Raw genomic sequence first — 103,720 nt, forward strand, 5'->3', positions numbered from 1 at the left:
TCCGGTGGCCTTGTCGAGGCCGACGTTGCGCGGGCCGCTGGGGCCGCCCGAGTTCTCCTGGCGGACGACCGTGACCGTCATGGGGGCGCGGGCGGCGAACTCCTCCAGGTATTCGCCGGTGCCGTCGCCGGAACCGTCGTCGACCGCGATGACCTCGATGCGTGCCGCGTCGAGGGTCTGCGCCTCGACCGATGCCAGGCACTCGACCAGGTACGGCATGGCCTCGTACGCCCCGATGATCACGCTCACATCAGGCTGCGCCACGGACACGTTTCCCCCTCATCACGAAAACTTTCCCCCGAGTCAGCCGAACGGCTACCTGGTAGACGGGCGGTTTCGGCAGGCGGTTGCCCCGCTCCGTCGCGCCTGTGATCCACTTCACAGGACTGCCGTCGAGAAATCAGGTTATACCGGGACGGTAAGAGCGTCGGTAAAAACGGCGCGGCCCCCGGAGACTCTCCGGGGGCCGCGCCGTCACTGGTGCGGGGGCGGTCAGCCGGCCGCCGCCACGCCGTCCGTCTCGCCGGCCGTCGCGACCCGCTGTCCGGGTACGGTCCTCGCCTGCACCGCCTGGTCGAGCGCCGCGTGCGAGCGCTGGCCGGCGTTGCGGGCCTCGGCCTTCAGCGCGAGGTCGGCCACCGCGGTGTTGAACTGCTCGATGGACGTCGGCTCGTCCGGTCCGAGCAGGTACCGCTTGAGCTCGCCCCGCTCCGCGGCCAGCGGGTCCGCGGCCGGGTCGCGCACGGCGTCCAGCAGCTCGCCGATCCGGTCGGCGTCGTTGGCGAGGATCACCGCGGCGCGCACCGCGGTGTTCTGCCGCTTGAACTCCTCCACGCCCAGCCCGGCGGAGTCCGTCACCGCGTACGGCTTGCCGCTGGCGATGAAGTCGGAGACCACGCTGGAGATGTCGGAGACCATCGCGTCGGAGACGTTGAAGCAGTCGTACAGGCGCGGCTCGGTGCCCGTGACGACCCGGTGCTCGGCCGCGCCGAAGGAGCGCCAGTAGGCGTCGTTCCACGCGGCGCGCAGCCGGGCGACCTCCTCGTGCTTCCTGAGGTCGACCAGGCCGTCGCGGGCGGCCTCCGCCTCGTCGCCCCGCTCGCTGCCGGGCCCGGTCAGCTCGGCGAGCCGGGCGGCGGTGCGGGCCAGCTCGGTCCTCGCCCTGGCCTGGGCGGCCGCGTCGCCCGCGAACCGCGGGTCGGCGGCACGCTCGGCGGCCGCCTTCTCGACCAGCGCGGTGATGCGCCGGTGCGCGGCGCCGGCCTTGGCGCTGCGGGTGCCGGTGAAGGGGTGCGGCTTGTACAGGACGCGGACCGGGGGGTCGGCCGCGACGAGCTTCTTCACGATGTTCTCGCCGGCCAGCAGGATGGAGGTGTTGCCGGGGTTGTCGTCCCAGCCCTCCCAGGTCGGCGCGTACAGGACGGTCGGGACGCCGCCGCCGGCCGGCGCGCTCCCGGCGGTGCGGATCGGGGCCAGCTGCGGGCGTCCGACCTCGACGATGTCCTCGTCGCGGACACCGACGTCGGCGATGGCGTAGCGGTCGCGGCCCGCGCGGCCCGCGGTCCACACCTCGTCGTAGACCTTGCTGAACGGGTTCACGCTGGCGAGCTTGTCGCTGTCGCCGTGTCCGATGAAGACGTGCTTCATGGTGGGGACGCGCAGCATGTGGATGTTCTTGCCGACGTTCGCCGCGTAGAGCGTGACGCGCACGGTCGACAGGTCCAGGTTCATCAGGTGTACCCCTCCGGGCACGCAGATGACGGGGACCGTGGTGGGCAGCAGCTTCTCCATGACGACGTTCTCGCGCAGGAGGATCAGCGGCCGGGTGTCCAGCTGCTCCATCGTCTCCAGCCACATGTTGACCTGGTAGGCGGATTCCTTGGAGCCGGAGAAGTACAGCACCGTCTCCGGGCGGTACTCGCGCAGCCAGGCGCTGACCGCGCCCAGCACCTTGTCGGCTCTCGGCGGGATCCGCCTGCCGCGCAGGTGGGGCAGGAGCGCGAGGACGTAGAGGGCGCCCAGGACCAGCGTGACGCCGATGCCGACGGCGCCGGGCAGGGTCCGGCCGGTGGCCGCGGAGACCAGCAGTCCCGCCACGGCCGCGATGTCGAGGTGGAGCATCTTCTCGGCGGAGCGGTTCAGCAGGCGGCGCGGCGGCGCGTCCGGGATGCGGATGCGGGAGACCAGGTCGACGTTGCGGGTGTCGACCGGCATCCGGCGGCGGTTCTCGATCAGGGTGGCCAGCACGCCCTGCGGGGCCTGGAGGCCGTAGAAGGCGATGAAGCAGGCGATGGCGCCGTAGAAGACCAGGTCTTCCCCGAGGTCCAGGCGGGCGAGCAGCAGGACCAGGAGCAGCTCGCGGATCAGGAAGCGGGTCGACAGACCGGCCCGTACCTTGCTCAGGCGGTTGACGAGGTAGCTGTCCTTGCGGTGCAGATAGTGGTCCGCCAGGTAGGTCACCGCGGCCGTGGCCGCGAAGGCGGGAACGCTCGGGACGAGCGCGGCCAGCATGAGGCAGGGGAGGCCCAGCATCATGAGGGCCGCCGCGGCCAGCTCGGCCACGCTGCCCACCCGGGCGACGCGAATAGCTGTGGATATCACGGAGGAACCTGCTCTGGGAGGGGTGCTGGTTGTCTGGGCGAAATCAAAGTCCGGAATACGCCGGAAAATCACCTTGTGAAGACTGGGTAATCCTCAAGGACTCAGGCCTCTGCGAATGCCGGGTGAACTGGCAGCCACAGAGGCCTGAATGTCTGAAGGTTAATTGCCGCTAATTATGCCACGCCGTCCTGACGGTCCAGGACACTGGCCAGTGCCTGCTCGAAGCCGGAGGCCTTGCCGGCCGGTGCCGTCGGGTCCTGCTGGCGGACATCGATCACATGTCCGGTCAGCTCGGAGAGCAGCACGTCGAGCGAGGTGCGGGCCACCGCCTCGGAGGAGAGCAGGCTGCCCGCGGGCTCCTGCCCGAAGGCCTTGGTGCGCATCGGGGTGGCGGTGCGCTCCGGGTTGACGCAGTTGACGCGGATGCTGTCGCCGGCCCACTCGTCGGCCAGGGCCTGGGTGAGGTTCACCATGGCGGCCTTGGTGGAGGAGTACAGGCTGTACTCGGCGCGGCCTCGGGTGTAGCTGCTGGAGGTGTACAGCAGCAACTGGCCCTTGGTCTCGGCGAGGTACTTGTACGCGGAACGGGCGATCTGCACCGGCGCCAGGTAGTTGACCTTCAGCGCCTCCTCGATGGTGGCGTTGTCGGTCTCGGCCAGCTTGCCGATGCGCAGCACGCCCGCGGTGTTGACGACGTAGTCGATGCGCCCGGTCTCGGCGTACGCCTTGGACAGCGCGTCGTCGACCTCCTCCGGGTTCTCCACGTGGGTGCCGGTGGTGGAGCGGCCCAGCGCGTACACGTGCGCGCCGTAGGCCTCGGCGAGTTCGGCGATGTCCTTGCCGATGCCGTAGGAGCCGCCGAAGATGACGATCGTGCGGCCGGTGAGGAGGTCGCGGTAGGCGGCCTCGTCCTTCTGCTCCGGGGCGGCGGTGGAGCCGAGCTGGAACAGCTTGTCGGCGATGAAGACGTCGACCGGCTGGGTCACCTTCATGTTGTACTCGTCGCCCGCGACCACGTGGATCGGCACGTCGGGCAGGTACTTGAGCACGACGGAGCAGTCGTCGGTGGCCTGGAAGTTGGGGTCGCCGGCCGCGATCTCGTAGGCCCGGCGGATGGTGGACAGCTTGAAGGCCTGCGGCGTCTGGCCGCGGCGCAGCCGGGAGCGGTCCGGGATCTCGGTGATGAACTCGCCGTCCTCGCCGTGCGTGCGCGTGACGATGATGGTGTCCGCGGACGGGATGGCGACGTCGACGGCCTGGTAGCGCTCCAGCGCCGCCACGCAGTCGTCGATGACGCGCTGCGACAGCAACGGCCGCACGGCGTCGTGGAAGAGGACGTTGGCGTCCTCGCCCTCGGCCAGGCCCTCGCCGAGGGCGGCGATGGCCCGCTCGGTGGTCTCGTTCCGCGTCGCGCCGCCCTCGATGATCCTGGAGACCTTCTTGAGACCGGCCTTGGCGACGATCTTCTCCACGTCCGGCACGTAGCCGGGCGCCATCAGCACGATGACGTCGTCGACGGAGTCGGCTTCCTCGAAGGTGGTCAGGGTGTGCTCGATGACTGCCTTGCCGGCGATCTTCAGCAGCTGCTTGGGGATCGACAGACCCACCCGCTGACCGGTGCCACCGGCCAGGATCACTGCGGTGGTACGGGGCTTGGCTATGTGCTGGAACACAGGTGACCTACCTTGGGGCGACAGGGAACTTCGAAAGGGTCCCACTTCTGGTTACCGCTGTGCAAGGTGAGAGACCTCCACCGCATATGTGCGCGCAACCTGTCATTCATCTTGCACCGATGGTGATAGCCGAGTCACGGCAAGACCTTCCACGCTTCCTCACGGGCATTTGCTGTGAGTAACTCCACAGCGAGTCGAACCCGGCCGAGAACGACGGCGGCGAGGCCTCGGCGACGCCGCGGCCGCCGGGGCCCGCAGTGTCCGGGTACCCGCGCGAGCCCCTTCGACGACGCCTGGTGCACGGTCGCGGTCCGGACTGCGGAAACGCACTTCACGGGCGCGCCGACCCGCGGATACGGATCACCGCGGATCACCGGTCACACCGATCCCTGCGGCCCGATGCGCCCCGCCATTCCCACGCCGATCCGCGTGGCGATCGGCGTGGCGATCCGGGGGTCTCGGCGACCACGGGAGTCGCAATCTTCACGTCCTGCGTTGTCGGGCCGCACATGTTCTTCATATGCATGACGGCGCCGTTGCGGACAAGTCTCGAATACGGTTCGCCGGGCAGCCCATTGCCGCGGAATTCCCTATCGGGATTGCGCGGCATCCAGATCTCCGACGGCCGCGGCGGCGTTCACCCGGATGTCGTCTCTCGTACAGTCCGTCTCCATGCGGTGCGTCTCCATGGTCAACGGACGGTAGGGGATGTTCCTGAGCTCATGCTGAGAGGAGCCTGGGACATCGATGAGTCCCAGGCTCCTGTCGGCACCGTCCCCGGCCTCCGGAGAAGGTCGGGGACGCCCGTATCGGGCGGGTCACACGAGCCGCACGCCCGGCCTGCCGTCCTCGACCCGCAGGCGGGCCAGCGTCCGCGCCCCCGCCCTCGTGCGCAGGACCGTGTCGACCACCCTGACCTGCGCGTCGATGCGGTCGCGGTGGATGTCGAAGAGGTGGTACCCACGGTGGGCGTCGACCAGCTTCCAGTGCGGGTTGTCGGGTTTGCGCGGATCCATGAAGGCGTGGAAGGCGGCCTGGTCCTGGTCGCCGCCGCTGGAGATCGAGGTGCCGACGAACTCGGCGCCCACGACGGCCGAGCGCGGATCGGCGAAGTTCCTCTTCAGATCGCTGATCATCGTGACGTGCCGGTCTCCGCTGAGCACGACGGGATTGCGTACGGTCGCGAACCCGGCGAGCAGTGCGTTGCGTTCGGCCTGGTAGCCGTCCCAGGCGTCGTAGTACCACTGCTTGCCCGCGCCGATCAGCAGATCGGTCTCGGCCATCATGATCTGCGAGGCGACGAGGTTCCAGCTCGCCGGGGAGCCGTGCAGGCCGTCGAGAAGCCACTTCTTCTGGGCGGCGCCGAGCATGGTGCGCGACGGGCTGCGGGCGCCCGCCCGGGTGGTCGCCTGGTTGCTGCGGAACTGCCGGGTGTCCAGCACGTTGAGCCGGGCCAGGCGCCCGAAGTCCAGCCGGCGGTGCATCCGGATGTGCGGGCCGTTCGGGACCGCGCTCGCCCGTACCGGCATGTGCTCGTAGTACGCCTGGTAGGCCGCGGTCAGCCGGGCGACGAACGCGGTGTGCGACTGCTTGTCGGGGTCCTGCGGGACCTGGCCGGCGAAGTCGTTGTCGACCTCGTGGTCGTCGAAGGTGACCACCCAGGGGGCGGCCGCGTGCATCGCCCGCAGGTCGGGGTCCCTGCGGTACTGGGCGTGGCGGTTGCGGTACTGCGCCAGGCTGTGCGGCTCCCCCGCGCCCTCGTGCCGTCGTACGCCCGTGGCCGAGGGCGTGGACTCGTAGATGTAGTCGCCGACGAAGACGACGACGTCCGGATCCTGCGCCCGCATGTCGGCGTACGGCGTGAAGTAGCCCTGCTGCCAGTTCTGGCAGGAGGCGAGCGCCACCCGCAGCGGGCCGCGGCCGGTCGCGTCGGGCGCGGTGCGGGTGCGGCCCCGGGGCGAGATCTGGCCGTCGGCGCGGAAGCGGTACCAGTACGCACGGTCCGGGCGTAACCCCCGTACATCCACGTGGACGCTGTGCCCGTACGCGGGCCGCGCCTGCGCGGTGCCCCGGCGCACGCCCGTGACGAAACGCGGGTCCTCCGAGATCTCCCACTGCACCGGCACGGTCCGGGCCGGCATACCGCCGCCGTGCAGCGGGTCGGGGGCGAGCCTGGTCCACAGCACGATGCCGTCGGGCAGCGGGTCCCCGGAGGCGACTCCGAGGCTGAACACCCCTGCGGGCAGCCTGGGTTGGACGGCACTGGCGGTGGCGGGCAGCCACAGCTGGGTGGTGGCGGCGGCGCCGAGCACGGCGGCGCCGGTGGTCAACAGGCGGCGGCGGTCGGGCGATTCGGGTCCGGTCACTGGGGTCATGGGGCGAACTCCCCTGCCTCGCTGGCCTCTTGGTCGTTCGGAAGCTCCCACGGGCGGCCGGTCGGTCCGCTGAACAACGGATCTCGCGTGCATGACAAGCGGACGGACAAGAAGGGACCCGTTGCCAGGTGGCGAAGGCGGGACGAACGCGCCCTTGCCGCAACGGGTCCTGGGGACTGCGGGTGGACAGTCCCGACGGTGTTGTCACCTCATGCCGGTGCCGTCCCGGACGGGATCCGGAACGGCACCTCATGCCGGTGCCGTCCCGGAAGGAATCCGGAACGGCACCGTGAGAACTTCGCGAGAGTCCGGGAAGAACCCCGCCCGGGCTCCGTAAGGACTCGAGCGGGCTCCGGAGGGGGACCTAGAAGGGCTCGAAGTCGTCGTACTCGCGCGAGGCCTCGTCGCGCTCCGCGTCCCGGTCCCGGCGGCGCTGGGCCGCGGGCCTCGGCGCCTCGAAGCGGTGGTCCTCACCGCGCCGGCCGAGCATCTCCGCACCCGCGGTGACCGACGGCTCCCAGTCGAAGACGACCGCGTTGTCCTCGGGGCCGATCGCGACGCCGTCGCCGGCGCGGGCGCCCGCCTTCATCAGCTCCGTCTCCACGCCGAGGCGGTTGAGCCGGTCGGCGAGGTAGCCCACGGCCTCGTCGTTGTTGAAGTCGGTCTGGCGCACCCAGCGCTCGGGCTTCTCGCCGCGCACGCGGAACAGGCCGTCCTCCTCCAGGGTGACGGTGAAGCCGGCGTCGTCGACGGCCTTCGGCCGGATGACGATCCGCGTGGCCTCCTCCTTCGGCCGGGCGGCCCGCGCCTTCGCCACCAGGTCGGCGAGCGCGAACGACAGCTCCTTCAGCCCCATGTGCGCCACCGCGGACACCTCGAAGACGCGGTAACCGCGCGCTTCGAGATCCGGCAGCACCATCTCGGCGAGGTCCTTGCCGTCCGGTACGTCGATCTTGTTCAGCACGACGATGCGCGGACGGTTGTCCAGCCCGCCGTACTGGCGCAGCTCCTCCTCGATGATGTCGAGGTCGGAGACCGGGTCGCGCTCGGACTCCAGGGTGGCCGTGTCCAGCACGTGCACGAGCACGCTGCACCGCTCCACGTGGCGCAGGAACTCCAGGCCGAGCCCCTTGCCCTGGCTGGCACCGGGGATGAGACCCGGGACGTCGGCGATCGTGTAGACGGTCGAGCCGGCGGTCACGACGCCCAGGTTCGGGACGAGGGTGGTGAACGGGTAGTCGGCGATCTTCGGCTTGGCGGCGCTCAGCACGGAGATCAGCGAGGACTTGCCCGCGCTCGGGTAGCCGACCAGCGCCACGTCGGCGACGGTCTTCAGCTCCAGGACGATGTCCCCGAGGTCGCCGGGCTCGCCCAGCAGCGCGAAGCCGGGCGCCTTGCGGCGGGCGGAGGCGAGCGCCGCGTTGCCGAGGCCGCCGCGGCCGCCCTGGGCGGCGACGTAGGACGTCCCGTGTCCGACCAGGTCGGCGAGCACGTTGCCCGCCGCGTCCAGGACGACCGTGCCGTCCGGCACCGGCAGGACCAGGTCCTGGCCGTCCTTGCCGGAGCGGTTGCCGCCCTCGCCGGGCTTGCCGTTGGTGGCCTTGCGGTGCGGGGAGTGGTGGTACTCGAGGAGGGTGGTCACGGACTGGTCGACGGTGAGGATGACGTCCCCGCCGCGTCCGCCGTTGCCGCCGTCCGGGCCGCCGAGCGGCTTGAACTTCTCCCGGTGTACGGAGGCACAGCCGTGGCCTCCGTTACCCGCGGCGACGTGCAGTTCGACGCGGTCCACGAAGGTGGTCATGGTGGGGTGCCTCCAGCACTTCGGTCTTACGTACGGTCTTCTTGCTGCCGGCCTGTGCGCTGCCGGTCTCTCTCCTGCGTAACACGCGAAAGGCGGACCCGCCTTCCCGAACGGGAAGTGAGGTCCGCCTCGCGAAAGCTTCCGATCAGGCGACCGGAACGATGTTCACGACCTTGCGGCCGCGGAACGTGCCGAACTCCACCGCACCGGGCTGAAGCGCGAACAGCGTGTCGTCGCCGCCACGGCCGACGCCGGAGCCCGGGTGGAAGTGGGTGCCGCGCTGGCGGACCAGGATCTCACCAGCGTTGACGACCTGACCGCCGAAGCGCTTCACGCCGAGCCGCTGGGCATTGGAGTCGCGACCGTTCCGGGTGGACGATGCGCCCTTCTTGTGTGCCATGTCTCCTCAGTCCCTTACTTCGCAGCCGCGGGGATCTCAGTGACCTTGATCGCCGTGTACTGCTGGCGGTGGCCCTGACGACGGCGGTAGCCGGTCTTGTTCTTGTAGCGAAGGATGTCGATCTTCACACCCTTGTGGTGGTCCACGACCTCGGCCTGGACCTTGATGCCGGCCAGCACCCACGGGTCGCTGGTCACAGCGTCGCCGTCGACAACGAGCAGGGTCGAGAGCTCGACCGTGTCGCCAACCTTGGCGGTGGAAATCTTGTCAACCTCAACGATGTCACCGACAGCAACCTTGTGCTGGCGGCCACCGCTGCGCACGATGGCGTACACGCGGATCTCACTCTCTCGCTCGGGAACGGCACCCCCGCAGTCCAGCCACCCGGGAACGAACACGGGCGGCCTCTCCCGGCCACCGGAGTGCCCGGGAGGAAGAGGTTTACGGGGATGTGGCATGCCAGTCGACACGCCGACGGTCAAGGTTACGGGGCCCGGCTTGAGGGGTCAAACCGGGCCCGGTGGGGCCTTCGGCTCGGCCGGCGTCCCCTTTGTCCACCACCGGCGAGCGGGCGGGAACGGACCGGGTGTCCCGCCGGTGGTCGTCGAACGCCTCGGCCGACAGGTCTCCGACGGCGGGCGGGCCGCCGGACCGCACCGTCCCGTCGCGGTCGGCGGCCCGGCGTCACTCCCTCCCCGGTCCGGGCCGCGCCCCGTATGCTCCCCGAGCGAAGACAGACACCGAGAGGCAGAGAAGTGAACTACAGGGTCCAGCCCAGCGCTCAGGTCGACGAGAGCGCCGAGATCGGCGCCGGGAGCAGCGTCTGGGACCTCGCTCAGATCCGCGAGGGCGCGCACCTCGGTGAGGGCTGCGTCATCGGCCGCGGCGCGTACGTCGGTTCGGGTGTGCGCATGGGTGACAACTGCAAGCTCCAGAACTACGCGCTCGTCTACGAGCCCGCCGAACTCGGCGACGGTGTCTTCATCGGCCCGGCCGTGGTCCTCACCAACGACCACAACCCGCGTTCCGTGGACCCCGAGGGCAAGCAGAAGCGCGGCGCCGACTGGGAGGCCGTCGGCGTGAAGATCCTCGACGGCGCCTCGATCGGCGCGCGCTCGGTGTGCGTGGCGCCGATCACCATCGGGCGCTGGGCGATGATCGCCGCCGGCGCCGTCGTCACCAAGGACGTGCCGGACTTCGCCCTGGTCATGGGCGTGCCCGCGCGCCAGGCCGGCTGGGTCGGCCGGGCCGGTGAGCGGCTCGTCGAGCGCGCGGACGAGCCGGGCGTGTGGGAGTGCCCGCGCACCGGCGCCCTGCACGACGAGAAGGACGGCGTGCTGAGCGAGCGCGCCCTGTAGATCCGCCGCTGCCGTGCTGGAGCGTCTTCGGGGAGGTCCACCGGCTCGGCGGACCTTTCCGGTCACGGCAATGGCTCGGTTCGGCACAACCTTCGGGCGCCCTCGGGCATCTACTTCCCCAGTGGTGTCTCCTGTGCTTCAACGGGCGTGTACCGACGGTTCATACAATCGTTATGCGCCCGCTGTGGGGCCGCACCCGAAGCCCGATCACGCCCCACCACCTGCGCCCGAACGCAGGACGAACGTGTCCTCGGCCCCGCACGCCCTCCGGCGGCGGGATCGGCCGACGCGGCAGTTGCCTACCATTGCGTGCGGAAACCTCCGCCGAAGAGCGCCCGGATCATCGATCCGACCGAGAAGAAGAGTTCCCCGTGAAAGTCATCAGCATCGTCGGAGCCCGTCCTCAACTGGTGAAGCTCGCTCCCATCGCGGCCGCCTTCGCCGGCACCGAGCACGAGCACGTCATCGTGCACACCGGGCAGCATTACGACGCGGACCTCTCCGACGTCTTCTTCTCCGGCCTCGGCATCCCCGACCCCGACGTCCACCTCGGCGTCGGCTCGGGCAGCCACGGCGTGCAGACCGGAGCCGTCCTCTCCGCCCTCGACCCGGTCCTGGAGCGGGAGCAGCCCGACTGGGTGCTCGTCTACGGCGACACCAACTCCACCATCGCGGGCGCGCTGTCCGCGGTGAAGATGCACCTGCCGGTCGCCCACCTGGAGGCCGGTCTGCGCTCGTTCAACCGGCGGATGCCCGAGGAGCACAACCGCGTGCTCACCGACCACAGCGCCGACCTGCTGCTGGCCCCGACCGAGGAGGCCATGCGCCACCTCGCCGCCGAGGGCCTCGCCGACCGGGCGCGCCTGGCCGGCGACGTGATGGTCGACATCTGCCTGCGCATCCGTGACCAGGTGCGGGCCGGCGAGTTCCCGGCGCCCGTGCTGCCGGAGGGCATCGACCCGGCCGAACCGTTCCTGCTGGCGACCCTGCACCGCCCGGACAACACGGACGACCCGGAGCGGCTGTCCGCGATCCTGGAGTCCCTCGCCAAGCTGCCGGTACCGGTCGCGCTGGCCGCCCACCCGCGGCTGGTCGCCAAGGCCGAGGCGCACGGCATCACCCTGGCCCAGGGCAATCTGCACGTCGGCCGTCCGCTGCCGTACGCGAGCCTGGTCGCCGCCGTCCTCGCCTCCGTCGGCGTGGTCACCGACTCGGGCGGCCTGCAGAAGGAGGCGTTCCTGCTGGAGCGCATCTGCACCACCATCCGCCCGGAGACGGAGTGGGTGGAGACCGTGAACACCGGCTGGAACGTGCTCGTGCCGGACCCGCACACCCTGTCGCCCGAAGACTTCGCCGCCACCGTCACCCGGCCGCTGCCGACCGACGACCCGGGCACGCCGTACGGCGACGGCAAGGCCGCCGAGAACGTGGTGCGTCTCATGGAGCAGTACACCGAGGAGCGGAAGGGAGGCAGCCGGCACGCGTGACGCGGCCCACCCGGCCTTCGGCCGCCCGGCTACCCGGGCGGCTTCGTACGGCCGGATCCGCGCACGTCAGCGTGCTAGCGTCAATCGCTATGCCATCGTCTCCCCCGCCCGGTCCGCCTGCGGAAGGCAAGCGGCCCCACGTCATCTACCTCGCCATCGGTTTCCCGCCGGCCGCCAAGAGCTCGACCTACCGCATGCGCGAGACGGCCAACCAGTTCGTGAACGCCGGCTGGGACGTCACGGTCGTGAACATCGCCCGTGAGTCCTGGGAACTCGACTCCGGCATCGACCTCTCCCTGCTCGAACAGGTCGACCCGCGGGTCGAGATCGTCGAGCTCGACCTGGCCCGCGAGGACCTGGAGACCGACATCCGCGCCTTCTCCGAGGCGCGGGCCCTCGACCCCAACGGCTGGCTCGCGGATCTGCGCCGGCGCCAGACCGAGACCTTCCCCGAGTCCAACTTCGGCGAGTGGCGGCACGACCTGGAGCAGGCCGTGCTGAAGATCCACCGGGAGAAGTCCGCCGACCTGCTGCTCGCCAGCTGTGTGCCCTACGTCAACCTCGCCGCGGCCTGGAAGCTGTGGGAGGAGGCGAAGGTGCCGTACGCGGTGGACTTCCGCGACGGCTGGTCCATCGACGTCATCGACGGCGTCGAGGCCTTCTCCCGGGACTCCGAGGAGGCCCGCTGGGAGCAGAAGATCCTCGACCACGCCGTCTCCCTGTGGGTCGTCAACGACCCGATCGCCGAGCACTACCGCAAGCGGTACCCGGACTTCGCCGACCGCGTCCACGTGGTGCGCAACGGCTACGACGCCGACAGCTCGCCCGGCCGCGCGCACAACCCCGACCCCGAGTCCGGACTCGTCTTCGGGTACCTGGGCACGGTCAACTTCTCCATCGCGCACCTGGAGACCGTGCTGAACGCCTGGCGCGCGGCCCGCGCCAAGGAGCCGCTGCTGGCGAACGCGCGCTTCGAGCTGCGCGGCCACATAGGCAACGGCGCCAACCGCGGTGCGAACCGCCACGCCGAGGTCCTCAAGGAGGCCGAGGCCGACGGCGTGTTCTTCGGCGGCCCCGCCGCCAAGGCCGAGGTCTCCTCGATCTACGCCGGCTGGGACGCGATGGTGCTGATCCTCATCGGCGGGCGGTACGTCACCTCCGGCAAGGTCTACGAGTACATGGCGACCGGTCTGCCGATCGTCTCGGCCCACGCCGTCGAGCACGACGCGTCGAACGTGCTGCGCGGTCACCCGCTGTGGACGGGCGCCGTCGGCATCGACGAGGAGGGCCTGACGGAGTCGTTCGTCAGGGCCGCGCACATGGCGGTCGAGACGACCGACGAGGAGCACGCCGAAGCGATGACGCACGCCAACCAGTTCACCCGGGAGGCGCTGATGTCCGTCGCCGTCAAGAACCTGGTCGAGGAGCTGGCCAAGTGACCGAAGTCTTGATCATCGCCTCGACCGCGCCACAGTTCGGTGTCCTCGCCGAGTCGGTGCGCAAGTTCAACGCACTCGGCGCGCGCGTCCGGCTGGCGGGCACCTTCTCGATGGACGCCGAGGGCGTGCCCGAGCAGCTCGCCCCGATCGAGCTCGCCGAGCTGCACCAGCTGCCGCGCAACCTCAAGCACCGCAGCCAGGCGCTGCGCCGCCGGGCCAGCAAGTCCCCGGCCGGTGCGCGCACCTGGATGCAGGCCCAGCGCGACTCCTGGCTGCGCTCGCGCGCCCGCAAGGCGGACGTGCTCGTCGCCCTCGACCCCCGCGCCGTGTACACGGTGTGGCGGCTCGCGGAGTACAACCGCGCCGCCGCGGCCCAGTTCGGGCTCGCGCCCGCGCTCAGGGCCGTCAAGGCGCTGCAGGAGCAGGGCGGCGCCGGTGACGCGCGCGGCTCGGTCCTGCCGCCGCTGTCCACCGTGACCCGCGAGGTCAAGCGCAGTGTGGACCAGCTCCCCGCGCAGATCATCCGGGCGGCGACCCCGCGCCCGGTGATGTACTCCGGCGTCGGTGCCCGGCTGTGGCGCAGTGCGATCACCGCGCCCGGTGTGCCGGTGAAGATCCGTGCCTCGACGTCGCGGTACGTCGCCGAGGGCATGCGCTGGGCCGGCCGTACCAGCGGTGCCGCGCTCACCCTCGCGGACGCCGCCGCGCGGATCCCCGATCCCCGGCTCAAGGCCGACCTCTTCGACGAGGCCGCGATGCAGGAGATCAGCAAGGGCATCAGCCCGCGCAGCATCGAGAAGTCGGTGGCGGCCCGGCTGGCCCTCGCCGACCGGGAGTTCGCGCAGGGCCGTACCAAGGAGGCCGCGGAGGCGCTCAACCGGGCGCTGCACCTGGGCTTCCACCGGGTGCTGCACATCGACCAGCTGTCCTCCCCGCTGGCCAAGGACGCGGCCGGCTTCGTGGCGCCGGTCTACCGCTCCAAGACGATGCAGGCGGTCAGCCGGCCGCGCGGCCGCAAGGTCCCGGCGGCTCCGGCGCCCACCGACCGTCCGCTGCGGCTGCTCATCACCACGAGCGCCAACGACAACTTCCTGCACCTGATCAAGGAGCGGTTCGGCAACCACCCGGGTGTCGAGCTGCGTTACCTGGACCTGGCCGCCAACAAGCACCTCAAGCGCATCTCGTGGGCGGCCGCGCGGATGCTCCAGGACCGGCTGGCGGACGGCGAGAGCGACTACCAGGAGGAGGTGGAGCGCCTGATGCGTCCCCACCTCGACTGGGCGGACACGGTGTTCCTGGAGTGGGCGGCCGGTCCGGCCGGCATGCTCACCACGATCGACCCGGGCGACACCCGGATCGTCATGCGGCTGCACAGCTACGAGGCGTTCACGCGCTGGCCGCACATGACGGACTTCTCGCGGGTCGACGACCTGATGTTCATCGCCCCGCACGTGAAGGACCTGACGGTCTCGCTGGTGCCGATGCTGCGCGGCGAGCAGGCCCCTCGCTTCCATGTCATCGACAACGCCATGGACCTGTCGGGCTTCAACCGTCCGAAGCCGGCCGAGGCCCGCTTCAACCTGGGCCTGATCGGCATCAGCCAGGTCGCCAAGGACCCCAAGTGGGCCGTGGACGTCCTGGAGCGGGTGCGCAAGCACGACGAGCGGTACCGGCTGCTGCTGGTCGGCGGCGACATGGACCCGAAGACCAGCCAGGCCACCCGTGAGTACCTGCGCGAGTTCGAGAAGACGCTCGCCCCGCTGGAGGAGTCCGGCGCGGTGGTCCGCCTCGGCCCGACGGACGACGTCCCCTCCAAGCTCGTCGAGATCGGTACGATCCTGAGCTCCTCGGTCCGCGAGGGCTGCCACGTCGGCCTGATGGAGGGCGCGGCCAGCGGTGCCGTCCCGGTCGCGCGCGACTGGCCGTTCTACGCGGGCAAGCCCAACAGCGCCCGCACCCTCTACCCGGAGGGCTGGGTCGTGGCCTCACCGCAGGAGGCGGCCGAGCGGATCCTGAAGGCGACGGCCACCGAGGAGGCGTGGCGTGTCGCGGGCGCGCTCGCGACCGAGCACGCCTTGACCGTCTGGGACTGGCCCGTGGTCCAGAAGCACTTCGAGGAGCTGTTCCTCGGCAAGGCGTAGGACAGCACGACGAGAACGGCCCCCGGGAAGAGGTTTTCCCGGGGGCCGTTCTCGTCGTGCGGTCCTACGAGGCACGTCGTGTGCCGCGTACGCGGAACGCCCGGCCGGTGATCTCCCGGCCGGGCGTTCCGCGTGGGTCGTGGTCCGCCCGCGGTCTCACGGGTGGCGCAGCCGCCACCCCGCCCAGGCCGACTCGACCATCTCCCGTACGCCGCGCTCGGCGCTCCAGTCCAGCTCCGCCCGGATGCGGTCCGCGGCGGCCACCACGCGCGCCGGGTCACCGGCCCGCCGCCCGGTCACCTTGGGGCTCAGGTCCGTGCGCCCCGTGACCTCCTGGATGAGCCCGATCATCTCCGCCACCGAGACGCCTTCGCCCCGGCCGATGTTGAGCACCAGCCGGGCCGCGGGCTCGGCGGCCAGCCGGCGCGCGGCGGCGACGTGCGCGGAGGCGATGTCCTCGACGTGGATGAAGTCGCGCACACAGGTGCCGTCGGGCGTCGGGTAGTCGTCCCCGAAGATCCACGGCGAGTCGTCGGCCTCGATGCGTTCGAAGACCATCGGGACGAGGTTGAAGACGCCGTCGTCGCCCAGCTCGGGCGTGGCCGCGCCGGCCACGTTGAAGTAGCGCAGCGACGCGGTCGCCAGGCCGTGCCGGGCGCCGACCGCGGAGACCAGCCACTCGCCCGCGAGCTTGGTCTCGCCGTAGGGGTTGATCGGCGCGCAGGGCGTCTCCTCGGTGACGAGGTCGACGTCGGGCATGCCGTACACGGCCGCGGAGGAGGAGAACACGAACCGGCCGACACCGGCCTCGACGGCCGCGTCGAGCAGGACGCGCAGGCCCTCTACGTTCTCCCGGTAGTAGTGGAGCGGCCGCTCGACGGACTCGGCGACCTGCTTCTTGCCGGCGATGTGCACGATGCCGGTGACGGCGTGCTCGCGCAGCACCCGGGCCACGGCGTCGCGGTCGAGGACCGTGCCGACCTCCAGCGGGACGCCGTCCGGGAGCCGGTCCGCGCGGCCGGTGCTGAGGTCGTCGAGGACGACGACGCGCTCACCGCCGTCCGTCATCGCCTTCACCACATGCGAGCCGATGAAGCCCGCGCCGCCGGTGATGAGCCAGGTCATGGGAAACCTTTCTGCACGTCGGCCCCGCCCCGGGACGCGGGGCGGGGCCGACGCTGCGTGTTCGGGTGGCCTCAGCCGCCGATGACGACCCGACGGACGCCCTTCCAGGCCTCCGGGTCGGTCGTACGGCGTCCGTCGACCAGGACCGTGACGTCCGGCAGGTCGGCCGGGGTCAGGGTGCGGTACTCGGCGTGGTCGGCCTGGAGGATCGCGGCGGTGACGGTCTCACCGGCGTGCGGGGTCAGCCCGTGCGCGGCCAGCTCCTCGTCCGTGTACATCGGGTCCGAGACGAAGGGGACCGCGCCGCGCGCCTTGAGCGCCTCGACCGTCGGGAAGACACCGGAGAACGCCGTCTCCTTCACGCCGCCGCGGTAGGCCGCGCCCAGCACGAGCACGTTCACCCCGGTCAGGTCACCGTACGCGGCGGCCAGCAGGTCGACGGCGTACTGCGGCATCGCGGCGTTCGCCTCACGGGCGGAGCGCACGACGGTGGCGGCCGGGTCGTTCCACAGGTACATCCGCGGGTAGATCGGGATGCAGTGGCCGCCGACGGCGATGCCCGGCTGGTGGATGTGGCTGTACGGCTGCGAGTTGCAGGCCTCGATGACCTTCTTGACGTCGATGCCGTTGCTGTCGGCGAACCGGGCGAACTGGTTCGCCAGGCCGATGTTGACGTCACGGTAGGTGGTCTCGGCGAGCTTGGCGAGCTCGGAGGCCTCGGCCGTGCCCAGGTCCCAGACGCCGTTGGCCTGCGGGAGGTCGTCGCGCTCGTCGAAGTCGAGGACCTGCTCGTAGAACTCCACGCCACGGGCCGCCGACGCCTCGTCGACGCCGCCGACCAGCTTGGGGTAGCGGCGCAGGTCGGCGAAGACGCGGCCGGTGAGGACCCGCTCGGGCGAGAAGACCAGGTGGAAGTCCTCGCCCGCGGTCAGGCCCGAGCCCTCGGCCAGCATCGGCGCCCAGCGGGTGCGGGTGGTGCCGACCGGGAGGGTCGTCTCGTACGAGACCAGCGTGCCGGGCTTGAGGCCCTGGGCGATCGCCTTGGTCGCCGCGTCCATCCAGCCGAAGTCCGGGGTGCCCTCGGCGTCCACGAACAGCGGGACGACCACGACGACGGCCTCGGACTCGGCGACCGCGGACGCGGTGTCCGTCGTCGCGCTCAGCAGACCGGCGTCGACGGCCTGCTTGAGCTTGACGTCGAGGTCGTGCTCACCGGGGAACGGTTCGACGCCGGCGTTGACCAGCTCGACGACCTTCTCGTTGACGTCCGCCCCGATGACCCGGTGGCCCTTGGACGCGAACTGCACGGCCAGCGGGAGCCCGATCTTGCCGAGGGCTACTACACAGATGTTCATGGACGGTCGCTACTTCCTTTTCGAACCGCTCTTGGGGGAACCGCTCGGCTTCGAGCCTGCGGATCGGGTCTTCAGCCGCCGGGCGAGAGCCGACCTGACCCGGGAGGCCAGCGACCGCTTCGGCGGGTACAGGGGCGCCGTGGCGATCACCACACGGCCCTTGGGGTTCACCGTCGCCGTCACCCGGTACGGGTCCTCGTAGGCGCCCCAGCGGCGCGCCAGCGGCATGGGCAGATCCTTGCCGCGCACCGGGATCTCGTACGTCGAACCGGCCAGGTCGACGTACGCGCGCACGCCGAGCTTGACCGACTGCCGTTGCAGCGGGATGCGCACCCGCAGCACGGTGGCGGCCCCGTCCTCGGCCGGCCCGGACGTGGACTCGCCCACCACGGCGGGCAGCTCATGGTCCGCGGGCAGCTTCCGGCCGCCGGGCTTGTCCGCCGACTTGGGCATCGCGCCCTGCACGAGCCGCAGCACCGCGCCGTCGGCGTCGCCGACCACCGGCAGCCGCAGGGAGGCGGTGTAGGCGATGCCGTCGCCCTCCTGCTCCCAGTCCGAGGCGAGCAGGAGGGTGCCCTGGGCGAGAGCGCCGGAGACCGACTCCCCGACGACCTCGTAGACCCGGTCGGGCAGGCCGATACGGGGGTCACGGAAGCCAGGGTAGCGGGCGTACGCGCGCTCGCCCTCGACGACGAACGGCGGTGCGCCGTGCTCCTGCTCCGAGGTGATCGCCGCGCGGAGCTCGTCGATCGCGCCGGCCCGGGCCAGCGCGATCCGCACCCGGCGCTTGACGTCCATGGCGTCGCGGATGCCGTCGGTGAAGTACGCGTCGGCGAGCCGGGCGATGCCCGCGCAGATGTCCCGCTGGAGTTCGCGCTCCAGCGCCGGGAAGTCGTCCTGGACGAGCTTGGCCAGCTCCCAGGTGAAGTGCCGGCGCAGCACGGCGTCGCGCTCCGGGCCCGCCTCGATGAGACCGGCCGTGAAGTCCATGATCTCGGCCGTGCACCGCAGCCGGGCCAGGTGGTCGGCCCGGTAGGTGATGTTGCTGGCGTCGCCGCGCTTCACCGCGTAGTAGCAGGTGTAGTCGGCCACCACCGAGATCTTCTTGGCGCGCACGCACGCCTCGATGGTGAACGGCTGGTCGCTGCCCACCGGAAGGTTCTCGGGGAAGCGCAGCTTGTGCTGCTCCACCAGCTCGCGCCGGAACAGCTTGGTGTTGGCGAGGGTCCACGGCAGGGCGGAGTCGGTCAGACCGACGTCCGGGTTGCTCTCCTTGTAGAGAGCCTGGTGGACGTACCTGCCGTTGGTGCCGACCATCTTGCCGACGACGACGTCCGAGCCGTGCTCGTCGGCGCACGCCACCATGCGCTCCAGTGCCTCCTCGCCGAGGTGGTCGTCGGAGCCGATGAAGTAGACGAAGCGGCCCGTGGCGACGTCCAGCGCCCGGTTGCTGGGGGCCGCCGGACCACCGGAGTTCGCCTGGTGGATCACCTTGACGGTGTTCGGGTAGCGCTCGGCGAAACGGTCGAGCTCGGCGCCGCTGTCGTCGGTGGAGCCGTCGTCGACGGCCACGATCTCCAGCCGTTCCAGACCGATGCTCTGCCCGATCAGGGAGTTCAGGCACTCCGTCAGGTACGGCATCGTGTTGTAGACCGCGACGACCACACTGACGTCAGGTGCGGTACTCATGTTTTCCGGCTCCTGGTCTCCATCAGCCGACGGGCGGCTGCGCGCTGGAAGGAAGGACTCGCGAAACGGTGGAGCTCTCGGGCGCGGTGCCCCGCCGGCGGGGGTCCGCCGGCGTGTCGTGCTCAGCTGCCATGGACGGCCAGGTCCTCCGACAGGAGCGAGATGCTGCGGTTGTCCAGGGCCGACTCGAGCACCGCCGCCGCGATCTCCACCGTCCGCGTGCCCTGGCGCAGGGTACAGATGTCGGCGGGCTTGCCGAGCACCGCGTCGCGGAAGAGTTCGTGCTCGACGAGGAGCGGCTCGCGCTTCGGGATGGCGTAGCGGATCATGTCGCCCTCGGAGACGCCGCGGAAGGCCTGCAGGGCCTCCCACTCCGTCGCCATCGCGGCGTTGGAGTGGAACGTCAGGTCGGCGGTGAGGGTGTCGGCGATGAAGCAGCCGCGCTCGCCGGTGACCGAGGTGAAGCGCTCCTTGAGCGGGCTCAGCCAGTTGACCAGGTGGTTGACCATCGTGCCGTCGTCCAGGCGGCCCACCGCGGAGACCATGTCCTCGTGCGCGCGACCGCTCTTGGAGACGGTGTGCGCGGCGATGGAGACGTACTCGCGACCGGTCACCCAGCCGGTGAGGTCGATGTCGTGGGTGGCGAGGTCCTTGACCACGCCGACGTCCGCGATGCGGTGCGGGAAGGGGCCCTGGCGGCGCGTGACGACCTGGTAGACGTCGCCGAGCTCGCCGGCCTCCAGCCGGGCGCGCAGCGAGCGCAGCGCCGGGTTGCACCGCTCGATGTGGCCGACGCCGGCCACCAGACCGCGCGACTCGAACGCCTCGACGAGACGGCGCGCGCCCTCCACGGTGTCGGCGACGGGCTTCTCGATCAGCGCGCAGACGCCGGCCTCGGCGAGCTGCATGCCGACCGTCTCGTGCAGGCCGGTGGGGCAGGCCACGACGGCGTAGTCGACGCCCATGGCGATGAGCTGCTCGACGGTGTCGAGGACCGGAGCGCCCTGGGCGGCACCGAACTTGTCGCCCATCGGGTCGACGACGCCGACGAAGTCGACGCCCTCCAGACCGGCCAGGACGCGGGCGTGGTGGCGGCCCATGGAGCCGAGGCCGACCAGTCCGGCCCGCAGGGTGCGCGTGGCGCTCACAGCTGCTCCCCCAGCGCGTTGACGGCGGACACGATGCGCTCCAGGTGGTCCGCGGACAGACCCGGGTGGACGGGCAGCGAGACGACCTCGGCGGCCGCGCGCTCCGTCTCGGGCAGGTCCCAGGTGCGGCCGGCCTTCTGGTCGGGCTCCCAGTACGGCTTCAGCCGGTGGATCGGCGTCGGGTAGTACACGGCGTTGCCGATGCCGGCCTCGGTCAGGCGCGCCATGGCGGCGTCGCGGTCGCCCCGGACCCGCACGGTGTACTGGTGGAAGATGTGGCGGGCGCCCTCGGCGACGGTCGGCGTCACCACGTTCGGCGCGCTGATGTGCTCGGTGAGGTACGCGGCGTTGGCGATGCGCTGCTCGGTCCAGCCGTGCAGCTGGGTGAGCTGCACCCGGCCGATGGCGGCGGAGACGTCCGTCATGCGCACGTTGGCGCCGACGATCTCGTTGGCGTAGCGCTGCTCCATGCCCTGGTTGCGCAGCAGGCGCAGGGTGCGGGCGACGTCCGCGTCGGCGGTGCTGATCATGCCGCCTTCGAGGCTGTGCATGTTCTTGGTCGGGTAGAAGCTGAACGTGCCCGCGTTGCCGAAGGCGCCGACCGGCGTTCCGTTCAGGGCGGCCGCGTGCGCCTGGCAGGCGTCCTCGACCACGGCGAGGCCGTGCCGCTCGGCGATGGCCATGATCTTGTCCATGGCGGCGGGGTGGCCGTAGAGGTGCACCGGCATGATCGCGGCGGTGCGCGGCGTGATGGCCGCCTCGACCGCGGCCGGGTCCAGGCAGAAGCTGTCGGCCTCGATGTCGGCGAAGACCACGTCGGCGCCGACGAGCCGCACCGCGTTGGCGGAGGCCGCGAAGGAGAACGACGGGACGATGACCTCGTCGCCGGGGCCGAGGCCGAGGGCGAGCAGCGTCAGGTGCAGCGCGGAGGTGCCGGAGTTGACCGCGACGCAGTGACGGTTGCTCACCACCTCGGAGAACTCCGCCTCGAAGGCGGCGACCTCGGGGCCCTGCACGACGCGGCCGCTGCGCAGCACGCGTACGGCGGCCTCGATCTCCGCCTCGCCGATGACGGGCCGGGCGGCGGGTATCAACTCATGGGCGTCGTTCATCGACTCCCCTTCCTTCATCAGTGACCTCTAGGGCGCACCACGTCGTGCACGGGTCGGGAAGGGACGGTGTCGAGCGTTGCGCGTCCGCATCCCTGGAAAGTCCGTCCACCTCTGTCCTTGCTGCGGCGAACGTCTTCCACGAGGCCCTGATCCCGGGTACCTCGCGTGGTCTACGGCCCACATGTCACCAGTTGCCGAGTCCACCGTCACGTTACCAGCAGAGCTGCAAATCTTTTCCTCAGAGTTACTACAGGGAAACCCCTGGTTGAGGTGCTATCCATCACAAGATTCACCCAGCGTTACCAAAACGGCCCCCGAATGCAACCAACGACAAATCGAACGGCAAAGGAGCGCGGGACACCGAGGCCTCGGCGTCCCGCGCTCCCGTGATGCGCTGCGGGATCAGTCCTCCGTCGTCGCCGAGACGGACGGCGAGGACTGCTCGGCCGCCACCGTCGTCTTCTTGGCGGCGGTCTTCTTCGCCGTCGTCTTCGCGGCCGTGGCCTTCTTCGCCGTGGCCTTCTTGGCGACCGTCTTCTTGGCCGTCGTCTTCTTGGTCGCGGCCTTCTTCGCCGTGGCCTTCTTCGCCGTCTTGCGGGCGGCCGCCTTCTTGGCCGGAGCCGCCTGCGCGGCCTCCTCCTCCGGCTCGGCCTCCGCGCCCGCCTCCACGGCGGCCTCCATGGCGGCCTCCGCGGCGGCCTCTTCGGCGGCCGGGACCTCGGCGACGAGCGTCTCGTCCGCCGGGCCCGACGCGACGACCGTCACGGCCGCCTCCTCGGACGCCGTCGCGGCGGTGGCCTTGCGCACCGCACGACGCCGCGGACGGGCCGGAGCGGCGCTCTCGGCGGGCGCCTGCGGCTCGGGCTCGGCCTGCGCGGCCGGCTGCTCCGCGGGAGCCTCCTGCGGGGCGGCCTCGGCGACCGTCACCACGGCGGCCTCCGCCCCGGCGGGCGAACCGGCCGGCGCGGACACCTTGCGGGTGGCGCGACGGCGCGTACGCCCCTGGGGCGCGGCCTCCTCGACGGCCGGGGCCTCCGCGGCGGGGGACTCGACGACCGGGTCCTCGACCGCGACCGGCTCGGCCTGCGCGACGGCGGCCGGCTCCGGCACCACCGGCGACTCGGCCACGGCCGCGAACTCGGCCTCGGCCTCCTCGGCCTTCGGCTCCTCGCCCCGCCCGTTGCGGCCGCGCGGCGCACCGGCCGGGGAAGAGGCCCGCCGGCTCGTCCGGCGCCGGGAACGGCCGCGGCCTGCCGCGGCCTCCGCCTCGGCGATGCTGCTGTACAGCTCCTCGTCGGGCGCGAAGTCGGGCGCGGGCAGCGCGATCGGCTCGGCGACCTCGGCGACGACCTCCGCCTCGGCCTCCTGCTCGGCCTCCTGCTCGACGGTGTCGAAGGCGACCGTCTCGTGCTCGTGCTCGGGGATCTGGCCGTCACCGCCACGCCCGCGCTTGCGGCGCTTGCCGCCGCCCCCGGCGGAGGTCGGCTGCTCCATGTGGACGATGACACCGCGCCCGTTGCAGTGGACGCAGGTCTCGGAGAAGGACTCCAGCAGGCCCTGGCCGACCCGCTTGCGGGTCATCTGCACGAGGCCCAGCGAGGTCACCTCGGCCACCTGGTGCTTCGTACGGTCCCGGCCCAGGCACTCCAGCAGGCGCCGCAGGACGAGATCGCGGTTGGACTCCAGGACCATGTCGATGAAGTCGATGACGATGATGCCGCCCAGGTCGCGCAGCCGCAGCTGGCGCACGATCTCCTCGGCCGCCTCCAGGTTGTTCCTGGTGACGGTCTCCTCGAGGTTGCCGCCCTGACCGGTGAACTTGCCGGTGTTGACGTCGACGACGACCATCGCCTCGGTCCGGTCGATCACCAGCGAACCGCCGCTGGGCAGCCAGACCTTGCGGTCCAGCGCCTTGGCGAGCTGCTCGTCGATCCGGTAGGTGGCGAAGACGTCGACCTCGGAGGTCCACCGCGACAGCCGTCCGGCCAGGTCGGGCGCGACGTGCGAGACATAGCCGTGGATGGTGCCCCAGGCGTCGTCGCCGCTGACGACGACCTTGGAGAAGTCCTCGTTGAAGATGTCGCGCACGACGCGGACGGTCATGTCCGGCTCGCCGTACAGCAGGGTCGGGGCGTTGCCGCTCTTCGCCTTCTTCTGGATCTCCTCCCACTGCGCCTGGAGCCGCTCGACGTCACGGCGCAGCTCGTCCTCGCTCGCGCCCTCGGCGGCGGTGCGCACGATGACGCCCGCGTCCTCGGGGACGATCTTCTTGAGGATGGTCTTCAGCCGGGCCCGCTCGGTGTCGGGCAGCTTGCGGCTGATACCGGTCATCGAGCCCTCGGGGACGTACACGAGGTAGCGGCCCGGGAGGGAGACCTGGCTGGTGAGGCGGGCGCCCTTGTGGCCGATCGGGTCCTTCGTCACCTGGACGAGGACCGACTGGCCGGACTTCAGGGCGGCCTCGATGCGGCGCGGCCCGTTGGCCATGCCGAGCGCCTCGAAGTTGACCTCACCGGCGTACAGGACCGCGTTGCGGCCCTTGCCGATGTCGATGAAGGCGGCCTCCATCGACGGCAGCACGTTCTGGACCTTGCCCAGGTAGACGTTGCCGACGTACGAGGTGGCCTGCTCCTTGTTGACGTAGTGCTCGACGAGCACGTTGTCCTCGAGGACGCCGATCTGGGTGCGCTCACCGCTCTGGCGGACGACCATCACGCGCTCGACGGCCTCACGGCGGGCCAGGAACTCGGCCTCGGTGATGATCGGCACGCGTCGGCGGCCCTGCTCGCGGCCCTCCCGGCGGCGCTGCTTCTTGGCCTCCAGGCGGGTCGAGCCCTTGATGGACTGCACCTCGTCGGACGGCTCGGCGGGCTTGCGGGGCTCGCGGACCTTGACGACCGTGCGCTCGGGGTCGCTCTCGCCGGACTCGGCCTCGGCCGAGGCGTCACCGGCGCGACGACGACGGCGACGGCGGCGACGGCTGGTGGAGCTGGAGCCGCCGGCCTCCTCGTCGTGGGCGTCCTCGGACTCCTCCTCGGCGTCCTCCTCGGCCTGTTCGGCGGTGTCCTCGGCGTCCTGCTCGGCCTGTTCGGCGGCGAGCTCGTCGGTGTCGGCGTCCCCGGACTCGCCACGGCGACGGCGGCGTCCGCCGCGCCGGCGGCGACGGCGCGAGCCGGTCTCCTCGGTCTCGTCGCCCTCCTCGCCCTCCTCGGCCTCGACCTCGTCGGTCTCCTCGGTCTCGTCGGCCTCGCCGCCGTCGTCGCGGGCGGTGACGCCGGTGGCCGGGGCGGCCTCGGGCTCCTCGGGGGCGGCGCCCCGGCGGCGGCGACGGCGGCGCGGACCGGTCTGCTCCTCGGCGGGCGCGGCGGCCTCGGCCGGCTCCGCGGCCTGCGTCGTCGCGGCGGTCTCCTCGGCCTCCTCGGCCTGCGCGATCTCCTCGGCGGCCTCGGCGGCGGCCTGGGCGGCGGCCCGCTCGGGCGTCTGGAACCGCGGCTCGGTGAAGACGGGCGCCTGGAACACGGCGACCGCGGGCCGGGCGGGCCGGCGCGGGGCGTCGGACTCGGCGGCCTTGGGCCTCGCGGGCTCGGAGAACCCGATCGCGGCCTGGCGCACGACACGGCGGCGCGAACGGCGCGGACCGGCGTCCTCCTCGGCCGGCGCCTGCGCGGCGGGAGCCTCGGCGGCGGGCGCCTGCGCGGCGGCCTCGGCCGGGGCCTCGGCAGCCGTCCCGGCGCTCTCGGCGGGAGTGGTCACCCGGCGGGTGGCGCGCCGGCGGGCCCGGCGCGGAGCGGCCTCGTCGGCGGCGGACGCCTCCGGCTCGGCACTCTCCGCGGCCTCGGCGGCCGGGGCGGTGGTCTCGGCGGCGGGAGCGGCCTCGGCCGGCTCGACGGCGGCCGGCGCCTCGGCGGGCGCGGAGACCCGGCGGGTGGCACGCCGGCGGGTACGGCCGACGGGCTCGGGCTGCGCCTCGGTCTCGGCCTCGACGGCAGCGGCGGTCACCGGCGCGGCCGGCTGCACGATCTCCTCGGCCGGCGCGGAACCGGCGGGCGCGGTCACGCTGCGCGTGGCCCGGCGGCGGGCGCGGCGCGGCGCGGGCTCCTCGGCCGGCGCGGCGGTCTCCACGGCCTCGGCCGCGGCGGTCTCGACGGCCGGCTCGGCCGCGGCGGGTACGACGGTCTCGGCGGCCTCGGCCGCGGCCGGAGCTCCGGCGGGCGCGGACGCACGGCGCGTCGCACGACGGCGGGGGCGGGCGGCGGGCGCGGCCTCGGGCGCGTTCTCCGCGGTCTCGGTCTCTGCGCTCCCGGACTCCGCCGTCACGACGACCACCTCGGCGTTCTCGTCGTCCTTGGCCTCCTCGGCCACGGATTCTGCGGCTTCTTCCACGGTCTCGACGGCCGGTACGACCGGCGTGGCGGCCTCGGCCGCCTCGGCCGCCGCGGTCGGCGGACCGGCCGGGCGGGAAGCCGCACGGCGCCGGCGGCGCGGCGGCAGGGTGTCGCTGGGGGTGTCGGATGCGGAATCCTTCACGGACTCCGTCGATTCGGTCGGTTCGAGCATGCGGGCGTTTCTCCCGTCAAGGCTCCCGGGCGCCGCGCCTGGTCCGGCGTCGACCATGTCGATCGCCGTTGACGTCCGCGGCTCGCGCAGTGCGCAAGGGCCGCCGTCCGGGGCGCGGGCGCCGCACGGGAACTCTCTGTGTCCTGTCTCGCCGGTTCCGTACGCCGAATGCGTACGGCCTGGCGAAAGTCTTGTGGTCGGTGCGCTGCCCGACCCAGGTGGCTCCCGAGTACGAGGGCGGCGCTACGACGTCCGTCCCTTCGCGGGACCTTCCCTACAGCGGCGCCTTCGCGGCGGCAGAGGCGCCGGCCGTGGGGGGCTCGGTCGCTGCTGCCTCGCGGTCGGGCGCGAGCGGGTCGGTCACCGTGCCGGTCTCTTCATCGAGCAGCCCCTGCGCCAGCCTGGTCACCGCTGCGGGGACCGGCGGCGCCAGGTCGGCCACGGCGCGGAGACCGGACAGGACGTCGTCGGGTCGAACGGCAGGCGTCACGTGCCGAACAACCAGGCGCAGTATCGCACAGGGCCGGTCGGTAGGCCTATCGGCCTGTGCATCGTGCGTTTCCACGCTCTCCAGGCTCGCGACCGCCGGACGGGCGTCGAAGGTGCGCATGCCGTTCTTGGCCATGCGCTGGACCTCGACGGTCCCGGCCGCGTTGAAGGCCTCGACCGCACGCTGCGCGTCCGCCGGTTCCACGCCGTCGAGCAGCAGCTCCCACACGGAAGCCGTCAGCCGGTCGGCGAGTCCCGACGTACGCGCCTCGACCGCGTCGACGATGTCGAGCCCGTCGGGCAGCGACTCGTCGAGGAGGGCGCGCAGCGTCTGCGGATCGCGGGTCGCGGCGAGCGCGATCTCCAGGTACTCCGCCTCACTGCCGGTGCCGGTGGGTGCGGCATTGGCATACGACACCTTCGGATGCGGCGTGAAACCGGCCGAGTACGCCATCGGCACCTCGGCACGGCGCAGCGCACGCTCGAAGGCGCGCTGGAAGTCACGGTGGCTGGTGAACCGGAGGCGGCCGCGCTTGGTGTAGCGCAGTCGGATGCGCTGCACCGCGGGTGCGGGCGGCGGGCCTTCGGGCTGTCGCTTGCCCAGTGTCGTTCAGTCCTTCGTGAGAGCCGTCGTACTGCTACCAAGAGTACGTGTCTCGCGGCCCGGGGGTTCCCGCCGGGCCACCGCTTCCGGCCGCCGGGGCTCGCCGAAGAGCGCCCGCCGGACGTCGGCGCGGGTCTGCCGCACCGAGTCACGGGCGGCGGCCAGCGCCTGGCGCACCGGTTCGCGGACGGCGGCGTACGTCTGCCGGACGGCGCGGCCGACCTCGCGCGCGGCCGCGGCGGCGGGCCGCAGCACGGCGTCCCGGAGGAAGTGCCCGACCGGGGTCAGCACCGACCGGTACGCCCGGCGGACCGGCTCCACGAAGATCCACCGGAAGAGGGTGCCGAGCAGCCGGCCGACGGCGAGGGAGAGGCGTCCGGCGATCCGCCAGGCGTGCCCGAGGGCGTCCCCGACCTCGCGGGCGACGACGGCGAGGAACCGGCCGACCGGGCGGAGCACCCATCGCCACAGGGCGAGGACGGGCAGCACGAACAGCACCCGGGCGATCCAGTACAGGCAGAACCCCGTCCCGGCGACGACCGCGCCCGCCAGCCGGGCGATCATCCGCCCCACCGGGGCGAGGATCCACGTGTACGTCCACACCGCGGGCACGACGACCAGGTACCGCAGGAGCCACGCCGCGCCCGCGCCCACCCCGGCCGCGAGGGCGGCCAGCACGAGCCCGGCCCCCCGCAGCACCCACAGTCCCGCACGTCCGACCGGGGTCAGCGCCTTCGCGTACACCCAGGCCGCCGCCGCGACCGTCCCCCGCAGCAGCCCGACGAGCGCACGGCCCATCGGCGTCAGCAGGTACCGGTGGCACCACAGGGCAGGCCCGACGACGAACGTCCTGCCGAGCCGGGCGAGCAGGTTCCCGAGCCGGGCGAGCCCGGCGGCGAGCAGGCTCCCGGCCCGGGCGAGCCCGGCGGCGACGGGTACGACGACGTACCGCCACAGCCCCACCGCCGGCCACACGAACAGCACCCGGCCCACCCACAGCAGCGCCTGGCCGAGCGGCCGCAGGACGGTACGACGGAGGAACCGCCCGCCCACGACGAGCGCGTCCCACGCCATCCGCACCGGCAGGACCAGCACGAGCACGACGATCCGCACCGGGATGCGGATCGCGACCACGAGGCAGCCCTCGGGGTCCTGCTGCCGCTGCGGCACCCCGCGCGCGGACGGTTTCTCCAGCTCCATGCGTGTACAGACGCACGAGAGGCCCGTACGGATGCCGTCGCACGGCCCTGCATGTCGGACCGGCCCGGACGGACCGGGGCGGCTCCCCGCGTATCACCTGCGCCGGGCGGACTTCCCGGCGCGCGCGGCCTTCGGTCCGCGCGCGGAGGCGGGCGCGGGTACGGCGACGACGTGCGCGGCGGAGAAACCCCGGTTGATCTCCGTCTGGTCGCGGATGGCCCGGGGCAGGTCCGGCATCGCGAGCAGCCGGTCGCACGCCCGGACGGCGTCGGCGTACTCGCCCACCCAGTAGGCCGTGATGGAGAACTCGAAGAGCAGGCCCCAGCGGTACACCCAGGACCTGGTGAAGAGCAGGTCGTCCGGCTCCGGCCGGCCGACGACCTGGGACAGCAGGGCGTGGGCGGTGCGGTAACGGCCCTTCAGACGCAGCCGTGACGCCAACTCGTAGCACGCTTCGAGACGTTGGGGGCGGGACTCCCAGGCGCGGGAGAAGGTGTCCATCGCGCCCGGCCAGTCGTCGGTGCGCTCCGCCCGGAGCTGGCCGGCCTCCAGGAGCGAGCAGTAGACCTCCTCCGCCCAGCCCCCCATCGCGGCCCGCCGCTCGTACAGGGCGATCGCCTCCTCGCTCTGCCCGCGGTCCCGTTCGGTGTTGGCCAGGTAGAAGACGGTGCGCGGGTTGTCGGGGTCGCGCGCGAGCTCGGCCCGCAGCAGCCGGGCGTCGCGGTCGAACTTGTCGCTGCGGCAGCCGCCGTCGGCGTGGTCCTCGATCACCAGCGCGTCGAGGTTCTCCTGCCGGTCGGGCTCGTCGGTGCACGGGTACTCGTGGGTGACCCCCTCGTAGCGCCAGGCCCAGTCGCCCCGCATGAGGTGCTTGAACCGGTGCTGGGTGCCGGGGGTGTCGTAGCGCAGCATGTACGAGCCCGCCGTCAGCCGGGGCAGCGGGGCGTCCTGGCGCATCACGTGGTCGGCGTCGAGGGTGAGGATGTAGTCGGCCCGGCCGCGGGCGTGCTGGATGTTCGCGGTCCGGTTGTGCCCGAAGTCGACCCAGGGCTCCTCGCGGAGTTCGCCGGGGATGCCGTCCAGCACCTTGCGGATCAGTTCCTGGGTGCCGTCCGTGGAGCCGGTGTCGGAGATCACCCAGGTGTCGATCAGATGTCGTACGGAGCCCAGGCACCGCTCGATCACCCGGGCCTCGTTCTTGACGATCATGCAAAGGCAGAGCGTCTGCTGCTTCACGGCTTCACCTGTCCGTCTCCGTGCGGGTCCGTCCGCCCCCGCCTCCCTGTGGACGTCAACGTGACACAGCCGCCGCACACCGCCGTCGCTCCACGCGGAGGCCGCCCGCAACGCTCCCCGAACGGCCGCGTTCCAGGCCGGACGAGTGACCGCGGGTAAACAGTGCCCCATCCGAATGCATGGATTAGTCCGATCCAACGTAAATAAGCGCGTCTCGTCCGACAGTGCGCCTCAAGCCGTCAGTACGCAGTCAAGCTCGCACCCGAGTTCGGTGGATCACCCGAACCGGTTGACACAAGGAGCGCACTGATGAGTCCTGAACACAGGACCCCCTCGCGTTTCGGGCCCGTGGCCCGGATGCGATTCAAAAAGGCGGGCATGCTCGCCTCCCTCACCCTCGTCATGGCGGCCAGCGTGGCCGGCCCGTCGGTAGCGGCGGCCAACAACGTCACCGCTTCCTCGAGGACGTCGGTCGGCCTCGGCGGCGACAAGTGCAAGTCCGACCACAGGTCGCTGCCGGACGAGTACGCGGCCGAGGACGAGGCCATGGGCGGCAACGGCGGCTGCAAGGGACCGACGGGTCCCACCGGCCCCCGCGGCCCGAAGGGTCCCAAGGGCGAGAAGGGCGACCGAGGGCCGAGGGGTCCCAAGGGCGAGAAGGGCGACCGGGGCCCGAGGGGTCCCAAGGGCGAGATGGGCAAGCCCGGACGTCCCGGCCACACTGGCGCCACCGGTCCCACCGGACCCACGGGCCCCACCGGCGCCCATGGTGACAAGGGCGCGACCGGCGCCACCGGCGCCACGGGCGCCACCGGCGCGACGGGTGCCACGGGCGCCACCGGAACGGGCGTCACCGGAGCCACCGGCGCCACAGGTGCCACGGGCGCCACCGGTACCGCAGGCGAAGGCGCCACCGGAGCCACCGGCGCCACGGGCCCCACCGGCCCCACGGGCGCCACCGGAACGGGCGCCACCGGAGCCACCGGGCCCACGGGCGCCACCGGCGCCACGGGTGCCACGGGTGCCACCGGCGGCACCGGCCCGTGCTCCGAGATCGACGGCTTCCAGGACAATCAGGTCTACGAAGTTCGTGTCGCGATCAACGGCACCAACACCTTCGCGGGCATCCGGGACGTCCGCCCCAACTTCGACCACACCCTGCGGTGGACCGACCTCAGCGGCCTGGACGGCTATCCGAACAGCCCGGAGACGGGCGTCGTCTGTGCGGCCTCCATCAATGAACACAGCCAGGGAATGCAGGACCTGGCGGGCATCAAGATCGACGTCATCACGACCGCCGGTCTGGTCTTCGAGACCATCTGCACCGAGAGCAACACCAACGACACCGCGGCAATCCTGACCTGCCCCGGCCCCTGGAACCCCCTGAACTCGCCCGAACCGGGCAACAACAACAACCGCCGCGCGAAGCGCTGACCGATGACATAAAGGGGTGCCCGAAGGATCAGCCGACCCTTCGGGCACCCCTTGCCACACTCAGTGACTGTGCGTCGCACTCCCCGTAGGCTGCTTCACCGTCAGCGGCAGCAGCTTCTTGCCCGTGGGGCCGATCTGGATGCTCGTGTCCATCGCGGGGCACACGCCGCAGTCGAAGCACGGGGTCCAGCGGCAGTCCTCGACCTCCGTCTCGTCGAGGGCGTCCTGCCAGTCCTCCCAGAGCCAGTCCTTGTCCAGGCCCGAGTCCAGGTGGTCCCAGGGCAGGACCTCCTCGTAGGTCTTCTCCCGCGTGGTGTACCAGTCGACGTCGACGCCGAAGGCGGGCAGCGTCTTGTCCGCGCAGCGCATCCAGCGGTCGTAGGAGAAGTGCTCGCGCCAGCCGTCGAAGCGGCCGCCGTCCTCGTAGACCGCGCGGATGACCGCGCCGATGCGGCGGTCGCCGCGGGAGAGCAGGCCCTCGACGATGCCGGGCTTGCCGTCGTGGTAGCGGAAGCCGATCGAGCGGCCGTACTTCTTGTCGCCGCGGATCTTGTCGCGCAGCTTGGTGAGACGGGCGTCCGTCTCGTCGGCGGAGAGCTGCGGCGCCCACTGGAAGGGGGTGTGGGGCTTGGGGACGAAGCCGCCGATCGAGACCGTGCAGCGGATGTCGTTCTGGCCGGAGGCCTTGCGGCCCTCGGCGATCACGTTCATCGCCATGTCGGCGATCTGGAGGACGTCCTCGTCGGTCTCCGTGGGCAGGCCGCACATGAAGTACAGCTTCACCTGACGCCAGCCGTTGCCGTACGCGGTGGAGACCGTGCGGATCAGGTCCTCCTCCGAGACCATCTTGTTGATGACCTTGCGCATGCGCTCGCTGCCGCCCTCCGGCGCGAACGTCAGGCCGGAACGGCGGCCGTTGCGGGTCAGCTCGTTCGCCAGGTCGACGTTGAAGGCGTCCACCCGGGTGGAGGGCAGGGAGAGGCCGATCTTGTCTTCCTCGTAGCGGTCCGCCAGGCCCTTGGCGATGTCACCGATCTCCGAGTGGTCCGCGGAGGACAGGGAGAGCAGGCCGACCTCCTCGAAGCCGGTCGCCTTCAGGCCCTTCTCGACCATCTCGCCGATGCCCGTGATGGAGCGCTCGCGCACCGGGCGGGTGATCATGCCCGCCTGGCAGAAGCGGCAGCCGCGGGTGCAGCCGCGGAAGATCTCCACCGACATCCGCTCGTGCACGGTCTCGGCGAGCGGGACCAGCGGCTGCTTGGGGTAGGGCCACTCGTCCAGGTCCATCACCGTGTGCTTCGACACGCGCCACGGGACGCCGGACCGGTTGGGGACCACGCGGGCGATCCGGCCGTCGGGGAGGTACTCGACGTCGTAGAACGCCGGGATGTACACCGAGCCGGTCTTCGCCAGGCGGAGGAGGACCTCCTCGCGGCCGCCGGGGCGGCCCTCCGCCTTCCACTCGCGGATGATCCTCGTCATGTCGAGCACGGCCTGCTCGCCGTCGCCGATGACCGCCGCGTCGATGAAGTCCGCGATCGGTTCCGGGTTGAAGGCCGCGTGGCCGCCCGCCAGCACGATCGGGTCGTCGAGCGTACGGTCCTTGGACTCCAGCGGGATGCCCGCGAGGTCCAGGGCGGTGAGCATGTTCGTGTAGCCCAGCTCCGTGGAGAAGGACAGGCCGAACACGTCGAACGCCTTCACCGGGCGGTGGCTGTCCACCGTGAACTGCGGGACCCGGTGCTCGCGCATCAGCGCCTCCAGGTCCGGCCACACGCTGTACGTGCGCTCGGCGAGGACGCCGTCCTGTTCGTTGAGCACCTCGTAGAGGATCATGACGCCCTGGTTGGGCAGTCCGACCTCGTAGGCGTCCGGGTACATCAACGCCCAGTGGACGTCGCACGACTCCCACGGCTTGACCGTGGAGTTGAGCTCTCCGCCGACGTACTGGATCGGCTTCTGCACGTGCGGGAGCAGAGCTTCGAGCTGCGGGAACACAGACTCGGCAGCCGCGGCGGTTTCGGTAGGCATCTCGCGAACCTTCGTGAGCTGGCTGGGGCTACCCCCGGCCGGAGGCTGGGGGAGGGTGGCCATCAAGCCTAACGCGGACCGGGAGGTCCCCCGTACGCTCAGACGGCCGCACCCTCCTTGATCCCCTTCCAGGCCCCCGGCAACTCCCGCTCCACGTCCGCCGCCCGCCGCTCCTCGCGCCCGTAGAGCACGCCGTAGGTGAAAGAGCTCTCACCCGCCGCGTGCGCCACGGCGGACAGCTCGCGCAGGGTCTGGCGGGCCATGACGCTGTCCTGGTGGTCGCCGAGCCCGGTCTGGAGCGCCTTCATCGACTTGACCAGGACGGACGCCGGGCCGCCGAGGGCGGGTACGGCCGTCTCGGCGGCGTACCGGGTCCGCTTGGCCTTCTTGCGCGCCTCGTGCAGGGCGAGGTCCCGCTCCTGGCCGGGCGCCAGCCCGAGCGCCGCCTCGACCAGGGCGTCGACCCTGCCAAAGTCCTTCCGTACGGCCTTGGCGAGCGTCGGACCGGGCTCGGCGGCGGCCGCCTTGCGCAGCGGCGGAGCGGCGACCAGCGCGTCCAGGGTGTCGAGCAGTGCCAGATACCGCTTGGAGTCCAGTACGCCGATGAGCCGGCGGCGCGATCCGCCGCGCCGGGCGCGCGCCCAGGTGCGCAGCCTGGTGCGGACCGGACCGGAGAGCAGGGTGCGGGGCAGACCGTCGAGGGCGGCCGTCAGGTGGTCGGTGAGCACCTCGCGGTCGCGGTCCACGCCCAACTCGCCGGCGAGCCACTTCAGTTCCTCGCCGATGGGGTCGGTGACCGCGCGGTCGAGGATGTTGCCGTAGGAGCGGAAGGCGCTGCGCAGCCGTCGGGTGGCGACGCGCATCCGGTGCACGGAGTCGAAGGCGTCCTGGCGGACGGCCGGGTCGAGGGCGACGACCGCGTCGCGCTGGGCGGTGACGTAGGCGAGGACGTGGTCGCCGGCCGTCACGGGCGCGTCGGGCGGGTTCCCGCGCCCGGACCGCGGCATCGCGGCCGGGCCGCCCTTGGCGCCCTTGCCGTTCTTGCCGTTCTTGCCCGTCGCGGCCCGTGGGGCCGTCTCCGCCAGGGCCCGGGCCAGCTTCGACGTCGACTTCGACGGCCGTACGCCCGCCCTGCGCAGGCGCTTCTCCACCGTGTCGAGGAAGGCCGGGTCGCCGCCGTCCGCGAGCTCCACCTCGATCTCGGTCCACTGGGCGCTGCCGCCGCCCCCGAGGAGCCGGTCGGCGCGTACGGCGTCCACGCCGGCCTCGGCGAGCAGCCGGCCGTCCGCGTCGACGAGGTCGCGGACATCGCGTTCGGAGCGCAGGCGCACCACGGGCAGCAGTTCGGTGTCGCGGACGCGGGAGCGGACGAGGGCGGCGAGGACGGGCGGCACGGTGTCGGCGAGCGGGGCCCGGATCTCGTCCCGGACGCCGGGGGCCACGGGGAACTTCAGGTGCCAGCCGGCGTCGGAACCGCCGGTGCGGCGGCGCAGGGTGATCGAGGCGGCGGCCAGTCGCAGGTCCGCCGTGTCGTAGTAGGTCGCGTCCAGGTGCGCGACGCCCTTGTCGAGTACGGCCGCGACGCCGGCGACGCCGGTCAGGTCGGGCAGGCCGCTGTCGTCGGACTCGTACTTCCGCTCGATCTCACGCTTCGTGTCCGCCATGAACCGAATCTAGTGCCAGTCGGGGCCGGGCGGCAGAGGGCGTCGAAGGTGAATAGGCGGAGGAATCCGTTCGGCCACGAGGTGAAACGGAACGGGGGCGGGAGCCGAGGCGGGGGCCGGGACGCGGCGACGGCGGGGGCGGGCGCGCTCGCTCCGCCCCCGCCGTCAGCGGTGGTGCGGCCCGTCAGGCCGACATGGGCCGCTGCACCCTGATCGACTGGAGCAGCCCTATGGCCACCCAGACCGCGAACATCGACGTGCCTCCGTACGACACGAACGGCAGCGGCAGACCGGTGACCGGCATGATGCCGAGGGTCATGCCGATGTTCTCGAAGGACTGGAAGGCGAACCAGGCGACGATCCCGGCGGCGACGACGGTGCCGTACAGCTCGGTCGTCTCGCGGGCGATCCGGCAGGCGCGCCACAGGACCACGCCGAGCAGGACGATGATCAGGCCCGCGCCGACGAAGCCCAGTTCCTCGCCGGCGACCGTGAAGACGAAGTCCGTCTGCTGTTCGGGCACGAACTGGCCGGTGGTCTGCGAGCCGTGGAAGAGGCCGGCGCCGGTCAGGCCGCCGGAGCCGATCGCGATACGGGCCTGGTTGGTGTTGTAGCCGACGCCCGCGGGGTCGAGCTCGGGGTTGGCGAAGGCCGCGAAGCGGTTGATCTGGTACTCGTCCAGGATGTGCAGCTGCCAGACGGCGACCGCGCCGAGCGCGCCCGCGCCGATCAGGCCGAACACCCAGCGGTTGGAGGCGCCGGAGGCGAGCAGCACGCCCAGCACGATGATGACCATGACCATGACCGAGCCGAGGTCGGGCATGAGGAGCACGATCAGCATCGGGACCGAGGCCAGTCCCAGGGCCTGCAGGACGGTGCGGTGGTCGGGGTGCTGCCGGTCGCCCGCGTCGACCCGGGTCGCCAGCAGCATCGCCATGCCCAGGATGATCGTGATCTTCACGAACTCCGAGGGCTGGAGCGAGAAGCCGCCGCCGAGCACGATCCACGAGTGCGCGCCGTTGACCGTCGAGCCCAGCGGGGTGAGCACCAGGAGGATCCCGAAGACCGAGGCGCCGTACAGCAGCGGCACGGCCGTGCGCAGGGTGCGGTGGCCGAGCCAGACCGTGCCGATCATCAGGGCGAACCCGATGCCGGTGTTCATCAGGTGCCGGAGCAGGAAGTAGTACGGGTCGCCCTGGTTGATCTCGGTGCGGTTGCGGGTCGCGGAGTAGACGAGCAGCGAGCCGAGGAACGACAGGGCCAGGCCCGCCAGCAGGATCGGCCAGTCGAGCCTGCGCGCCAGCGAGTCACGGGCGAAGACCCGGGTCCAGCCGGCCCGTTCGGGCCCGTAGCCGGAGACGGAGAAGCTGTTCCCGGTCATGCGAGCGTCCTCCGGCTCCCCCTGCGGCGCGACCGCCTGCGGGTGTCACGGTTGCCCGTGGTGGGCGAGGCCGTGGTCGCCGCGGGCTGCGAGTCGTCCGGGGAGGGCGACTCCGTCGGCTCGGCGTGCAGGTCCTCGGCCGGGTCGCGGGAGATCTTGGGGCTGGCGATCGTGCCGTCCGTGCGGACCTGGGGCAGGCCCTTCTGCGGGGTGTACAGCAGCGCCTTCTTCTTGTCGATCGCGCCGTCGGCCTGGACGCCGTACAGGGCGCTGTAGATGTTGCGGACGGCCTCACCGGAGGCACCGGAACCGGTACCGGCCTGGGAGATCGTCATGATGATCGTGTAGTCCTTGCTGTACGTCGCCAGCCAGGAGGTGGTCTGCTTGCCGTAGACCTCGGCGGTACCGGTCTTGCCGTGCAGGGCGATCTTGTCCTGCGGCCAGCCGCCGAACTTCCAGGCGGCGGTACCGCGGGTGATGACGCCCGCGAAGGCCTCGTTCATGCCCTTGATGGTCGCCTTGCCGACCGGCAGCTTCCCCTGCTTCTTCGGCTTGATCTCCTGGACGGTCTTGCCGTCGGCGCTGATGATCGCCTTGCCGATGGTCGGCGTGTACATCGTGCCGCCGTTGGACACCGCCGAGTAGATGACGGCCTCCTGGATCGGGGTGACGAGGGTGTCGCCCTGACCGATGGAGTAGTTGATCTCGTCACCCTCGCGCATCTTGTTGCCCTCGAGGCAGTTCTCGTACTCGATCTTCTCGACGTACGAGCCGTCCTTCTTGCCGGACTTGCACCAGGCGTCCTTGTTGGCCTTCCAGTAGTTCAGCTTCCACTGGCGGTCCGGGACGCGGCCGGTGACCTCGTTGGGCAGGTCGACGCCGGTCTCCTTGCCGAGGCCGAACTGGTGGGCGGTCTTGAAGAACCAGTCCTTGGGCTGGCCCTTCTTGGGGTTGATGCCGCCGTCCTTCTTCCACTCCCGGTCCGCGAGGCCGTAGAAGACGGTGTCGCAGGAGACCTCCAGGGCGCGGCCGAGCGAGATCGGGCCGAAGCTCTCGCCCTCGAAGTTCTTGAAGACCTGGCCGCCGACGGAGTAGGAGCTGGTGCAGGGGTAGCCGCCGTCCCACTCGTACCCCGCCTGCACGGCGGCGGCGGTGGAGACGACCTTGAACGTCGAACCGGGCGCGGACTGACCCTGGATGGCGCGGTTGAGCAGCGGGTAGTCGGAGTTCTTGCCGGTGAGCTTCTTGTAGTCCTTGGCGGAGATCCCGCCGACCCAGACGTTCGGGTCGTAGGTCGGGGCGGACGCCATGGCGACGATGCGCCCGGTCTTGGCCTCCATCACCACGACCGCGCCGGAGTCGGCCTTGTAGTTCTCGCCGGTGATCTTGTCGAACTGCTGGCGGGCGGTCTTCATCGCCTGGTTCAGCTCGTACTCGGCGACCCGCTGGACGCGGGAGTCGATGCTGGTGACGAGGTTGGAGCCGGACTCGGCGGGGTCGGCCTCGGCCTGGCCGATGACCCGGCCCAGGTTGTCGACCTCGTAGCGGGTGACGCCGGCCTTGCCGCGCAGTTCCTTGTCGTACTGGCGCTCCAGGCCGCTGCGGCCGACCTGGTCGGAGCGCAGGTAGGGCGAGTCGGTGTCCTGGGCCTCGGTGATCTCGTCGTCGGTGACGGGCGAGAGGTAGCCGAGGACCTGGGCGGCGTTGGACTTGCCGGGTGCCGCGTAGCGGCGCATCGCCTCCGGCTCGGCCGTGATGCCGGGGAAGTCCTCGGCGCGCTCGCGGATCTGGAGGGCCTGCTTGGGGGTGGCCTCGTCGGTGATGGGGATCGGCTGGTAGGGCGAGCCGTTCCAGCACGGCTGGGGCGTCTTGGCGTCGCACAGCCGGACCTTCTGCATGACCTCGGTGGGGTCCATGCCGAGGACTCCCGCGAGCTTGGTGAGGACGGCCTTGCCGTCGTCCCTCTGCTTCAGCAGGTCGGTCCGGGAGGCGGAGACCACGAGCCGGGTCTCGTTGTCGGCCAGGGCCACTCCGCGCGCGTCCAGGATCGAGCCGCGCACGGCGGGCTGGACGACCTGCTGGACGTGGTTGCCGGAGGCCTCCTTGGCGTACGCGTCGCCCTCCCGGATCTGCAGGTACCACAGGCGGCCGCCGAGGGTGCCGAGCAGGGAGAGGACGAGGATCTGGATCACGACGAGCCGGATCTGGACGCGTGGGGTCCGTCCGGTCTCGGGAATGTTGGTCACGGTGGTCGGCTCCCCCTCTCAGTGTGTGCCTGAGTCATATACGACGGACCTGTGCGGCCCTGCGGCCAACTGCCGTCCGGTCACAGTCGCTTGACCCCCTTGATGCGGCCGGCGCGCGCGGTGCGGGCCTTGGCCGCCTTCACGCGCAGCCCGTTGCGCTGGCCGCCGATGCGCAGGCCGGTGCCCGAGGACAGCCAGCCGGAGGAGATGTCGGTGCCCTTCGTGGGCGAGTTCGCCTCGGCCAGCGGATCGTTCTCGGCCCGCCGGGCCAGCCACATGATGCCGGGGACGACGAACGGGGCGAGCAGCAGGTCGTAGAGGGCGGCGCTGAACAGCAGGCTGCCGAGGCCGACATGGCGGGCGGCGGTGTCGCCGACGAGGGCGCCGACGAGGGCGTACAGCAGTGTGGAGCCGATCGCGGCGGCGACCACCACGGCCATCGGGCCGGTGGCCGACTTCAGCCGGCCGTTCTCCGGTCTGATGAGCCCGGCGAGGTAGCCGATGACGCACAGCACCAGGGCGTAGCGCCCGGCGGCGTGGTCGGCCGGCGGGGCGAGGTCGGCGAGCAGGCCGGCGCCGAAGCCCACCAGGGCTCCGCCCACATGGCCGTACACGATGGCCAGGCCCAGCACGGTGAGCAGCAGCAGATCGGGGACGGCGCCCGGGAGGTGGAGCCGGGCGAGCACGCTCACCTGGAGCACCAGGGCGACGACGACCAGCGCCGTGGAGAGCAGGATCCGGTTGACGCGCATGGGGATTCAGCTCCTACTGCTGCTCGGACTGGCCGTCGGCGGGCGCGTCGGCGGACGGGGTGATGGTGATGGTCACCGTCGGCGTGGGCACGGGCTTGGGCTTCTTCGGAAGCACCGTGTCGCGCGGGTCCTTGGCCGGGGCCTGGACGACGACGCCGACGATGTCGAGCTTGGTGAAGCTGACGTACGGCGTGACGTAGAGGGTGCGGGTGAGATCGCCGCCGGAGGGGTCGACGCGGGAGACCACGCCGACCGGGACGCCCGGGACGAAGGGCTTGTCGGCCTGCGAGCCGAAGGTGACCAGGCGGTCGCCCTTCTTCACCTCGGCCTTGCCGTTGAGGAGTTCCACGCGCAGCGGGCGGTCGCCCTGCCCGGAGGCGAAGCCGAGCTCGTCGCCGGCCTCCATGCGGGTGCCGACGGTGAAGTCGGGGTCGTTGGCGAGCAGGACGGTCGCGGTGTCCGGCCCGACGGTGGTGACCCGGCCGACCAGGCCGTCGCCGTTCAGGACGGTCATGTCGCGCTGGATGCCGTCCTTGGCGCCGACGTCGATGGTGACGGTCCAGGAGAAGCCCTGGGCCGCTCCTATCGCGATGACCTCGGCGCCCTTGATGCCGTACTGGCCGGTGCCCGCCATCTTCAGCATGTTGTCGAGCTGCCTGAGGCGGCTGGTGTTGCGGTCGTCGCTGCCGAGCTTCGCCTTGAGCGCCGCGTTCTCCTTCTCCAGGAGGGCGAGCCGGTCGTGGCGCTCGTCGGAGTCGCGGACGGCGGAGACCGCGTTGCCGACCGGGTCGACCACCGACGACACGCCGTTCTCGATCGGGCCGAAGACCGTGGCCGCGGCGTGTCGGGCGCCCTCGACCGGGGAGTCCTCCCCACCGCGGATGTCCACCGTGATCAGTGCGAACGCGATGGCGATCAGCAGCACCAGGAGCAGCCGGCTCTCTCGTGTGTCCCTCACGTGCGGCGGCCGTGCCTTCCTCATAGGAATACGGGCAGAAATGGGAAAACCAGGGAACCCCGAGGAACCCTCCGAGGTTCCGGGAGAGGCTCGTTCGGGGGAGCTTATGTCTCTGTGTCAACGACCCGCCGTACGAGGACGGTTCGTCTCGTACGGCGGGATCGAAGCGTCACGTCATCTGCGCGGCGCGGCGTCCAGGACCTGCTGGAGGGCCTCGAACTCCTCGACGCACTTGCCGGAACCGAGCGCCACGCTGTCCAGCGGGTCCTCGGCGATGTGGATCGGCATACCGGTCTCGCGGCGCAGCCGCTCGTCCAGACCGCGCAGCAGGGCGCCACCGCCGGTCAGCACGATGCCCCGGTCCATGATGTCGCCGGAGAGCTCCGGCGGGCACTTGTCGAGGGTGGTCTTGACCGCGTCGACGATCGCGTTGACCGGCTCCTCGATCGCCTTGCGGACCTCGGCCGCCGAGATGACGACGGTCTTCGGCAGCCCGGACACCAGGTCCCGGCCGCGGATTTCGGTGTGCTCGTCAGCGTCGAGATCGTACGCCGAACCGATCGTGATCTTGATCTGTTCGGCCGTGCGCTCACCCAGAAGGAGGGAGTACTCCTTCTTGATGTACTGGATGATCGCGTTGTCCAGCTCGTCACCCGCGACACGGATGGACTGGGCGGTGACGATGCCGCCGAGCGAGATGACCGCGACCTCCGTGGTACCGCCGCCGATGTCCACCACCATGTTGCCCGTGGCCTCGTGGACCGGCAGGCCGGAACCGATGGCCGCCGCCATGGGCTCCTCGATGATGTGCACCTGACGGGCGCCGGCCTGGGTCGACGCCTCGATGACGGCGCGGCGCTCGACCCCTGTGATGCCCGAGGGCACACAGACGACGACCCGCGGACGAGCCAGATACCGCCGCTTGTGGATCTTCAGGATGAAGTAGCGGAGCATCCGCTCGGTGATCTCGAAGTCGGCGATCACGCCGTCCTTCAGTGGACGGACGGCAACGATGTTGCCAGGTGTGCGCCCGATCATCTTCTTCGCTTCGGCGCCGACCGCGAGGATGCCACCGGTGTTGGTGTTGATCGCGACGACGGACGGCTCGTTGAGTACGATCCCGCGACCCCTGACGTACACCAGCGTGTTGGCGGTCCCGAGGTCGACAGCCATGTCACGGCCGATGAACGACATTGAGTTCCCCATCAGGATTCGACTGGCCTTCCTGCTGGCTTTTGAGGGCTTTTCAGGTCGGCGAGGTGGGTGCTGTGACGTGAAGGCTTACATCGTAGACGCGCCTGCACGAACACTGCGCGAGGGTCTTCGCCATTGTCATCAGATGCGGGCCCGCCTCGCCCCCGGAGACGGTCCATCGGAGGCACACGTTCCCCCGATCGGCACGCATATGCCGAAGGACGGCCGAAAATGCACGGCCGTCCCAGGTCAGGCGGGCTGGGAGACCTGACGGCCCCTCAAAAAATAGTCCGAAAATTTATTCTCAGGCACGGCCCGGGAAGAAGATCTTCACCTCGCGTTCGGCGGACTCCTCGGAGTCCGAGGCGTGGATCAGGTTCTCCCGGACGATGACACCGAAGTCACCACGGATGGAGCCGGGGGCCGCGGCGATCGGGTCGGTCGGACCGGCCAGCGCCCGCACGCCCTCGATGACCCGCTCACCCTCGACGATCAGGGCCACGGTCGGACCGGACGCCATGAACTCGACCAGCGGCTCGTAGAAGGGCTTGCCCTTGTGCTCCCCGTAGTGCAGCTCCAGGGTCTCCTGGTCCAGGGTGCGCAGCTCCAGCGCGGTGATCTGCCAGCCGGCCTTGCGCTCGATACGGCTGATGATCTCGCCGGTCAGGCCGCGACGGACGGCGTCGGGCTTGAGCAGGACGAGGGTGCGCTGGGTCACGGGAGGACTCCTTCTTGCTGCCGGGTGTGCGGTGGGACGAGGTTACAGGGCGTGTTCGGGCGACCGTCACACAGCGTCAGCCGCGGACGGCTCCGCCTGCGCAGCGAATCTCGCCTTCGCCTCGTCGATCTTCCGCCCGTAGTGCACCGAGGCCCACCACAGCGCCGCGAACAGCACCCCGAGGAAGAACATCGTCGGTACGGCGAAACCGGAGGCGATCAGCGCGATCTGGAGCGCCCAGCCCAGGACGACCCCGCCCGGCCGGGTCACCATGCCGCACAGCGCCACGCACAGGAACATCGCGATGCCGCTGACCGTCCACACGGTCGACATCGACAGGTCGGGATCCTTCATCGCGACCAGACCGGCGAAGCCGATGACGAAGACCTCGCCGATCAGGGTCGAGGAACAGAGCGTACGCACGGGAGAAGTCAGTCCCTTCCCAGGAGCAGCAGCCGGGCCTCGCCGACCGTGATGACGGAACCGGTGACCAGCACCCCGCCGCCGGAGAACTCGCCCTCCTCCTCGGCCAGCGTGATCGCGGCCTCCAGGGCGTCGGGCAGCCGCGGTTCGACCTGGACCCGCTCGTCGCCGAACACCTCGACGGCGATCGCGGCGAGTTCGTCCACGTCCATCGAGCGAGGGGTGGAGTTGCGGGTGACGACGATCTCCGCGAAGACCGGCTCGAACGCCTCGAGCAGCCCGCGCACGTCCTTGTCGCCGCTGGCCCCGACCACACCGATCAGCCGGCTGAAGTCGAACGCCTCGCCGATCGCCTCGGCGGTGACCTGCGCGCCCGCCGGGTTGTGCGCCGCGTCCAGGACGACCGTGGGCGACTGCCGTACGACCTCGAGCCGTCCGGGCGAGGTGACGGCCGCGAAGGCCTTGCGGACGGTGTCCGGATCCAGCGTCTCCGCGCGCTGCGAACCGACGCCGAAGAACGCCTCGACGGCGGCGAGCGCGACGGCCGCGTTGTGCGCCTGGTGGGCGCCGTGCAGGGGCAGATACACCTCGTGGTACTCGCCGCCCAGCCCGCGCAGCGTGAGCAACTGCCCGCCGACGGCGACCTGCCGGGCCACCACGCCGAACTCCAGGCCCTCCCGGGCCACGGTGGCGTCCACCTCCACGGCCTTCTTCAGCAGCACCTGCGCCGCGTCGACCGGCTGCTGCGCCAGGATGACCGTGGCTCCCTGCTTGACGATGCCGGCCTTCTCGGCGGCGATCTCGCCGGGCGTCGCACCGAGCCGGTCGGTGTGGTCCAGGGAGATCGGGGTGACCACCGCGACGTCCCCGTCGATGACGTTGGTGGCGTCCCAGCTGCCGCCCATGCCCACCTCGACCACGGCGACGTCCACCGGCGCGTCCGCGAAGGCCGCGTACGCCATGCCGGTCAGCACCTCGAAGAAGGACAGCCGGTACTCCTGCCGGGCGTCGACCATCTCGACGTACGGCTTGATGTCCTGGTACGTCTCCACGAACCGCTCGGCGGGGATCGGGCCGCCGTCCATGCTGATGCGTTCGGTGATCGACTGCACGTGCGGCGAGGTGTAGCGGCCGGTGCGCAGCTCGAAGGCGCCGAGCAGCGCCTCGATCATGCGGGCGGTGGAGGTCTTGCCGTTCGTCCCCGTGATGTGGATCGACGGGTACGCCCGCTGCGGGTCACCCAGGACGTCCATCAGCGCGGAGATCCGGGAGACGGAGGGCTCCAGCTTGGTCTCGCCCCAGCGGGTCGCGAGCTCCGTCTCGACCTCGCGCAGGGCCCGGTCGACCTCGGGGTCCTCGGGCCGGGCCGGCACGTCGGGCTGCGGCGGCCCGCCCTGGGTGCGCAGGGTACGGCTGCCTGCCTCGATCACCGCGAGGTCCGGGTCGCGGTCCGTCTCCGCCTCGACGATCTCCTCGAAGGGGTCGAGGGGGTCGGGCCGGTCGCTGCTGTCTGGGGGGAGCTCGCTCACGCCGCCAGTCTACGGAGCATGGCCGACAGACGCGGACGAAGGCCCCCGGAACGAGTGGTTCCGGGGGCCTTCGTGGACGTACGGGCCGTCAGGCCGCCGGGAGGCGGTCCAGCTGGGCCTGGATACGGGCGATGTCCTCGTCCGCCTTGGCCAGACGGGTGCGGATCTTGTCGACCACGTTGTCCGGGGCCTTGGCGAGGAACGCCTCGTTGCCGAGCTTGGCGTTGGCCTGGGCCTTCTCCTTCTCGGCGGCGGCCAGGTCCTTGGCGAGCCGCTTGCGCTCGGCGGCCACGTCGATCGTGCCGGACAGGTCGAGGGCGACCTCGGCGCCCGCGACCGGCAGCGTCGCCGTGGCGGTGAACGCGTCGCCCTCCGGCTGGAGCCGCAGCAGCTGGCGGATCGCCGCCTCGTGCGGGGCGAACGGCGTGCCGTCGAGGGTCAGCCGGGCCGGGACCCGCTGGCCGGGCTGGAGCCCCTGGTCGGCACGGAAGCGCCGGACCTCGGTGATGACCGACTGGAGGCTCTCGATCTCCCGCTCCGCCTCGGCGTCACGGAATCCGCTGTCCGTGGGCCACTCGGCGACGACGACCGACTCGCCACCGGTGAGGGTGGTCCAGAGGGTCTCGGTGACGAACGGGACCACCGGGTGCAGCAGCCGCAGCGTGACGTCGAGGACCTCGCCGAGGACGCGCTTGCTGACCTCGGCCGGCTCGCCGCCCGCCTGGAACGTCGTCTTGGACAGCTCGACGTACCAGTCGAAGACCTCGTCCCAGGCGAAGTGGAACAGGGCGTCCGACAGCTTGGCGAACTGGAAGTCCTCGTAGAGCGCGTCGACTTCGGCGACGACCGCGTTCAGCCGGGACAGGATCCAGCGGTCGGTCGCCGACATGGCGGAGGCGTCCGGCAGCGGGCCGTCGACCGTGGCGCCGTTCATCAGCGCGAAGCGCGTGGCGTTCCAGATCTTGTTGGCGAAGTTGCGCGAGCCCTGGACCCAGTCCTCGCCGATCGGGACGTCGACGCCGGGGTTGGCGCCACGGGCCAGGGTGAAGCGCAGGGCGTCGCTGCCGTACTTGTCCATCCAGTCCAGCGGGTTGACCGCGTTGCCGAAGGACTTCGACATCTTCTTGCCGAACTGGTCGCGGACCATGCCGTGCAGGGCGATGGTGTGGAACGGCGGGGTGCCGTCCATCGCGTACAGGCCGAACATCATCATCCGGGCGACCCAGAAGAAGAGGATGTCGTAGCCGGTGACCAGGACGGAGTTCGGGTAGAACTTCGCGAGGCTCTCGGTCTGCTCGGGCCAGCCCATCGTGGAGAAGGGCCACAGGCCGGAGGAGAACCAGGTGTCGAGGACGTCGGTGTCCTGGTGCCAGCCCTCGCCGGTCGGGGGCTCCTCGTCCGGGCCGACGCAGACGATCTCGCCGTTCGGGCCGTACCAGACCGGGATGCGGTGGCCCCACCACAGCTGGCGCGAGATGCACCAGTCGTGCAGGTTGTCGACCCAGTCGAAGTACCGCTTCTCCATCTCCTGCGGGTGGATCTTGACCTTGCCGTCGCGGACCGCGTCACCGGCGGCCTTCGCGAGCGGGCCGACCTTGACCCACCACTGCATCGACAGGCGCGGCTCGATGGTGGTCTTGCAGCGCGAGCAGTGGCCGACGGAGTGGACGTACGGACGCTTCTCGGCGACGATCCGGCCCTCGGCGCGCAGCGCGGCGACGATCGCCGAGCGGGCCTCCATCCGGTCCAGGCCCTGGAACGGGCCGTGCACGGTGATGACCGCGTGCTCGTCCATGACCGTGATGGCGGGCAGGTCGTGCCGCTGGCCGATCTCGAAGTCGTTCGGGTCGTGGGCCGGGGTGACCTTGACGGCACCCGTGCCGAACTCGGGGTCGACGTGCTCGTCGGCGACGACCGGGATGGAACGGTCGGTCAGCGGCAGCTTGATGAGCTTGCCGACCAGGTGCTTGTAGCGCTCGTCCTCGGGGTGGACGGCGACGGCGGTGTCGCCGAGCATGGTCTCGGCACGGGTGGTGGCGACGACGATCGTCTCCTCGCCGTCCCCGTACTTCATCGAGACGAGCTCGCCGTCGTCGTCCTGGTACTCGACCTCGATGTCGGAGATCGCGGTCAGACAGCGCGGGCACCAGTTGATGATGCGCTCGGCGCGGTAGATCAGCTCGTCGTCGTAGAGCCGCTTGAAGATGGTCTGGACGGCCTGGGACAGGCCCTCGTCCATGGTGAAGCGCTCGCGCGACCAGGCGACACCGTCGCCGAGGCGGCGCATCTGGCCGGAGATCTGCCCGCCGGACTCGGCCTTCCACTGCCAGACGCGCTCGACGAACGCCTCCCGGCCGAGGTCGTGCCGGGACTTGCCCTCCTTGCCGAGTTCGCGCTCGACGACGTTCTGCGTGGCGATGCCGGCGTGGTCCATGCCGGGCTGCCACAGCGTCTCGTGGCCCTGCATGCGCTTGCGGCGGGTGAGGGCGTCGATGAGCGTGTGCTCGAAGGCGTGCCCGAGGTGCAGGCTGCCCGTGACGTTCGGCGGCGGGATGACGACGGTGTACGCGGGCTTGTCGCTCTTGGCGTCCGCCTCGAAGTAACCCCGCTCTACCCAGCGCTCGTACAGCGGCCCCTCTACGTCGGCCGGCGCGTACTGGGTCGGCAGTTCGGTGTGGGTCGCTGATGGCTGCTGCTGAGCGTTGTCGGTCACGGGGTCAGTTTAGGGGTGTCACACGGTGGTCCCGAAACGCATTTGGTCTGTAACGGTGGCGCCCCCGACGCCATGGGGCGGCTGCGCCTGGGACAGGATGTCAGGAACACATAAGCTCTGGAGGGGAACCCAGTAATGAGTCACAACCAGCCGGGCCCGTACGGCGGGCAGCCCCAGCAGCCCGGACCGTACGGCCAGCCGGGCCCCTACGGCCAGCCCGGCCCGTACGGCCAGCAGCCGCAGGCGCCTCAGCCCGGCTACGGCTACCCCCAGCAGACCCCGCCCGCCCAGCCCGGCTACGGCTACCCGCAGCAGGCCCCGCAGGGCGTGCCGCAGCAGCCGAACCCGTACGGCCAGCAGCCGCCCTACGGGCAGCCTCCGTACGGCCAGCAGCCCTACGGCGTCCCGCAGCCGCCCGCGCCCGGCGGTGGCGGCAAGAAGACGGCGATCGTCCTCGGCGCCGTGGCGGTCGTGGCCGCGATCGCGGTGGGCGCGTGGATGGTGCTCGGCGGCAGCGGCAGCGGTGGCGGCGGCTCGGACATCGCCGACGACGGCCCGCACAAGCTGACCACCCCGGCGACGGTGCTCACGGACTACAAGAAGTCCGCCGACGCCGACAGCGGCGGCTTCGACAAGAACGACGTCAAGGACGCCGAGAAGCACGGCGTGCAGAACGCCAAGGACGTGCACGCCGGTTACCAGTCCGGCGACGAGACCAACTACCTGGCCATGAAGATGGTCAACTTCATGGGCGTGTACGGCGACATCGACGACCCGGAGGCGGTCGTCGACGCGATGTTCGCCGACATGAAGAAGAACGCGGGGGCCGACGAGGGCGAGGTCGTCGGCAGCCCGAAGGCCTACACGCCGGCCGGTCTCGACGGCGCGGTCCTCAAGTGCCAGGAGACCAAGGTCAAGGGCGACGACTCGTCGTCCGGCGCGGCGGCCGGGCCGAGCGAGATCAGCATGCCGGTGTGCATCTGGGGCGACCACAGCACGCTGGGTGTCGTCATCCACATCGACATGGCGGACGCGATGTCCGGCAAGGCCGCCGACCTGGCGGGCGCCGCCGACCTCACGGCGAAGTTCCGCGGCGAGGTACGCGTCAAGGCCTGAGCCCGCTCCGGCGGATCCCCGGACGGCCCGCCGCGACGGCGAAGGGGCCCCGGTCCGAAGACCGGGGCCCCTTTCTCGTACGCGGTGCGGCGGTTACGCCGTCTTCTGCTCTCCCGAGCCGCGGCCGCGGGCGTCGCGCGGGATCAGCGTCGGGTTCACGTTCGAGTGGACGACGTCCGCCGTGATGACGACACGGGCCACGTCCTTGCGGGACGGGACCTCGTACATCACCGACATGAGGACTTCCTCCATGATGGCGCGCAGACCGCGGGCGCCGGTCTGGCGGAGGATCGCCTGGTCGGCGATGGCCTCCAGCGCCTCCCGCTCGAAGTCCAGCTCCACGCCGTCGAGTTCGAACAGGCGCTGGTACTGCTTGACCAGCGCGTTGCGCGGCTCGACGAGGATCTGGAGCAGGGCCTCCCGGTCCAGGTTGTGGACGCTCGTGATGACGGGGAGACGGCCGATGAACTCAGGGATCATGCCGAACTTGACCAGGTCCTCGGGCATGACGTCCTCGAACTGGTCCTTGGCCTCCAGCTCGCGCTTGGAGCGGATCGTCGCGCCGAAGCCGATGCCCTTGGCGCCGGCCCGGGACTCGATGAGCTTCTCCAGGCCCGCGAAGGCGCCGCCCACGATGAACAGGACGTTCGTCGTGTCGATCTGGATGAACTCCTGGTGCGGGTGCTTGCGGCCGCCCTGCGGCGGGACCGAGGCCGTCGTGCCCTCCAGGATCTTCAGCAGCGCCTGCTGCACGCCCTCGCCGCTGACGTCCCGCGTGATCGACGGGTTCTCGCTCTTGCGCGCGACCTTGTCGATCTCGTCGATGTAGATGATCCCGGTCTCGGCCTTCTTGACGTCGTAGTCGGCCGCCTGGATCAGCTTGAGCAGGATGTTCTCGACGTCCTCGCCGACATAACCGGCCTCCGTCAGCGCCGTCGCGTCGGCGATGGCGAACGGGACGTTGAGCATACGGGCGAGGGTCTGCGCGAGGAGCGTCTTGCCGGAGCCCGTGGGGCCCAGCAGAAGGATGTTGGACTTCGCCAACTCGATGGCGTCCTCGCGGCTTTGACCGCCGCCGTTCTCACCGGCCTGGACCCGCTTGTAGTGGTTGTACACCGCGACGGAGAGCGCCTTCTTGGCCGCTTCCTGGCCGACCACATAGCCCTCGAGGAACTCGTAGATCTCGCGGGGCTTGGGGAGTTCCTCCCAGCGCACCTCGCTCGTCTCCGCGAGCTCTTCCTCGATGATCTCGTTGCAGAGATCGATGCACTCGTCGCAGATGTACACACCGGGGCCTGCGATGAGCTTCTTGACCTGCTTCTGGCTCTTGCCACAGAACGAGCACTTGAGCAGATCGCCGCCGTCACCGATGCGTGCCACGGTGTGCTTCCCCTTCGCCTGGGAGACGCCTGGACGCTTACGAGTCCAGCGGCTCCTGGTGCTGCCTTATGTCCGACGGTACCTTGCCGAGCCCCCCGTTCGGGCCCCCCTTGGCACGGTTCACTTTGTCGTGCACCTTGCCGCGCACGGCGCGCGAACCTGCCAAGGGGCGGCAGACGATACATGCCTGAGCGTCAGCGGACGCTGCTGTTGTTCATCTTCCGGGTGGAGATGATCTGGTCGACCAGGCCGTACGCGAGCGCGTCCTCGGCCGTGAGGATCTTGTCGCGCTCGATGTCCTCGCGGATCTTCTCGATCGGCGTGGTGGAGTGCTTGGCCAGCATCTCCTCCAGCTGCGAGCGCATCCGCAGGATTTCGTTCGCGGCGATCTCGAGGTCCGAGACCTGGCCGCGGCCGGTCTCGCTGTAGGGCTGGTGGATCAGCACGCGCGCGTTCGGCAGGGCCATGCGCTTGCCCGGCGTACCGGCCGCGAGAAGGATCGCGGCGGCGGAGGCCGCCTGACCCATGCAGACCGTCTGGATGTCCGGCTTCACGAACTGCATGGTGTCGTAAATCGCAGTGAGCGCGGTGAAGGAGCCGCCGGGGCTGTTGATGTAGACCGAGATGTCACGGTCGGGGTCCATCGACTCCAGGCACAGCAGCTGCGCCATGACGTCGTTGGCGGAGGCGTCGTCGATCTGCACGCCGAGGAAGATCACGCGCTCCTCGAAGAGCTTCGCGTACGGGTCGTACTCGCGGATGCCCTGGGAGGTGCGCTCCACGAAGCGCGGGATGACGTAGCGGGACTCGGCCGAGGGCCCGGTGTACTGGGCGCGCGCACCGTCGTAGAGGCTGCTGCCGGGGAAGTCGTTCACGGTGTCTCCTGAGAGGGGCTGGGGCGGTGGCTGACGGCTGGGACGGCGTGCGGCCCCAAGAGGGACCAAACCCTGTCAACGGACCCGCACACGGCCTCCAGGGGGCCACGACGGGCCACCCATGGACGCCGGGCGCAGTCGGGCCCGAAGGGGCCCGACTACGCCGCTCCGGTACCGCCGCCGCCCGGCATGCCGGCGGCCGTCGGGATGACGTCGTCGATGAGGCCGTACTCCTTGGCCTCGAAGGCGTCGAACCAGCGGTCGCGGTCCGAGTCGCGGGTGACCTGCTCGACCGTCTGACCGGTGTGCTGGGAGGTCAGCTCGGCCATGCGCTTCTTGGTGTGCAGCAGCCGCTCGGCGTGGATCTTGATGTCGGAGGCCGAACCGGCCAGGCCCGCGGAGGGCTGGTGGATCAGGATCTCGGCGTTCGGCAGCGCGAAGCGCTTGCCGGGCGTTCCCGCGCTGAGCAGGAACTGGCCCATCGAGGCCGCCAGACCCATGGCGATGGTCACCACGTCGTTCTTGATGAACTGCATCGTGTCGTAGATCGCCATGCCGGCCGTGATCGAACCGCCGGGGCTGTTGATGTAGAGATAAATGTCCTTCTCCGGATCGGCGGCGAGGAGAAGGAGCTGTGCGGTGATCTTGTTCGCGATGTCGTCGTCGACCGGCTGGCCGAGGAAGATGATCCGCTCGTTGAGCAGCCGGTTGTAGACCTGGTCGCCGAGGCCACCACCGATGGAAGGCTCGCCGGCGGCGGAGGGCATCAGATTCGTCACGTATCCACCTGCTCGTCTTACGACGGCGCCGGGCCGTCTCACGTGTTCTGCCGGGGCGCAGGGCCGTCCGGTCGTTTCCGGAGACTCCCCTGCCCTCGTACTCATGGACCCTAACGCGCGGGTCCCTTCGGGGAATCCCGCAAAGGGAACTGTTCGCTGTGAGCGCAGGTCGCCCGGCGGGCCGGGGCGGAATGCGGGCTGCGGGGGCCTACCGGGGCGCCTGGGGCCGTGGGGCGTACGGGGCGGGGGCAAACCCGGGGGGCGGTGCCGGCGGGGCGTACCGACGGGGCTGGGCGCGCGGTGCCGCGGGCGCCTGGCGCACCGACCGGCCGGCCGCCGCCCGGCCGGGCGGTCCCGCCGCCTCCGGGAGGCCTGCCCGGCCGCACGGTCGCGCGGTTCCCGGGACGCCTTCCCCGTCGTACGGCCTCACGGCCTCCGGGTCGCATGCCCGGCCGCGGTCCGGCCGCATGATCTCGCGATTTCCGGGACGCCCGCCCGGCCGCTGCCCGGCCAGGCGGTCCGGCGGTCCTCGGAGGCGGCTCCGGGTGCGGATGCGGCCAGGTGGCCCCACGACTGCGGGGGCCGCCTCCGGCCAGCGGTCCTGCGGTTCCCGGCGCGCGACTCCCGGCGGGCGGCTCTGCGGTTCCGGGCCGCGGTCGGTGTGCGCGGTTCGCGGTCCCCGGCGGTCGGTGTGCGCGGTTCGCGGTCCCCGGCGGTCCCTGTGGCGGTTCGCGGTGCCGGGGCGCGGACCCGGTGTACGGCGAAGGGCCCCGGGGCGCGGTGCGTCCCGGGGCCCTTCGCCCTGCGTGTGTCAGAAGCGGCGCGAGGCTCAGGCCTCGGGCTTCTCCTCGACCTCGGCCTCGGCGTCGGCCTCGGTCGTCTCGGCGGCGGCCTCCTCGGCCTCCTCCTCGTCGTCCAGGTCGACTACCTCGCCGTTGGTGTCCTTGACCGTGGCGGCCTCGACGACCAGGGCCAGGGCCTTGCCGCGGGCGACCTCGCCGACCAGGAGCGGAACCTGGCCGCCCTCGACGACCGCCTGGGCGAACTGGTCGGGGGACATGCCGGAGGACGCGGCGCGACGCATGAGGTGCTCGGTGAGCTCCTCCTGGTTGACGTTCAGGTTCTCCCGCTTGACGAGCTCGTCCAGCACGAACTGCGTCTTGATGCCCTTGACCGCGGCCTCGTTGGTCTCGGCGTCGAACTCCTCCTCGGTCTTGCCCTGGATCTCCAGGTACTTCGCGAGGTCGAGGCCCATCTGGCCGAGCTGGTGGTGCTCGAGGTTGTGCTTACGGGTGTTGATCTCGTCCTCGAGCAGCTTCTCGGGGACCGGGACCTCGACCAGCTCGAGCAGCTTCTCCAGGACGCGCTCCTGGGCCTGCGTGGCCTGGTCGTACTGCTTCATGTTCTCGAGGCGCTTGCGGCTGTCGGCCTTGAGCTCGTCGAGGGTGTCGAACTCGGAGGCGAGCTGCGCGAACTCGTCGTCCAGCTCGGGCAGTTCGCGGGCGGCGACCTGGGTGACCTTGACGGTGACCTCGGACTCCTTGCCGGCCGCCGAGCCACCCTTGAGCTCGGAGGTGAAGGTGGCCTCGCCACCGGCCTCCAGGCCCTTCACGGCGTCGTCGATGCCGTCCAGCAGTTCGCCGGAACCGATGGTGTACGAGACACCCTCGGCGATGCCGTCCTCGAGGACCTCGCCGTCGACCTTGGCCTGCAGGTCGATGGTGATGACGTCGCCGTCCTCGGCGGCACGCTCGACGGGGCTCGTCGACGCGAAGCGCTCACGGAGCTGCTCCACCGACTTCTCGACGTCCTCGTCCGACACCTCGACGGCGTCGACCTCGACCTCGATGCCGGAGAAGTCCGGGATCTCCAGGGCCGGGCGGATGTCGACCTCGGCGGTGAAGTTCAGCGTCTCGCCGTCCTTCAGCTCCGTGATGTCGACCTCGGGCTGGCCCAGCACGGCGAGCTCGGCCTCGTTGACCGCCTCCGTGTAGAACTTCGGAAGCGCGTCGTTGACGGCCTCCTCCAGCACGGCGCCACGGCCGAACCGCTGGTCGATGACCCGGGCCGGAATCTTGCCCTTGCGGAAGCCCTTCACCGTGACCTGCTGGTTGATCTTCTTGTACGCCGCGTCGAGGCTGTCCTTGAGCTCCTCGAAGGGCACCTCGACAGTGAGCCGAACCCGGGTCGGGTTCAGGGTCTCCACGGCGCTCTTCACGGTTCGGTCTCCTTGTGGCTGACTTCTTGGTTTCTGCCGGGACCCGACGGGTCCGGCGGATTTCGTCGCCCGGAGACTTCAGAACAAGAGACACACGGGCGCGCAGTTTGCATAGTAACCGCAGCGGCTACCCGCCCCCAAAGGCGATCACGCGAGGGTGATCCGTCCGGACTGCCGTCCGGATGGTCGGGGTGGCGGGATTTGAACCCACGGCCTTCCGCTCCCAAAGCGGACGCGCTACCAAGCTGCGCCACACCCCGTCTGGTGCGAGACGTAGGGTACATGCCCGCAGGCAGCGGGGCTGCCGGATTTTCCGCGGACGCGGGGAGTGTGCGGTGAGCGCGTGCGAACCGCTACGATGCCTGTGTGCCGCGGTCACCTGACCTGCGACACGTCCGTGCGGGCGTAGCTCAATGGTAGAGCCCTAGTCTTCCAAACTAGCTACGCGGGTTCGATTCCCGTCGCCCGCTCTGCGTGAATTCAGGGTCCGGTCCGAAGAGTGATCTTCCGATCGGGCCCTGACGCGTTTGCCGGCGCCGGGGCCGAGATCACTCCGCCTGGATCACTCCACCCGAATCGATTCGCCGGGATCACTCGTCCGGGATCGCTTCGGCGCGCCCGGGATCGCTCCCCCGCGCCCCCGGGTGCCGCCGGGCGCAGGGTCGCCCGCTCCGGCGCGCGCGTCATCGCTCCCGCGCGCCCCCGCGTCGAACGATCCCGCCGGAGCGGCCGGCTCAGAAGTTGATCGAGTTGATCGTGTCCGCGAGCGAGTTCAGGAAGCGGTTTATCGACGGAGCCATGCCCGTCGAGGCGAGGAAGAAGCCGAACAGGATCGCGACGATCGCCGGGCCCGCCTTGATCGAGCCGCCCCGGATCAACACCACCAGGATGATCGCCAACAGCAGCACCACGGACAGTGAAATGGCCACAACTGATCACACCCTCGGTCGGTCCGCTCTCCCGGCCCGGGGATGCCGGCCCCGCGCACCCCCGCCAGAACCATCGTGCCACCAACACGGCCCGCGTATGCGGCCCGTGACGCATCATCGGCCGGAACCGGGCTCCGGTGTTCGCGCGGAACGATGCCCGACGGGGTGGGCACAGCATTTCGAGGTCCCACTCGCACAGGTAATTACACGGACCGTTTCGATATCCGCACAGCCCGTCCGCAGTCAATTCGAATTACCGGCCGGGGAACGCGACGGGCGTCCCCACCAGCGCCGGTATGCACCCTTTCGTATGGATGAATTGCGACATCAGGGGAGGAACCTCCACGCCAGGACGTCGACCATGTGGGCGCCATCACGTCGGCGATGAAGTCGACTTGGGGAAATCCGTGGGTACCCGGACCCGATAAACCGTATTGACGTGGGGTGTTTTACGGAAACCCACGGACGACGCTAGGGTGCCTCAAATGTTCCACGCCGCCTCGCCCCCGCCGCACGTCCAGCAGGACCAGATCAATCAGGACAAGCGAGACATGCAGAACAAGCAGCACGAGACCGGCGACGGGCCGCATAACAGACCCGAGCGGCGTGACTCGTTCTTCGACAACGCCAAGTACCTGGCGATCGTGCTGGTGGCCGTGGGCCACTCCTGGGAGCCGTTGAAGGGCGACAGCCGGATCCTCCAGGGCGCCTACATGGTCGTGTACGCGTTCCACATGCCCGCGTTCGTCATCATCTCCGGCTTCTTCTCCCGGAGTTTCGACGCGCGCCCGGACCGGCTCAAGCGGCTCGTCACCGGTGTCGCGGTGCCGTACGTCCTGTTCGAGACGGCCTATCCGTTGTTCAAGCGGGTCGTGGACCACACCCCGGACCAGGAGATCAGCCTCCTCGACCCCTGGTACCTGACCTGGTTCCTGTGCGCCCTGTTCATCTGGCGGCTCACCACGCCGATCTGGAAGCTGGTGCGCCACCCGCTGCCGCTCGCGCTCGGGGTGGCCGCGCTCGCCTCCGTCACACCGGCCATCGGCGACGACCTGGACCTGCAACGCGTGCTTCAGTTCCTGCCGTTCTTCGTGCTGGGGCTCTGTCTGAAGCCGGAGCACTTCCGGCTGGTGCGCCGCCGCTCGGTGCGGATCGCGGCCGTCCCGGTGTTCGCGTTCGCGCTGGCCTTCGGCTGGTGGGCGGTGCCGCGGATGAACGCCGCGTGGCTCTACCACCGCGACGCCGCACAGGAACTGGCCGCGCCCTGGTGGGCCGGCCCGGTGATGCAACTGGCGCTGTTCGGCTGCTCGCTGGTGCTGACCGCCTGCTTCTTCGCCTGGGTGCCGGGCCGCAGGCTGTGGTTCACGGCGCTCGGCGCGGGCACGCTCTACGGCTATCTGCTGCACGGCTTCCTGATCAAGGCCGGTGTGTACCGCGGCTGGTTCGAGCACACCTGGCTGCACCGGCCGCTCGGCGAGATCTTCGTCAGCGCCCTCGCGGCCGCGGCCGTCACCCTGCTGTGCACCCCGCCCGTGCGGCGGGTGTTCCGGTTCGCGATGGAGCCGACGATGGCGTGGGCCTTCAGGCGGGACGCGGCGGAGGTGGCGCGTGAGCGCGAACGCGTGAAGGTCGGTGCCTGAACGCTCCGCTGGGGGCTTCGGGCTTCGTGAGGCGCCGTCGGGCGTCCGTCGGGTTGCGTCCGCGGGTTCGTCGTGGCTGGTCGCGCAGTTCCCCGCGCCCCTTCGGGGCGCGTCCTCAGGGTGTGGCCCCGGTGAGGCCGAGGAGGTGGCGCATGTGGGCGTATTTCTTGGTCAGGCGGTCCCGGGTGGCCGGGTCCAGGACCGCCAGACGCGCCGGGTCCGCGTTGTGCGCCAGGTCGGCCTCCTTCACCAGCAGCGCCCCGGGCGTGGCGAGGATGCGCCGCGCGTACGCCGCCGGGTCCTCCCCGGCCCGCTTGGTGACGGCGAGCACGATGTCCTTGGTGCGCGCGCTCAGCGCGGCCTCGTGCAGCCACCGCGCGGTCAGCGCGTCGTCCTCGACGGAGTCGTGCAGCCAGGCCGCCGCGATCTGTTCGTCGTCCCCGCCGCGTTCGCGCACACCGTCGGCGACGGCCCGCAGGTGCTCGGCGTACGGCCGTCCCGCCTTGTCGGTCTGTCCCTGGTGCGCCGCCCGGGCCAGCGCCTCCACCTCGGCGAGGGTCAGCATGGCCGTCGTCACCGGACGGCGGCCGCGGTCGGGCCCTCGCGGCAGACCAGCAGCAGCGCCCGGTCGTCGTTGACGTCCTTCGCCACCGCCTCGATGAGGTGCCAGGCGGCGCCCTGGAAGCCGCCGGCCACGTAGCGGTCGGCCTCGCCGGTCAGCCGGTCGATGCCCTCGACGATGTCGCGGTCGGAGGTCTCGACCAGACCGTCGGTGAACAGCATCAGCACGTCGCCGGGGCGCAGGGAGCCCTTGACCGGGTCGAACCGGGCGCCGTCGTAGACACCGAGGAGCGGGCCCTCGGCGGCCTTCTCCTCCCAGCGGCCGCTGCCCGCGCTGAGCTGGAGGCCCGGCGGGTGTCCGGCGGAGTAGAGCTCGTAGTCGCCGGAGTCCAGGTCCAGGACCAGGTGGATGGAGGTCGCGAAACCCTCGTCCCAGTCCTGGCGCAGCAGGTAGCCGTTGGCGGCCGGGAGGAAGGCGTGCGGCGGGAGGGAGCCGAGCAGGCCCCCGAACGCGCCCGACAGCAGCAGGGCGCGGGAGCCCGCGTCCATGCCCTTGCCGGACACGTCGGTCAGGACGACCTCCATCGTGCGGCCGCCGTTCGTGCGGGCCGCGACCACGAAGTCCCCGGAGAAGGACTGGCCGCCCGCGGGGCGCAGCGCCATCTCGCGGTGCCAGCCGCGGGGCAGCTTCGGCAGCTTGCTCTGCACCCGGATGCGTTCGCGCAGGTCGAACAGCATGGTGCCGCCGCGCCGCCAGGGCACGCCGACGCGGCTGCGGAACTGGGCGATCAGCAGTCCGACGAAGCCGCAGGCGGCGACGACCAGGACCACGCCGGGGGTGACCCGGGAGGGGCCCTGGGTGTAGGGCCCCAGTTTCACGGACTCCACGATCAGCGCGGTGGCCGCGGCCGCGTACAGGCCCAGCAGGCTCGCCGGGCGCAGCAGCAGGCCGCCGGCGACGATCGGCAGGACCAGCGCGGCCGGTGAGCACCAGACCGAGTTGGCGAGGGTGGTGGCCGCGATCAGCGGGATGGTGAGCAGCAGTCCGGCCAGCGCGATCCAGTCCGAGCCGTCACCGCGGAAGTAGTCCACGGCGGATCTGCGCACGCCGACGCGAGCCCGGTGCCATTGCATCTTCAACCGGGCCGTGAACGTCTCGGCCGCCGCGCGCCGCTCTCGTTCTGCTGCCATTAGTTCGGGACCCTATCCATCGGACCTGCCGCTTGGCACGGGAGGTCCCGCTTGTCCCCCGTCCGAGCCTCGACCTCACAGTGAACTTCACGGGAGGCCGTCGCGCCGCGGGCACGGAGAAATTGGTTCGCCGGACCCGTGAGGCCCTGGTACGCATGGCCCATGGCACATCACTTGCCCGACGGGGCGACCGAGCTGCGGGTGCTGCGGCGGGACGACTGGGACCAGTGGTACGGCAACCTGATGCGCGCCTTCGGCGGTGGCGAGGAGTCGGCCGAGGTGGTGGCGCTGTGGCGCGACGAGCTCGTCGACGCCGACCGCGCGCTGGGCGTGTGGGACGGGGACCGGTGTGTGGGATCGGCGGGGGCGTACGCGTTCCGGCTTACCGTGCCGGGCGGCGCCTCGGTGCCCGCGGCGGGCATCACGATGGTCGGCGTGGCCGCCACGCACCGCCGGCGCGGGGTGCTGACGTCGATGATGCGACGCCAGCTGGACGATGTGCGGAGCTGGGGCGAGCCGCTGGCGGTGCTCACCGCGTCGGAACCGGCGATCTACGGCCGGTTCGGGTACGCCCAGGCGACCTTCGGGATCAGCGCGGAGATCGACACCGGCCGGGTGACGCTGTCCGTGCCGGACGGCACGGATGCCGTACGTCTGCGCTACGAGCGTCCGGCGGACGTCCTGGACGTGTGCGAGGCGGTGTACGCGCGGACGGTGCCGGTCCGTGCGGGCATGCTGGCCCGGCAGCCCGGCTGGGAGCGGGTGGGGGTGCTGGACCCGGAGCGGGACCGGGACGGCGCGTCGGCGTTGCAGTGCGTGGTGGCCGAGCGGGACGGGGAGCCCACCGGGTACGCCCGGTTCCGGGTCGCGATGCGGTGGACGGACAGCGGGCACGACGGACAGGTGGTCCTCCAGGATCTCGCCGCGCTCGATCCGGCGACGGAGGCGGCCCTGTGGCGCTTCCTGTTCGGCATCGACCTGACGACGTCGCTGAAGGTGCGCGGACGGCCCGTCGACGAGGCCTGGCAGTTCCAGGTGTCCGACATCCGGCGGTGTCGACTGCGGCTGCGGGACTCGTTGTACGTACGGCTGGTGGAGGTCGGGGCGGCGCTGGCGGCGCGGACGTACCAGGCGCCGGTGGACGTGGTGTTCGAGGTCGAGGACGCGTTCTGCCCGTGGAACGCGGGGCGTTGGCGGCTGACCGGGGACGCGAAGGGCGCGTCCTGTGTCCGCACCACGGACCGCGCCGATCTCGCTCTGTCGGTAAGGGAGTTGGCGGCGGCCTATCTCGGCGGGGTGTCGCTGGCCGCGCTGGCGGGGGCCGGCCGGGTGCGCGAGCTGCGGCAAGGGTCCCTGGCCGAGGCCTCGTCGGCGTTCGGCGGGCTCGTGGCCCCCTGGCTGCCGCACGGGTTCTGAGCCGGTCCGGCGGGCGCGCGCACGGCGTGGTCGCGCGGGCCGGTCACGCGGGCCGTCGGGTCAGGTCCGCTGGCAGGTCGGGCACCAGAAGAGGTTGCGGGCGGCGAGGTCGGCGGTGCGGATCCCGTCGCCGCAGAGGTGGCAGGGCATGCTGGCGCGGCGGTAGACGTAGACCTCGCCGCCGTGGTCGTCGACGCGGGGCGGGCGGCCCATCGCCTCCGGGGTGTGCTGCGGGCGGACGGTGTCGATGCGGTTGTTGCGGACGCCCTCGCGCATGAGCCCGACCAGGTCGTCCCAGATCGCGTCCCACTCGGCGGGGGTGATGTCCCGGCCCGCCCGGTAGGGGTCGATGTGGTGCCGGAAGAGGACCTCGGCGCGGTAGACGTTGCCGACCCCGGCGATGACCTTCTGGTCCATGAGGAGCGCGGCGATCGTCGTACGGCTGCGGCGGACGCGGGCGTACGCGGTGGCCGGGTCGGCGTCCGCGCGCAGCGGGTCGGGGCCGAGGCGGTCGTGTATCGCCTGCTTCTCGGCGCGGGTGATCAGCGCGCAGGTGGTGGGGCCGCGCAGGTCGACGTACGCGGTGTCGTTGGCGACGCGCAGGCGGACGGTGTCCGTGGGCGGGGGCGCGGGGGCGTCGCCGAAGTCGACCTTGCCGAAGAGGCCGAGGTGGATGTGGACCCAGTCGGCGTCCTCGCTGTCGCGGAAGCCGAGGAAGAGGTGTTTGCCGTGGGCGTCGGCGGTGCGCAGGACGGCGCCGTCGAGGAGGGCGGCCGCCTCGCCGAACCTGCCCTGGGGGCTGGTGACCCGCGTGGCACGGGCCGCGAAGGCGGCGGCGTAGTCCTGCGCGAGCCGGTGAATCGTGTGCCCCTCTGGCACGTCCTGTCGTCCTTTCCCACCCGTGCTTTTCCCACCCGTACGCCGGTCCCGGGCTCCCGGCCGGTGGATCTCCCGGCCGGTGGAGCCCTGGAGGACCCCGGGGGCCGTCGCCCCCGGGGCCGGGCGTCCGCCGCTACTGCTGCGGGTGGTGCGCCGGGATCGGCGGGAGGTCGCCCGTGGTCTCGTAGTCGGAGAGCATGTCGATGCGGCGGATGTGGCGCTCGTCACCGGAGAACGGCGTGCCGAGGAAGGTCTCGACGAACTTCGTCGCCTCCTCCTGGCTGTGCATCCGCGCGCCCACGGCGACCACGTTCGCGTTGTTGTGCTGCCGGCCGAGGGACGCGGTCTCCTCGCTCCAGGCGAGGGCCGCCCGCACGCCCTTCACCTTGTTCGCGGCGATCTGCTCACCGTTGCCGGAGCCGCCGATGACGATGCCCAGGGCCTCGGGGTCCGCGGCCGTGCGCTCCGCGGCGCGCAGGCAGAAGGGCGGGTAGTCGTCCTGGGCGTCGTAGACGTGGGGGCCGCAGTCGACGGGCTCGTGTCCCGCCTCCTTGAGCCATTCGACGAGGTGGTTCTTGAGTTCGAAGCCCGCATGGTCGGAGCCGAGATACACGCGCATGGATCGAGTGTGACACGGCTGTTGCGGGGCAGCAGCGGTGGGTGTGCGACGGACGGGTGTGACCGGGGCTACAGAACCTTAGGTTCTTCCGACGTACGATCCGGAATCAAAGGTTCCAGGATTCGTAACCCTCCGTTTCGCTGGACCGTCCCGTACACCGCTCGTGCGGGAGCCCCTCGAGTGGCGCAAAGGAAATCCCTCCCATGACTTCGCAGTCGACCCTGACGAAGACCGGAAGCGGCCACGGAGAACCCGGCGACCCCGGTTCCTCTCTCCACGCCGGTCTCAAGAACCGTCACCTCTCGATGATCGCCATCGGTGGCGTCATCGGCGCCGGCCTCTTCGTAGGTTCGAGTTCCGGCATCGCCACCGCGGGCCCCGGCATCCTCCTGTCGTACGCGCTCGTCGGCACGCTCGTCGTGCTGGTGATGCGGATGCTCGGCGAGATGTCCGCGGCCAACCCGTCGTCCGGCTCCTTCTCCGCGCACGCCGACCGGGCGCTCGGCCGCTGGGCCGGGTTCTCCATCGGCTGGCTCTACTGGTTCTTCTGGGTCGTCGTGCTGGCCGTTGAGGCCACCGCCGGCGCCAAGATCCTGGAGTCGTGGATACCCGGCGTCCCCCAGTGGGGATGGGCGCTGATCGTGATGGCGGTGCTGACCGCCACCAACCTGGTCTCCGTGAGCTCCTACGGCGAGTTCGAGTTCTGGTTCGCCGGGATCAAGGTCGTCGCCATCGGCGCCTTCATCGTCGTCGGCGCGCTCGCCGTCTTCGGTGTGCTGCCCGGCGCCCACAGCGACAAGGCCGGACTGGGCAACCTGACCGACCACGGCGGGTTCCTGCCCCACGGTCCGGGCGCCGTCCTCACCGGTGTGCTGCTCGTCGTCTTCTCCTTCATGGGCAGCGAGATCGCCACGCTGGCCGCGGGCGAGTCGGAGGACCCGCAGCGGGCCGTGACCAAGTCGACCAACAGCATCATCTGGCGTATCGGCGTCTTCTACCTCGGCTCGATCCTCGTGGTCGTCGCCCTGCTGCCGTGGAACGACCCGTCGATCAAGGAGAAGGGCTCCTACGTCGCCGCCCTCGACTCCCTCGGCATCGCGCACGCCGGTCAGATCATGAACTTCATCGTGCTGACCTCGGTGCTGTCCTGCCTGAACTCCGGTCTGTACACGGCCTCCCGCATGGCCTTCTCGCTGGGCCAGCGCGGCGACGCGCCCAAGGCCTTCGCGCGGACCACGTCCCGCGGTGTGCCGCGGGCGGCGATCCTCGCCTCCGTCGCGTTCGGCTTCGTCGCGGTGTTCTTCAACTACAAGTTCCCGGACTCGGTCTTCCTCTTCCTGGTCAACTCCTCCGGTGCGGTCGCCCTGTTCGTCTGGCTGGTGATCTGCTTCTCGCAGCTGCGCATGCGGAAGATCATCAAGGCCGAGGCACCGGAGAAGCTCGTCGTGAAGATGTGGCTGTACCCGTACCTGACCTGGGCGGCGGCCGCGCTGATCGTCTTCGTGCTCGGCTACATGCTGACCGACACCGAGGGGGAGAGCAGCGGGCGTACGACCGTGCTGCTGTCCCTGGGGGTCGCGGCCATCGTGATCGTGATCGCCCTGGTGCGGGAGAAGGTCCGCGGCGGCCGGACCGCCGCGGTCGAGGCCGCTGCCGCGGCCGACGAGGTGCCGGTGGGCTGAGGCCCGCGGCCCGCACTCCGGGTGTGAGCGCAGGGGAGGGGACCCACGGGTCCCCTCCCCTGCGGCGTTCCGTCGGTCCGCGGGTTCACAGGTCCACGGGTTCACAGCAGCGTGAAACCGTCCTTGACCTGGTTGTAGGTCCGCACGGCCCGGGTCTCGATCTGTGGCTGGTACCAGGTGTTGATCTGGTACGACTTACCGCTCGCGTTGAAGCCCAGCAGTCTGGCGTGCCACCGGACGCCCTTCAGGGTGAACGTGTACTCCCAGACGACCGCCGGGTTGCCGCGGAACGTCGTCTCGTCCAGACGGATCTTGCGATAGTCCCGGCCCTGGTGGGCGTTCCGCTCCGAGGTCCGCCAGGTGTCCATCAGGTCGCCCCGGGCCAGCGAGGACTTGGCCACCAGTTCCTGGGTGCCGTCGGGCGAGGTGTAGTGCACCTCGGCGCCCGTCTTCAGGTCCCGCCGCCAGCCCTTGGGCGTCACCCACGCGAACCCGCCGGCCTCCTCGTGCGCTCCCGGCGGCAGGCTGGGCGGCCGGAAGGTGCCCTCGACCGTGGGCGCGGGGGTGCCGCCGGTCGGCGCGAAAATGCCGCCGGTGGGCGCCGGGGCGGACGCGGAGGCCTTCGGCGAGGAGCCGCCCGCACGGGTCCCCCCGGGCGGGGAGGTCGACATCGCCAGCACCACCGCGACGATCGCGCCCGTGGCGGCCACGGCACCGACGGCGGCCAGGACGACGGCCCTGCGGCGCCGGGCCCTCGCCGGGGAGGGCGGTCCGGTCCGTTCGGGCGGGGCGGGCAGCGGGCGCCGCTCGGTCACCGCCTGCGCGTGGGCCGCGGGGGCGTCCGCGGCGCGCGGACCGGCCTGCGCAGTCCGGCCGGCGGCACCGGCGTGACCCGTACCGCCCGTGTCACCCGTACGGCCTGTACCGCCGGTGCTGCGGACGTTGCCGCCGTTGCCCGCGTTGCTGGAGGAGGTCTCGGAGCGCACCTCCGAGCGCGCCTCCGACCAGGCTTCCGACCGCGCCTCGAAGACGGTTCCGGCGGCGGCCTCCCGGGGCGTGGGCCCGGTGCCCGTGCGCTCGGCCGCCTCGCGCGGTACGGGCGGCGCGTCCTGCGGGGCCGCCGGGCTCACGTCCCGCACGGGGGCGGGAGCGGGCTCCCTCGGATCACGGGAGCCCGGCACCCGGGCGTCGTCCACGAAGACCGGGGCGGAGGACCCCCCTGGCAGCCGGGGCAGCACCCTGGTGGGCGACTCGACGACGGCGCCGGAATCCCGACGGCCGGAGACCGGGTCCTGAACGGGCGGGACCTGGTCCTGGCCGGGCGGGACCTGGTCCTGGCCGGGCGGGGTCATGTCCCGGGCGGGCGGGGCCGGATCCCCGGCGGCCGGAGCCGCGTCCTGGCCGGACGGGGTCACATCCCGGGCGAACGAAGCCGGGTCCCGGAGGAGGCCGGGGGGCCGATCCTCGGCGGCCGCAGCCGCGTCCTGAGGGCCGGGGGCCGGATCCCGACCGGGCAGGGCCGGGACCTGGGGGCCGGGGGCCGGATCCCCGGCGGCCGGAGCCGGGCCCTGGGTCACCTGGGTCTGGTCCCGGGCGGCCGGAGCCAGGTCCCGGGGTGTCTCGGGCTCGGGCGAGGGGTCGGGCGGCGCCCCGGGGGCGGAGGGGGCCCGCGCCGGGACCGCGGACACGGGTACGGGGGCGGAGACAGGGGCGGACGAGGGCTCGGGAGCGGGCTCGGGGGTGGAACCGGTCACCGTCTGCGACTCGGCTCCCCCGACCACCGCCGACGGTTCGGCCTCCTGCACCTGCACCGTCGCCCGCGGTTCCGCCTCGCGAGTCGCCGTCGGCCCGGTCTCGTTCGGTGGCTGCGGCTCGGTGGGTGACGTGGCCTCGGGCGGCACCTCGGTCTCCACCGCCGCGGAGCCCCCGGCCGGGCCTCCCCCGCCGCCGACCGCCAGGGTCGGGGTCGGGGCCGGGAAGGCGATCGGGCGCAGGGCCGACTCAACGTCCTCCAGGGACGGCCGTACCGCCGGCTCCTTCTCCAGCAGTGCGGCCAGCACGCCGCGCAACGGACCTGCCGAGGCGGGGAGTTCGGGCTCCTCGTAGAGGACCGCGTGCAGCGTCGCCAGTGTCGTTTCGCGGGAGAAGGGGGAGCGGCCGCCCAGGGCCGCGCAGAGGGTCGCGCCCAGGGACCACACGTCGGACGGCGGTCCCTGGTGACGGCCGGAGATCCGCTCGGGGGCCATGTAGTCGGGGGAGCCGACCAGCATGCCGACCATGGTGAGCGCCTTGGCGTCCTGGATCGCGGCGATGCCGAAGTCCGTCAGGACGACGCGTCGCCCGCCGCTCTCCACCAGGACGTTGCCGGGTTTGATGTCGCGGTGCAGGACGCCCCCGGCGTGCACCTGCCGCAGCGCCGCCACCAGGCCGAGGCCGATACGGGCCGTCTCCCCCGGACCCAGCGGCCCGTCCTCCACGATGACCCGCTCCAGGGAACGGCCGGCCACCAGTTCCATGACGATCCACAGGCGTTCGCCCTCGTCCACCACGTCGTACACCCGCACGACGTGGGGATGGTCGATCCGGGCCGTCGCCCGCGCCTCGCGCAGGGTGCGTTCGCGGCGGGTGCGGGTGTCCTCCGCGTCGAGACCGTCGATGCGCATTTCCTTGACGGCGACCAGCCGGTCGAGAATTTCGTCGACGGCTCGCCACACCCGCCCCATTCCGCCCTGCCCGATACTCTCGACCAGTCGATAACGCCCCGTCACCAGCAGCCCCGGAACTCCGCCGCTCCGCGGGTTTCCCGCACCCCCCTCGTCTCCCGTATTACCCGGGTTCCCCAAGTCTCCCGATTTTCCCTGCACTTCCGCCGCACCCCCTCTTCGGCAGTCCGCCCGCTCTCCCCTGACACGCAATAGTCACACTTGCTGCCGTACCAGCATAGTGCGGAGAAATCTTGTGGTACCTCTTCAAGTACTGCGGATTCAGGCGCAGTCCAGGGGGACGCAAGGGGGACGAACATGAGTTCTCGTCGAATGAAGGCCATTGCGGGATCGCTGGTCACGGCATCTTTCTCGGCCGTGATGATCCTTCCGTTCACGGCCACCGCCGATGACCAGGGACCCGGTAGCAGCAAGGGGGGAAAGGCCGTTGACGAGGCACCGGCGGGCGTGAAACTGACCACGCTGCTGCCGGAGAAGATCTCGGTCGACAACGACTCGAAGAAGACGGCGATCAAAGCCACGGTGAAAAACGAGGGAACCAAGAACAGCGGCGACATCAGGCTTTTGGTGGTCGGTTTCGACGGCCTCGAAGTCACGGATGTACAGGGCTGCACGGCGATCGCGAAAAAGGATCTGCCGTCCGGTTCGAACAGCGGTTTCAGTTGCGCCGTCGGCGATCTCGCGGCGGGCAGGTCGAAGTCGTACGACGTCTCCGCGACGTACGACCTGAGCAAGACCGGGAAGATCTGCCTGCCGGTTCAGACCGCCGACGGGAAGAAGACCTTCTGGCAGCAGGGGCCGGTCCCGTTCGGCACGTCCAACCCGTCGCCGAACGCCCCTGCCACCCCGCTGCTGCTCGGCACCGACAACCAGCCGGTGGCACCGGGCGGCGACCAGCTGCCCAGGACCGGCGTCGGGCGTGACGTCCTGCCGCTGGGCGCGGCCGGCGCGGCACTGGTCCTGGCGGGCGCGGCGGGGCTGTGGTGGTCGCAGCGGCCGCCTCGGGTCCGGCGGGCCTGAGCCCGGCACACCACGGCGGCGGACCTGCGAACGGGTCCGCCGCCGGGAACGACGAAGAGGTTCGCCGGAGCGCTGTCACGGCGCGACCCGGCGAACCTCTTCCGCTCCCGCTCGCGCGGGTGCTGTGACGTCAGCGCTTGGCGATCTTCCAGGCGGCGGGCAGCGCGCCCATCGCCAGCGCGGCCTTCAGCGCGTCGCCGATCAGGAACGGGGTGAGACCGGCCGCGATCGCGGCGGCGGCGGACATTCCGGTGGCCAGGGCCAGGTAGGGAACGCCGACGGCGTAGATGATCGCCTCGCCGAGCAGCATCGTGCCCGCCGTGCGCAGCACGGAGCGGTCGGCGCCGCGGCGGGCCAGCGCGCCCACGGCGGCGGAGGCGAGCAGCATGCCCAGGACGTAGCCGAAGGACGGTGCGGCGGCGCCCGAGGTGCCCTCGGCGAACCACGGCACACCGGCGACGCCCGCCACCGCGTACAGGGCGAGGGCGAGGAAGCCGCGGCCGGCGCCGAGGGAGGTGCCCACCAGCAGGGCGGCGAAGGTCTGGCCGGTCACCGGCACCGGGGAGCCCGGGACCGGGACCGAGAGCTGGGCCGCGAGGCCGGTGAGCGCGGCGCCGCCGAGCACGAGGGCGATGTCCCGGACACGGGACGCGGGGAGCAGGTCGGCGAGGACCTGTCCGGGCCGGGCGGTGGCAGTGGCGGCAGCGGTGCTCATGGGGACTCCGCGGAGGCTGGGCGGCGAGGGACACCGTGACGCTATCCCAGCGGTCGTGGCGTGATCACCGTCAGTGGTCGACAAAGGGAGGATCAAGGCCTTGGTGGGCTTCGGACAAAGGGCGTCGGCTACGCGTGCTCCGGCGTGATGCCGGTCACTGAGGTCGGGTGGCCTGCGCAACGGGCGACGGCACGGCGGGCTTCTGTAGGGATTCACCAACGCCGGTGGCGCGTGCCGTGGGAGCCGTCTCGCCCGTCGGTCGCCGTCTGGGCAGGGGTCCGCCGTTTTGCTAGCTTCGACCGCATGGTTGCTCAGGCCCGGTACTTCTCGTCGCGTCGCTATGTCGACCTGCGACGCCAGGGCACGGCCACCTGTCGCCTCCGCGGGTGAGGCGGACGGAGCGATCCGGTGCGCGCCTCACGTCAGCAGACGGCGCAGTGTCGGACCGGCTCCCCGAGGAGATGCCCCATGCCCACCCCCACTCCCACGCCCGTACCCGCCCCCCGCTCCCTGTCCCGTGCCGTGGCGTCCCCCGCCGCGGCTTCCCGTACCTCGCCGGGCCGCACCCCCGCGGCCCGCACCCCCGCGGCCCGCGCGTCGGTGCCGTCCGCCGTCCCCCGTGTCGCGGACAGCGACCGGCGCCGTACGAGCGCCAGTGTGGTGCTGCGGTCGGTGCTGGAGCACGGGCCGGTCGCGCGCAGCACCATCGCCCGGCTGACCGGACTGTCCCCGGCGTCGGTGACGGACCATGTGGCCCGGCTCGCCGGGCTCGGGCTCGTCCGCGAGGCCGCCGCGCCCGGACGGTCCAAGGGCGCGGGGCGCCCGCACGTCCCCCTCGATCTGGACGACTCCCGGTTCGTGGTGGGCGGGGTGCACGTGGCGGTGCCGTTCACCACGGTCGCGCTGCTCGATCTGCGCGGACGGGTGCTGGTGCGCCGCGAGTCGAAGCACCGCGGCACCGAGCCGTACGAGGTGCTGGCGCGGGCGGCCGAGGAGCTGGCGGCGCTGCTGGCCGAGGCGGCGGACAGCCGGCCGCTGGGGGTCGGGGTCGCCGTCGGCGGCTGGGTGGACCGGGACTCCGGGACCGTCGTCGAGCATCCGCTGCTCGGCTGGCGCGAGGTGCCGGTGCGGGAGGTCCTCGCGGCGCGCACCGGACTGCCGGTCCACGTGGACGGCCACGCGCGGGCGTTGGTCAACGCGGAGCGCCTGTTCGGGCAGGCGCGCGGCAGCCGCAGCGTGCTGCACCTGTTCGCGGGGAACGTGGTCGACGCGGCGTTCGCCACGCATGACGAGGTGCACCACGGCCCCCGTTCCCAGGCGGGATCCGTCGCGCATCTGCCGCTGGCCGGTGGCACCGAGCCGTGCGACTGCGGCCGGACCGGCTGCCTCCAGGCCGAGTTGAGCGAGCTGACGCTGTGCCGGCGGGCCCGGGAGGCGGGGGTCGTCGACGGGGCCAACCCGATGCGGGTGCTCGCCGCGGCGGACGCCGGGGACCCGGTGGCGGTCCGGCTGCTGCGGGAGCGGGCGCGGATGACGGGACGGGCCGCGGGGCTGCTGCTCGACGTGCTCAACCCGGAGCGGGTCGTCGTCACCGAGGTGGGCGTGCTGTACCGGGAGGACTGTCTCGCCGCGCTGCGGGACGAGGTGGGGGCGGAGCGGGCGGAGTGCGTCGCGCCCACCGGCTTTCGTGACCTCGTCCTGGCCGTGGCGGGCGGTGCGGTGGCCCTGGACGTCCTCTACCGGGATCCGCTCACCGCGTCGTCCGAGCCGAATTAATTCAGAAACTCCGAATGTTGACAGGCCTCCCGGCCGGACAGGACGATGTTCGCATGAGCTGTCGCACTCTCTGTTGCTGACGCCCCGGTGCGCCGGGAGCGCACCCTTCTCGCTGTCTTCCCAGCCTTTTCCCGGCTGATTTTCTCACGCGGATTCCCCGCCCCGGCCCCGCCGTGCCCGGAATTCCGTACGTGCCTTTTCGACGCTTTCCCCCAAGGGGTACTCCCATGTCTTCGTCCTATGACCGTCGGGTGTTTCTCGCCTCGCTGCTCGGTGCCGCCGCCGGTGTCGCCGGGCTGAGCGGCTGCGCCGAGACCAGCGCGGCCGCCACCGACAAGGGCGCCGCCACGGCCCCGCTCGCCGACAAGGTGCCGGCCGGCACCAGCCTGAAGATCGCCTCGTACCAGAACGTGCAGCAGTTGCAGTTCGAGCTGGCGAAACTGCCCGCACTGCCTTTCACGGTGTCGAGCTGGGTCAACATCGGGGCCGGTCCCGATGTCATCAACGCCTTCCGGGCGAAATCCCTGGACCTGGCGAACAACGCGGGAATCCCGCCGATCCAGGCGCATTACCAGGGTTATGACGCGAAGATCGTCGCGATCAACGTCACCCGTAAGCCGAACTATCTCTTCGCCACCAAACCCGGCAGCGACATTCACACGGTCGCCGACTTCAAGGGGAAGAAGCTGGCGTTCTCGCAGGGGCAGGCGCAGGGTGTCGTGCTGCTGCGGGCGCTGAAGAAGGCGGGCCTGAAGTACGACGACGTGACGCTGGTCCCGTTGACCAGCAACCAGTTCCTGACCGCGCTCCAGTCCGGTCAGGTCGACGTCGCCCCGCTCGCCAACAGCCAGGCGCCGGCCTACCTCCAGCAGTACGGGTCCAAGGGCGCCCGTTCGATCACCACCGACGTCGTCGACCTGCTGAACCTGTTGTGGGCGCCGGTGTCGGTGCTCGCCGACCGGGCGAAGGCGGCCGCGGTCGCCGCGTACGTCCCGCAGTGGGCGAAGGGCCAGGTCTGGCAGTACGAGAACCCCGACCGCTGGAACGAGGAGTTCTACGTCAAGACGCAGAACCTGACCCTCGCCCAGGCACAGGCGATCACCGCGCTCGCCAACAAGCCGCTGTTCCCGCCGAGCTGGGACGAGGCGATCGCCTGGGAGCAGGAGACCGCCGATCTGCTCGCGGAGGGCGGCTTCGTGAAGAAGTTCGACGTCTCCTCCCTCTTCGACCACCGCTTCGAGGGCATCGCCGCGAAGTCCGTACCCGCCGAGTACCGGAGCTGACCGCCATGACCGCCACCACCCTGGGCACGGCCGCCCCCGCCGCCGTCGCCACGGAGCAGCCACGGCGGCGACGCCGGGGCCTCGCTCCCGGAAAACGCCTCCCCGCCGCCCGGCTGGCCGGGCCGCTCCTGCTGCTCGCCCTGTGGGCCGGCGCATCCGCCGCGGGCCGGCTGGACACCGCCGCGGTCCCGGCGCCCTGGACCGTGCTGGACACCGGGTTCCGCCTGTGGACCGACGGGACCCTGCCCACCGACGTCCTCACCTCCCTCGAACGCGCGGCGTACGGATTCGCGTTCGGCCTGACCGCCGGGGTGGTGCTCGCGCTCGCGTCCGGGCTCAGCCGGACCGGGGAGGCGCTGATCGACGGGACCGTGCAGCTCAACCGGGCGATCCCGGTGCTCGGTCTGATCCCGCTGTTCATCCTGTGGCTGGGCATCGGCGAGACCTTCAAGATCGCGATCATCGCGATCGTCGTCTACATCCCGATCTATCTGAACACCCATGCCGCGCTGTCCGGCATCGACCAGCGGTTCGTCGAACTGGCCGAGGTGCAGGGCCTGTCCAGGCTGCGGTTCGTCCGGGAGATCGTGATCCCCGGCGCGCTGCCCGGCTTCTTCGTGGGACTGCGGCTCGGCGTGACCGGTTCCTGGCTGGGTCTGGTGGTCCTGGAGCAGATCAACGCCACCAGCGGCCTCGGCTACATGATGTTCCAGGCCCAGAACTACGGCCAGTCGGACGTCATCCTCGTCGGTCTGCTGATCTACGGCGTCTTCGGTCTGGTCTCCGACAGCGCGGTCCGTCTCGTCGAACGGAGGGTGCTGTCGTGGCGCCGCACACTGAGCAACTGACCCGTCCCGCCGTACGGCTGCGGGGTCTGACCCGGTCCTTCGACGGGCGTACCGTCCTCGACGGCATCGACCTGGACATCCCCGCCGGACAGTTCGTCGCCCTCCTCGGGCACAGCGGGTCCGGCAAGTCGACCCTGCTGCGGGCGGTCGCGGGCCTGGACCACCAGGTCACCGGGAGCGGGGAACTCACGGCGCCCGAGCGGGTGTCCGTGGTCTTCCAGGACTCGCGGCTGCTGCCCTGGCGCCGGGTGCTGGACAACGTGCTGCTGGGGACGGACGGTACCGCCAAGGGGCGGGAGGCGCTCGCCGAGGTGGGTCTGGCCGGCCGTGAGCGGGCCTGGCCGAGCGAGCTGTCCGGCGGTGAGGCCCAGCGGGCCGCGCTCGCCCGCTCGCTGGTCAGGGAGCCCGAACTGCTGCTCGCCGACGAGCCGTTCGGGGCACTGGACGCGCTGACCCGGATCAGGATGCACCACCTGCTGCGCGAGCTGTGGGAGCGCCACCGGCCGTCCGTGCTGCTCGTCACCCACGACGTGGACGAGGCGATCGTGCTCGCCGACCGCGTGCTCGTCCTGGACCGGGGCCGGATCGGCCTCGACCTGACCGTCGACCGACCGCACCCGCGCTCCTACCGGGACCCGCTGCTCGGCGAGTACCGGGAGCGGCTGCTCGCCGCCCTGGGCGTGACGGAGGACCTCGCATGACCCGGCAACTGCACCTGAACGCGTTCCTGATGAACACCGGCCACCACGAGGCGTCCTGGCGGCTTCCCGAGAGCGACCCGCACGCCCATGTCCGGCTGGAGCACTACGTCCGCCTCGCGCGGACCGCCGAGCGCGGCACCTTCGACTCCCTGTTCCTGGCCGACGGACCCCAGCTGTGGAACAGCGTGGGCCAGCGCCCCTCGGGCGCCCTGGAGCCGCTCACGCTGCTGACCGCGCTGGCGACGGCGACCCGGCACATCGGCCTGATCGCCACCGCCTCCACCTCCTACAACTCCCCCTACAACCTGGCCCGCAAGTTCGCGTCCCTGGACATCGTCAGCGACGGCCGGGCGGGCTGGAACATCGTCACCACCGCCGGCGCCGAGGCGGCCCGCAATTTCGGCCTGGCCGCGGAGCCCGCCCATGCCGAGCGGTACGCGCGCGCCGCCGAGTTCGTCGACGTGGCCCTCAAGCTGTGGGACAGCTGGGAGGACGACGTGGTCGTCGCCGACAAGGCGGCCGGGGTCTGGGGCGACACCGCCAAGATCCATCCGCCCCGGCACCGGGGGACGTACTTCAGCGTCGAGGGCGCCCTCAACGTGCCCCGCACTCCCCAGGGTTACCCGCTGCTCGTGCAGGCGGGCTCCTCCGAGGACGGCAAGCGGTTCGCGGCCCGGTACGCGGAGGCGGTGTTCACCGCCCAGCAGACCCTCCAGGACGCGCAGGCCTTCTACGCCGACCTCAAGTCCCGCACCGCGGCGGCCGGGCGTGATCCCGGCCATCTCAAGGTGCTGCCCGGCATCGTCCCGGTCGTCGGCTCCACGGAGGCCGAGGCGCGCGCCGCCGAGCGGGTGCTGGAGGAGCACATCGTGCACCGGCACGGGGTGGCCCACCTGGAGAACCTGCTGCGCCTGCCGCCCGGCACCCTCGAACTCGACGCCCCGCTGCCCTCCGACCTGCCGCCGGAGAGCGCGATCGAGGGCGCGAAGAGCCGCTACACGCTCGTGGTGGAGCTGGCCCGGCGCGACCGCCTCACCGTCCGGCAGCTGATCGGACGGCTGGGCGGCGGCCGCGGTCATCTCACCTTCGCCGGTACGCCCGAGCAGGTCGCCGACGCCATCGAGACGTGGTTCACGCGGGGCGCCGCCGACGGCTTCAACATCATGCCCGCGGTCCTGCCCTCCGGCCTCGACGCCTTCGTCGACCACGTCGTGCCCGTCCTGCGCGCCCGCGGTCTGCTCCGTACGGAGTACGGACCGCGCCAGACCCTGCGGGAGCGCTACGGCCTCCCGCGCCCCGCCAACCAGTACACCGCCGGCGCACCCGCGCTCGTCTGAAGGGAACACCTGTCATGACCGACGTACGTATCCAGAAGATCACCGCGAACATCGGCGCCCGGGTGTCCGGCGTCGACATCACCCGGCCGCTGGACGGGGAGACCGTCGCCGCGCTGCGCGAGGCGCTCAACGCGCACAAGGCGCTGGCCTTCGACGCCGAGGGCCTGGACGACGAGGGCCAGCAGGCCTTCGCGCGCAGCTTCGGGGACCTCACGACCGCGCATCCGACCGTCGGCGCGGTCGACGGCGCCCCGAACGTGCTGCCGGTCGACAGCGAGCGCGGCCGGGCCGCCAACCACTGGCACACGGACGTCACCTTCGTCCTCAACCCGCCGCAGGCCAGCACCCTGCGCAGCATCACCGTCCCGCCGTACGGCGGCGAGACGCTGATCGCCAGTTCGGCGGCCGCCTACCGTGACCTGCCCGAGCCGCTGCGCCGGTTCGCGGACACGCTGTGGGCGGAGCACACCAACGACTACGACTACGCCGTGCCGCAGGAGGAGATCGACGAGGAACAGGCCGCGCAGCGCGCCCAGTTCACGTCGATCAAGTACCGCACGGTCCACCCCGTGGTCCGGGTGCACCCGCTGACCGGGGAGCGCGGTCTGTTCGTCGGCGGCTTCGCGCAGCGCATCGTCGGTCTGTCGCCGGGCGAGTCCCGCAAGATCCTCGACCTGCTCCAGGCGTACGTCACCCGGCCGGAGAACATCCTGCGCTGGCGCTGGTCGGAGAACCAGCTCGTCCTGTTCGACAACCGGATCACCCAGCACTACGCCGTCGACAACTACGACCGGGCGCCCCGGCGGCTGCACCGGGTGACGGTCGCCGGTGACGTGCCCGTCGGCATCGAGGGCAAGGAGAGCTACGCGATCGAGGGTGACGCCTCTCACTACACCTCGGTATCGGGGTGACCGGAGGGCCACGGCACGTGAGGTGAGTGTCCGAATATCGGGCACTTACCCCCGGTAGGCGGGGTTTCTGTCCAGAATATGGGCGTTCGCAGCCCTCTCACGCACTGGACGAGCCGCGCCCATGCCCCACAACACCTCTGTCGAGACGCCGCCGCAGCAGGACCGGCGGGACGGCGACCCCTCGGCCTCCGGATCCCTCCCACACGGCCTGAAGCAGCGCCATCTGTCGATGATCGCCCTCGGCGGTGTGATCGGCGCCGGACTGTTCGTCGGCTCCGGCGCCGGCATCGCCGCCGCCGGGCCGTCGATCGTCGTCGCCTACGCCGTCTCCGGCCTCCTAGTGATGCTGGTGATGCGGATGCTCGGCGAGATGTCCGCCGCGCACCCGTCCTCGGGCTCCTTCTCCGCGCACGCCGAGCGGGCGATCGGCCCCTGGGCGGGCTTCACCGCCGGCTGGTCCTTCTGGGTGCTGCTGTGCACGGCCGTCGGCCTGGAGGGCATCGGCGCCGCGAAGATCGTCACCGGCTGGCTGCCCGGCACCCCCGAGTGGGCCTGGGTGGCGCTGTTCATGGTCGCCTTCTGCGGGGCGAACCTGGCCGCGGTGAAGAACTTCGGCGAGTTCGAGTTCTGGTTCGCGGCCCTGAAGGTGGGCGCGATCACCCTGTTCCTGGTGCTGGGCGGGCTGGCCGTGGCCGGCGTGCTGCCGGGCACCGACTCCCCGGGCGTCTCCAACCTCACCGACTTCCTCCCGCACGGCGGCGAGGGTCTGGTCATCGGCCTGCTCGCCTCGGTCTTCGCCTACGGCGGCCTGGAGACGGTCACCATCGCCGCCGCCGAGTCGGAGAACCCGGTCAAGGGCGTGGCCAGCGCGGTCCGTACGGCGATGTGGCGCATCGCGCTGTTCTACATCGGGTCGATGGCGCTGATCGTCACCCTGGTCCCCTGGGACTCGAAGGAGGTCGTCGAGAAGGGCCCGTACGTCGCCGCCCTCGACCACCTCGGCATCCCCGGCGCCGGCCAGCTCATGAACGTGGTCGTGCTGGTGGCGCTGCTGAGCGCGATGAACGCCAACATCTACGGCTCCTCGCGCATCGCGTACTCGCTGGTGGAGCGCGGCCAGGGCCCGAAGGCGCTGGGCCGGGTCTCCGGCGGGGTGCCGCGCGCGGCCGTACTGGCCTCCTGCGTCTTCGGCTTCGCCTGCGTGGTCCTCAGCTACTGGCGGCCCGACGACGTCTTCCCCTGGCTGCTGAACATGATCGGCGGGGTCATCCTGGTCGTCTGGTTCTTCATCGCGGTCTCGCAGCTGCGGCTGCGCCGCCGGCTGGAGCGGGAGGCGCCGGAGAAGCTCACCGTGCGGATGTGGGCGTTCCCGGTCCTGACGTGGGTGGCGCTGGCCGGGATGGCGGGCATCTTCTTCCTGATGGCCCGTGAGCCCGGCACCCGTGTGCAGCTGTACGCGACGGGCGCGATGACGGTGGTCCTGGCGGCCGTCGGCTACGCCAGGCAGCGGGCCCGCGCCCGGAGCTGAACGCTCCCCGCACCCGTCCCCCACACACCGGAAGGCCCTCGCGTCGATGACGCGAGGGCCTTCCGTCACCGCGACCACGATTGCGCGGTCGCGACAGCGGCCGCTCAGAGGTTGCTGAAGTCGGGGCCCTTGGTCCGGCTGCGCTTGATCTCGTAGAAACCCGGGACCGAGGCGACCGCGAGGGTGCCGTCCCAGAGGCGGGCGGCCTCCTCGCCCTTGGGCGCGGGGGTGACGACCGGGCCGAAGAAGGCGATCTGCTCGCCGTCGGGGCCGGGCACGGCGATGACGGGGGTGCCGACGTCCTGGCCGACCTTCTCGATGCCCTCCTTGTGGGAGGCGCGCAGCTCGGCGTCGAACTCGAAGTCCGTCTGCTCGGCGTAGTCGATCAGGTCGGCGGGCAGGCCGACGTCGGCCAGGGCGGCGGCGATGGCCTCCAGGGTGGGGCCCTCGCCGTTGTTGTGGAAGCGGGTGCCGAGCGCGGTGTAGAGCGGGCCGAGGACGTCGGCGCCGTGCTTCTGCCAGGCCGCGGTGACCACGCGCACCGGCTTCCACGCCTTGGTCGCGAGCATCTCCCGGTACTCCTCCGGCAGCTCCTCCAGCCGGTCCTCGTTCAGCACGGCCAGGCTCATGATGTGCCAGCGGACCTCGATGTCGCGGACCTTCTCCACCTCCAGCACCCACCGGGACGTCATCCACGCCCAGGGGCACAGCGGGTCGAACCAGAAGTCGACGGGGGTCTTGGCGGACACGGAAGCGGTGTCGGACATGGCTCTCCTAGGGATACGGGGTTCGCAGGCGGCAACACCGGTCCGCGCCGCCGCATTCCCTCGTGCCCGGCGTCAGGGGCGCATGGCAGGATCGGTCCTGTTCCGTCGCATCCATGAGTGTCCGCCACGTCCAGAGGGAGTGCCGCCCGTGCCCGGTGAGAATCTGACCCGCGACGAGGCCCGGGAGCGGGCCGCCCTGTTGTCCGTCGACGGGTACGAGGTGTCCCTCGACCTGCGCTCCGCCGTCGGCGACGGGGACGCGGAGCCGCGCACCTTCCGCTCGGTGACCACGATCCGCTTCCGGTGCGCCGAACCCGGCGCGTCGAGCTTCGCCGACCTGGTCGCGCCGGGTGTGACGGCCGTCTCGCTCAACGGCCGCGACCTCGACCCGGGCGCCGTCTTCGACGGGACGCGGATCCTGCTGGAGGACCTCGCCGCCGACAACGAGCTGGTCGTCGACGCGCAGTGCGCGTACTCCCGCACCGGCGAGGGCATGCACCGCTTCGTCGACCCCGAGGACGGCGAGGTGTACCTGTACACCCAGTACGAGCCGGCCGACTCCCGCCGGGTCTTCGCCAACTTCGAGCAGCCCGACCTCAAGGCCCCGTTCCGGTTCGAGGTGCGGGCGCCGGAGGGCTGGACGGTGTGGAGCAACGGGGCCGGCGAACTCACCGAAGGGGTGTGGCGGTTCGCCGAGACCAAGCCGATCTCGACGTACATCACCTGTGTGACGGCGGGCCCGTACCACTACGTGACCGACTCCTACTCCCGCACCCTCGCCGACGGCACGACGCTGCGGATCCCGCTCGGCGCCCTGTGCCGCAAGGGCCTGGCGCCCCACTTCGACGCCGAGGACGTCTTCCTGGTCACCAAGCAGGGGCTGGACTTCTTCCACGAGCACTTCGACTACCCGTACCCGTTCGGCAAGTACGACCAGGCGTTCGTGCCGGAGTACAACCTCGGCGCGATGGAGAACCCGGGCCTGGTGACCTTCCGCGAGGAGTACATCTTCCGCGGGAAGGTGACCCGGGCGTCGTACGAGGCGCGGGCGAACGTCATCCTGCACGAGATGGCGCACATGTGGTTCGGCGACCTGGTCACCATGGTCTGGTGGGACGACCTGTGGCTGAAGGAGTCCTTCGCCGACTTCATGGGCACCTTCGGCAACGTCGGCGCGACCCGCTTCACCGACGCCTGGATCACCTTCGCCAACCGCCGCAAGGCCTGGGCCTACCGTGCCGACCAGCTGCCCTCCACCCACCCGATCACCGCGGACATCCGCGACCTGCAGGACGCCAAGCTCAACTTCGACGGCATCACCTACGCCAAGGGCGCGAGCGTCCTGAAGCAGCTCGTGGCGTACGTGGGCCAGGACGCGTTCCTGGAGGGCGCCCGGCGCTACTTCAAGCGCAACGCCTACGGCAACACCCGGCTGGGCGACCTGCTGTCGGTGCTGGAGGAGACCAGCGGGCGGGACATGGCCGCCTGGGCCCGCTCCTGGCTCCAGACGGCCGGCGTCAACTCGCTGACCCCTCAGGTGCTGCTGGACCCGGAGGGCCGGATCACCGAGCTGGCCGTGCTCCAGGACGCCGCCGAGTCCCACCCCGAGCTGCGCCCGCACCGGGTGGCGATCGGTCTGTACCGGCGCACGGCCGACGGTGCCCTGGAGCGGTACGCGCGCGCCGAGGCGGACGTCGAGGGCCCGCGCACGGTCGTGACGGAGCTGGCCGGAGCGCAGGCGCCGGAGCTGGTCCTCGTCAACGACGACGACCTGACGTACTGCAAGATCCGCTTCGACGACACCTCGCTCCAGACGCTGCGCGCCCACCTCGGCGACCTCACCGACCCGCTGGCCCGCGCCCTGTGCTGGTCGGCGCTGTGGAACCTGACCCGGGACGCGCTGCTGCCGGCCCGGGACTTCGTCGACCTGGTGCTGCGGTTCGCGGGCCGCGAGTCGGACATCGGCGTGCTCCAGATGCTGCACGCCTGGGCCGACTCGGCGCTGGTCAACTATGTGGCACCGCAGTGGCGCGAGACGGGCGGGCGGCTGCTCACGGACGGCGCGCTGACCGAGCTGCGGTCGGCCGAGCCGGGCAGCGAGCACCAGCTGGCGTGGGCACGGTTCTTCGCTGCCGTGGCGTCCGCTCCGGCCGACCTCCAGCTGCTGAAGGATCTGCTGGACGGGACGGACGAGGTCGACGGGCTGGTGGTCGACCAGGAGCTGCGCTGGGCGTTCATGGAGCCGCTGGCGGCGCACGGGGTCGCGGACGAGAAGGTGCTCGCCGCCGAACTGGCCCGCGACGACACGGCGTCCGGCAAGCGCCACCAGGTCCGCTGTCTGGCCGCCCGCCCCTCGGCGGCGGTCAAGGCGCAGGCCTGGGCCCAGGTGGTCGAGTCGGACGCGCTGTCCAACGCGCTCGTCGAGGCCACGATCGCGGGCTTCGCCCAGCCCTCCCGACGGGAGCTGCTCGCGCCGTACACGCAGAAGTACTTCGCGGTCATCGACCGGGTGTGGTCCGAGCGGTCCATCCAGATCGGCATGGACGTGGTGCGCGGCCTGTTCCCCGCGCTCCAGGACTCCCAGGAGACGCTGGACGCCGCCGACGCCTGGCTGGCGGCCCACGAGCAGGCGGCTCCGGCGCTGCGCCGGCTGGTACTGGAGGCGCGGGACGACCTGGCGCGCGCGTTGCGCGGACAGGCCTGCGACGCGGCGGCGGACGCCTGATCCCGGCCCGGGGATCGAGCGCTCCGCAGCCGTTACGGAATTCAGCCAGCAGGAACCGTGACCCCTGGTCCGCCCCCGAACGGACCAGGGGTTTTCCGCGCCTTTTCGGCACCCGAACACCCGTCCTTTAGCGCCATCTTGTCGGTATTTGTCGACAGTTGCGTAACAGGGGTTACAGCGCGGACCGGACACGGGAACCTCCGGGGCATGAACCACAACACCCCGCTCCCCCCACTCTCCCCCCGCCCCGTGCGCCACCTCTCCGAGGTGCACCGCCGCGTCATGACGGCACATCAGCTCCGCGCGCACGGCGTCTCGTCCGCCGAGGCGAACGACCGGTGCCGCGCCCGCGGCCCCTGGCAACAGCTCCTGCCGGGCGTGTTCCTGCTCCGTCCCGGACCGCCGACCAGCGAGGAACGACTGCACGCCGTGCTCATGTACGCGGCCCGCGAGTCGGCGCGCCCCGCGGTGCCCGCGCAGCCGGACGCGGACGAACCCCACCGCCCGTACTACGCCGACGCGATGATCACGGGCCTGGCGGCCCTGACCCTGCACGGCTTCGCCGGCACTCCCCCGCTGCCGTCCCTGGAGCGGCTCGACGTCCTGGTCCCGCGTCTGCGGCGGCTGCGCTCCACGGGCTGCGCGCGGATCGTGCGCACCGCGGACCTGCCCGTCCCGGACCAGGTCACGGGCCTGCCGGTGGCCCCGGTCCCGCGCGCCCTGGCCGACGCGGTGGCCGAGATCGCGGACGCGGACGCCGTACTCCGTCTGCTGACCGAGGCGGTTCGCGCCGGCCACAGCGAACCCGCGGCCGTCGTGCGGGAGTTGAACCGGGCGGAACTGCTCGGCCGCGCGCATGTGGTGGACGCCGTGGACTCGCTGCTGGCCGAGCGCCGGTCGGTCGCCGAGGACCGCCTGTACCGGATGGTCCGCGCGTACGGTCTGCCCGACCCCGTCTGGAACGTCGACCTGCGGCTGCCGGGCGGCCCGCACCTGGGCGGCCTGGACGCCTACTGGCCCGAGCAGGCGGTGGCGGTGGAGCTGGACATCCGCGCCCCCCGTCAGGACGAGGACGCGTCGTGGTCCGAGTACGCCCGCAAGCGTGAGCACCTGGAGCGGCTGGGCATCACGGTCGTCCACGTCACCCCGAAGCGGCTGAGGGACGCGATGGAGCAGCAGGCGGCGGTGGTCCGTACGGCGCTGATGGCGTCGCGGGACCGTGAGCCCGCCGCGTATGTCGTGGTGCTGCCCCGGTAGTGACGGACCGGGCCGGCACCAGGAGGGGGGAGGAGGGGCCGCCGGACCGAGCCGGCGGCCCCTCGTCGTACGCTCCGCGTCCCTGGGGCCCGTCCTACAGCGTCTCCGGGAGCGAGGGGCGGGTCGCGCCCGCGTGCACGCGGTCGATCAGCTCGGCGTACGACGCGATCATGCGGGTCCGGCTGAAGCGCTCGCGGGCGGCCGCGAGGACCGGTGCGAGGGCGCCGCGCCCCGCGACCGCCTCGCTCCAGGCGCGGGCCACGGCCCGCGGGTCCGGCGGGGTGACGAACCCGAGTCCGTTCACGATCGCCGCGCTGTCCCCCACGTCGGTGGTCACCGGGACCGCGCCGCACATCATGCCCTCGATCAGGCACAGCGGGGCCGCCTCGCCCCAGGACGAGGTCAGCGCGACCGCGTCGGACCCGGCGTACACGACCTCCATGTCGCGCCGCACCCCCAGCAGGTGCACGCGTCCGGCCGGCGGGCACTCGCCGCCGAAGGCGTCCGCGATGTCCGCCCCGAGCTCCGGGTTGGCGTCGGTCATGCCCGCCCCGCACAGCAGCACACGCCCGTCCGGCCGGTCGCGCAGCCAGGCCCGGGCGGCCCGCAGGAACAGCGGGACGTCCTTCATCGCCGCGTACCGGGCCGCGAGGACCACCACCGGCGCCGCGTCCGGGATGCCGAGCTCGGCGCGCAGCGCGACCCGGCGGGCCGGGTCAGGCCGGAAGCGCACCAGGTCCACCCCGTTCGGGATCACGTGCAGCAGCTCGGCGGGAACCCCGGCCGCCCGGTACGCGGCCCGCGTGGACTCGGCGCAGCAGACACAGGCCGCCACGGTGCCGTCGGCGATCGCGGTCCGCAGCTCGTCCAGCGCCGGGCCCTGGTTCTCGGGGTCCGAGCGGTGCAGCGCGACCACCACCGGACGGCGCGGCAGGCCCGCCTGGTTGAGCAACGACAGGGGCTGCTCCTTGAGCGACAGGATCACGTCGACATCCGCCATCGCCCGCGCCGTTTCGGCCAGCTCCGGGCCGCTGAAAACGGCCGAATCACCTCTCACGCCGAACGTGCGGCCGAGGGAGCCGACTCCCACCCCGGCCGCGGTCAGCGCCCGGTAGCAGGCGTCGTCCTCCATCCGCTGCCGGGTGGCCTCGCGGTGCACCTCCGCGTACACGCTCAGGACCCGTTGGTACTGCCCGCCTTCTCGCAGCCCCAGCACGACATCGCTGTGCACGATCCGGGCACCGCCGGAGAAGAAGCCTTCATAGACCGACAGCACCCGCAGTCCGCGTCCGGTACGCACACGACCACCCGCCTTGCACACATATCAAGCCATCCCCCGTGAAGTGCGGGTTAGCCGATATGAGGCGATACCGACATTGCCGGCGCGTGAACACCGCGCTTCGTGTCCGTGGCAGCTCATCGACACGTCCACGCCCGCTCCGGGGCTGCGCCCGACGGGTTCGCCGGGCCGGTGCCGCGGTCACCCGCCGCGTCGGCCCGGCCGCGCTCAGCGCTTCCTGAGCACCAGTTCGGTGTTGCGGTCCCGCGCCTCGCCGGCCCTCTCCGCGCGGGCGCCGGGGGTGTTGAAGGCCAGCTCGCGGTAGAGGGCCGCGAGGCCGGTCTGGGAGAGGTCGGTGAAGTCCGTGCGGTGCGGGGCGGCGGACTCGATCAGGGTGGTGAAGACGGAGAGGGTCCCGTCCTTGTTGTCGGTGAGCTCGATCACCCGGGCGAGCTGGGGGTGGTCGACGTGGGAGGCGGTGGAGACCTCCCAGAAGGAGTGCCCGGCGGCGGACGTGTGCGAGGTGATCACGTTCCTGTGGATGTGGCCGTTCACCCAGGCCAGGACGTTGCGGTGGCGGCCGAGCAGGGAGACCACCTCGGCGCCGGAGTGCCGGGCCTCGTGCGGACGGGCCGGGTCCGGGCGGGTGTTCGTCATGGTGCCGCTGGTGTGGTGACTGAAGACGATCACGTACGAGTCCGCGTGCTCCCGCAGGGTCCGCTCCAGCCACTTCAGCTGGGCGGTGCCGACGGAGCCCTCGTAGTGGCCGCCGGGGTCGGTGGTGTCGAGGCTGACGCCGAGCACGTCGTCGGAGACGCGGAAGCTGTAGTACTGGGTGCCGGCCGCCAGGTTCGCCGCGGAGTAGCCGTGCCCGACCGGGCCGGGACCGGTGTACGCGGGGTCGAGATGGGCCTTGAGGTAGTCGGCCGGGGTGTAGGGGGCGCGGCGCTCGTCCGGGGTGACCGGGCGCATGTCGCGGGCGTGCGCCTCGAGCAGGTCGCGGAAGGCCGTGCCCTGGGGGTCGGCGGCCCGGGAGATGAACCGCTCCAGCTTCACCCCCTCGGCCCGGTCCAGGGTCATCAGCTTCCGGCCGCCGACCGCGTACTCGGCGAGGTAGGAGTCGCCGTGCCCGTAGCAGCCCAGCGGCAGGGCGTCGTGGTTGCCGACGGTCGAGTACCAGGGCAGGCCGAGTCCGGGGCTGCGCAGTTCGCGGGTGGCGGCGGCGAGGAAGCCCGCCAGGTGCGGGAAGCCGCGCTGCTTGTCGGCGTCGCGCAGGGCCTGGTCGGGCTGCCAGTACAGCTTGAGGCCGCTGTTCTGGACGCCCTCGTAGTGCCGTGGGTCACCGGAGTCCGGGGTGATGCGGCCGCCGCTCATGACGGTCAGGAACCACTCCAGTTCGGTACGGGCGTTGTTGTCGGTGTTGTCGCCGGTGGTCATCGCGAAGTGCAGCGGCGAACCGGTGACGGGAGCGCCGCGCAGCGCGTTGACGCGCTCGACGAGGGAGACGGCGCCGTGCACGGTCAGCGCCTCGTGCGGCCGCCAGCGCCTGACGTCGGCGGAGCGCAGGAACTCCAGCCGCAGCGGGTGCTGGCTGTCGATCAGATGCAGGTCGGTGAGCTGCACGAAGGCGGCGAGCGCCGTACGGCGGCCCGCGCGGCCCGACTCGGCGGCGGCGAGGTCGTCGCGCACGACGCGCCGCCAGCCGGGGCCGTCGCCGAGCCGGCGGTAGCCGGAGGCGGTGCGCGGGGCGGCCACGGTGGCCACGGTGGCCACGGTGGTGCCCCGGGTGTACGGGGCGAGGGCGCCGGCCGTGGCGGGGCGGGACGAGGCGAGGGGGGCGTCGGCGGCGGGTGCGGCCTGGGGGGCGGTCGCGGGCGCGGCCTGGCTGTCGACGGGCCGCAGGGCGTAGCCGACGCCCGCCGCGAGGGACGCGGCCGCGGTGGCGGCGAGGACGGTGCGCCGGTCGACTCCCGGCAGGGACGTGGTCACAGAGCGTATGCGCGACATGGCGCGATCTCCCCGGGGTGCGAACGCGTCGGCGGTGGTCGCGGGCGCCCACCGATGGCGAACCGCCCGCTCGTACCGGATGCTTGGCACCGGGGGTGGCCTGGGCATGAACGAGGCCGCAACGCGCGACACCCATCGCCGTACGTGGATCACGGGCCACCCGGGAGGTCCGCGACCGCTCGTCGAACGGCCCGTACGCGGTCACTGCGCGTTCATTTTCCGGGGTAGTGCGACGGCTCCCCGGCCGGTCCGGCCGCCCGTGGAGGGCGCCCGCGCTCCCGGGCGGCGGGTCTACTCCGCCGCGGGTTCCGGATGTCCCGCGGCCGGGCGGCCGCGCCACAGCGTCAGCGCCACGTCGATCAGCGACACCCGGGGCAGGCCGGGCACGGCCGTCAGGTCCTGCCAGGCGGCCAGGTCCGTGGATCCGCCGATCTCGTTGCGCAGTTCGCCGCCGACCACCCGGCCCTCGTAGACGAGCCGCACGCCGTGGTGGTCGGTGGCGCGGCGCAGGCCCGTGCGCGGGACGGCGTGCCGGACGGAGTCCACCCCGAGCAGACCGGTGACCTCGATGCGATAGCCGGTCTCCTCCGCCAGCTCGCGCCGGACGGTGTCGTACGGGTCCTCGCCGTGCTCCATGCCGCCGCCGGGCAGCACCCACTCGGGGGTGCCGTCGGGCGCGGACGACCGGGCGAGCAGGATCTGCCCCTCGCGGACGCAGACGGCATAGGCCGCCACCCTCAACTTCTGGCGCACCCCGTGAGGTTAACCCGAAGGGTGATCACCTGTTCACCCAAGTGGACACTCCATGTCCGGACTTCCGCGGAACCGTCCACAGCAATGTCACAGGATGTCCGGTCGCGTACCTAAAATCCATCGGGGGTTTTCCCCATACATCCATCTTGTTTCGGTCAACCCTCCCCAAACACATGTCCCTTCGGTAAAGCTGAGCGACCGTCCGGGGTCGTAGTCCGGACGATCGCGACCAGGGCCGATCGGTCCGGTCGCACCACGCTCGTTCCTTTACCTGCAAGGGATGCCGATGACTCTCACCCCTCAGCGTGAACCCATACCCGGCGCGAGACGCGTGGTCCGTATCGCCGTGGCCGCCGGTCTGGTGGCCGCGCTGTCCGCGGCGGGTCCGATACCCATGGCCTTCTCCGCCGGCCAGGCACCCGCCGCCGCGGACCCGGGCGTCAAGTCCGCGGACGGGAAGCTCGGTTCCGACGACGCCGACCGGCTCGCCGCGGCCAAGGCGCACGGCGACAAGACCGTCACGATGATGGTCGCCACCGCGCCCGGCTCGACCGAGCAGGTCGCCGAGAAGCTGGACGCCGTCAAGGGCGGTTCCGTCGGCCGGACCTACGACAAGCTCGGTTACGTCCGCGCCACCGTCCCGACGGGCCAGGCGGACGCGGCCATCGCCGCCGCCGCGAAGCTGTCCTCCGTGCAGGCCATCGACCTGCGGCAGGAGATCAAGCTCGACGACCCGACGCCCAGCGCGGACACCGCCCGGGGCGCGAAGTCCGGCTCTTCGACGGTCACTTACCCGGCGCCCGGCAAGAAGACCCCTGCCGAGAACCCGTACAACCCGTCCTTCGAGACGGGCGCGGTCGACTTCGTCGAGGACCACCCGAAGGCGGACGGCCGCGGCGTCACCATCGGCATCCTCGACTCGGGCGTGGACCTGGGCCACCCGGCGTTGCAGAAGACCACCACCGGCGAGCGCAAGATCGTCGACTGGGTGACCGCGACCGACCCGATCGTCGACAGCGACAACACCTGGCGCCCGATGGTCACTTCCGTTTCCGGGACCTCCTTCGCCTACGGCGGCCGCACCTGGACGGCGCCCGCGGGCTCCTACCAGGTCAGCACCTTCAAGGAGTCGTACACCGCCGGCGGCGACGCGGCCGGTGACGCCAACCGCGACGGTGACACCACCGACTCGTGGGGCGTGCTGTACGACGCGGCGGCCGGCACGGTCCGGGTCGACCTGAACAACAACTTCGACTTCACCGACGACACGCCGATGAAGCCGTACAAGGACGGTTACCAGGTCGGCTACTTCGGCACCGACGACCCGGCGACCGACGTCGTCGAGCGCCAGCCGTTCGTCGTGCAGATCCGCAAGGACGTGCCGATGGACCCCTACGGCGGCGACTGGGTCGGCAAGAAGGTCGACTTCGTCAACATCGGCGTCATCGAGTCCGAGCACGGCACGCACGTCGCCGGCATCACCTCCGCGAACGGACTGTTCGGCGGGAAGATGAACGGCGCGGCCCCGGGCGCGAAGATCGTCTCGTCCCGAGCCTGCACCTGGACCGGCGGCTGCACCAACGTGGCGCTCACCGAGGGCATGATCGACCTGGTCGTCAACCGCGGTGTCGACATCGTCAACATGTCGATCGGCGGCCTCCCGGCGCTGAACGACGGCAACAACGCGCGCGCCGAGCTCTACACCCGGCTCATCGACACCTACGGCGTCCAGCTGGTGATCTCCGCGGGCAACTCCGGCCCCGGCGCGAACACCATCGGCGACCCCGGTCTGGCCGACAAGGTCATCTCGGTCGGCGCGGGCATCTCCAAGGAGACCTGGGCCGCCAACTACGGCTCGGCCGTGACCAAGAAGTACGCGCTGCTGCCGTTCTCCTCGCGCGGCCCGCGTGAGGACGGCGGCTTCACGCCGACCCTGGTCGCCCCCGGCGCCGCCATCAACACCACCCAGACCTGGCTGCCGGGCTCCCCGGTCGCCGAGGCGGGCTACACCCTGCCGGCCGGCTACTCGATGCTCCAGGGCACCTCGATGGCCTCCCCGCAGGCCGCGGGCGCCTCGGCGCTGCTGCTGTCGGCCGCGAAGCAGAAGGGCATCGCCCTCACCCCGGCCACCCTGCGCACCGCGCTGACCTCGACCGCCCACCACATCAAGGGCGTCCAGGCCTACGAGGAGGGCGCGGGCAGCATCGACATCGTGGACGCCTGGGACGCCATCAAGGACGGCGCCACCGCCCACGACTACACCGTCAAGGCACCGGTCGACACCGCGATCGACTACGCGCTGAAGACGCCGGGCTTCGGCACCGGCCTGTACGACCGCGAGGGCGGCCTCAAGGCCGGCGACAGGAAGACGTACGACATCACCGTCACCCGTACGTCCGGTTCCGCCAAGGCGACCTGGCACGACCTGCACCTCGCCAACAACGCCGACCACACCTTCCGGATCGTCGGCTCCGACGAGGTGAAGCTGCCGCTGAACCAGCCGGTGACCGTCAAGGTCCAGGCCGCGCCGAGGTCCGCGGGCATCAAGAGCGCGATCCTGGAGCTCGACGACCCGCGCACCGAGGGCGTCGACAAGCAGATCCTGACCACGGTCGTGGTCTCGGCGCCGGTGAAGTACACCTACGCCGCGTCCGACACCGTGCAGCGCAACAGCTCGAAGTCGTACTTCGTGACCGTGCCCGCGGGCGCCAAGTCGCTGGAGGTCGCGATCGGCGGGCTGAAGGACAAGAGCCAGACCCGGTTCATCGCCATCCACCCGTACGGCGTCCCGGTCGACAACACCAGCACCCCGTACTGCTACAACAACTACCTCGACGGCAACGGCTGCAAGCCCGACGTGCGCGCGTACGCCGACCCGCAGCCGGGCGTGTGGGAGATCGAGGTCGAGTCGCGCCGTACCTCGCCGCTGCTCGACAACCCCTACAAGCTCGACGTCGCCGTGCTCGGCGCGGCCTTCGACCCGGAGACCGTGACCGTGTCCGAGGCCAAGGTGGGCGTCCCGTCCGCCGCCTCCTGGAAGGTCACGAACAACTTCGCGGCCCTCGACGGCACGCTGGTGGGCGGCCCGCTCGGCTCGGCCAAGTCGGCCCGTCCCGCCATCAAGGAGGGTGAGACGCAGACCACCACGGTGGAGGTGCCCGCGGGCGCCAAGTCGCTGGACGTCGCCATCGGCAACGTCTCCGACGCGTCCGCCGACCTCGACCTGACGGTCTACGACTCCACCGGCAAGCAGGTCGCCCAGTCCGCGGACGGCGACTCGGAGGAGGCGGTCTCCATCGCCTCGCCGGCCGCCGGTACGTACACCATCGCGGTCGCGGGCTACTCCGTCCCGGCCGGCTCGACCGACTACGACTACCAGGACGTCTTCTTCTCCGCCGCCCTGGGCTCCGTCTCCGTCGACGCCACCGCGCCGGTCAAGCTCGGCACCGGCGCCTCCGCGACGGTCTCCGGTTCGGTCACCGCGCTGGCCCCGGCCCCCGAGGGACGCGAGTTCTTCGGCCAGGCCCAGCTGGTGAACGCGCGCGGCACGGTCGCGGGCGTCGCGAGCGTGAAGATCGAGAAGGTCACGCCGTAACTTCGGGTACGGCATCGGGGCGGGCGTCCGTTACGGGCGCCCGCCCCTTCTTCGTCGCCCCGCGCTCACTCGCAGGTGAGGGCGCGCGATTCGGGCAGGGCCCGGCCGACAGCCGCCCGTTCCCGGGCGATGGCGTCGGCTCCGGTGATCCAGGCGTCGGCGAGGGCGGAGTGCTGCGGCACGACCACGAGGACGTGCTCGCCGGCCCGGGGGTCCGGCCCGAGCTCCCGCTCCAGCAGGAACCCGACCTCGGCCGGGGCCTTCGCCGGTTCGTAGGAGCGGGTCACGTGCAGCGTGACCCGGTTCCGCGCGGTGCCCGCCACCGGCTCCACGTCCGTGACGTCGCCCTCGACGACGAACCGGGCGCACGCCAGGTACTGCGGGTTCTCCAGAGCCGCTCCGGCGGCCGCCTCGGCCCCGGCCCCCTTGTCGTCGGCCTTCGCGGCGCTGTCCGAGGCGGCGGAACTCCCGCTCACCGCGTCCCCGGCCCGGACGACCAGCCAGCCCGCCCCGACCACCAGCGCACCGGCCGCGGCGACGGCCACGGCCCGCAGCGCGAGGGCGAGCGGGCGGCGCCGGGGAGCCCGTGGCCGCGCGGGGGCGGGCACGGCGGCAAAGGCGGGTACGGCGGCGGGTGCGGGCGTGGTCAGGGCGTCCGCGACCAGGCCCAGGTGCCGCCGCAGCAGGGCCACGTCCGCCGTCGCGGTGCGGTGGGCCGCCAGGAACTCGGGGTCCGTGCGGGCCCGCTCGGACAGCGGTTCACCGGTGATCGCCGCCAGCAGCGCCTCGTCGGCGACGTCCGGCTCGCGGCCGTCGTGTCCGGCGGTCATGTCACACCACCTCGTCCTCGTGCAGCCGGACGCGCAGGGCCCGTACCGCCGTGTGCAGCCTGCTCTTGACCGTGCCCTCGGGGATGCCGAGCTCGTCGGCTATCGAACGGACCGGCAGATCGGCGTAGAAACGCAGGACGAGGACCTGCCGCTGGGCGTCCGGCAGCTCGTCCAGGCCCCGGGCGACGGCGAGCGAGAGCAGGCTGGTGTCCTCGCCGGAGTCGTGCGCGGGCTGGCGCAGGGAGGCCAGGCGCTCCCCGACGCGCTCCTGCCTGCGCCGGGCCCGGTGCCAGTCCATGGCCAGGTTGGAGGCGACGACCGCCGCCCACGCCGACACGTCACGCGGCGCCTCGCGGCCGCTCGCGGCCCGTTCCAGCAGCCGCAGGCGGACCTGCTGCACCCCGTCCGGCAGGTCCGCCTGCGGCACCCCGCCCAGGGCGAGCACCGCCCGCACCCGGCGTTCCTGGGCCACGTCCAGCGGGTCGTCGCCCGCCGTGGCGTCGGCCCCCCGGCCGCGCCAGGCCTTTCTGCGCAGCACAAGCCACCCCCTCCGCACGTTTCCCCTACGACGCCGGCGGGGGCCGAAACGTTCGGCCGGATGTGCGCGGGCGTCCAGAGGCGTACGTCACATCATCGTGTGGGCGAGGTGGCGGCGGGCAGGGTCCGGAGCAGCACAGCTTGCGGCGCGGAGCCCTCGCCGAGGGAATATCTCCAGCTCAGCGAGGGTTCGGTGGGCAGGAACGCACCTGGCGTCCGCGGGATCGCGTCCCATTCCTCGGGCACACCCGGCAAAGAATTGGACACATGGGCCAGGGGCGGCAGCATGATGGAAAAGCCCCCGTCAGTCACACACGAGCAAACGCACGCAGAGGGAGTCGCCGTGAGGGTCGGAATCGTCGGAGCCACCGGTCAGGTCGGCACGGTCTTGCGCAGGATCCTCGAGGAGCGCGACTTCCCGGTCACCGAGCTGCGGCTGTTCGCCTCGGCCCGCTCGGCGGGGACGGTCCTGGACGGCGTGACGGTGGAGGACGCGTCCACCGCCGACTACTCCGGCCTGGACATCGTGATCTTCTCCGCGGGCGGCGCGACCTCGAGGGCGCTGGCCGAGAAGGTCGCCGCCCAGGGCGCCGTCGTGATCGACAACTCCTCCGCCTGGCGCCGGGACCCGGAGGTGCCCCTGGTGGTGTCCGAGGTGAACCCGCACGCGATCGCGGACCGCCCCAAGGGCATCATCGCCAACCCGAACTGCACGACGATGGCCGCGATGCCGGTCCTGAAGCCGCTGCACGAGGAGGCCGGTCTGGAGGCCCTGGTCGTCGCCACCTACCAGGCCGTCTCCGGCTCGGGCGTCGCGGGCGTCGCGGAGCTGCACGGCCAGGCGCTGAAGGTGGTCGCCGACGCCGACCGGCTGACCCACGACGGCGAGGCGGTCGACTTCCCCGAGCCGCAGGTCTACAAGCGCCCCATCGCCTTCAACGTGCTCCCCCTCGCCGGGTCCATCGTCGACGACGGTCTGAACGAGACCGACGAGGAGCAGAAGCTCCGCAACGAGTCCCGCAGGATCCTGGAGATCCCGGAGCTGAAGGTCTCCGGCACCTGTGTGCGCGTCCCGGTCTTCTCCGGCCACTCGCTCCAGGTCAACGCCCGCTTCTCCCGCCCGATCGACGTGGCGCGCGCGACCGAGCTGCTGGCCGGCGCCCCGGGCGTGGTCCTCTCCGAGATCCCGACCCCGCTCCAGGCGGCCGGCCAGGACGCCTCGTACGTCGGCCGGATCCGCGCCGACGAGACCGTCGAGCACGGTCTCGCCCTGTTCATCTCCAACGACAACCTGCGCAAGGGCGCGGCCCTGAACGCGGTGCAGCTCGCGGAGCTGGTGGCGGCGGAGCTGAAGGACAAGGCCGCACCGGCCCAGGCCTGAGGGCTCCCGGATCTAAGGCCTGCCCACCTCGTAGAGGAAGCAGCCGTACTCGACGGCCCGGACGTGGACGAACGCCACGGACGGGTCGTCGAGCGCGTTGTGGAACGCCTCGCGGAAGGCCGCGTCGCCGGGCGTCCCCACCAGCTCTCCGCCCAGGATGCGTCCCCCGGCCGAGTAGCGGCGCACGGTCCGGTGGGCGTCGGCGAACGGGACGCCGTCCCCGGCGCCGTCCCGGCCGGGTCCCGCGCACTCCCGCGCGTGGATGAACACGGGGCCCTGCTCGTCGTACGCCCCGAGGTCGGCGCCCGTGCGCGCCGCCCAGCGGCGCAGGGGCGCGTACGAGACCAGGGCGATCTGCTCGCCGGGCGCGCTGCGGCGCAGACAGCAGCGCAGCGGGGAGCCGCCCTCGTCGTCGGTGAACGGGGAGCAGGGCCGCCCGGCGTCGTCGGCGGTGCGCAGTCGTGCCAGGTCCGACGGGGTGATGGGCCGGACCACGTAGGCCGCGGATCCCCCCGCGGTCGCCGTCGGGCGGGTGGTCGGGGCGGGGTGCGTGGCCGGGTGCGTCGTCATGCCCTCAGGCTCGCGCTCACGCGCGCCCTTCACCGGCGGGTTTTGGACATCGCATTCCGTGCAGGTCACATGGAAGGATGGCGCAACCGACACATAACGAGGAGATGAACGCGTGCCTGGCACAAACCTGACTCGCGAAGAGGCGCAGCAGCGGGCGTCGCTGCTCACCGTTGACTCGTACGAGATCGATCTCGACCTCTCCGGCGCTCAGGAGGGCGGCACCTACCGGTCCGTGACCACGGTGCGCTTCGACGTCGCCGAAGGGGACACGGAGTCCTTCATCGACCTGGTGGCGCCGGCCGTCCACGAGGTCACCCTGAACGGCGACGCGCTCGACCCGGCCGAGGTCTTCGCCGACTCCCGGATCGCGCTGCCGGGCCTGCTCCCGGGCCGCAACGTGCTGCGGGTCGCCGCCGACTGCGCGTACACCAACACCGGTGAGGGCCTGCACCGGTTCGTCGACCCGGTCGACGAACAGGCTTATCTGTACACCCAGTTCGAGGTGCCGGACGCCCGTCGCGTCTTCGCCTCGTTCGAACAGCCCGACCTGAAGGCGACGTTCCAGTTCACCGTGAAGGCGCCGGCCGGCTGGACCGTCGTCTCCAACTCGCCGACGCCCGAACCGAAGGACGACGTCTGGGAGTTCGCGCCGACGCCGCGTATCTCGACGTACATCACCGCTCTGATCGTCGGCCCGTACCACTCGGTGCACAGCGTGTACGAGAAGGACGGGCAGTCGGTGCCGCTCGGCATCTACTGCCGGCCCTCCCTCGCCGAGTTCCTGGACTCGGACGCCATCTTCGAGGTGACCCGGCAGGGCTTCGACTGGTTCCAGGAGAAGTTCGACTACGCGTACCCCTTCGAGAAGTACGACCAGCTGTTCGTGCCGGAGTTCAACGCGGGCGCGATGGAGAACGCGGGCGCGGTCACCATCCGCGACCAGTACGTCTTCCGGTCGAAGGTGACCGACGCGGCCTACGAGCTGCGGGCGGAGACGATCCTGCACGAGCTGGCCCACATGTGGTTCGGCGACCTGGTCACCATGGAGTGGTGGAACGACCTGTGGCTGAACGAGTCGTTCGCCACCTACACCTCCATCGCCTGCCAGGCGTACGCGCCCGGCTCGCGCTGGCCGCACTCCTGGACCACGTTCGCCAACTCCATGAAGACCTGGGCGTACCGGCAGGACCAGCTGCCGTCCACCCACCCGATCATGGCCGAGATCAACGACCTCGACGACGTGCTCGTCAACTTCGACGGCATCACGTACGCCAAGGGCGCGAGCGTCCTGAAGCAGCTCGTCGCCTACGTCGGCATGGACGAGTTCTTCGCGGGCGTCCAGGCCTATTTCAAGCGGCACGCGTTCGGCAACACGCGCCTGTCCGACCTGCTCGGCGCGCTGGAGGAGACCTCCGGGCGTGATCTGAAGACCTGGTCGAAGCAGTGGCTGGAGACGGCGGGCATCAACGTCCTGCGTCCCGAGGTCGAGACGGACGCCGACGGGGTGATCACTTCCTTCGCCGTCCGGCAGGAGGCCCCGGCGCTCCCGGCCGGCGCCAAGGGCGAGCCCACGCTGCGCCCGCACCGCATCGCGATCGGCCTGTACGACCTCGACGGCGACAGCGGCAAGCTGGTGCGCGCCGAACGGGTGGAGCTGGACGTCGACGGCGAGCTGACGGCCGTGCCGCAGCTGGCCGGGCGGGCCCGCCCGGCCGTGATCCTGCTCAACGACGACGACCTGTCGTACGCGAAGGTCCGTCTGGACGAGGCGTCCCTGGCGTTCGTCACGGAGCACCTGGGCGACTTCGAGTCGTCGCTGCCGCGTGCCCTGTGCTGGGCGTCGGCCTGGGACATGACCCGCGACGCCGAGCTCGCCACCCGCGACTACCTGTCCCTGGTGCTGTCCGGCATCGGCAAGGAGTCCGACATCGGTGTCGTGCAGTCGCTCCAGCGTCAGGTGAAGTCGGCGATCGACCTGTACGCCGACCCGACGGCCCGGGAGGCCCTGCTGACCCGCTGGACGGAGGCGACGCTGGCACACCTGCAGTCGGCCGCGCCGGGCGGCGACCACCAGCTGGCCTGGGCGCGGGCGTTCGCGGCGACGGCCCGTACGCCGGAGCAGCTCGACCTGCTGGACGCGCTGCTGGACGGGTCGCAGACGATCGAGGGCCTCGCCGTGGACACCGAGCTGCGCTGGGCGTTCGTGGAGCGGCTCGCGGCCGTCGGACGCTTCGACGAGGCGGAGATCGCGGCCGAGTACGAGCGGGACCGGACGGCCGCGGGCGAGCGGCACGCCGCCACCGCGCGCGCCGCCCGGCCGACGGCGGAGGCCAAGGCCGAGGCGTGGGCGTCGGTCGTCGAGTCCGACCAGCTCCCGAACGCCGTGCAGGAGGCGGTCATCGGCGGCTTCGTCCAGACCGACCAGCGCGAGCTGCTCGCGCCGTACGCGGAGAAGTACTTCGAGGTCGTGAAGGACATCTGGGACGCGCGCTCGCACGAGATCGCCCAGCAGATCGCGGTCGGCCTCTACCCGGCCGTGCTGGTCTCCCAGGAGACGCTGGACCGGACGGACGCGTGGCTCGCCACCGCCCAGCCGAACGCGGCCCTGCGCCGCCTGATGTCCGAGTCCCGCTCGGGCGTCGAGCGCGCGCTGAAGGCACAGGCGGCGGACGCGGCGGCGTCCTGACCCCGCCCCGACGGCCCCGGCCGGTCCGCGCGTCGGACCCGGCCGGTGGTGTCGGTGGTGGAACGGAGGGCGGGTGACCGGGTCGGTCACCCGCCCTCCGGGCATCCCCGTCGGCGGGGTCTCCGCCCCCGGGTCACAGCACTAGCGGGTCTCCGCCGGGCCGACATGGGCGGTGAGCGCGGCCTCGATCGCCGCCGGGTCGGCGGTGTCGGCCGCCCAGGCGACGTATCCGTCGGGCCGCACCAGCAGCGCCGTACGGCGGCCGCTCGCCCAGCGGGTCACGGCCAGCCGGTCCTTGGGGGCGCCCGGCTCCTCGTACGCCTCCGGGGTGACCAGCACGAACCGGCCGCCGCGCAGGGCCTCGTACAGGCGGCCCCCGTCGGCGAGGGCGAGGTCGGGGACACGGACTCCGGTGAGGCGGTGGGAGCCCTTGGGCGCCCGGTAGCGGTAGCCGATGCCGGTGATCTGGCCGATCGCCTTGCGGCGGGCCGGGCCGGCCACCTCGAGGACGGCGGTGAGCCCCGCGCGCAGGGCCAGCGTCCGCAGCCGCTTGGCCATCGCGAGGCGCACGATGCCGCCGCTGCTGCGCAGGACCGCCCTGCCGACGGGGTGCCGCTCGCTCTCGTAGGTGTCCAGGAGCGCGGGGTCCGCGTGGCCGTGGACCACCTGGGCGAGCTTCCAGCTCAGGTTGGCGGCGTCCTGGAGGCCGGTGTTCATGCCCTGTCCGCCGGCCGGTGTGTGCACATGGGCGGCGTCGCCGGCGAGGAAGACCCGGCCGACCCGGTAGGCGGGGGCCTGGCGTTCGTCGCTGTGGAAGCGGGACGTCCAGCGGGCGTCGTGCATGCCGTAGTCGCGGCCGAGGGCGAGCCGGACGGTCTCCCTGACCTCGTCCAGGTCGAGGGGCTCGTGGTCGGGCACGTCGCGGGCCCGGTTCCAGGCGATGACCCGGTGGTAGCCGTCGCCGAAGGGAGCGATGAGGGCGAAGGCGTCACCGACGGTGTTCACGGTGAGCAGGTTCTGGGGCTGCTCGGCCAGCCGCACATCGGCCAGGACGACGGAACGGATCACCGACTCGCCGGGGAAGGGCAGCCCGATCGCGTCCCGTACGGCGCTGCGCATCCCGTCGGTCCCGACGACGTAGGCCGCCCGCAGCTCCCCGGCCTCGCCGCCGGGGCCGCGCGTACGGACCGTCACCGCGTCCGCGTGCTGGGTCAGACCGACGAACTCGGTCTCGTACCGGAAGTCCACCCCGGCGGCGGTCGCGCGACGCTCCAGGGCCTTCTCCACCTCGTACTGCGGGATGACGAGGAGGTGGTTGTAGCGGGAGGGCAGGGTGTCGAGGGCGACGGTGAGGCGGCCGAAGAGGCGCAGCCGGTCCAGGGGCCGGCCGACCGCCTCGATGCCGTCGGCGAGGCCGCGGGCGTCGAACTGCTCCAGGGTGCGGGCGTGCAGCACGAAGGCGCGGGAGAGGTTGCTGATCCCGTGCGGGCGCTTCTCCAGGAGCGTGACCCGCACCCCGGCGGTGGCGAGGTCCCCGGCGAGCAGGAGGCCGGTGGGGCCCGAGCCGACGACGATCACCGTGCCGCCGGTATCGATGGTGCCGCTGGTGTCGCTGGTGCCAGTGGTGTCGCTCATCCGGACCTCCCGGCCCTCCCGGGCCTCGTGAGCCTGCTGGGCTGCCGTCGGCCGTCGGCCGTCGGCCGACAGATACCGACAGCATCCGGGGGATCTGCCCGCACCGCACCCGTGGAACCCTGCCGCGGACGCGCCGAGGGCGCCGTCCTCGCCTCCCGTACGGCTTCGGCCGGTACGAGTGGTGAGGACGGCGCCCTCGGTGAACGCGTCAGGATTCGACGGTGGCCGTGATCAGGCCTTCGCGCCCGCCTTGGCGGCGACCTTGGGCCGACGGCTCTTCGGCTGGCGGTCCGTCGACTTGTCCAGGACCATCACCAGGGCCGTGATCCCCGCGAACAGCACCAGCGGGAGCACGACGTAGAGGCCCAGCGTCTCGATGACGCTCAGGCCCGAACCGGGGTCGTCGCCGTCGTCGCGGGTGAGCGCGAGCGCGGGGGACGACATGAGCAGCATCATCAGCGTCGTACCGGCAGCCAGGGCGCCGGCGCGCAGGGCGTTCTTCTTGTCCACGGTTCAAAACTAGCGAACGCCCGGGACGACCGCGCGCCCGGGGTGCCGTACGACGCGCGAGGGCCCCTCCGCGCCCCCTCACCCCGGTCCGCCTCCCGCCTCCTCGTCCCGGCCCTCCCGGACCGCGTCCATCAGCGCGCGCACCCTCGGCGACGCGGCCAGTTCCTCCAGCGTCACCGGGCGGCCCTCGGGGTCGGCGATCGGCAGCCGCCAGTTCGGGTACTGGTCCCAGGTGCCGGGGAGGTTCTGCGGGCGCCGGTCCCCGACGCCGTCGGGGAGCCAGACCCCGATCAGCCGGGCGGGGGTGCGCAGCAGGAAGCGGTGGACGGCCAGGACCTCGGCCTCCTCCGCGCCGACGGCGTCGCCGTCGGTGCCGTCGGCGTCGGACAGCAGTCCGAGCCGGGTGAGCAGGGCCAGCCACTCCCCCGTGTCGGCGGCCGCCTCGGCCCGCTCCTGGGCCAGGGGGCGGGTCGACAGGCCCAGGCGGTCGCGGAGTTCGACGTGGTCGCCGGAGAGCCGGGAGGCGGTGGGCGGCAGATCGTGGGTGGTGACGGTGGCGAGGCAGTCGGGGCGCCAGCGTCCGGGCGGCAGCGGACGGCCGTCGCCGTCCCAGTCCCGTTCGAACCACAGCACCGACGTGCCGAGCACCCCGCGTTCGCGCAGCGCCTCGCGGACCCCGGGCTCCACGGTGCCGAGATCCTCGCCGATCACCACCGCCCGGGCCCGGGAGGCCTCCAGGACCAGGACGGCGAGCATGGCCTCGGCGTCGTAGCGGACGTAGGTGCCCTCGGTGGGCGGCAGTCCCTGGGGGACCCACCAGAGCCGGAACAGGCCCATGACGTGGTCGATGCGCAGGGCGCCCGCGTAGCGGAACAGGGCGCGCAGCAGGTCGCGGTAGGGGGCGTAGCCGGACTCGGCGAGCCGGTCCGGGCGCCAGGGCGGCAGGCCCCAGTCCTGGCCCCGGGCGTTGAAGGCGTCCGGCGGGGCGCCCACCGACATGCCCGCCGCGAAGTACTCCTGCTGCGCCCAGGCGTCGGCGCCGTCGGGGTGCACCCCGACGGCCAGGTCGTGCACCAGCCCGACCGGCATGCCGGCCTCGCGCGCGGTGCGCTGGGCGTCGGTGAGCTGGGCGTCGGTCAGCCAGGCGAGCCGGCTGTGGAAGTCGACGCGGTCCATCAGATCGACGCGGGCGCGGGCGGTGTCCGCCGAGCGCGGGTCGCGCAGCCCGCCGGGCCAGCGGCTCCAGTCCGGGCCGTGCACCTCCGCGAGCGCGTACCAGGTGGCGTGGTCCTGGAGCGCCTCGCCCTGGTCGACGAGGAAGTCGCGGTAGGCGGCGTACCGGCCGGGCCCGAGCGGCACCTCCCGGACCAGCTCCAGCGCCTCCCGCTTGAGCTCCCACACCGCGTCCCGGTCGATCCACGCCCCCTTCTCCAGCACCGTCTCGCGCAGTCGCGCGGCCCGGTCCAGCAGCGAGCGCACCCGTTCGCGGTCCTCGACCCGGGCGAACTCGGGGATGTCCTCGACCCGCAGGTGGACCGGGTCGGGGAAACGGCGTGAGGAGGGCCGGTAGGGGGACGGGTCGGCGGGCGGGCCGGGAACGGCCGCGTGCAGCGGATTGACCTGGACGAATCCGGCGCCGAGTGCGCGTCCCGCCCAGGCGGTGAGCTCGCCGAGGTCGCCGAGGTCGCCCATGCCCCAGGAGTGCCGCGACAGGAGGGAGTAGAGCTGGACGAGCAGTCCGTACGAGCGGCCGCCGGGAGCGGGCAGGCGGGGCGGGGCGACGACGAGGTGCGCCTGTGCCGTGCGGCCGTCGGGGGTGGTGGCGGTCAGCCGGTGGACGCCGGGCGGAAGGTCTCCGACGGCGGTACGGGTCTCGCCCTGTTCGGTGTCGACGCGCAGTCGGGTGCCCTCGGGCAGCGCGTCGAGCGCGCTGGGGGCGGTGCCGGTCCAGCAGACCACGGTGGGCGGCAGCAGCCGTGCGCGCAGGGCGCGTTCCCGGGCGGCGAGGGCGTCGCGGGCGGCCCGCGGGGTGCCGGCGTCCACGCCGAGGGCGGCCAGGGCGCTGGTGACCGCGGCGGCCGAGGCCTCGACGGTGCGGTCCGGGGAGGGACTGTAGGAGGTGGCGACGCCGTGCAGCGCGGCGAGCCGTGACAGGTCCTCAGGGAGGGGCGCGGCCGTCCCGGGTGCGGTCATCTACGGCCTCGTGACGTCGATGTCCGCGGCGGCGAGCGGGGGCTCGCAGGTCAGGGGCTCCGCGTCGGGCAGCGGAGGCTCGCTGGTCAACGGAGGCTCGGCACAGATCCGCTCCGCGCCGAAGGCCCGGCAGGCCTCGCGTTTGGAGGGGGCGGGGAGCAGGGGGCGGGTGGATGCGGGTGCGGCCACGGGGGCCTCCTTGTCGGGTACGGGTGACGCCGGACGGGGTCCGGAGGGCATCCGGACGGGATACCGCAGCCCTACCCACCGATGGCTGTCGCAGACGTCCGAGGCGGCTAGAACGTACATGTCGTCACATTCCACACCCGCACTCCACGCTTCGGCCGTCATTCCGCGCACGTTTCGCGACCACTATTCACTCAGTACATATATCGAGTGCATAATGATCGCCATGAGCACCCGTCACATCCTGCTGGGGCTGCTCGCCGGAGGGCCGAGCCATGGCTACGACCTCAAGCGACGCCACGACGAACGCTTTCCGCAGGCCCGTCCGCTGGCCTACGGGCAGGTCTATACGACCTTGCAGCGCCTGGTCCGCGACGGACTCGCGGAGATCGAGGGAACCGGCTCGGACGGCGGCCCGGAGCGGACCACGTACCGCTCGACGGAGCAGGGCGCCCGTGAACTGGCCCGGTGGGCGGCCCAGATCGCGCCGCCGGCGCCGTTCGTGACGAACGAGATCTTCGCCAAGGTCGTCGTCTCGATCCTGGCCGGCGGCGACCCCGCCGCCTACCTCGGCGCGCAACGCGCCGCCCATCTGGAGCGGATGCGCCGGCTGACCGCCCTCAAGACCGACCCGGGCGCCGATCTGGCGACCGTGCTCTCGGCGGACTACGCCCTCAACCACCTCGACGCCGACCTTCGTTGGATGACCACCACGGCGGCCCGGCTGACCACTCTGACCGCGGAGGTCGACGCGACATGAACACCAAGGGGGAAGGCCCGGTGCCACTCCTTCAGGCCCGTGCCCTGGTCAAGACGTACGGCGGGAACGAAGCGCTGCGGGGCGCGTCGGTGGACCTGGGCGCGGGCGAGATCCTCGCCGTGACCGGCCCGAGCGGCAGCGGCAAGTCCACGCTGCTGCACTGCCTGGCGGGGATCGTACGGCCGGACCGGGGCTCGGTCGTCCACGGCGGCGAACGCCTCGACCAGCTGTCCGAGCGGCGGCTGAGCGAACTGCGCCGCACCGACTTCGGGGTGGTCTTCCAGTTCGGGCAGTTGATCCCGGAGCTGACGGCGATCGACAACGTGGCGCTGCCGCTGCTGCTGGCCGGGACGGCGCGGGCCACGGCCCGGGAGCGGGCCGGCGAGTGGCTGGAGCGGTTCGGGGTGCGTGGGCAGCAGGACCGGCGGCCGGGCGAGCTGAGCGGCGGCCAGGAGCAGCGGGTCGCCCTGGCCCGCGCCCTGGTCACCGGGCCGAAGGCGGTGTTCGCGGACGAACCCACGGGGGCGCTGGACTCCCTGGCCGGCGAGCAGGTCATGACGGCGCTGGTGCACACGGCCCGCGCGTGCGGCGCGGCGGTCGTGCTGGTCACGCACGACGACCGGACGGCGGCGTACGCGGACCGCGAGATCCGGATGAGCGACGGGACCGTGCTCCCGGCGGAGGTGACCGCGTGAGGACCGACGTCCGTCTGGCCTGGGAGCTGACCCGGGGATCCGACCGGCGCGAGTGGTGGCGGGTCGGTCTCACGGCGGCCGGGGCGGCGCTGGCGACCGGCTTCGCGCTCGCGGCCGTGTCCCTGGCCGCGCTGCGCGGCCGGTACGGCCTCTCCGTCGGGCACGGGCTGCTGGACCAGCCAGGCACCCGCTCCGGGGTGATCGCCGGACTGCTGCTCCTGCTGGTCCCGGTGCTCGGGTTCCTCGGCCAGTGCGCCCGGATCGGCGCGGTCCACCGCGACCGGAGGCTGGCCGCGCTGCGGCTGGCCGGGGCCGCGCCCGGGCAGGTGCGCCGGATCGCGGCGCTGGAGACGGGGCTGGCCTGTCTGCTGGGCTCGGTGCTCGCCACCGCCGGGGCCGTGCCGGTGCTGCTGCACCTGTGGTCCGCGCCGACCGCCCTCGCCTGGACCGGATTCGCGCTGGTCGCCGCGGGCGTGCCGGTGCTGGGCGCGGCGGCGGGCGCGCTGGCGCTGCGCCGCGTGGTGGCCTCGCCGCTGGGCCTGGTGCGCCGGGTGCGCCCTGTCTCCGGGCGGGGGCCGGGGCTGCTGTTCCTGGGCGGGTCGCTGCTCGTGCTCCTGCTGGCCCCGGTCGCGACGGCGCTCACCTCCTCCGGGATGCCGGGCGTGGGGGCCGGGCGGCTGCCGCTGACGATGGTCGGCCTGGTCGTCACCGTCGGGGCGGGCGTGGTGTGGCTGGCCGGGGCCGTGTCCGGGCTCACCGGGCGGCTGCTGGCGCCCCGCGCCCGGTCCGCGGCGGCGCTGCTCGCGGCGGAGCGGCTGCGCGACGACCCGTGGGCCGCGGCCCGCACCCATGCGGCCGTACTGCTGGTGACGGTGGTGGGGACGGGCTTCGTCGGGGTGCGGCAGGGCCTGCTCGACGGACTCGACGAGATGCGCCGCCTCCACCAGCTCGGTACGGACATGACCTACTACACGACGGGACTCGACCTCGCGGCCGTCGGCATCCTGGTCGCGGCCGCGATCGTCCTGTGCGGGCTGGCGGTGGGCACCGCGGAGGCCCTGGCCACCCGTCGACGGGGCCTGGCCGCGCAGACCGCGGCCGGGGTGCCGCGGCGGGTACTCGCCCGGGCGCTGCTGCTGGAGACCGCGCTGCCGCTCGCCCCCTCGGTCCTGTCGGCGGGCGTGGGCGGCCTGGTGATCGGCGTCTGCTACTCCGCCGCCGTCTCAAGGCACGGCGCGCCGGCGATGCCGTACGCGGCGCTGTTGGTCCCGCCTGCGGTATACGCCTGCTGCCTGCTGGCGGCGGCCACCTCACTGCCCCTGCTGCACCGCTCGGTGCGCCCGGCGGAGCTGCGCTACGCGTGACCGGCCGCCGGCACGCGACCCAACGGGCGGACGACACCCGAACGGCGGCGTGAACCGACGTACGAGCAGCGCGGGGTCGGGCACGTGTGATCCGGCGTGCGGGCGCACGTGAAGGGCGCGTGAGCGCGCTTGAGAGGCGGGCGAGCGCGCCGGCAGTCGGGTGGACGGGGGCATGCGAACGGCGCCCGCGAGCGGCAGGCGCGAGCGGGCGCGCGTGGGACGTCCGGCCTTGGGAGCGCAGGGGGGCTGGGGCTCCCAGGGCCGGATCAAGGGGGCAGGGTGAACGCGAAGGCCCGGATCATCAGGCGGAGATGCCGTCGATCCGGGCCATGGCGTCGTCCGCGCCGAACGGCTGCAAGTAGGGCAGCCAGCGCGGGTCCCTATGCCCGGTGCCGATGATGCGCCAGGCCAGACCGGTGGGCGGAGCGGGTTTGTGGCGCAGCCGCCAGCCGATCTCGACGAGGTGACGGTCGGCCTTCACGTGGTTGCAGCGACGACAGGACGCCACCACGTTGTCCCAGACGTGCTTGCCCCCGCGGCTGCGCGGGATGACGTGGTCGACGCTGGTTGCGACGCCACCGCAGTACATGCACCGGCCGCCGTCGCGGGCGAAGAGCGCACGACGGGTGAGCGGGACGGGCCCTCGGTAGGGAACCCGGACGAATCGCTTGAGCCGGACCACGCTGGGCGCGGGGATCGTGACGGTTGCGCTGTGCATGAAGGCGCCGGATTCCTCTAGGCAGACGGCCTTGTTCTCGAGGACGAGGATGAGCGCACGGTGGAGCGGTACGACGCCGAGTGGTTCGTACGACGCGTTGAGGACCAGGACATGCGGCACGGATGCCTCCTTGGGCGTCGGCGGCGCGTGGCTCGCGCCGGGACGATCTGGAGTCAGTCTCCCCTCATGCCTGGTGAACGCGCCACCATGTCCCGGTAACGGGCTGGGAGTGTTTTCGACCACACGCCCGCGCGCCCCCGGAACAAGCCCTGCTCACGCCCGGGTGAGGGTGGTCCCTCCTTCGCGTATCGCGCCGAAGCACCCGCCGTGCCCCGTTAGTGTGGTGATTCTGTCCGTCCGGTGACCCTTCCGTGACCTCGACGTGCGTGTCGGCCTCGACCGCCGCACCGGACGCGGCAGCACAGCACCTGGAGGTACCTGCAGTGTCCTTGCCCGCCGTCCTGCCGGCCGCCGGCTCCACACCGTCGCCGACTCCCACGCAGTCGCCGTCCGTGACGGTGCCGTCCCTCCAGGACGCCCAGGAGAGCGCGACGAACGCGGCAAGCTGGGTCGAGCAGAACTGGTCGACGTGGCTCGCGATCGGTCTGAGAGTCCTGCTGATCCTGGTGATCGCGATGGTGCTCAGAGTGGCGGTGCAGCGGGCGATCACCAAGCTCATCGACCGGATGTCCCGGACCGCCGCGTCGGTCGACGGCACGGCGCTGGGCGGGTTGCTGGTCAACTCCGAGCGGCGCCGTCAGCGCTCGCAGGCGATCGGCTCGGTGCTGCGCTCGGTGGCGAGCTTCCTCATCCTGGGCACGGCCGCCCTGATGGTGCTGGCCACCTTCGAGATCAACCTCGCCCCGCTGCTGGCCTCCGCCGGTGTCGCGGGCGTGGCGATCGGTTTCGGCGCCCGCAACCTGGTCACCGACTTCCTGTCCGGCGTGTTCATGATCCTGGAGGACCAGTACGGCGTCGGCGACCAGATCGACGCGGGCGTGGCCACCGGCGAGGTCATCGAGGTCGGTCTGCGGGTGACCAAGCTGCGCGGCGCCAACGGCGAGATCTGGTACGTCCGCAACGGCGAGGTCAAGCGCATCGGCAACCTCTCCCAGGGCTGGGCGACGGCCGGCGTCGATGTGACCGTGCGCACCTCGGAGGACCTCGACCGGGTGAAGACCACCCTCGACGCGGTCGCCGAGAAGATGAGCAAGGAAGAGCCCTGGAACGAGCTCCTGTGGAGCCCGGTCGAGGTCCTCGGCCTGGACAGCGTGCTGCTGGACTCGATGGTGGTCCGGGTCTCGGCCAAGACGATGCCGGGCAAGGCCCTCACCGTGGAGCGCGAGCTGCGCTGGCGGGTCAAGCGCGCCTTCGACGAGGCCGACATCCGGATCGTCGGCGGCGCGACGGCCCCCGTCGAGGCGGAGCTGATCGACCCGGCCGCGGCGGTCGCGGCCCCGTCGGCCTTCGCCAACGCGGACTCCCCGCAGTCGATGGCGACGACCCCGATCACCCAGCCCCGGTCGTCGGCTCCGACGAAGTAGGCGCTACGAGAGGAGGGCGGCACCCCGGAAGCCCCGGGGCGCCGCCCTCCTCGCCTGTGCACGTGGGGCCGGAACGGTTCAGCACACTCGTTCGGGTGAAGGAGGTCAGGAATGCCGTCCTTCGCGCTAATCGCGTACCGCATCGTTCTGCCGGGGCACCCGGCGCGGGCTTAGCCTGGCGACAGCGGGACAGGAGATCGAGCGATGAGCGCCGAACCGATCATGGAGCCGGTCATGACGCACGTGGACCCCATCGACCTATTGATCGCGATCGAAGAGGCGTCACCGATGCCGATCCGACCCGAGTATGTCGAGGGGACGGTCATCGTGCCGCCGCAGCCGAACGACAATCACAACGACGGCGCCTTCGAGCTGGGCTTCCAGTTCCGCACGGCCGGATTCCGCCTGGTGGGCATGGGCAACGGATACCGTGCCGCCCACCCGGACGGCACGACCATGGCCTTGATCATTCCGGACTTCTACATCCGCCGACGCAGGCCGACCGAACTCGACGAGTCGTACCGCAGAGCTCACAAGGGCTGGTACCCCATCGACATGATCGCCCTCGTGGGCGAAGTCACCTCCACCAACCACGAGACCGACACCGGCCCCAAGTTCCGCACCTACGCCGCCGCCGGCATCCCCGTCTACGTCCTGATCGACCGCCACACCAGGACGGCCCACTGCCACTCGGACCCCGTCCTGCCGGGCGACGACCCCACCGAGGCCTACTACGGCACCGACCTCAAGGTCGACCTCGGCGACCCC

The 103,720-nt window shown here is 71.7% G+C and carries 77 protein-coding genes and 2 tRNA genes (1 of these 79 only partly in view); 28 read left to right on the forward strand and 51 right to left on the reverse strand.

Going from position 1 to position 103,720, the window contains the following annotated elements; genetic code table 11:
* The 7 genes from ACZ60B_RS10960 to rplU form a co-directional block, all read right to left on the reverse strand.
* Window positions 1–270, reverse strand: the 5' end (the start) of a protein-coding gene (locus ACZ60B_RS10960; protein ID WP_469385689.1) for a glycosyltransferase family 2 protein. It extends 951 nt beyond the left edge of the window; 270 of the gene's 1,221 nt are visible here — the first part of the coding sequence; its start codon is at window positions 268–270; its stop codon lies off the left edge, out of view.
* Window positions 271–492: 222 nt separating this feature from the next.
* Window positions 493–2,571 (reverse strand): hypothetical protein, encoded by a 2,079-nt coding sequence (locus ACZ60B_RS10965; protein ID WP_469385758.1) that lies wholly within the window; start codon window positions 2,569–2,571, stop codon window positions 493–495.
* 203 nt (window positions 2,572–2,774) lie between these two features.
* Entirely contained in the window at window positions 2,775–4,274 is a 1,500-nt protein-coding gene (locus ACZ60B_RS10970) for an SDR family NAD(P)-dependent oxidoreductase (protein ID WP_469385690.1), read from the reverse strand.
* A gap of 818 nt (window positions 4,275–5,092) precedes the next feature.
* Entirely contained in the window at window positions 5,093–6,649 is a 1,557-nt protein-coding gene (locus tag ACZ60B_RS10975; RefSeq protein WP_469385691.1) for an alkaline phosphatase D family protein, read from the reverse strand.
* 364 nt (window positions 6,650–7,013) lie between these two features.
* Window positions 7,014–8,450: a GTPase ObgE gene (gene obgE / locus ACZ60B_RS10980; protein WP_469385692.1), complete on the reverse strand. Its 1,437-nt coding sequence runs from the start codon at window positions 8,448–8,450 to the stop codon at window positions 7,014–7,016.
* A 145-nt stretch (window positions 8,451–8,595) separates the two neighbouring features.
* The gene (gene rpmA / locus ACZ60B_RS10985) at window positions 8,596–8,850 is read right to left on the reverse strand and encodes a 50S ribosomal protein L27 (protein WP_040253648.1); all 255 of its coding nucleotides are present in this window, start codon (window positions 8,848–8,850) and stop codon (window positions 8,596–8,598) included.
* Between the two features lie 14 nt (window positions 8,851–8,864).
* On the reverse strand, window positions 8,865–9,185 hold the full coding sequence (gene rplU / locus ACZ60B_RS10990) for a 50S ribosomal protein L21 (protein WP_007381993.1): 321 nt from the start codon (window positions 9,183–9,185) through the stop codon (window positions 8,865–8,867).
* A 420-nt stretch (window positions 9,186–9,605) separates the two neighbouring features.
* Between rplU and ACZ60B_RS10995 the strand changes: the two genes are divergently transcribed.
* The 4 genes from ACZ60B_RS10995 (at window position 9,606) to ACZ60B_RS11010 (ending at window position 15,275) form a co-directional block, all read left to right on the forward strand.
* On the forward strand, window positions 9,606–10,208 hold the full coding sequence (locus ACZ60B_RS10995) for an acyltransferase (RefSeq protein WP_469385693.1): 603 nt from the start codon (window positions 9,606–9,608) through the stop codon (window positions 10,206–10,208).
* A 371-nt stretch (window positions 10,209–10,579) separates the two neighbouring features.
* Window positions 10,580–11,695, forward strand: coding sequence for a non-hydrolyzing UDP-N-acetylglucosamine 2-epimerase (wecB, locus tag ACZ60B_RS11000; RefSeq protein WP_469385694.1), 1,116 nt, complete (start codon window positions 10,580–10,582; stop codon window positions 11,693–11,695).
* A gap of 194 nt (window positions 11,696–11,889) precedes the next feature.
* Entirely contained in the window at window positions 11,890–13,134 is a 1,245-nt protein-coding gene (locus ACZ60B_RS11005; protein WP_469385759.1) for a glycosyltransferase, read from the forward strand.
* Entirely contained in the window at window positions 13,131–15,275 is a 2,145-nt protein-coding gene (locus ACZ60B_RS11010) for a glycosyltransferase family protein (RefSeq protein ID WP_469385695.1), read from the forward strand. The genes ACZ60B_RS11005 and ACZ60B_RS11010 overlap by 4 nt, the downstream gene beginning before the upstream one ends.
* A gap of 156 nt (window positions 15,276–15,431) precedes the next feature.
* Here ACZ60B_RS11010 and galE read toward each other — a convergent pair whose 3' ends face one another.
* The 9 genes from galE to ACZ60B_RS11055 all read right to left on the reverse strand — a co-directional run bounded on the left by galE (window position 15,432) and on the right by ACZ60B_RS11055 (window position 29,790).
* Window positions 15,432–16,400: a UDP-glucose 4-epimerase GalE gene (gene galE, locus ACZ60B_RS11015; protein WP_469385696.1), complete on the reverse strand. Its 969-nt coding sequence runs from the start codon at window positions 16,398–16,400 to the stop codon at window positions 15,432–15,434.
* Window positions 16,401–16,471: 71 nt separating this feature from the next.
* The gene (locus ACZ60B_RS11020; protein ID WP_469385697.1) at window positions 16,472–17,755 is read right to left on the reverse strand and encodes a nucleotide sugar dehydrogenase; all 1,284 of its coding nucleotides are present in this window, start codon (window positions 17,753–17,755) and stop codon (window positions 16,472–16,474) included.
* A 9-nt stretch (window positions 17,756–17,764) separates the two neighbouring features.
* The gene (locus tag ACZ60B_RS11025) at window positions 17,765–19,444 is read right to left on the reverse strand and encodes a glycosyltransferase family 2 protein (protein ID WP_469385698.1); all 1,680 of its coding nucleotides are present in this window, start codon (window positions 19,442–19,444) and stop codon (window positions 17,765–17,767) included.
* 122 nt (window positions 19,445–19,566) lie between these two features.
* Complete coding sequence (locus ACZ60B_RS11030) at window positions 19,567–20,544, reverse strand: Gfo/Idh/MocA family protein (RefSeq protein WP_469385760.1); 978 nt, start codon at window positions 20,542–20,544, stop codon at window positions 19,567–19,569.
* A gap of 44 nt (window positions 20,545–20,588) precedes the next feature.
* Complete coding sequence (locus ACZ60B_RS11035) at window positions 20,589–21,704, reverse strand: DegT/DnrJ/EryC1/StrS family aminotransferase (protein ID WP_469385699.1); 1,116 nt, start codon at window positions 21,702–21,704, stop codon at window positions 20,589–20,591.
* A 402-nt stretch (window positions 21,705–22,106) separates the two neighbouring features.
* A complete protein-coding gene (locus ACZ60B_RS11040; protein WP_469385700.1) occupies window positions 22,107–26,261 on the reverse strand; it encodes an Rne/Rng family ribonuclease in 4,155 nt (1,384 codons plus the stop codon).
* A gap of 274 nt (window positions 26,262–26,535) precedes the next feature.
* Window positions 26,536–27,312 (reverse strand): TIGR03936 family radical SAM-associated protein, encoded by a 777-nt coding sequence (locus ACZ60B_RS11045; RefSeq protein WP_469385701.1) that lies wholly within the window; start codon window positions 27,310–27,312, stop codon window positions 26,536–26,538.
* A 48-nt stretch (window positions 27,313–27,360) separates the two neighbouring features.
* A complete protein-coding gene (locus ACZ60B_RS11050; protein WP_469385702.1) occupies window positions 27,361–28,554 on the reverse strand; it encodes a hypothetical protein in 1,194 nt (397 codons plus the stop codon).
* A gap of 93 nt (window positions 28,555–28,647) precedes the next feature.
* Window positions 28,648–29,790, reverse strand: coding sequence for a glycosyltransferase (locus ACZ60B_RS11055; RefSeq protein ID WP_469385703.1), 1,143 nt, complete (start codon window positions 29,788–29,790; stop codon window positions 28,648–28,650).
* A 309-nt stretch (window positions 29,791–30,099) separates the two neighbouring features.
* Here ACZ60B_RS11055 and ACZ60B_RS11060 point away from each other — a divergent pair, with 309 nt between their 5' ends.
* A complete protein-coding gene (locus tag ACZ60B_RS11060; protein ID WP_469385704.1) occupies window positions 30,100–31,224 on the forward strand; it encodes a hypothetical protein in 1,125 nt (374 codons plus the stop codon).
* A gap of 60 nt (window positions 31,225–31,284) precedes the next feature.
* Here the strand turns inward: ACZ60B_RS11060 and ACZ60B_RS11065 are convergent, their stop codons facing one another.
* The 11 genes from ACZ60B_RS11065 to ACZ60B_RS11115 form a co-directional block, all read right to left on the reverse strand.
* Window positions 31,285–33,255 (reverse strand): TIGR03960 family B12-binding radical SAM protein, encoded by a 1,971-nt coding sequence (locus ACZ60B_RS11065; RefSeq protein ID WP_469385705.1) that lies wholly within the window; start codon window positions 33,253–33,255, stop codon window positions 31,285–31,287.
* A gap of 98 nt (window positions 33,256–33,353) precedes the next feature.
* Window positions 33,354–34,919: a CYTH and CHAD domain-containing protein gene (locus ACZ60B_RS11070; RefSeq protein ID WP_469385706.1), complete on the reverse strand. Its 1,566-nt coding sequence runs from the start codon at window positions 34,917–34,919 to the stop codon at window positions 33,354–33,356.
* 184 nt (window positions 34,920–35,103) lie between these two features.
* Window positions 35,104–36,300: a rod shape-determining protein RodA gene (gene rodA / locus ACZ60B_RS11075; RefSeq protein WP_469385707.1), complete on the reverse strand. Its 1,197-nt coding sequence runs from the start codon at window positions 36,298–36,300 to the stop codon at window positions 35,104–35,106.
* Entirely contained in the window at window positions 36,297–38,546 is a 2,250-nt protein-coding gene (gene mrdA / locus ACZ60B_RS11080; RefSeq protein ID WP_469385708.1) for a penicillin-binding protein 2, read from the reverse strand. Before mrdA ends, rodA begins: the two co-directional genes overlap by 4 nt.
* 80 nt (window positions 38,547–38,626) lie before the next feature.
* Complete coding sequence (gene mreD, locus ACZ60B_RS11085; protein WP_469385709.1) at window positions 38,627–39,298, reverse strand: rod shape-determining protein MreD; 672 nt, start codon at window positions 39,296–39,298, stop codon at window positions 38,627–38,629.
* A 13-nt stretch (window positions 39,299–39,311) separates the two neighbouring features.
* Window positions 39,312–40,256 (reverse strand): rod shape-determining protein MreC, encoded by a 945-nt coding sequence (gene mreC, locus ACZ60B_RS11090; protein WP_469385710.1) that lies wholly within the window; start codon window positions 40,254–40,256, stop codon window positions 39,312–39,314.
* Window positions 40,257–40,430: 174 nt separating this feature from the next.
* Window positions 40,431–41,450: a rod shape-determining protein gene (locus ACZ60B_RS11095; protein WP_152894040.1), complete on the reverse strand. Its 1,020-nt coding sequence runs from the start codon at window positions 41,448–41,450 to the stop codon at window positions 40,431–40,433.
* A 304-nt stretch (window positions 41,451–41,754) separates the two neighbouring features.
* The gene (gene ndk / locus ACZ60B_RS11100; RefSeq protein WP_469385711.1) at window positions 41,755–42,168 is read right to left on the reverse strand and encodes a nucleoside-diphosphate kinase; all 414 of its coding nucleotides are present in this window, start codon (window positions 42,166–42,168) and stop codon (window positions 41,755–41,757) included.
* A 66-nt stretch (window positions 42,169–42,234) separates the two neighbouring features.
* Window positions 42,235–42,591: a DUF4233 domain-containing protein gene (locus ACZ60B_RS11105; protein ID WP_469385712.1), complete on the reverse strand. Its 357-nt coding sequence runs from the start codon at window positions 42,589–42,591 to the stop codon at window positions 42,235–42,237.
* An 8-nt stretch (window positions 42,592–42,599) separates the two neighbouring features.
* Complete coding sequence (gene folC / locus ACZ60B_RS11110; RefSeq protein ID WP_469385713.1) at window positions 42,600–44,120, reverse strand: bifunctional tetrahydrofolate synthase/dihydrofolate synthase; 1,521 nt, start codon at window positions 44,118–44,120, stop codon at window positions 42,600–42,602.
* Between the two features lie 88 nt (window positions 44,121–44,208).
* Window positions 44,209–46,833, reverse strand: a complete 2,625-nt coding sequence (locus ACZ60B_RS11115) for a valine--tRNA ligase (protein ID WP_469385714.1) — start codon at window positions 46,831–46,833, stop codon at window positions 44,209–44,211.
* Window positions 46,834–46,968: 135 nt separating this feature from the next.
* Here ACZ60B_RS11115 and ACZ60B_RS11120 point away from each other — a divergent pair, with 135 nt between their 5' ends.
* Window positions 46,969–47,949, forward strand: coding sequence for a hypothetical protein (locus tag ACZ60B_RS11120; RefSeq protein ID WP_469385715.1), 981 nt, complete (start codon window positions 46,969–46,971; stop codon window positions 47,947–47,949).
* Between the two features lie 93 nt (window positions 47,950–48,042).
* Here the strand turns inward: ACZ60B_RS11120 and clpX are convergent, their stop codons facing one another.
* From clpX to ACZ60B_RS11145, 5 genes are all read right to left on the reverse strand, one after another.
* Window positions 48,043–49,329, reverse strand: a complete 1,287-nt coding sequence (clpX, locus tag ACZ60B_RS11125) for an ATP-dependent Clp protease ATP-binding subunit ClpX (protein WP_469385716.1) — start codon at window positions 49,327–49,329, stop codon at window positions 48,043–48,045.
* Between the two features lie 194 nt (window positions 49,330–49,523).
* Complete coding sequence (locus ACZ60B_RS11130; protein ID WP_392611459.1) at window positions 49,524–50,204, reverse strand: ATP-dependent Clp protease proteolytic subunit; 681 nt, start codon at window positions 50,202–50,204, stop codon at window positions 49,524–49,526.
* A 158-nt stretch (window positions 50,205–50,362) separates the two neighbouring features.
* Window positions 50,363–50,971 carry an ATP-dependent Clp protease proteolytic subunit gene (locus ACZ60B_RS11135; RefSeq protein WP_385538268.1) on the reverse strand — a complete coding sequence of 203 codons (609 nt, stop codon included), beginning with the start codon at window positions 50,969–50,971 and terminating at the stop codon, window positions 50,363–50,365.
* Between the two features lie 841 nt (window positions 50,972–51,812).
* The gene (gene tig, locus ACZ60B_RS11140) at window positions 51,813–53,201 is read right to left on the reverse strand and encodes a trigger factor (RefSeq protein ID WP_469385717.1); all 1,389 of its coding nucleotides are present in this window, start codon (window positions 53,199–53,201) and stop codon (window positions 51,813–51,815) included.
* 183 nt (window positions 53,202–53,384) lie between these two features.
* A tRNA-Pro gene (locus tag ACZ60B_RS11145) sits at window positions 53,385–53,461 on the reverse strand.
* A gap of 139 nt (window positions 53,462–53,600) precedes the next feature.
* On the opposite strand from ACZ60B_RS11145, the gene ACZ60B_RS11150 reads away from it, so the two are divergent.
* Window positions 53,601–53,671 (forward strand) — tRNA-Gly (locus ACZ60B_RS11150).
* 264 nt (window positions 53,672–53,935) lie between these two features.
* On the opposite strand, the gene ACZ60B_RS11155 is transcribed toward ACZ60B_RS11150, so the two are convergent.
* The gene (locus tag ACZ60B_RS11155) at window positions 53,936–54,130 is read right to left on the reverse strand and encodes a hypothetical protein (protein WP_069772786.1); all 195 of its coding nucleotides are present in this window, start codon (window positions 54,128–54,130) and stop codon (window positions 53,936–53,938) included.
* 551 nt (window positions 54,131–54,681) lie between these two features.
* Here ACZ60B_RS11155 and ACZ60B_RS11160 point away from each other — a divergent pair.
* Window positions 54,682–55,770: an acyltransferase family protein gene (locus tag ACZ60B_RS11160; protein WP_469385761.1), complete on the forward strand. Its 1,089-nt coding sequence runs from the start codon at window positions 54,682–54,684 to the stop codon at window positions 55,768–55,770.
* Between the two features lie 115 nt (window positions 55,771–55,885).
* On the opposite strand, the gene ACZ60B_RS11165 is transcribed toward ACZ60B_RS11160, so the two are convergent.
* On the reverse strand, window positions 55,886–56,335 hold the full coding sequence (locus tag ACZ60B_RS11165) for an HD domain-containing protein (protein WP_469385718.1): 450 nt from the start codon (window positions 56,333–56,335) through the stop codon (window positions 55,886–55,888).
* Window positions 56,336–56,343: 8 nt separating this feature from the next.
* Complete coding sequence (locus ACZ60B_RS11170; RefSeq protein ID WP_469385719.1) at window positions 56,344–57,522, reverse strand: PP2C family protein-serine/threonine phosphatase; 1,179 nt, start codon at window positions 57,520–57,522, stop codon at window positions 56,344–56,346.
* 162 nt (window positions 57,523–57,684) lie between these two features.
* On the opposite strand from ACZ60B_RS11170, the gene ACZ60B_RS11175 reads away from it, so the two are divergent.
* On the forward strand, window positions 57,685–58,938 hold the full coding sequence (locus ACZ60B_RS11175) for a GNAT family N-acetyltransferase (RefSeq protein ID WP_469385720.1): 1,254 nt from the start codon (window positions 57,685–57,687) through the stop codon (window positions 58,936–58,938).
* Between the two features lie 60 nt (window positions 58,939–58,998).
* Here ACZ60B_RS11175 and ACZ60B_RS11180 read toward each other — a convergent pair whose 3' ends face one another.
* Both ACZ60B_RS11180 and ACZ60B_RS11185 read right to left on the reverse strand, forming a co-directional pair.
* A complete protein-coding gene (locus tag ACZ60B_RS11180) occupies window positions 58,999–59,817 on the reverse strand; it encodes an Fpg/Nei family DNA glycosylase (RefSeq protein WP_469385721.1) in 819 nt (272 codons plus the stop codon).
* A 133-nt stretch (window positions 59,818–59,950) separates the two neighbouring features.
* Window positions 59,951–60,436, reverse strand: coding sequence for a ribose-5-phosphate isomerase (locus tag ACZ60B_RS11185; RefSeq protein ID WP_469385722.1), 486 nt, complete (start codon window positions 60,434–60,436; stop codon window positions 59,951–59,953).
* A gap of 203 nt (window positions 60,437–60,639) precedes the next feature.
* On the opposite strand from ACZ60B_RS11185, the gene ACZ60B_RS11190 reads away from it, so the two are divergent.
* Window positions 60,640–62,118 (forward strand): amino acid permease, encoded by a 1,479-nt coding sequence (locus ACZ60B_RS11190; protein ID WP_469385723.1) that lies wholly within the window; start codon window positions 60,640–60,642, stop codon window positions 62,116–62,118.
* 101 nt (window positions 62,119–62,219) lie between these two features.
* On the opposite strand, the gene ACZ60B_RS11195 is transcribed toward ACZ60B_RS11190, so the two are convergent.
* Window positions 62,220–64,841 carry a serine/threonine-protein kinase gene (locus tag ACZ60B_RS11195; RefSeq protein WP_469385762.1) on the reverse strand — a complete coding sequence of 874 codons (2,622 nt, stop codon included), beginning with the start codon at window positions 64,839–64,841 and terminating at the stop codon, window positions 62,220–62,222.
* Between the two features lie 297 nt (window positions 64,842–65,138).
* Between ACZ60B_RS11195 and ACZ60B_RS11200 the strand changes: the two genes are divergently transcribed.
* Window positions 65,139–65,861 carry a hypothetical protein gene (locus ACZ60B_RS11200; RefSeq protein WP_469385763.1) on the forward strand — a complete coding sequence of 241 codons (723 nt, stop codon included), beginning with the start codon at window positions 65,139–65,141 and terminating at the stop codon, window positions 65,859–65,861.
* A 130-nt stretch (window positions 65,862–65,991) separates the two neighbouring features.
* On the opposite strand, the gene ACZ60B_RS11205 is transcribed toward ACZ60B_RS11200, so the two are convergent.
* Complete coding sequence (locus tag ACZ60B_RS11205; protein WP_469385724.1) at window positions 65,992–66,576, reverse strand: biotin transporter BioY; 585 nt, start codon at window positions 66,574–66,576, stop codon at window positions 65,992–65,994.
* A gap of 468 nt (window positions 66,577–67,044) precedes the next feature.
* Between ACZ60B_RS11205 and ACZ60B_RS11210 the strand changes: the two genes are divergently transcribed.
* The 7 genes from ACZ60B_RS11210 (at window position 67,045) to ACZ60B_RS11240 (ending at window position 74,960) form a co-directional block, all read left to right on the forward strand.
* On the forward strand, window positions 67,045–68,352 hold the full coding sequence (locus ACZ60B_RS11210; protein ID WP_469385725.1) for an ROK family protein: 1,308 nt from the start codon (window positions 67,045–67,047) through the stop codon (window positions 68,350–68,352).
* Between the two features lie 227 nt (window positions 68,353–68,579).
* The gene (locus tag ACZ60B_RS11215) at window positions 68,580–69,635 is read left to right on the forward strand and encodes an ABC transporter substrate-binding protein (protein WP_469385726.1); all 1,056 of its coding nucleotides are present in this window, start codon (window positions 68,580–68,582) and stop codon (window positions 69,633–69,635) included.
* Window positions 69,636–69,640: 5 nt separating this feature from the next.
* Window positions 69,641–70,483, forward strand: a complete 843-nt coding sequence (locus ACZ60B_RS11220) for an ABC transporter permease (protein ID WP_469385727.1) — start codon at window positions 69,641–69,643, stop codon at window positions 70,481–70,483.
* On the forward strand, window positions 70,459–71,184 hold the full coding sequence (locus ACZ60B_RS11225; RefSeq protein ID WP_469385728.1) for an ABC transporter ATP-binding protein: 726 nt from the start codon (window positions 70,459–70,461) through the stop codon (window positions 71,182–71,184). The genes ACZ60B_RS11220 and ACZ60B_RS11225 overlap by 25 nt, the downstream gene beginning before the upstream one ends.
* Window positions 71,181–72,521 (forward strand): LLM class flavin-dependent oxidoreductase, encoded by a 1,341-nt coding sequence (locus ACZ60B_RS11230; protein WP_469385729.1) that lies wholly within the window; start codon window positions 71,181–71,183, stop codon window positions 72,519–72,521. The genes ACZ60B_RS11225 and ACZ60B_RS11230 overlap by 4 nt, the downstream gene beginning before the upstream one ends.
* Window positions 72,522–72,535: 14 nt before the next feature.
* Window positions 72,536–73,432 carry a TauD/TfdA dioxygenase family protein gene (locus ACZ60B_RS11235; protein WP_469385730.1) on the forward strand — a complete coding sequence of 299 codons (897 nt, stop codon included), beginning with the start codon at window positions 72,536–72,538 and terminating at the stop codon, window positions 73,430–73,432.
* A gap of 121 nt (window positions 73,433–73,553) precedes the next feature.
* A complete protein-coding gene (locus ACZ60B_RS11240; RefSeq protein WP_469385731.1) occupies window positions 73,554–74,960 on the forward strand; it encodes an amino acid permease in 1,407 nt (468 codons plus the stop codon).
* Between the two features lie 104 nt (window positions 74,961–75,064).
* Here ACZ60B_RS11240 and ACZ60B_RS11245 read toward each other — a convergent pair whose 3' ends face one another.
* Window positions 75,065–75,727 carry a mycothiol-dependent nitroreductase Rv2466c family protein gene (locus tag ACZ60B_RS11245; protein WP_469385732.1) on the reverse strand — a complete coding sequence of 221 codons (663 nt, stop codon included), beginning with the start codon at window positions 75,725–75,727 and terminating at the stop codon, window positions 75,065–75,067.
* Window positions 75,728–75,875: 148 nt separating this feature from the next.
* On the opposite strand from ACZ60B_RS11245, the gene pepN (ACZ60B_RS11250) reads away from it, so the two are divergent.
* Entirely contained in the window at window positions 75,876–78,452 is a 2,577-nt protein-coding gene (gene pepN, locus ACZ60B_RS11250; protein WP_469385733.1) for an aminopeptidase N, read from the forward strand.
* Between the two features lie 207 nt (window positions 78,453–78,659).
* A complete protein-coding gene (locus ACZ60B_RS11255) occupies window positions 78,660–79,709 on the forward strand; it encodes a hypothetical protein (protein ID WP_469385734.1) in 1,050 nt (349 codons plus the stop codon).
* Window positions 79,710–79,803: 94 nt separating this feature from the next.
* On the opposite strand, the gene ACZ60B_RS11260 is transcribed toward ACZ60B_RS11255, so the two are convergent.
* From ACZ60B_RS11260 to ACZ60B_RS11270, 3 genes are all read right to left on the reverse strand, one after another.
* Window positions 79,804–80,985 carry a glycosyltransferase gene (locus ACZ60B_RS11260; protein ID WP_469385764.1) on the reverse strand — a complete coding sequence of 394 codons (1,182 nt, stop codon included), beginning with the start codon at window positions 80,983–80,985 and terminating at the stop codon, window positions 79,804–79,806.
* A 231-nt stretch (window positions 80,986–81,216) separates the two neighbouring features.
* Window positions 81,217–82,995 (reverse strand): TIGR03767 family metallophosphoesterase, encoded by a 1,779-nt coding sequence (locus ACZ60B_RS11265; RefSeq protein WP_469385735.1) that lies wholly within the window; start codon window positions 82,993–82,995, stop codon window positions 81,217–81,219.
* Window positions 82,996–83,286: 291 nt separating this feature from the next.
* On the reverse strand, window positions 83,287–83,730 hold the full coding sequence (locus ACZ60B_RS11270; RefSeq protein ID WP_469385765.1) for an NUDIX hydrolase: 444 nt from the start codon (window positions 83,728–83,730) through the stop codon (window positions 83,287–83,289).
* Window positions 83,731–84,034: 304 nt separating this feature from the next.
* On the opposite strand from ACZ60B_RS11270, the gene ACZ60B_RS11275 reads away from it, so the two are divergent.
* Window positions 84,035–87,343, forward strand: a complete 3,309-nt coding sequence (locus tag ACZ60B_RS11275) for a S8 family serine peptidase (RefSeq protein WP_469385736.1) — start codon at window positions 84,035–84,037, stop codon at window positions 87,341–87,343.
* Window positions 87,344–87,408: 65 nt separating this feature from the next.
* Here ACZ60B_RS11275 and ACZ60B_RS11280 read toward each other — a convergent pair whose 3' ends face one another.
* Both ACZ60B_RS11280 and ACZ60B_RS11285 read right to left on the reverse strand, forming a co-directional pair.
* Window positions 87,409–88,173, reverse strand: coding sequence for a hypothetical protein (locus ACZ60B_RS11280; protein WP_469385737.1), 765 nt, complete (start codon window positions 88,171–88,173; stop codon window positions 87,409–87,411).
* A 1-nt stretch (window position 88,174) separates the two neighbouring features.
* Window positions 88,175–88,711, reverse strand: a complete 537-nt coding sequence (locus tag ACZ60B_RS11285; RefSeq protein WP_469385738.1) for an RNA polymerase sigma factor — start codon at window positions 88,709–88,711, stop codon at window positions 88,175–88,177.
* A gap of 342 nt (window positions 88,712–89,053) precedes the next feature.
* Here ACZ60B_RS11285 and ACZ60B_RS11290 point away from each other — a divergent pair, with 342 nt between their 5' ends.
* Window positions 89,054–90,091 carry an aspartate-semialdehyde dehydrogenase gene (locus tag ACZ60B_RS11290; protein WP_469385739.1) on the forward strand — a complete coding sequence of 346 codons (1,038 nt, stop codon included), beginning with the start codon at window positions 89,054–89,056 and terminating at the stop codon, window positions 90,089–90,091.
* Between the two features lie 12 nt (window positions 90,092–90,103).
* Here ACZ60B_RS11290 and ACZ60B_RS11295 read toward each other — a convergent pair whose 3' ends face one another.
* Window positions 90,104–90,661: a DUF1203 domain-containing protein gene (locus tag ACZ60B_RS11295; protein ID WP_469385740.1), complete on the reverse strand. Its 558-nt coding sequence runs from the start codon at window positions 90,659–90,661 to the stop codon at window positions 90,104–90,106.
* 112 nt (window positions 90,662–90,773) lie between these two features.
* Here ACZ60B_RS11295 and pepN (ACZ60B_RS11300) point away from each other — a divergent pair, with 112 nt between their 5' ends.
* Entirely contained in the window at window positions 90,774–93,347 is a 2,574-nt protein-coding gene (gene pepN / locus ACZ60B_RS11300; RefSeq protein WP_469385741.1) for an aminopeptidase N, read from the forward strand.
* A 141-nt stretch (window positions 93,348–93,488) separates the two neighbouring features.
* Here pepN (ACZ60B_RS11300) and ACZ60B_RS11305 read toward each other — a convergent pair whose 3' ends face one another.
* From ACZ60B_RS11305 to ACZ60B_RS11320, 4 genes are all read right to left on the reverse strand, one after another.
* The gene (locus tag ACZ60B_RS11305) at window positions 93,489–94,982 is read right to left on the reverse strand and encodes an FAD-dependent monooxygenase (protein ID WP_469385742.1); all 1,494 of its coding nucleotides are present in this window, start codon (window positions 94,980–94,982) and stop codon (window positions 93,489–93,491) included.
* Between the two features lie 231 nt (window positions 94,983–95,213).
* Entirely contained in the window at window positions 95,214–95,492 is a 279-nt protein-coding gene (locus ACZ60B_RS11310) for a hypothetical protein (protein WP_469385743.1), read from the reverse strand.
* A 78-nt stretch (window positions 95,493–95,570) separates the two neighbouring features.
* Window positions 95,571–97,685: a 4-alpha-glucanotransferase gene (malQ, locus tag ACZ60B_RS11315; RefSeq protein WP_469385744.1), complete on the reverse strand. Its 2,115-nt coding sequence runs from the start codon at window positions 97,683–97,685 to the stop codon at window positions 95,571–95,573.
* Window positions 97,686–97,874 carry a hypothetical protein gene (locus ACZ60B_RS11320; protein WP_469385745.1) on the reverse strand — a complete coding sequence of 63 codons (189 nt, stop codon included), beginning with the start codon at window positions 97,872–97,874 and terminating at the stop codon, window positions 97,686–97,688.
* Window positions 97,875–98,097: 223 nt separating this feature from the next.
* Between ACZ60B_RS11320 and ACZ60B_RS11325 the strand changes: the two genes are divergently transcribed.
* From ACZ60B_RS11325 to ACZ60B_RS11335, 3 genes are read left to right on the forward strand one after another with little or no spacing between them, the layout of a single operon-like run.
* Window positions 98,098–98,631: a PadR family transcriptional regulator gene (locus ACZ60B_RS11325; protein WP_469385746.1), complete on the forward strand. Its 534-nt coding sequence runs from the start codon at window positions 98,098–98,100 to the stop codon at window positions 98,629–98,631.
* Entirely contained in the window at window positions 98,628–99,326 is a 699-nt protein-coding gene (locus ACZ60B_RS11330; protein ID WP_469385747.1) for an ABC transporter ATP-binding protein, read from the forward strand. The genes ACZ60B_RS11325 and ACZ60B_RS11330 overlap by 4 nt, the downstream gene beginning before the upstream one ends.
* Complete coding sequence (locus ACZ60B_RS11335) at window positions 99,323–100,690, forward strand: ABC transporter permease (protein ID WP_469385748.1); 1,368 nt, start codon at window positions 99,323–99,325, stop codon at window positions 100,688–100,690. Before ACZ60B_RS11330 ends, ACZ60B_RS11335 begins: the two co-directional genes overlap by 4 nt.
* A gap of 301 nt (window positions 100,691–100,991) precedes the next feature.
* On the opposite strand, the gene ACZ60B_RS11340 is transcribed toward ACZ60B_RS11335, so the two are convergent.
* Window positions 100,992–101,528 (reverse strand): HNH endonuclease, encoded by a 537-nt coding sequence (locus ACZ60B_RS11340; protein WP_162470012.1) that lies wholly within the window; start codon window positions 101,526–101,528, stop codon window positions 100,992–100,994.
* Window positions 101,529–101,851: 323 nt separating this feature from the next.
* Between ACZ60B_RS11340 and ACZ60B_RS11345 the strand changes: the two genes are divergently transcribed.
* Entirely contained in the window at window positions 101,852–102,952 is a 1,101-nt protein-coding gene (locus ACZ60B_RS11345; RefSeq protein ID WP_469385749.1) for a mechanosensitive ion channel family protein, read from the forward strand.
* Window positions 102,953–103,156: 204 nt separating this feature from the next.
* Window positions 103,157–103,720 (forward strand): Uma2 family endonuclease (locus ACZ60B_RS11350; protein WP_469385750.1); only part of this gene is annotated, 564 nt, incomplete at its 3' end.

It is taken from the genome of Streptomyces sp. NPDC104096 (assembly GCF_055584385.1).

Excerpts from the sequence above, each read along its gene's own strand:
- ACZ60B_RS10975 (WP_469385691.1), bottom strand. The coding sequence starts at position 6,649 with ATGACCCCAGTGACCGGACCCGAATCGCCCGACCGCCGCCGCCTGTTG.
- obgE (WP_469385692.1), bottom strand. The coding sequence starts at position 8,450 with ATGACCACCTTCGTGGACCGCGTCGAACTGCACGTCGCCGCGGGTAAC.
- rpmA (WP_040253648.1), bottom strand. The coding sequence starts at position 8,850 with ATGGCACACAAGAAGGGCGCATCGTCCACCCGGAACGGTCGCGACTCC.
- ACZ60B_RS11005 (WP_469385759.1), top strand. The coding sequence starts at position 11,890 with ATGCGCGAGACGGCCAACCAGTTCGTGAACGCCGGCTGGGACGTCACG.
- galE (WP_469385696.1), bottom strand. The coding sequence starts at position 16,400 with ATGACCTGGCTCATCACCGGCGGCGCGGGCTTCATCGGCTCGCATGTG.
- ACZ60B_RS11020 (WP_469385697.1), bottom strand. The coding sequence starts at position 17,755 with ATGAACATCTGTGTAGTAGCCCTCGGCAAGATCGGGCTCCCGCTGGCC.
- ACZ60B_RS11025 (WP_469385698.1), bottom strand. The coding sequence starts at position 19,444 with ATGAGTACCGCACCTGACGTCAGTGTGGTCGTCGCGGTCTACAACACG.
- ACZ60B_RS11030 (WP_469385760.1), bottom strand. The coding sequence starts at position 20,544 with ATGGGCCGCCACCACGCCCGCGTCCTGGCCGGTCTGGAGGGCGTCGAC.
- ACZ60B_RS11035 (WP_469385699.1), bottom strand. The coding sequence starts at position 21,704 with ATGAACGACGCCCATGAGTTGATACCCGCCGCCCGGCCCGTCATCGGC.
- ACZ60B_RS11040 (WP_469385700.1), bottom strand. The coding sequence starts at position 26,261 with ATGCTCGAACCGACCGAATCGACGGAGTCCGTGAAGGATTCCGCATCC.
- ACZ60B_RS11050 (WP_469385702.1), bottom strand. The coding sequence starts at position 28,554 with ATGGAGCTGGAGAAACCGTCCGCGCGCGGGGTGCCGCAGCGGCAGCAG.
- ACZ60B_RS11060 (WP_469385704.1), top strand. The coding sequence starts at position 30,100 with ATGAGTCCTGAACACAGGACCCCCTCGCGTTTCGGGCCCGTGGCCCGG.
- ACZ60B_RS11065 (WP_469385705.1), bottom strand. The coding sequence starts at position 33,255 with ATGCCTACCGAAACCGCCGCGGCTGCCGAGTCTGTGTTCCCGCAGCTC.
- ACZ60B_RS11070 (WP_469385706.1), bottom strand. The coding sequence starts at position 34,919 with ATGGCGGACACGAAGCGTGAGATCGAGCGGAAGTACGAGTCCGACGAC.
- rodA (WP_469385707.1), bottom strand. The coding sequence starts at position 36,300 with ATGACCGGGAACAGCTTCTCCGTCTCCGGCTACGGGCCCGAACGGGCC.
- mreD (WP_469385709.1), bottom strand. The coding sequence starts at position 39,298 with ATGCGCGTCAACCGGATCCTGCTCTCCACGGCGCTGGTCGTCGTCGCC.
- ACZ60B_RS11095 (WP_152894040.1), bottom strand. The coding sequence starts at position 41,450 with ATGTCGTTCATCGGCCGTGACATGGCTGTCGACCTCGGGACCGCCAAC.
- ACZ60B_RS11120 (WP_469385715.1), top strand. The coding sequence starts at position 46,969 with ATGAGTCACAACCAGCCGGGCCCGTACGGCGGGCAGCCCCAGCAGCCC.
- ACZ60B_RS11135 (WP_385538268.1), bottom strand. The coding sequence starts at position 50,971 with ATGCCCTCCGCCGCCGGCGAGCCTTCCATCGGTGGTGGCCTCGGCGAC.
- ACZ60B_RS11160 (WP_469385761.1), top strand. The coding sequence starts at position 54,682 with ATGCAGAACAAGCAGCACGAGACCGGCGACGGGCCGCATAACAGACCC.
- ACZ60B_RS11165 (WP_469385718.1), bottom strand. The coding sequence starts at position 56,335 with ATGCTGACCCTCGCCGAGGTGGAGGCGCTGGCCCGGGCGGCGCACCAG.
- ACZ60B_RS11170 (WP_469385719.1), bottom strand. The coding sequence starts at position 57,522 with ATGGCAGCAGAACGAGAGCGGCGCGCGGCGGCCGAGACGTTCACGGCC.
- ACZ60B_RS11175 (WP_469385720.1), top strand. The coding sequence starts at position 57,685 with ATGGCACATCACTTGCCCGACGGGGCGACCGAGCTGCGGGTGCTGCGG.
- ACZ60B_RS11185 (WP_469385722.1), bottom strand. The coding sequence starts at position 60,436 with ATGCGCGTGTATCTCGGCTCCGACCATGCGGGCTTCGAACTCAAGAAC.
- ACZ60B_RS11190 (WP_469385723.1), top strand. The coding sequence starts at position 60,640 with ATGACTTCGCAGTCGACCCTGACGAAGACCGGAAGCGGCCACGGAGAA.
- ACZ60B_RS11195 (WP_469385762.1), bottom strand. The coding sequence starts at position 64,841 with ATGGGGCGGGTGTGGCGAGCCGTCGACGAAATTCTCGACCGGCTGGTC.
- ACZ60B_RS11200 (WP_469385763.1), top strand. The coding sequence starts at position 65,139 with ATGAGTTCTCGTCGAATGAAGGCCATTGCGGGATCGCTGGTCACGGCA.
- ACZ60B_RS11205 (WP_469385724.1), bottom strand. The coding sequence starts at position 66,576 with ATGAGCACCGCTGCCGCCACTGCCACCGCCCGGCCCGGACAGGTCCTC.
- ACZ60B_RS11210 (WP_469385725.1), top strand. The coding sequence starts at position 67,045 with ATGCCCACCCCCACTCCCACGCCCGTACCCGCCCCCCGCTCCCTGTCC.
- ACZ60B_RS11215 (WP_469385726.1), top strand. The coding sequence starts at position 68,580 with ATGTCTTCGTCCTATGACCGTCGGGTGTTTCTCGCCTCGCTGCTCGGT.
- ACZ60B_RS11220 (WP_469385727.1), top strand. The coding sequence starts at position 69,641 with ATGACCGCCACCACCCTGGGCACGGCCGCCCCCGCCGCCGTCGCCACG.
- ACZ60B_RS11230 (WP_469385729.1), top strand. The coding sequence starts at position 71,181 with ATGACCCGGCAACTGCACCTGAACGCGTTCCTGATGAACACCGGCCAC.
- ACZ60B_RS11235 (WP_469385730.1), top strand. The coding sequence starts at position 72,536 with ATGACCGACGTACGTATCCAGAAGATCACCGCGAACATCGGCGCCCGG.
- ACZ60B_RS11240 (WP_469385731.1), top strand. The coding sequence starts at position 73,554 with ATGCCCCACAACACCTCTGTCGAGACGCCGCCGCAGCAGGACCGGCGG.
- ACZ60B_RS11245 (WP_469385732.1), bottom strand. The coding sequence starts at position 75,727 with ATGTCCGACACCGCTTCCGTGTCCGCCAAGACCCCCGTCGACTTCTGG.
- ACZ60B_RS11255 (WP_469385734.1), top strand. The coding sequence starts at position 78,660 with ATGAACCACAACACCCCGCTCCCCCCACTCTCCCCCCGCCCCGTGCGC.
- ACZ60B_RS11265 (WP_469385735.1), bottom strand. The coding sequence starts at position 82,995 with ATGTCGCGCATACGCTCTGTGACCACGTCCCTGCCGGGAGTCGACCGG.
- ACZ60B_RS11275 (WP_469385736.1), top strand. The coding sequence starts at position 84,035 with ATGACTCTCACCCCTCAGCGTGAACCCATACCCGGCGCGAGACGCGTG.
- ACZ60B_RS11280 (WP_469385737.1), bottom strand. The coding sequence starts at position 88,173 with ATGACCGCCGGACACGACGGCCGCGAGCCGGACGTCGCCGACGAGGCG.
- ACZ60B_RS11295 (WP_469385740.1), bottom strand. The coding sequence starts at position 90,661 with ATGACGACGCACCCGGCCACGCACCCCGCCCCGACCACCCGCCCGACG.
- ACZ60B_RS11305 (WP_469385742.1), bottom strand. The coding sequence starts at position 94,982 with ATGAGCGACACCACTGGCACCAGCGACACCAGCGGCACCATCGATACC.
- malQ (WP_469385744.1), bottom strand. The coding sequence starts at position 97,685 with ATGACCGCACCCGGGACGGCCGCGCCCCTCCCTGAGGACCTGTCACGG.
- ACZ60B_RS11325 (WP_469385746.1), top strand. The coding sequence starts at position 98,098 with ATGAGCACCCGTCACATCCTGCTGGGGCTGCTCGCCGGAGGGCCGAGC.
- ACZ60B_RS11330 (WP_469385747.1), top strand. The coding sequence starts at position 98,628 with ATGAACACCAAGGGGGAAGGCCCGGTGCCACTCCTTCAGGCCCGTGCC.